This window comes from Aeromonas sp. S11(2024) (assembly GCF_041402345.1).
GTDB classification, from domain to species: domain Bacteria; phylum Pseudomonadota; class Gammaproteobacteria; order Enterobacterales; family Aeromonadaceae; genus Aeromonas; species Aeromonas veronii.
Map to the genome: position 1 here is coordinate 1 of NZ_JBGLRC010000011.1, position 111,100 is coordinate 111,100.

Below are 111,100 nucleotides of genomic sequence, written 5' to 3' on the forward strand. Positions count from 1 at the left end.
ATTCAAATTGTTAAAGAGCGACGCAACAGTGTGTTGCTGCGGGAGTGGAATTCTACTCAACCGCCTTCTCGAGTCAAGCCTTATTTTCAAAGGCTTTTCGAGGTTATCGACTTGGCTTTCTGCGTTGCCGCTTGCCCTGTCGATGGAGGCGCATTATAGGGAACAGATTCTTTCTGGCAACCCCTTATCTGCAATAAAATTGCAAAAAACTGCTCTTTTTTAGTTATTCATATCCAACCACAGCTTTTATACAAACTTATCCACAGAAACCGGTTCAGGATTGCTAGAATGGCCGGAAACAAGGAGGCCAAGATGGACTTGCGACTGAGACCCTATAGGGGAACACGCCCGCAACTGGGCAAACGGGTGTATGTAGGGCGATATCAAGCTGGCTGACAATGCTCACGCCAAGTGAGCCAACTATTCACCGTTCAGCAGGGCTTGGGAACAGCGCTTACTTCTATAGAAGAATAAGAGGTGAATGATGAGTTGAGGCAGTTGAGGCAGTTGAGGCAGTTGAGGCAGTTGAGGCAGTTGAGGCAGTTGAGGCAGTTGAGGCAGTTGAGGCAGTTGAGGCAGTTGAGGCAGTTGAGGCAGTTGAGGCAGTATCAGAATTCATTAAAAGAAAAGCCGGGACAAGCCCGGCTTTTTCTTTATCACTCAGCAGCTGCTTCAGCAGCGGCCGGGCGGTCTACCAGCTCAATATAAGCCATAGGGGCGTTGTCGCCTGCACGGAAACCGCATTTCAGAATGCGAGTATAACCGCCGGCGCGCTCCAGGTAGCGCGGGCCCAGTTCATTGAACAGCTTAGCCACGATCGCGTTATCGCGAGTACGGGCAAATGCCAAGCGACGATTAGCAACGCTATCAGTCTTGGCAAGGGTGATCAGCGGTTCAACTACACGACGCAGCTCTTTTGCCTTAGGCAGAGTCGTCTTGATGATCTCATGACGAACCAGGGAGCTGGCCATGTTGCGGAACATTGCCTGACGATGGCTGCTGTTCCGGTTCAGTTGACGACCACTCAAACGATGGCGCATGACCTTATCCTTCTAACTAAATCTGTGAAACCCGTAATCTGGATTACTCGTCAGCGATGCTGGCGGGCGGCCAGTTCTCAAGGCGCATGCCAAGAGACAGACCACGGGAGGCCAACACGTCCTTGATCTCAGTCAGGGACTTCTTACCGAGGTTAGGAGTCTTAAGCAACTCAACTTCGGTACGCTGTACCAGATCACCAATATAGTGGATAGCTTCTGCCTTCAGACAGTTCGCAGAACGAACTGTCAGCTCCAAATCATCGACAGGACGTAGCAGAATCGGATCAAACTCGGGTTTCTCTTCTTTCTTCTCGGGCACGCTGACATCGCGCAGATCCACGAAGGCTTCCAGTTGCTCGGCCAAGATAGTGGCAGAACGACGGATGGCTTCTTCAGGATCCAGGGTACCATTGGTCTCCATGTCGATGACCAGCTTGTCCAAGTCGGTACGCTGTTCCACACGTGCTGCCTCAACATTGTAGGCAATACGAACGATGGGGCTGAACGCGGAGTCCAGCAGCAGGCGACCAATAGGGCGCTCTTCGTCATCGTTGTGAACACGAGCAGAAGCAGGCACATAACCACGACCACGCTGAACTTTCAGGCGCATGCTGATTTCAGCATTGGCACCAGTCAGATGGCAGATTACGTGCTCCGGGTTTACGATCTCGACTTCATCACCGTGAGTGATATCACCAGCGGTAACGGGGCCTGTTCCAGACTTGGTCAGGGACAGAGTTACCTCGTCCTTGCCTTCCAGCTTCACAGCGATACCTTTCAGGTTGAGCAGGATTTCAAGAATGTCTTCCTGTACACCTTCTTTGCTGCTGTACTCATGCAGTACCCCGTCAATTTCGACTTCAGTAACTGCACAACCGGGCATAGATGACAGCAAAATACGACGCAGGGCGTTGCCCAGCGTGTGACCAAAGCCACGCTCGAGTGGCTCAAGAGTCACTTTCGCATGAGTCGGGCTAACTTGCTCGATGTCAACTAGCCGCGGTTTAAGAAAATCTGTTACAGAACCCAGCATTGTGTCCTCTCTTTAGAAGCTAGCTTTACTTGGAGTAAAGCTCGACGATCAGCTGTTCGTTAATGTCGGCAGACAGGTCGGAACGCTCTGGCAGACGCTTGAAAGCACCTTCCATTTTAGCGGCGTCAACCTCTACCCAAGTCGGCTTCTCACGCTGACCAGCAACTTCCAGGGAAGCTTTGATACGCGCTTGCTTCTTAGCCTTCTCACGAACGCAGATCACGTCCTCAGGGGAAACCTGGAAAGAAGGAATGTTCACAACGCGACCGTTTACCATGATGGCCTTGTGGCTCACCAGCTGACGAGATTCAGCACGGGTAGCGCCGAAGCCCATACGGTAAACAACGTTGTCCAAACGACCTTCCAGCAGCTGCAACAGGTTTTCACCGGTGTTACCCTTTTGACGGGCAGCGTCGCGGTAGTAGTTGCGGAACTGTTTTTCCAATACGCCGTAGATACGACGAACTTTTTGTTTCTCGCGCAGCTGAACACCGTAGTCGGACAGACGCGCTTTACGCGCACCGTGCTGACCAGGGGCGGTGTCAATCTTGCACTTAGAATCAATCGCACGAACACCTGACTTCAGGAAGAGGTCGGTGCCCTCACGACGGCTAAGCTTAAGCTTAGGACCGATATATCTTGCCATCTTCTTTCTCCAACAATCCTAGACCAAGTAGCTACAGCGTTATACGCGGCGCTTCTTGGGAGGACGACAACCGTTGTGCGGGATCGGAGTCACATCAGTAATGTTAGTGATGCGGAAACCAGCCGCGTTCAGGGCGCGGATGGAAGACTCACGACCGGGACCCGGACCTTTGACCATGACTTCCAGGTTCTTGACGCCATATTCTTTGGCCATCTCACCAGCGCGCTCGGCAGCTACCTGAGCAGCGAACGGGGTGGACTTACGAGAACCACGGAAACCGGAACCACCAGAAGTAGCCCAAGACAGAGCATTGCCCTGACGGTCAGTAATGGTCACGATTGTGTTGTTGAAAGATGCATGAACGTGCGCAATACCGTCGCTCACTTGCTTTTTAACGCGCTTGCGAGCACGAGTCGGAGTTTTAGCCATTTTCTACCTTCCCGTTACTTCTTGATAGCCTTGCGCGGACCCTTACGGGTACGAGCGTTGGTCTTGGTACGTTGACCACGAACAGGCAGGCTACGACGGTGACGCAAACCACGGTAGCAACCCAGATCCATCAATCGCTTGATGTTCATGGAAATCTGACGACGCAGGTCACCTTCAACGGTGAATTTACCTACTTGTTCACGCAGACTCTCGATCTGAGCTTCGTCCAGGTCTTTAATTTTCACATTCTCAGCGATACCGGCTGCGGCACAGATGGCCTTGGAGCGGGTACGACCGACGCCATAAATAGCAGTCAAAGCGATGACTGCATGCTTATGGTCAGGAATGTTAATGCCAGCGATACGGGCCACTATTCACTCCTACATATAGTAGATTACGACCACCACAAAGCCCGTGAGCGGATACGTGGCGGTCAACCAATACACAACAAAAGTTGGCTGGCTATATTAGCCAGCACAACTATTTGTTGCAAGTACTAACCGTAAAAAATTAGCCTTGGCGCTGTTTATGCTTTGGCTCGCTGCAAATCACACGCACCACACCGTGACGCTTGATGATTTTGCAGTTACGGCAGATTGCCTTAACGGAAGCACGAACTTTCATTGCTTAACTCCGTAACTACGCCGACCTTTAGCGGCCGTAGCCCTTCAGGTTGGCCTTCCTCAGGACGTCGCCATATTGATGAGACATCATATGGGTTTGTACCTGAGCCATGAAGTCCATGATAACTACCACAATAATCAGCAGCGAAGTGCCACCGAAGTAGAACTGTACGTTCCAGGCAGTCATCAAGAACTGGGGTACCAGACAGATAAAGGTTATATAGAGCGCACCTGCCAATGTCAGGCGAGTCATAACCTTATCGATGTAACGTGCTGTCTGCTCGCCCGGGCGAATCCCCGGGATAAAGGCTCCACTCTTCTTCAGATTATCTGCTGTCTCGCGGGGGTTGAACACCAGCGCGGTATAGAAGAAGCAGAAGAAGATAATGGCTGCTGCATACAGCATTTCGTAAAGCGGTTGACCCGGCTGCAGGACCATAGAGACCTGTTGCAGGATATCAGCTACTTTACCCTCGCCCTGACCAAACCAAGAGGTAATGGTCCCCGGGAAGAGGATGATACTGGATGCGAAAATCGCAGGAATCACACCAGCCATATTCACTTTCAACGGCAGGTGTGTGCTTTGCGCGGCAAATACCTGGCGGCCTTGTTGACGCTTGGCATAGTTAACGACGATACGACGCTGACCACGCTCCACGAACACCACAAAGTAAGTCACTGCGAAAACAATCAAGCCCAGCAACAACAACAGCAGGATGTGCAATTCCCCTTGACGTGCCTGTTCGGCCGTAGCGCCAATGGCATGCGGCAGACCAGCAACGATACCTGTGAAAATAATCAACGAGATACCATTACCAATCCCACGCTCGGTAATCTGCTCACCCAACCACATCAAAAACATGGTACCGGTGACCAGACTCACAACCGCTGTAAAATAGAAGCCCAGACCCGGATTAGTCACGAGTCCATGCATCATATTCGGCAGACCGGTTGCAATACCAATGGCCTGGAAAGTTCCCAAAACCAGCGTGCCCCAACGGGTATATTGGCTAATCTTGCGACGGCCGGATTCACCTTCTTTCTTGAGTTCAGCAAGAGCGGGGTGAACCACTGTCAGCAGCTGGATAATGATCGATGCCGAAATGTACGGCATGATCCCCAACGCAAGAATAGAAGCACGCGAGAGTGCACCACCACTGAACATGTTGAACATCTCAATGATGGTGCCCTTCTGTTGCTGGAACAACTCGGCCAGTACGGCGGCGTCAATACCAGGAATCGGCACATAAGAGCCTGCACGGAAAACGATAATCGCCCCGAGAACGAAGAGCAGACGGCTCTTCAGTTCACTCAGACCACCCTGTGCTTTAACATCCAATCCTGGTTTCTTAGCCATTGTACTGATTATTCCTCGATTTTACCGCCAGCGGCCTCGATGGCTGCGCGTGCACCTTTGGTGACGGACAGACCACGAACGGTCACAGCACGGTCAATGTTGCCTGACAGAACAACTTTAGCGAACACGATGTTCTTAGTAACAACACCGGCTTGCTTCAGAGTGCTCAGGTCGACCACATCACCTTCTACCAGGGCGATTTCGTTCAGACGCACTTCGGCAGAAACCAAAGATTTGCGAGAGAAGAAACCGAACTTCGGCAGACGGATTTTCAAAGGCATCTGGCCACCTTCGAAACCGTTGCGAACTTTGCCGCCACCGGAACGAGAGGTTTGGCCTTTAACACCACGACCACCAGTCTTGCCCAGGCCGGAGCCGATACCACGACCACGACGTTGTTTTTCAGGCTTGGAACCAGCGGCCGGAGACAGAGTGTTCAGACGCATGCTTAGCCCTCCACCTTAACCATGTAATAAACCTGGTTGATCATGCCGCGTACGCAAGGAGTATCTTCCAGCTCAACGGTGTGACCAATGCGACGCAGACCCAGACCACGCAGAGTCGCCTTGTGCTTTGGCAGACGGCCGATAGAGCTGCGAGTTTGAGTTACTTTTACAGTGTTAGCCATGTCGCATTACCCCAGAATTTCTTCAACGCGCAGACCACGCTTGGCAGCGATCTGTTCCGGTGATTGACCGTGAACCAGAGCGTCTACAGTAGCGCGAACAACGTTGATTGGGTTGGTGGAACCGTAGGTCTTGGCCAGCACGTTGTGGATACCGGCAACTTCCAGAACAGCACGCATAGCGCCGCCTGCAATGATACCAGTACCTTGGGAGGCCGGCTTCATGAACACGGTGGAGCCAGAGTGAACACCACGCACCGGGTGGTGCAGAGTGCCGTTGTTCAGCTCAACCTTGTTCAGGTTACGCTTAGCCTGTTCCATTGCTTTTTGAATAGCAGCCGGAACTTCACGGGCTTTACCGTAACCGTAACCTACACGGCCGTTACCATCACCCACCACGGTCAACGCGGTGAAGGACATGATACGACCACCTTTAACAGTTTTCGAAACACGGTTTACTGCAATGAGCTTTTCTTGCAGTTCGCCGGCTTGAGATTCGACTTTAGCCATCTTCGACTCCTAGCTTAGAACTGAAGACCAGCGTCACGTGCGGCAGCTGCCAGGGCAGCGATGCGACCGTGATACTTGAAACCGGAACGATCGAAAGATACGTTCTGAACGCCTTTGGCAATAGCACGCTCAGCGATAGCCTTACCTACAGCGGTAGCAGCATCTGCGTTACCGGTGTATTTCAGAGCTTCACTGATGGCTTTCTCTACTGTGGAAGCAGAGGCCAGAACTTCGGAACCGTTGGCTGCAATAACCTGCGCATAGATATGACGCGGGGTACGGTGAACAACCAGACGGGTAGCTCCCAGTTCCTGCATCTTTTTCCGAGCACGAGTAGCACGACGGAGACGAGCTGCTTTCTTGTCCATAGTGTTACCTTACTTCTTCTTAGCTTCTTTAGTACGCACTTGCTCGTTGGCATAGCGTACACCCTTGCCCTTGTAGGGCTCCGGAGCGCGGTAAGCACGGATATCGGCGGCGACTTGGCCAACCAGCTGCTTGTCGACGCCACGCAGAACGATTTCTGTAGCAGTCGGGCACTCAGCGGTCACACCAGCCGGCAGCGCATGCTCTACCGGGTGAGAGAAGCCCAGAGCCAGCGCAACAGCATTGCCCTTGATGGAGGCTTTATAACCTACACCAACCAGCTGCAGCTTGCGCTCGAAGCCTTGGGTAACACCGATTACCATGTTGTTGACCAATGCACGGGCAGTACCGGCCTGAGCGTCAGCACCAGCGATGCTGCCGCGCGGGGCGAACTTCAGTACATTGTCTTCTTTGGTCACTTCTACACCGGCGTGAATAGAGCGAACCAGAGAACCTTTACCACCTTTGATGGTCAGTTCCTGGCCGTTCAGAGTCACCTCTACGCCAGCAGGAATAGTGACGGGTGCCTTAGCAACACGAGACATTTCCTACCTCCTATTAAGCGACGTAGCAGATGATCTCACCGCCCATGCTTGCTTTGCGAGCAGCACGGTCAGTCATCACACCTTTAGACGTGGACACGATAGCAACACCGAGACCGCCCATAACTTTCGGCAGATCAGTAGTGCGCTTGTAAATACGCAGGCCTGGACGGCTTACGCGTTGGATCAGTTCTACAACTGGCTTGCCCTGGAAATATTTCAGTTCAATTTCCAGTTCCGGCTTCACGTCACCAGCTACGGAGTAGCCAGCGATGTAACCTTCTTCTTTCAGCACTTTGGCGATAGCCACTTTCAGCTTGGAAGAAGGCATGGAAACCGCAACTTTGCTCGCCGCCTGACCGTTACGGATGCGGGTCAGCATATCCGCGATCGGATCTTGCATGCTCATAAGTCTAACTCCCGAGATTCGTTACCAAGAAGCCTTCTTCAGGCCCGGAATTTCGCCCTTCATGGCATGCTCACGCACCTTGATGCGAGACAGGCCAAACTTGCGCAGGAAACCGTGCGGACGACCAGTAATATTGCAACGGTTACGCTGGCGGGACGGACTGGAATCACGGGGCAGCTGTTGCAGTTGCAGTACAGCATCCCAACGCGCTTCTTCAGAAGCGTTCATGTCAACGATGATAGCTTTCAGCTCGGCACGCTTGGTCGCGTACTTGGCTACCAGCTTGGCACGCTTTGCTTCGCGCGCTTTCATGGATGTTTTAGCCATAACCCTAACCTTACTTGCGGAATGGGAAGTTAAAGGCAGCCAGCAGAGCACGGCCTTCTTCATCGGTATTCGCGGAAGTGGTGATGGTGATATCCAGACCACGGACGCGATCGACTTTGTCATAGTCGATTTCCGGGAAGATGATCTGCTCACGCACGCCCATGGAGTAGTTACCACGACCGTCGAACGCTTTAGCGTTCAGGCCACGGAAGTCACGGATACGCGGTACGGAGATGCAGATCAGCCGTTCCAGGAACTCCCACATACGCTCGCCACGCAGGGTTACTTTACAACCTATCGGGTAGCCTTCACGAATCTTGAAGCCCGCAACAGATTTGCGAGCTTTGGTGATCAGCGGCTTCTGACCGGAAATGGCAGCCATATCGGCAGCAGCATTTTCCAGCAACTTCTTGTCAGAGATCGCTTCACCAACACCCATGTTCAGGGTGATTTTCTCGATCCGAGGGACTTGCATGATAGTCTTGTAACCGAACTGCTTGGACAGTTCATTTACTACATCGGATTTGTAGTAATCATGCAGTTTCGCCATCGTTAAACTCCAATTACTTCACAAGTTCGCCGGTGGATTTGAAGAAACGGACTTTTTTGCCGTCTTCAATCCGGAAACCAACGCGGTCAGCTTTGCCAGTGGCAGAGTTGAACAGCGCTACGTTTGATACATCGATGGGGGCTTCTTTGGTGACGATACCGCCAGCCTGACCCAGTGCGGGTACCGGCTTCTGGTGTTTCTTCACCTGGTTGATGCCTTCCACGATTACCTTACCTTTTGCAATCAGGACTTGAGTGACTTTGCCACGCTTGCCCTTGTCTTTGCCGGTAAGAACAATCACTTCGTCTTCGCGACGGATTTTAGCTGCCATCGTTCGACTCCTTACAGTACTTCGGGTGCCAGGGACACAATCTTCATGAACTTCTCATTACGCAGTTCACGGGTCACCGGGCCAAAAATACGAGTACCGATTGGCTGTTGGTTGTTGTTAAGCAACACAGCCGCATTGTTGTCGAAACGGATGACAGAGCCGTCCGGACGACGAACGCCTTTACGGGTGCGTACGACCACCGCGTTATACACATCACCTTTCTTCACTTTACCGCGAGGAATGGCTTCCTTGATGGAAACCTTGATGATGTCGCCGATGCCGGCGTAACGGCGGTGCGAGCCACCCAGAACCTTAATACACATTACACTGCGAGCGCCGGAGTTGTCGGCAACACCCAGCATACTTTGCATCTGGATCATCTTAGTGCTCCGCTTTGTTTACTTCTTATCCCTAATGGGATCTGGCTGCCTTCAAAAGGCGCGAAACTATAACACAGGATTTTCAGAAAAGGTAGCCTAAAAAACAAACGGCCCCTGAAAGGGGCCGCTTGGACTACAAAGTACCGATTAGGCCTTTTCTACAACGGCAACCAGGGTCCAGGACTTGGTCTTGGACAGCGGGCGGCATTCGCGGATTTCCACGAGGTCGCCAGCTTTGCACTCGTTGTTTTCGTCATGCACGTGCAGCTTGGTAGTGCGCTTGATGATCTTACCGTAGATCGGGTGCTTTACCTTGCGCTCGATAGCAACAGTGATGGACTTGTCCATCTTGTCGCTGATTACACGACCTTGCAGAGTACGGATCTTGTCAGTCATTACGCACCTGCCTTCTCAGTCAGTACAGTCTTGATACGTGCGACGTCACGACGCACTTGTTTCAGAGTGTGAGTCTGAGCCAGCTGGCCGGTGGACGCTTGCATGCGCATGTTGAATTGCTCGCGCAGCAGGCCCAGCAGCTCCTGGTTCAGTTCTTCGACGCTCTTTTGACGCAGATCTTGGGCTTTCATCACATCACCGTCTTAATTACGAAAGTGGTCTGAACAGACAGCTTAGCTGCGGCCAGGGCAAACGCTTCACGCGCCAGAGCCTCAGGTACACCGTCCATCTCGTACAGAACCTTGCCAGGCTGGATCGGGCAAACCCAGTATTCCACGTTACCCTTACCTTTACCCATACGAACTTCGAGGGGCTTTTCGGTGATGGGCTTGTCCGGGAACACACGGATCCAGATCTTACCTTGACGCTTAACGTGACGGGTCATGGCACGACGGGCTGCTTCGATTTGACGAGCAGTCAGTTGACCACGGGATGTCGCCTTCAGGCCAAAGGTACCGAAGGATACTTCGTTACCAGAGGTGGCCAGACCGCGGTTACGACCCTTGTGGGTCTTGCGGAATTTAGTACGCTTAGGTTGCAACATTTACCGAATCTCCTTACTTAGCAGCGCGGCGCTTGTTGTCACGCTTGGGCTTTGCAGGAGCTTGCTCTTGAGCAGCGGCAGCGTTAACAGCAGCCAGACCGCCCAGAACTTCGCCCTTGAAGATCCAAACTTTAACGCCGATCACACCGTAAGTGGTGTGGGCTTCAGAAGTTGCGTAGTCGATGTCGGCACGCAGGGTGTGCAACGGCACACGACCTTCACGGTACCATTCGGTACGCGCGATTTCAGCGCCGCCCAGACGACCGGAAACTTCCACTTTGATGCCCTTGGCACCCAGGCGCATTGCGTTCTGTACGGCGCGCTTCATAGCACGACGGAACATTACACGACGCTCCAGCTGGGAAGTGATGCTGTCGGCAACCAGTTTGCCATCCAGCTCCGGCTTGCGGACTTCGGAAATGTTGATCTGAGCAGGCACGCCAGCAATAGTGGCTACAGCTTTGCGCAGCTTCTCAACGTCTTCGCCTTTCTTACCGATTACAACACCCGGACGAGCGGTGTGAATGGTCACACGGATGCTCTTGGCCGGACGCTCAATGGTGATCTTGGACAAGGACGCGTTTTTCAGTTCCTTGGTCAGGAACTGGCGTACTTGAAAATCGCTGTACAGGTTGTCAGCGAAGTCTTTGGTGTTCGCGAACCAGGTAGAATTCCAAGGCTTGGTAATACCCAGGCGAATGCCATTAGGATGTACTTTCTGACCCATTGCTTATCTCCCAGCCTTAGCGTCGGATACCACTACAGTGATGTGAGCGGTACGCTTGAGGATACGATCCGCACGACCTTTGGCACGCGGACGGATGCGCTTCATGGAGGGACCTTCGTCGACCATGATAGTAGCAACACGCAGCGCGTCGATATCGGCGCCTTCGTTGTGCTCAGCGTTTGCAATGGCAGATTCCAGCACTTTCTTAACCAGCACTGCAGCCTTTTTCGGGCTGAAGGTCAGGATATTCAGAGCCTTGTCTACGGACAGACCACGTACTTGATCGGCTACCAGACGAGCTTTCTGGGCAGAAGTACGGGCATAACGGTGTTTAGCGATAGCTTCCATCATTTATCCCTTAGCGCTTCTTAGCCTTCTTATCAGCAGCATGGCCGCGATAAGTACGAGTCGGTGCGAATTCACCCAGTTTGTGACCGATCATTTCTTCGGTAACGAAAACCGGAACGTGCTGACGACCATTATGGACAGCGATGGTCAAACCGATCATGTTCGGGATGATCATTGAACGACGGGACCAGGTTTTAACCGGCTTTTTATCCCCGCTTTCCACCGCTTTCTCTACCTTCTTCAGCAAGTGCAGGTCAATAAATGGACCCTTCTTGAGAGAACGTGGCATGGTGATTCCTCTATGTTAACAATTACTTGTTACGACGACGTACGATGTACTTGTCGGTACGCTTGTTCTTACGGGTCTTGAAGCCTTTAGCCTTCTGGCCCCATGGGGACACAGGCTGCATGCCCTTGTTACGACCCTCACCACCACCGTGCGGGTGGTCAACCGGGTTCATCGCCATACCGCGAACGGTCGGACGAATACCACGCCAGCGGTTTGCACCGGCTTTACCCAGTTGACGCAACATGTGCTCGGAGTTACCGACTTCACCGATGGTAGCGCGGCACTCGGCCAGAACTTTACGTACTTCGCCGGAACGCAGACGCAGAGTTACATAGTTACCTTCACGAGCCAGGATCTGGATGAAAGTACCAGCGGAACGAGCCAGCTGGGCACCTTTACCAGGCTTCATCTCTACAGCGTGAACGGTAGAACCAACCGGGATGTTGCGCATCGGCAGGGCGTTACCTACCTTGATGGCTGCATCAGCACCAGAAGCGATCGCGTCACCAGCTTTCAGGCCTTTCGGAGCCAGGATGTAACGACGCTCACCGTCTGCATACAACACCAGAGCGATGTTAGCGGTACGGTTCGGATCGTATTCCAGGCGCTCTACTTTAGCCGGGATACCGTCTTTGTCGCGCTTGAAGTCGACGATACGGTAGTGCTGCTTGTGACCACCACCGATATGACGGGTAGTGATACGGCCGTTGTTGTTACGACCACCGGACTTGCTTTTGCTGTCCAGCAGAGCGGCGAAGGGCTTGCCCTTGTACAGCTCTTGATTGACGATCTTGACGACGTGGCGGCGGCCCGGAGAAGTAGGCTTGCACTTAACGATTGCCATTTTTGAGAACTCCTCTTACTCGGCTGCGCCCATGAAGTCGATGTCCTGACCAGCTTTCAGGGTCACATAAGCCTTTTTCCAATCGGAACGACGGCCTACGCGTGCACCTGCGCGCTTGGTCTTACCCTTCATGTTCAGGGTACGGACGGTCTCAACTTCGACCTCGAACAGTTTCGCAACTGCAGCTTTGACTTCCGCCTTGGTAGCATCAACAGCAACTTTGAACACGATAGTGTTCTGCTTTTCTGCAACCATGGTGCTCTTTTCAGAGATGTGCGGAGCCTTCAGAACTTTCAGCAGACGCTCTTCACGGATCATGCCAGCATCTCCTCGATTTGCTTAACTGCGTCAGCAGTCATCAGAACCTTGTCGAAAGCGATCAGGCTGACCGGGTCGATACCGGCAACGTCACGCACGTCAACTTTGTACAGGTTGCGAGCAGCCAGGAACAGGTTCTCATCGACTTCAGCAGTCACGATCAGAACATCAGTCAGTTCCATTTCTTTCAGCTTGGCGATCAGTTCTTTGGTCTTCGGAGCTTCGATGCCGAACTTCTCAACAACGATCAGGCGCTCTTGACGTACCAGCTCGGACAGAATGCTACGGATAGCGCCGCGGTACATCTTCTTGTTTACTTTCTGGCTGTGATCTTGCGGCTTAGCAGCAAAAGTCACACCACCGGAACGCCAGATGGGCGAACGGATGGAGCCAGCACGGGCACGACCAGTACCCTTCTGACGCCACGGCTTTTTGCCGCCACCAGACACTTCAGAGCGAGTCAGCTGCGCACGAGTACCCTGACGGGCACCAGCGGCATATGCAACGACGACCTGGTGAACCAGAGCTTCGTTGAATTCGCGCCCGAAGGTAGTCTCGGAAACTTCAAGAGCGCTCTTGGCGTCTTTCATTACCAATTCCATTACTATCTCCTCAGACGTTACGCTTTGACGGCAGGTTTGACGATCACGTTGCCGTTGGTTGCACCCGGTACTGCACCTTTGATGAGCAGCAGGTTGCGTTCAGCGTCAACACGAACCAGTTCCAGGTTCTGAGTCGTTACACGCTCAGCACCCATGTGACCAGCCATCTTTTTGCCCTTGAATACACGACCCGGAGTCTGGTTCTGACCGATAGAACCCGGAACGCGGTGAGACAAGGAGTTACCGTGGGTCATATCCTGGGTGCGGAAGTTGTGGCGCTTAACAGTACCAGCAAAGCCCTTACCTTTGGATGTGCCGGTAACGTCTACCAGCTTAACGTCAGCGAGAAGATCTACTTTCAGCTCGCTACCAACAGTGAAAGTTTCACCGTTGTTCAGGCGGAATTCCCACAGACCGCGACCGGCTTCTACACCAGCTTTGGCGAAGTGGCCAGCTTCCGGCTTGGTCACACGGCTGGCTTTCTTGGCGCCAGTGGTAACCTGAATAGCGTTGTAGCCGTCGGTTTCTACAGATTTGACCTGAGTTACACGGTTAGCTTCAACTTCGATAACAGTCACCGGGATAGAAACGCCATCTTCAGTGAAGATGCGAGTCATACCCACTTTGCGACCTACAAGACCGATTGTCATTGTTATCAACCTCTTTCCGTAATTAACCCAGGCTGATCTGGACGTCTACACCAGCTGCCAGATCCAGACGCATCAGGGCGTCTACGGTCTTGTCAGTCGGCTCAACGATGTCTACCAGACGCTTGTGAGTGCGGATCTCGTACTGATCACGCGCATCTTTGTTGACGTGCGGGGAGATCAGGACGGTGAAGCGCTCTTTGCGAGTCGGCAGCGGAATAGGACCGCGAACCTGCGCGCCAGTGCGCTTAGCAGTTTCAACGATTTCCGCAGTGGATTGATCAATCAGGCGATGATCAAAAGCCTTCAGGCGGATACGGATTCTTTGGTTCTGCATTGACAGAGCTCCAATAGATAAAAGAACATAAATCAACACCGCCCGACCGAGATCTCTCCCGCCAGAGGTGTGATTTTTCACGTTTCCCCCCATATCGGGAGGACTGTATGGCTGGCTCCTGTAAACAGGAAACTCAGCAGCAGACATATCGTCTGGCTTACCTCATGGGTAAGCGGAGGGGATTATACGGATTTTTCAAATTTGCGCAAGGGAGAGCGAACAGATTATGCGCAGTTTTATGTGACAGATGGATCTCGCCTGCGGCAACACACTCTGCTGCCGACACCAAGGTAACGACAATGTTACAAGCAGACTGGTAGACTGTGCGCTTGCCTCTGTCAGTGGAACGAGATCCCATGCTCAAAGATCAAAAGAAAGCCTATCAGTATGGCCTTTGCGCCGTTGCCCTCTGGTCGACGGTCGCCACAGCCTTCAAGATCTCCCTCGCCTATTTCGAACCTGTGCAACTGTTGCTTGTGGCCGCCTTCACCTCGACTCTCACGCTGACAGCCGTCGTCGCCAAACAGGGCAAACTGCCGCTGCTGGGGAACTACATCAAGGCCCGCCCTTTCTACTACCTGACTCTGGGCGTGCTGAACCCCTTTCTCTATTACCTGTTGCTATTCAAGGCCTATGACCTGTTGCCTGCCCAGCAGGCACAGACCCTCAACTACACCTGGGCCATTACCCTCAGTCTGCTGGCCGTCCCCTTCCTCGGCCAGAAGCTGCGTCGGCGTGATGGCGTCGCTATCGTGCTGGGGTATTTTGGCGCGCTGGTGATCGCCACCAGAGGGGATGTATTCGGCCTCCAGTTCGACAGCCCCCTCGGCGTGACGATGGCGCTGGTCTCGACCCTCATCTGGGCCAGCTACTGGATCCTCAACACCCGCAATCAGGGGGATCCCATCGTCAGCCTGTTGCTTGGCTTTATGATCAGCCTGCCTTTTATCGTTGTGGCGACCTGGTTGCTCTCCGATTTTGCCATGACCGCCTGGCAGGGATGGGCTGGTGCCATCTATGTGGGACTGTTCGAAATGGGTTTCGGTTTCGTGCTCTGGCTGATGGCGCTGCGCCATGCCACCAACACGGCCCCCATCAGCAACCTCATTTTCATCTCGCCGTTTGCCTCACTGGTGCTGCTCAACCTGTTGATCGGCGAAGCCATCCATCCGGCCACCCCCATCGGGTTGGCGCTCATCGTTGCCGCCCTGCTGATCCAGCAGCTCAAGTACGGCAAACGCTATCGTGCATCAGTCGAAACCAAGAGCTGACCATGCAGAAGGGCGTATCCACGGATACGCCCTTCTCTCAATCCATCCACTCCTGTGGCTGATGTTTCGGCAGCCGCATCTCGACCAACAAGCCGCCGAGATCCGAGCTTCCCAACCGGATAGTGCCGTGGTGCTGGGCGACTATCTTGGCCACGATAGCCAACCCCAAGCCACTGCCGCCAACGGTCCGCGCCACATTACCCTGAGTAAACGGCTTGAGCACCCGGGAGTAGTCCTGCTCCGGAATGCCGGGGCCATCATCGGAAAGGCGCAGGCGCACCCAGTGCCCGTCGTCCTTCAACTCGGCATGCAACCGGCTCGCCCCATAACGCAGTGAGTTGCTTGAGAGGTTGTTCAACACCCGCCGGATGCTGACCGGATTGCAGGCCACCCGCACCGCCTCTTGCGGCAGCGCCAGATCAACTTCCAATCCCTGCTCCGAGTAGATCAGCAAGGTATCGTGCACCAGCTGGGTCAGGTCGATCGGCTCCAGATCCTGGCCTTCATCCGGGCGGATGTAATCGATGAACTGATCGATGATGGCATTGGACTCATCGATGTCGGCGTTGATGCTCTCCTTGAGGTACTCGTCACCGGAGGACATCATCTCGGTCGCCAGCCGGATGCGGGTCAGCGGGGTACGCAGATCGTGGGAAACCCCCGCCATCATCAAGTTACGCTCTTCGATCAGGCTCTTGATGGAGTGCGACATATGGTTGAAGGTGCGTGTCAGTCGCCGCACTTCCCGTGATCCCAGCTCCCCCAGCGCCTCGGGGAAATGGCCCCTGGCAACAGCAACGGCACCAGCCTCGAGATCCTCGAGCGGGCGCACCAGCTGCCGGGCAAAGCGCCAGGCCGCAAATAGGGTGATCACCAACAGCACGCTCAGATAGATGATGAGGGGTTCGATATCGTCATCTTCAATCTCGGTCAGCGGGATCCGCACCCAGATTTTGCTGGCCTGCGGCGGCTGGATCCAGATGATGTAGTGATCCTGGATCTCGACCCGCACCTTGGCCGGGCCACCCAGCTCGCGACTGATGTTCTCCTCCAGATAGGGGTATGGCTTGGCATCGTTGAAGCCATGTTGCACCGCCTCGCTCTGGGTATAGATATCGGTACCGGTCGTCACATAGACCAGCGCCTCGGCATCTTCGCTCAGCGCCAGTTGTTCCGTGTTGACCGGAAAGATCAGCTTGACCTGATTGGCCAGCAAGTGACTGATCTGCTTGACGGTTGGCGCCAGCAGATAGTTATAGAAGGTGACGTAGGAGACTGCTTGATAGACCACCAGAACGGCAGCCAGAAACCAGAGCATGCGCGAGAACATGCTGCCGACCTTTTTCATGCACCGTCACCATCTGGCACGAACACATACCCCAGACCCCAGACGGTCTGCAGGTAGCGGGGCTGGGCCGGATCCTGTTCCAGCAGGCGGCGCAGGCGAGAGACCTGCACGTCGATGCTGCGCTCGGTGGCGGTGTATTCGCGGCCACGGGCCAGATTCATCAGCTTGTCGCGGGAGAGCGGCTCGCGCGGATGGCTGACCAGTACTTTCAGCACCGCAAATTCACCGCTGGTGAGCGCCATCGGCTCACCATCCCGGCTCAGCTCGCGGGTCGCCAGATTGAGCTGGAAGGCACCGAAGTTGACCACCTTCTCTGCAGCAGAGGGTGCCCCCGGCAGCTCGACGGTATGGCGGCGCAGCACGGCACGGATCCGCGCCAGCAGTTCGCGGGGGTTGAACGGTTTGGGCAGATAGTCATCAGCCCCCATCTCGAGCCCGACGATGCGATCCACTTCATCCCCCTTGGCGGTGAGCATCAGCACCGGGATCTGGTTGCCCGCTTCCCGCAGACGGCGGCAGATGGAGAGTCCATCCTCCCCCGGCAACATCAGGTCGAGCACCATCAGGCTGAAGTTTTCACGAGTCAGCAAGCGATCGGCCTGCTCGCCATTAGCTACGCCGCGCACTACGAATCCCTGCTCGGTGAGATAGCGCTCCAACAGGGAACGTAATTTCAGGTCATCGTCCACGACCAGGACCTTGTATTGCTGCTGACTCATTGCTTTGCCTCTTCATTCTTTAGCTGCCCCCAATACTAGGGGGGGATATAGCGGGAACAAAGCACAAATATGTTACCGGTTATTACCCGTCCCGAGAGCGTGACGGCCATCAAGTCACTGCGCTGGCCAGCGACTCCCTGAACGGCGCCAGCCGAACCATCACGATTTCCCTCGACAGCAAGAGGACAAAAGCTAATATTCCCGAGCAGTTAGCGATGAATACCCCTCTTTGACCAGGTCCGCATCACCATGAAGACAAAGCTGATCACCCGCGAAGGCTACAACAAGCTGAAAGAAGAGCTCGATTTCCTCTGGCGCCAGGAGCGCCCCGAGGTCACCAAGAAGGTGGCATGGGCCGCCAGCCTGGGGGATCGCAGCGAAAATGCTGACTACCAGTACAACAAGAAGCGGCTGCGGGAGATCGATCGGCGGGTGCGCTACCTGCGCAAATGCCTCGAAGAGCTGGGGATCGTCGACTATGCCCCCGCGCAGGAGGGCAAGGTCTTCTTCGGTGCCTGGGTCGAGGTGGAAAACGATGAGGGCGAGACCAAGCGCTTTCGCATCGTCGGCTATGACGAGATCTTCGAGCGCAAGGATTACATCTCCATCGACTCCCCCATGGCCCGCGCTCTGCTCAAGAAAGAGGTCGGTGATGAGGCCATCGTCCGTACGCCAGTTGGTGACGTCTGCTGGTATATCAACGAGATCAGCTACCCCAAATAGCCGGACTGCTTGCCACAAGCACATCCTGAGTCACAGGTGCAATGGCAAGATAAACGCCCTCCCCTGCGACTTTATCAGTCTGACTGGTGCAGACCCCGGCGCAGGGTGGCATCCCGCAACACGACCCCATATAGTGCTCACACTTGGCGCCTGATGGCGCGGACTCGACCACAGAGGTCCTCAACAACATCATGATGCAAACCATAGAGAGACAGATTGCCGGTGAGCTCCATGCTCGCCCGGAGCAGGTGCAGGCCGCAGTGCGCCTGCTGGATGAAGGCTCGACCGTGCCCTTTATCGCCCGTTACCGTAAAGAGGTGACCGGCGGTCTGGACGACAGCCAACTGCGTACCCTGGAGAGCCGCCTCGGCTATCTGCGTGAACTGGAAGATCGCCGTCAGGTGATCATTCGCTCCATCGAAGAGCAGGGCAAGCTGACCCCCGAGCTGATGCGCGAATTGAATGGCGCCGACAGCAAGACCCGACTGGAAGACCTCTACCTCCCCTACAAGCCCAAACGCCGCACCAAGGGGCAGATGGCGATCGAAGCCGGGTTGGAGCCGCTGGCCAACCTGCTGCTCAGCGACCCGATGCAGGATCCCGAGCAAGCGGCTGCCGCCTTCCTCAATCCCGAACAGGGCATTGCCGACAGCAAAGCGGCTCTCGATGGCGCCCGCTATATCCTGATGGAGCGCTTCGCCGAGCAGGCCGACCTGCTGGAGAAGCTGCGCGACTACCTGTGGCAGAACGCCACCCTGCGCGCCCGCGTGGTGGCAGGCAAGGAGCAGGAAGGGGCCAAGTTCAAGGACTATTTCGAACACGACGAACCACTGCACAAGGCCCCCTCACACCGGGTGCTGGCCATGCTGCGCGGCCGCAATGAGGGGATCCTCAATCTGGCGCTGGTCACCGGTGACGATGAGAGTGCCAGCCCCTGCGAAGGGATCATTGCCCACCACCTCAAGCTCAATCTGCAGAACCGCCCGGCCGACAAATGGCTGCAAGGGGTAGTGAGCTGGACCTGGAAGATCAAGTTGTCGCTTCAGATGGAGACAGAGCTGATCGGCCGCATCCGCGAGTCGGCAGAGGAGGAGGCGATCAAGGTGTTCGCCATGAACCTCAAGGATCTGCTGATGGCGGCCCCGGCGGGCATGCGCTGCACCATGGGGCTGGATCCGGGCATCCGCACCGGGGTCAAGGTTGCCGTGGTGGATGCCACCGGCAAACTGGTCGATCACGCAACCATCTATCCGTTCGAACCAAAACGCCAGATTGATCAGAGCCTCAAGACCCTGAGCGAGCTGTGCCAGAAACACAAGGTCGAGCTCATCAGCATCGGCAACGGTACCGCTTCGCGGGAGACCGACCGCCTGGTCAGCGACCTGTTCGAGCGCTACCCCGCCGCCAAGGCGCAGAAGATAGTGGTGAGCGAAGCGGGAGCCTCGGTCTACTCCGCCTCCGAACTCGCCTCCCAGGAGTTCCCGGATCTCGACGTCTCGATCCGTGGCGCCGTCTCCATCGCCCGCCGCCTGCAAGACCCGTTGGCCGAACTGGTCAAAATCGACCCCAAGAGTATCGGGGTGGGCCAGTATCAGCACGACGTCGGCCAGAGCCAGCTGGCCCGCCGGCTGGATGCGGTGGTCGAGGATTGCGTGAACGCGGTCGGGGTCGATGTGAACACCGCCTCGGTCGCCCTGCTCAACCGGGTTTCCGGCCTCTCCCAGACGTTGGCCCAGAACATCGTCGCCTACCGGGATGAGCACGGCGCATTCAAGAGCCGTCAGCAGTTGCTGAAAGTGAGCCGACTCGGCCCCAAAGCCTTCGAACAGTGCGCCGGCTTCCTGCGCATTCGCGGCGGCAGCAATCCCCTCGACAGCTCGGCAGTGCACCCGGAGTCCTATCCGGTCGTGGAGCGGATCCTCGCCAAGCTGGAGCAGACCGTGGAGAGCCTGCTCGGCAACAGCAGCCTGCTGCGCAGCCTGAAACCGGCCGATTACACCGATGAGCAATTCGGCGTGCCCACCATCACCGACATCATCGGCGAGCTGGACAAGCCGGGCCGCGACCCGCGCCCCGAGTTCAAAACCGCTACCTTCAAGGAAGGGGTGGAGCAGATCAGCGACCTGGTGCCAGAGATGGTACTGGAAGGGGTGGTCACCAACGTCACCAACTTCGGCGCCTTCGTCGATATCGGTGTTCATCAGGACGGTCTGGTGCACATCTCCTCCCTGACCGACCGTTTCGTCAAGGATCCCCGTGAGGTGGTCAAGGCGGGCGACATTGTGCGGGTCAAGGTGCTGGAAGTGGACGCCCCGCGCAAGCGGATCAGTCTGACCATGCGTCTCGACGAAAAGGCAGGGCAACCCGCCCGCAAGCCGGCTGAAGCGCGCAACAGCAGTGCTGGCAACACCAAACCAAGAAATGAGCCGCGGCAAAGCCCCCCTATGGGTGGTGCCATGGGCAACGCCTTCGCGGCAGCGCTCTCCAAAGCGAAAAAGTAGCGAAACCTTCCAGAAGTCCTCTGAATGCAAAAAGCCCCACAAGGGGCTTTTTTACACGCGAAGCTCAGGATCACTGCGTCAGGGCAGCAAGTATGCTCTCGGGCTCTCCATGCTGGGCCAGCACCTCCCGCAGTCGGTTGAATGCCTTGCAGGCCTCTTGCGGATACTTGCCGTAAGAGACGACGCCGGTGTGGCTCCAGCCAGCCGCCAGCATCACTTTCTTCTTGAAACTGGTTCCTTCAGTTCCCCCTCCTCCGAGCTGCATCAGAAACTGCTCCATCTGCAGGTGGGGGGGCGGTACACGGGAGAAGGTGGTGAAATCTTCCGCTTTGACTTCATCGAAATGCATGACAGCTCCTGTGAAATTGGAATGGGCCTGATCTTCAGGTTAGTTGCAAAACAGGCAAAGGAGCTGAAAGTTTGGCGAGGGTGATTCAGATATGCAGACTGAGGGACTGGGTAGAGGCCGGGCTGACAGCCTGTTGATAGTGGCCCGCGATGACGCTGTTGCGCTTGTCCATATAGGCACTCAGCACACCGCCCGATTTCGCGCTCTGCTCGGCCATCAGCTCTTTGCGCGCCTTGGCTTCACTCGCGGCAGCGCTGCGCGCGACGGCCAAATCCTGCGCAGAAGGCTCGGCAGGCGCCAGCGCTGCAGAGCGGATCTGCTGCATCTTGGCGATGGTAGCGGCAGGGTCACCGGGTACGACACTGGTATCGATCTGGACTTCGCCACCTGTCGCATAACGCTTGCCATCCGGCCCTTGCGTAAACTGATAGGTGGGCGAGCTGGCGTACTCTCCACCCGCAGACTGGTGCGCCTGCTCGTGAGTACGCACCTCCTTGTCACGCTCGACAAGATCCTGAACCTGCTGCTCTTGCCGCTGTTGCTGCTCCTGCTGTTTGGGGTCTTGCTGCTTGCGCTGCCCATCCTCGCCGGTGGCCTCGACAAAGCGATTGTCTGGCAGTGTCGTCGGGGCTAATTGCCCGGTTTCACGGCTGTTCTGGGAGGTCTGATTGCTGGAGGCCTGACCGGCTTTGGATTTCTCTTTCTGGGAGCCGACTTCAGATTCGGCAACGGAGGCTTGGCCCGCACGGGCCTGCGGGATCAGTTCTGCCCGGCGATTATCCGTCCTCGCCGCTTCCACCTGGGGTTGCAGCTGTGTCGGGATAAGGGGGGGCAGACTGACATTGATGTTCATCTCACACCCGGATGTCGATCAGGGTTCCCATCATATCGCTGGCGGTCTGCACTACCTTGGCTGAAGCGCCAGCCTGCTGCTCGGCCACCTTGAGATTGACAAGCTCATCGGTCACTTGCACCTGATCCCCGCTGGGGGTGTTGAGGCGGGCGATCTGATTGGATGCCTTGTCGGCAATCTGCTCGGCTCGCTGAAATCCCTGTACCCCGCTGTTGAAAGCAGAATCAATACGCATGGTGTTACTCCTCTGGTCACAGTTTAATTATCCGCCAGACCAGAGGATTAATGAAGCTTGCAGGCTGTTTTTTAGCCAACAAAATCTCGAACGATTTCAATGAATTCGTCAGGGTGGGAGATAAAAGGTGCGTGTGAAGCCTTATTGAGGGTCACGCTGCGGCTGGCAGGGTAGAGATCATCCAGCAGGGGAATGGCCGCTTTGGGCACCAATGAATCCAGTCGGCCATAGATCCGCAACCAGGGCAGGTCCAGCTCCCGCAGCGGTTCGCGCAGGTCAATCTCGGCCAACAGCGTCAGTCCGGCCTCGAGTGCGGCAAACTGGGGCGCCGGGCGCTCGGCCAGCCAGTGGCGCAACTGACGGATATCGTCCCGGGCATGTTCACTGCCCATGGCCTGGATCGCCAGAAAACGCTCTATGGTCTGGCGAAAATCCCCCGCCAGCATCTGGTTGAAGCCGGTCAGTACCTTGGGGGCGATCCCCGGCCACTCATCACGGGCCATGAAACAGGGGGAGCTGGCTACGGTGATCAGGGAGTGCAACCGATCGGGATGCGTCAGCGCCAACTGGCTTGCCACCAGACCGCCGAGCGACCAGCCAAGCAGATGACACTTCTGCGGCAAGATGGCGGCCACCTGCTCGGCAAGCCAGGGCAGGCTGTAATCCACTTGGTCTGCCAGCGGGCTGTTGCCAAAACCGGGCAAATCCACCAGATGAACCCTGTAGTGGCGCGCCAATTGCTGGGCAATACCATGCCAGACCGCGCCGTTCATCCCCCAACCGTGCAACAGCACCAGATCGGGCCCCTGGCCAAACTGCTCTACCGATATGCTCATCTAGACTCAAGATCCCTGTTCATGCTCTTGGGGTCAGCATGTTAAAGCGACTGCTCGCTAAAGCAAGCCCGCTGCTCGGCAACCACCGCGACTGGCAAGGGAGTTGCCTGCTCTGCCATCAGCCTTGCGACAACGAGCCCCTGCTCTGCAGCTGGTGTCGGCAGGCGCTGCACCAGTCACAGCCGAGATGCCACCTCTGCGCCGCACCGCTGGCTGACTATATAGAAGAGAACATACCGGTCTGTGGTCGCTGCCAGCGCAGACCTCCCCCCTGGGAGCGGTTGCAGGTAATTGGCGACTACCAAATCCCCTACCCCATGCTGATCCCCCGGCTCAAATATTCCGGCCAGATCCTGCTGGCGCCGCTACTGGCACGCCTCTTGGCCGATCATCTGGATAGCCGCGAGCCGCCGGAGGCGATCATTCCGGTTCCCCTGCACTGGTGGCGGCAGTGGCGGCGTGGGTTCAATCAGGCGGAGGAGATCGCACAAGCCCTTGGCGAGTTCACCGACATTCCCTGCGACAACACCCTGTTGCAGCGCATCAAGGCGACCCCGCAACAAACAACCCTGAGCGCCGGGCAGCGGCGGCGCAATCTGCGCGGGGCATTCCGGATCCGTCCCCACCACTATCGCCATGTCGCCCTGCTCGATGACGTCGTGACCACAGGCGCCACCGCCGGTCAGCTCAGCCGTCTGCTCCATGAGAGCGGCATCACAAAGGTGGAAGTGTGGGCAATCTGTCGTACCCTGCGGCACAGCAAGTAGCCATCGGCATGCTACCCAAGCATTAATAACCGCGTTATCATGAATACCCTAGTCGTACACTCAGGTTTATGAGGATAGTGATGATCAGCATTTCCGACGCCGCCCAGGCCCATTTCCGTAAACTGCTGGAAAAACAGCCTGATGGCACCAATATCCGGGTGTTTGTGGTCAATCCGGGAACCCAGAATGCCGAGTGTGGCGTATCTTATTGCCCGCCCGATGCCGTGGACCCGGAAGATCAACACCTGCCCTTCAGCGGCTTCGACTGCATGGTCGATCCCCTGAGCGCCCCCTTCCTGGTGGATGCCACCATCGACTTCGTGACCGATCAGATGGGCTCCCAGCTCACCCTGAAAGCACCGAACGCCAAGATGCGTAAAGTGGCCGACGACGCGCCGCTGATCGAGCGCATCGAGTACGTGTTGATGTCCGAAGTAAACCCCATGCTGGCCGGTCACGGTGGCAAGGTCACCTTGGTCGAGCTGACTGAAGACAAACTGGCTATCCTGCAGTTTGGCGGTGGTTGCAACGGTTGTTCCATGGTCGATTACACCCTGAAAGAGGGGATCGAGAAGCAGCTGCTGGAGAAGTTCCCGGGTGAGCTCAACGGTGTGAAAGATGCCACCGAGCACCAGCGCGGCGACCACTCCTACTACTGATTTGTGGCCCTTGCGGCTGCAAAGAAAAGGCCCCGCCATCTGGCGGGGCCTTTTGCATGGGCAATCGGCAGATTACTCGTCCTTCTTGTCTCGCGACAGCAGAGCGATAGCCGCCTCTTTCGGGTTCTTACCCTCGTAGAGCACCTTGAAGATCTGCTCGCAGATGGGCATCTCGACGCCGCAGCGGGCCGCCAGCAGATGCACCTCTTTGGTGTTGCGATACCCCTCCACCACCTGACCGATCTCGGTCATGGCGGTGTTCACATCCTTGCCAGCCCCGAGGGCCAGCCCGAAGCGACGGTTACGCGACTGGTTGTCGGTACAGGTGAGCACCAGATCCCCGAGCCCCGCCATCCCCATAAAGGTTTTGGCATCGGCACCCAGCGCCGCACCCAGACGCTGCATCTCCACCAGACCCCGGGTGATGAGCGCGGTTCTGGCATTGGCGCCAAACCCGAGCCCGTCGGAGAGACCGGCACCGATGGCGATGACGTTCTTCACCGCCCCACCCAGCTGCAGACCGACGAAGTCCGGATTGGTATAGACCCGGAACGAGCGGCCACAGTGCAGCAGGTGGGAGAGATCGTCGGCGAACTCGTCGTGGGTCGAAGCGACCGAGATGGCGGTCGGCAGACCGGCAGCCAGCTCCTTGGCGAAGGTGGGGCCGGAGATCACCGCCAGCGGTATCTCGTCACCCAGCACTTCACGGGCCACATCCTGCAGCAGACGGCCACTGTCCGGCTCCAGACCCTTGGTGGCCCAGGCGATACGGGTATCGGGGCGCAGGAAGGGTTTGATCCGGGTCAGTACATCGCCAAATACATGGCTCGGCACGACCAGCAGCAGCACGGGGGCTGCTTGTACCGCACGGTGCAGATCCGCAGTCAGCTGCAGATCGGCGGGAAAAGGGACATCAGGCAAAAATGCCTTGTTGCAGCGGTCTTGTTCCAGCTCGGCGACATGAGCGGGGTCGTGACCCCACAGCAGGGTCGGATGACCGTTGCGCGCCAGAGAAATGGCAAGGGCGGAGCCATAAGACCCCGCCCCCAAGACCGAGATAGCGATCTGGTCAGCCATTATCAGGCTTCCGCAGTCGCCTGCTGGGCCTGTGCTTGCGCCATGTGCTGGGCAAACAGGGCATCGAAGTTGACCGGTGCCAGGTTCAGCTGCGGGAAGGAACCCTTGCTCACCATGTTGGCCACGGCTTCGCGGGCATACGGGAACAGGATGTTCGGGCAGAAGGCAGCCAGGCAGTGAGCCAGTTGCGGCTCCGGCAGGTTACCGATGGTGAAGATACCAGCTTGCTGTACTTCGCACAGGAAGGCGGTTTCGGTTTCCAGCTTGCAAGTTACGGTCAGGGTCAGGACAACCTCGTAGACGTTCTCAGCCAGGATGTTGGTCTTGGTATCCATATCCAGCTTGACGTCCGGCTGCCACTCTTTCTGGAAGATGTGCGGGGTATTCGGCGCTTCGAAAGAGACATCCTTGGTGTAAACACGCTGGATGTGGAATTCCGGTTGTACTTCCTGGTTGTTGATCTCGTCAGCCATTTCGTTTGATTCCTTGTTATATGGATAAGTGGGCTCAGGCCCTGCTTAAATCAGCGTTTCTTGGTTACCGGCAGATTTTCTGCACGCCATTGGGCCATGCCACCGCCGAGCACATAAACCTGCTTGAAGCCAGCTTTGCTCAGCTGACGGCCCGCGCCGCCCGCAGTCATTCCCGACTCGCACACCACTATGATGGGGGCATCTTTATGCTTTTCAACCGGGCCCAGATTATTGCTCTGGATCTGGGTCAGCGGCAGGTGCTGGGCACCGGCCAGATGGCCCTTGGCGTACTCTTCCTGACTGCGAATATCCACCACGGTGGCATTCTCGCGGTTGATCAGCAGGGTCGCGGTGTGGTTGTTGACGGTTTTTACCGGGGACAAACGGGCACGCACAGTGGTGTAAACCAGGGTGCCAGCCAGACCCAACCAGGCTGCGGTCAGCAGCGGGTTACGGGCCGCAAAATCCAAATACTCTTGCATCTTCTACTATCCAGGGACCAAGACAAGGGCCCGAGTATACATGGGGGTATTGATAAGATCAGCCATCTTGGCGGCAAAGCGCGAGCAGGCTCCCATCATCATTGGGCAGCGAGCATGGCAGGAAAGGCGTGGCTTGCGGGGCCACGGGAGCGCCCCTTGGCTATCAGGTGACTATTTCGGCAGATGTAGTAATATTACGCTAGTTTCATTTCCCGCATTTTTTCCAATCCGAGAGGACATAGTCTTATGTCAACAGCTAAGAAACCTTTGGTTCTGGTAATCATGGACGGTTGGGGCTACAGCACCAAGCAAGAGCACAACGCCGTCGCTGCCGCCAAGACTCCCAACCTCGATCGTCTGGCCCGTGACTACACCAGTACCCTGATCTCCGGCTCCGGTCTGGATGTCGGTCTGCCGGATGGCCAGATGGGCAACTCTGAAGTAGGCCACGTCAACATCGGTGCCGGTCGCATCGTCTATCAGGAGCTGACCCGCATCTCCAAAGACATCCAGGACGGCGAATTCTTCCAGAACGTCGAGCTGGCCAAGGCTGTTGACGCTGCCGTGACCAACGGCAAAGCCGTTCACATCATGGGCCTGATGTCCCCGGGTGGCGTACACAGCCACGAAGAGCACATCATGGGCATGATCGAAATGGCTGCCAAGCGTGGCGCCGAGAAGATCTACCTGCACGCCTTCCTGGATGGCCGCGACGTTCCGCCGCGCTCCGCCCAGTCCTCCATCGAGCTGTTCGACGCCCTGTTCGCCAAGCTGGGCAAGGGTCGTTTCGCTTCCATGATCGGTCGTTACTTCGCCATGGACCGTGACAACCGCTGGGATCGCGTGCAGCAAGCTTATGACCTGATGACCCAGGGCAAGGGCGAGTTCACCGCCGAGAGCGCCACCGAAGCGCTGGCTGCCGCTTATGCCCGCGATGAGAACGACGAGTTCGTCAAAGCCACCCGCATCGGCGAAGCTGCTCCGATGGAAGATGGCGATGCGCTGATTTTCATGAACTTCCGTGCCGACCGTGCCCGTGAAATCACCCGCGCCTTCGTTGACACCGACTTCACCGGCTTCGCCCGTGCAGTCGAGCCGAAGCTGAACTTCGTGATGCTGACCGAATACGCGGCCGACATCAAAACTGCCTGTGCCTACCCGCCGACCGCTCTGGTCAACACCCTGGGTGAGTGGCTGGCCAAGCAGGGCAAGACCCAGCTGCGGATCTCCGAAACCGAGAAGTATGCTCACGTCACCTTCTTCTTCAACGGTGGCGAAGAGTCCTGCTTCACCGGCGAAGATCGCGAGATCGTGGCCAGCCCGAAAGTGGCGACCTATGACCTGCAGCCGGAGATGAGCTCCGAAGAGCTGACCGACAAGCTGGTTGCGGCCATCAAGAGCGGCAAGTACGACGTCATCATCTGTAACTACCCGAATGGCGACATGGTTGGTCACACCGGTGTGTTCGATGCCGCCGTCAAAGCGTGTGAAGCCGTTGACCACTGCATCGGTCGCGTGACCGACGCCCTGGCCGAAGTGGGTGGCGAGTGCCTGATCACTGCCGACCACGGTAACGCCGAGAAGATGCTGGACGAAGAGACTGGTCAGGCCCACACCGCCCACACCAATCTGCCGGTTCCTCTCATCTATTTCGGTCGCAAAGCCGAGGTAGTTGAAGGTGGCAAACTGTCCGATCTGGCCCCCACCATGCTGACCCTGATGGGTCTGCCGGTGCCGCCGGAAATGACTGGCAAGCCCCTGATGATTCTGAAATAATCCTTCCCCATGCGGGGATGCGAAGTTATTTCACAGAAAACCAGTCGCGTCGGCCTGTTGGCCGGCGCGCTGTTTTTTTGCCTGTCATTTGGTGCCAGCACACCGGCTTTGGCAGCCAATCAGCAGCTGGGGACCATGCAGTCCCAGATCAAAGAGCAACAGAAGACCATCAAGCTCAGCAAGCAGGAGCTTGCCAAGCTCAATACCCAACTCAAGGCTGACGAGCAGGCCATCTCGGCCGCCGCCGCCAAACTCAACCAGACCAGGCAGCAGTTGAAACAGAACCAGCAGACGCTGGCGACCCTGCAAAAAGACAAGCTGGCGCTGGAAGTTCAAGCCAAACATCAGAAGCAGTTGCTGGCCAAGCAGGCGGAGAGCGCCTTTCAGGCGGGCAACCACGACTACCTCAAACTGCTGCTCAATCAGCAGGATCCGGCCAAACTGAGCCGCTCCCTCGACTACTACGACTACCTCAACAAGGCCCGCATCGAGGCCATCGACGCCCTGCGCGCCACCCGTGACAAGCTGGCGAAAAACCAGCAGGCCACCAAAGAGACCGAGACCAGACTGCAGACCCTGCTTGCCGAACAGCAGGAACATCACCAGACCCTGCTGGCCAGCCAGCAGAGCCGGGCCAAGGTGCGCAACCAGTTGCAGCAGTCGGTACAGGATGACGAGCAGAAGCTCACCAAGCTGGTCAAGGCGGAGAAAGCGCTGAAGGCCCGACTGGAAGAGTTACGTCGCAAGCGTGAAGAGCAGGAGCGCCGTGAACGGGCCGAGCGGGAACGGCTGGCCAAGCTGAAAGCGGAGCAGGAGCGTCAGCGCAAGCTGGCCGAACAGCGCCGCGCCGAGCAACAACGACTCGCCGCCCAGCAGAATAAAACCGTCAAACCGGCAGAACCTGCCGAAGAGGTGGCCAGCAGCAAACCGGAGCGCGGCTCGGGCATCAGCAGTGCCGGTCACTACAGCGGTCTCAAGACCAATGGCAGCCTGCGCTGGCCGGTGCAGGGACCGATCCTCATCTCCTATGGCTCGCCCCGTACCGCCCAGCTCAAGTGGAAAGGCACCCTGATCGGCGCCAGCGAAGGAACTCAGGTCAAGGCGGTCGCACCGGGACAAGTGGTTTACGCTGACTGGCTCGATGGCTTCGGTATGCTGCTGGTAATCGATCACGGTAAGGGCTATATGAGCCTCTACGGTCACAATCAGTCGCTGCTGCGCCAGGTTGGCCAGAATGTGGAACAGGGTGAACCGGTGGCACTGGTCGGTGACAGTGGCGGTCAGGACAGACCGGGCCTCTACTTCGAAATTCGCTATCAGGGCGAGGCGATCAATCCGACCAAATGGCTGGCCAAGGGTTGAGTCAACCCGGCCGACAAACGCATCACACGCTCACTAGCAAAAGCCTGCATTACGCAGGCTTTTGTCGTTTCAGGAGCGCCCTCCCCACTCTCGGCTTAATTTGATGAAAAATTACCTAATTTTTCGCTCGGCTCAGGGGAAGACAACCAGACCGATCTGCTCCAGCAAGGTCTGCTGCTGATCCTCGTTGATCTGCACCCCTTGCAGATCGACCCGGCGCAGATCCAGCCCCGGCAGATCGCACTGGCGCAGATCGCAGCCCTGCAGCTTGAAGCTGGTCCAGTCAATCTGGCCAAACTCGGAGCCGCTGAGATCGGAGCCCGCCAGCGAGGCACCGAACAGGTTGGCCCCCTGCCAGCGGTTGCCGGTCAGCTCGCACTTCTCCAGCAGACAGCCCTCGAAGCTGGCGTAGCTAAAGTTGCTGCCGGTCAGATGGGCCTCGCAGAAGTAGCTTTTGGCGGTAATCTGGTTGGCGAAGCTGGCGTGGCTGAAGTTGATACCGACCGCCTGACAGTCGCGCATCTCCAACCCCAGACACTGGCTGCGGCTGCAATCGGCCATGGTGAGATCGCAGCGTAGAAAGCTGGCCTCGCGCAGATCGCAACCTTGCAACAGGCAGCCCCGTTCACTCTCCCGATCGTAGAAGCTGCAGTCGATGAAGCGGCTATCGCTCAAATCCAGCCAGGAGAAATTGCAGCCGATAAAGCGGCACTCCGAGAACTGCTCCCCCTCCACATCCTGTTGCTCGAACCGGACATCCACGAACTGCTTGCCTCTGATCATCGGAAAACTCCTGCAAAAACGGCTTCATATGCTGACTTTATCCGCCAAAAACGGTAATGTTACATGTAACATCCACGCTGGACACCCCTATGAGCCCCACCCGCAAGCGCCGCCCCACCCTGCAAGATATCGCCGACCAGACCGGCGTGACCAAGATGACTGTCAGCCGCTATCTGCGCGACCCGCAGACCGTGGCGGAGGGGACCCGCGAGCGGATCGCGGCTGTGGTGGAAGAGCTGGGTTATATCCCCAACCGGGCGCCGGACATTCTCTCCAACGCGACCAGCAAGGCGATCGGCATCCTGATCCCCTCCCTCTCCAACCAGGTCTTCTCGGCGGTGATCCACGGCATCGAGTCAGTAACCCGACCGGCCGGTTACCAGACCCTGCTGGCCCACTACGGCTACAGTCCGGAGCGGGAGGAGGAGCAGGTCGCCTCGCTGCTCTCCTATCACGTGGATGGCCTAATCCTCTCCGACAGCCAGCACACAGAGCGCACTCGCAAGATGATCGCTACCGCCGGCATTCCGGTGGTGGAGACCATGGATCTGCCGCAAACCCCCATCGACATGGTGGTCGGCATGGATCATAGAGCCGCGGCCCGGGCCATGGTAACAGAGATGCTGCGCCGGGGCCGACGCAAGGTGGTCTATCTGGGGGCGCGGCTCGACGTGCGCACCCAGTTGCGGATGGAGGGGTACTATCAGGCGATGACCGATTTCGGCCTCACCGGCCAGCATCTGCTAACCGAACAATCCTCCAGCTTCACTCTGGGGGGCGAACTGCTGGATCAGGCGCTGGTGCGCTATCCCGACCTCGACGGCCTGTTCTGCACCAACGATGACCTGGCGGTGGGCGCCCTGCTGCAGTGTCAGGCCAAGTGGATCCCGGTGCCCCAGCAGATCGCCATCGCCGGTTGCAACGCTCTCGATATCGGCCACGCCATGACCCCCAAGCTGGCCAGTATCGCCACCCCGCGGGAAGCGATCGGTCGGGAGGCGGCCACCATGCTGCTGGCTCGTCTCAGCGGCCAATCCCAACCCGACACCCGCAAGGATATCGGCTTCTCCCTCTATGTCGGGGAGAGTCTGGGCTAACCCCCCAGCCATCATGGCGTGTTTACCCGCAATGATGGCGCATACTGCAACCTCTTATCACCATTCTCTGCTCTATGCTGGCCCGGCATTACAGCCACATTTCAGGAGCAGAAAATGAACAACACCAAACGATTGCGAGCCTGCCTGCAGCGCGTTGTCTGCGATCCTCGTTTTACCTTGGCCGAGCTCGACCAGTGGTTCACCCCGGACTACTGCCAGCAGGTGAATGGCGAGCAGCTCGACTACATTGCCTTTTGCCAGCACATTGCGGCGCTGAGAGCTCATCTGGCCGAAGCCACTATCGAGTTCGTCGCCACAATCGCGCAAGGGGACAGGGTGCACTCGACCCATGTGGTGCGAGCTACCCGCCACGATGGCGCCCCGCTGGTCTGCAAGGTGAGCGGTCTCTTCACCTTTCGCGACGGCAAGATCTGCCAGACCGACGAGGTGACCTGCCTGCTGAGCGGCAGCAAGCAGGATGCCGACATAGGTTCACGACGCTGAGCCACGCCGGGCGAAGCGCTGGAGCGCGCGGGAGAAGGCGGCGGGATCTTCGTAACCGAGCAGGTCGGCAATCTGCACCGATGTGACCCCCTGATACTGCAACTGGCGAGCCCGCCCCATCACCACCTGCTCGCGCCACTGGCGGAAGGTACAACCCAGCTGCTGGAGGAAAAGCCGGTTGATAGTGCGCAGCGAAGCGCCGCAATCCATGGCCAGCTCGGCAAGCATGGTGTTGATTGAGGGCGCCTGACAGAAACGCTCCAGCACCCGCAGCAGGCGCGGGTCGAGGTTGGCCGCCAGCGCAGGCTGGGCTGCTTGCGGAGTAGCTCGCACCAACTCGTGGCCAATCACTGTCAGATAGGCCTCCTGCTCGGTCCCCTCCTCCAGATCGCTCAGGCGGGCAAAAAGCCCTGCCAGCAGCGGCGTTACATGCCGCAGACCAAAAGGGGCTGATGTGGACGAATCGGTATAGATAAGCGACAGGCGAGAGTGGCGCAGCACGCGAAACTCGTGCTCCCAGCCCGTAGGAATAAAGCAGAGCTGGCCGGCAACCAGCAGCTCGCTGGCAGCACCGCCGGTGATAACGCCACCACCTTCGTGCATGTAGCAGTACTGGGCCTGCGGATGACAATGCAGCGGAGTGAAGTGCCCTTGCGGGCAGGAGCGATGGAGAAAGGGCATATCGGCCAGCCGGATAAGAAACCGACCACGACCATAAGGGAGCAGACGGCACCCTGTAAATGGCTTTTCCGCTGTCAGAATGGCCAAAAGAAGCAGGCCACCCGAGGGTGGCCTGTTTGGTTTTCTGCACAACTGATGCTTAGCGTTTTACCAGCTCAACCGCTTCGCGGGAGAGGCGGGTTACCTCTTCCCAGTTGCCGCTCTTGACCGCATCAGCCGGCAGCATCCAGGAGCCGCCGACGGTGGCCACGCATTTGAGTGCCAGATAGTCGGCCACGTTTTTCGGGCCGATACCGCCGGTGGGGCAGAACTTCACCTGGGGCAGCGGGGCGGCAATGGCGGAGAGCGCCTTGGTACCGCCGTTCGCTTCGGCCGGGAAGAACTTCAGGTGGTCATAGCCTGCTTCCAGCGCCTGCATCACTTCAGACGGAGTCGCCACGCCCGGGATCAGCGGCGCGGTGCTCTTGGCCGCGTGGGCCAGCAGGGCCGGGGTCATCCCCGGGGAGATGACGAAGCGGGCACCGGCAGCAACGGCTGCGTCAAACTGCTCGCAGTTGAGCACGGTACCGGCACCGACCATGGCATCCGGCATCGCCTTGGCGATGAGAGCGATGGCATCGAGCGCCACCGGGGTGCGCAGGGTGATTTCGAAGACAGAGATGCCGCCGTCGAGCAGCGCCTTGGCCATCGGCAGGGCCTGATCCAGCTCGTTGATAACCATCACGGGTACCAGCGGGGAGGCGGCAAACACCTCGGCCGGGGTCACTTTCCAGTTCTGCATAGCTCTTCCTTAGTCAAAGATGGTAGCGCCACACTCGGCGCTCGATACCGCGCGACGCATCACGCTGAACAGTTCACGGCCCCACCCCTCTTGTTCCAGAGTGAGGTCAATCTCGGCCTGGGTACGGCCACTCAAATCGGTCAGACAGTCGAGGCTGCCGTTTACCGCGTCAACCCGCAGCAGGTCGCCGTCAGCAAGCAGGCCGATGGCCCCGCCGTGCAGCGCTTCCGGAGTGACGTGGATGGCGGCCGGGATCTTGCCGGAGGCGCCGGAGAGACGACCATCGGTGACCAGCGCCACCTTGTAACCCGCCTTCTGCAGGTTGCCGAGCACCGGCATCAGCTTGTGCAGCTCCGGCATGCCGTTGGCGGCCGGGCCATTGTGGCGTACCACGATAACGGCATCCTGATTGAGCTCGCCCGCCTTGTAGGCCGCTTCCACCGCATGCTGGGAGGAGAAGACCCGCGCTGGCGCTTCGATAACCCGATACTCGGGAGCCACGGCGGAGACCTTGACCACGGCGCGACCCAGATTGCCCGCCAGCAGCTTGGTGCCGCCGGTGGCCTGGAATACGCTGCCGGAAGGTGACAATACGCTCGCATCGCCGCTCTCGCCCACCGGCTGCCATACCAGCTGGCCATCGACCAGTGCCGGACGGCTGAGGTAATCCTGCATCTCGCCAAAGACCGGAGTGGCATCCATGTGGATCAGCCCCTCTTGCGCCAGACGGCGCATCAGGCCGGGCACGCCGCCCGCCTGTTCGAAGGCGTTGACGTCAGCCGGGCCGTTCGGGTACATGCGAACCAGCAGCGGCACCACGTCGGATAGATCGCTGATGTCATCCCAGGTCAGCACCAGACCGGCGGCGCGGGCCAGCGCCACCATGTGGATACTGTGGTTGGTGCTGCCGCCGGAGGCGAGCAGGGCCACCAGACCGTTGACCAGCGAGCGCTCATCCAGCACCTCGCTCAGGGGGCGATAGGCCGGAGATCCCGGGATCATGGCGCTGATACGGCGAGCCGCCTCGGCGGTCAGGGCGCGGCGCAGCTCGCTATGCGGGTGCACAAAGGCGGAGCCCGGCAGCATCAGGCCCATGGCCTCGAATACCAGCTGGTTGGTGTTGGCGGTGCCGTAGAAGGTGCAGGTGCCTGCCGCGTGGTAGGCGCCGCACTCCATCTCCAGCAAGGCATCACGGCCCACTTCACCGGCGGCGTACTTCTGACGCACCTTCACCTTCTCGTCGTTACTGATGCCGCTCGCCATGGGGCCGGCAGGCACAAATGCAGTCGGCAGGTGAGCGTGGGAGAGGGCCCCCATGATCTGACCCGGAGCAATCTTGTCGCAGATGCCGAGCAGCAGGGTCGCATCAAAGGTGTTGTGAGAAAGAGAGAGCGCGGTCGCCTGGGCGATCAGGTCACGGGAGAAGAGGGACATATCCATCCCCGGCTGACCCTGGGTCACACCGTCGCACATGGCGGGCACGCCGCCGGCGACCTGGGCACTGTGGCCCAGCTCGGCCAGTACCGCCTTGATCTGATCCGGATAGCCCTGATAGGGCTGATGGGCGCTCAGCATGTCGTTGTAGGCGGTGACGATGCCGACGTTGGCGCGGGTCATATCGAGAATGCGACCCTTCTCGTCACTGCTGCAGGCGGCCACGGCGTGGGCCAGGTTGCCGCAGGCCAGCGCGGCGCGGGTCTTGCCCTGCTCGGCCTGACGCTGGATGCGGGCCAGAAATGCCTGACGACGGGCGACACTGCGCTCGCGGATGCGGGCGGTGACGTCGGAAATTACCTGATGAATCATTGGGCTTGCTCCAATGCTGTGACGGCGCGGTCAACCACCTGTTCGAAGGTGCCGTCTATATCAATGTGGAATACACCGGCTTCGCCATCCGGGCGCTCCAGGGTATCGAACTGACTTTGTACCATGCTTTCACGCATGAAGTGGCCCTTGCGGGCACGCATCCGCTCGAGGATCAGCGGCTGGCTGCCATCGAGGAAGATGAAGCTGACCGACTCGTTGCCTTCGCGGATCTGGTCGCGGTACTTCTTTTTGAGGGCGGAACAGACAATGATGCCGGTCTCGTTCTTCTGCTCGAGACTGTAGGCGGCGTCGCGGATCCGCTCCAGCCAGGGGGCTCGATCCTCATCGTTGAGGGGGTTGCCGCCAGCCATCTTCTGGATGTTGGCCTTGGGGTGCAGGTCATCACCATCGATGAACTTGGCGCCCAGCGCTTCGGCCACTTTCAGACCCACGCTGGATTTGCCGCTACCACACACACCCATCACGATAATGCACTTACCCGCCATAATTTGACCTCTGTCCCACTTTTCAAAAAACCAGCTGTTGATGGGTTCTAATCTAACACGTTACCGGTAACATGTTACCGGTAACGATTGAAAATGTGAAGTCTGCCACAGACTAAGCAAACCCATAGTCACCTGGGCATATGATGTTGAGCCCTTGCCATAAATCTAAATAAATCATAAAGATATGGTTTGCCGACGGATCGGCAAGGTGTCACGACTGAACTTGGAAAAAGGAACGCATAACAATGTCTGACCTCTCCCTGATCATGACAGCCGCCGGCTCGATTGTGCTGCTGCTCTTCCTGGTGATGAAGGCCCGGCTCCACGCCGTGGTAGCCCTGATCCTGGTCTCCATGGTGGCGGGTCTCGCCGCTGGCATGAACCCGGCCGATATCGCCGCCACCATCCAGAAAGGGATGGGTGGCACCCTCGGTTTCGTCGCGGTAGTGGTGGCGCTGGGCGCCATGTTCGGCAAGGTGATGGAAGTGACCGGTGCTCTCGACCGGGTAGCCCACACTCTGCTCGGCAAGTTTGGCGTCAAGCGCGCCAACTGGGCCATGGCCCTGACCGGCTTTGTCTGCGCCCTGCCGCTGTTCTTTGACGTGGCCGTGGTGCTGCTGATCGGCGTCGCCTTCGCCATCGTCCGTCGTGGCGGCGGCAGCGTGGTGAAGATCGGTATCGCCCTGCTGGCCGGTATCGCCACTTGCCAGGCCTTCCTTATCCCGGCGCCGGGCCCGATCCTGGTCGCTTCCCAACTGGGTGCCGACTTCGGCTACATGATCCTGTTCGGCCTGATCGCCGCCGTACCGGCGCTGATCCTGGCTGGCCCGCTGTTCGGTGACTTCATCAGCAAGATCGTCGATGTACCGCTGCCTGCCGATGCCCAGAACAGCGTCCACGATGACAGCAAATCCCTGCCCTCCTTCGGGCTGGCCATGGGCCTCATCGGTCTGCCGCTGCTGCTGATCGGCCTCAAGACCATCGTCGGTCGTTTCGTCGAGGCGGGCTCCACCCTGCACAACTGGCTGGAGTTCATCGGTCACCCCTTCACTGCCATCATGGTCGCCTGTCTGGCCGCCTTCTATCTGCTGGGTATTCGCCGCGGCATGTCCCGTGACGAGGTGATGAGCGTCTGCAACAGCGCCATCCAGCCGGCAGGCGTCATCATTCTGGTTACCGGTGCCGGCGGCGTGTTCAAGCAGGTGCTGGTTGACTCCGGCGTGGGTGCCGCGCTGGGCAACATGCTGGCCGACTCCGGTCTGCCCATCGTCGCACTGGCCTTCATTCTGGCCGCTGCAGTACGGGTGATTCAGGGCTCTGCCACCGTCGCCATGCTGACCGCCTGCGGCCTGGTGCTGCCAATGCTGGAGCCGCTCGGCCTGAATGGCGCCCAGCTGGCCGCCGTCACCATCGCCATTGGCGGCGGTGCCATCGTGCTCTCCCACGTCAACGACTCCGGTTTCTGGCTGGCCAACCGCTACCTCGGCCTGACCGAGAAGCAGACCCTGCAGACCTGGACCGTGATGGAAACCATCATCGGCACCACCGGCGGCGTGATGGCGATGATCATCTACAGCTTCCTCTGACAAGGGCGAAATGCTGACAAAAAGGCCTCACTCGTGAGGCCTTTTTCATCTTTCTGATGATTCTTTCTTTGGCTGAGAGGGCGAGATTGCTAGAATCGCCTATTCATCGCTCCGAGTGGAACGCTTAACCCCGTGATTTCAGGTTTATCTATGCATTCATCGGCCCATTATCGACAACTGCTGGCGCGCCTGCCCCAGATCGCCGTCGCAGCGGATCAGTTTGAAGTGCTCTACAGCGCCCAGGATTTCAAACGCCGCATTCTTGCGCTTATCGCCAGTGCCACCCGGCGCATCTATCTGGTCGCGCTCTATCTGCAGGATGACGAAGCAGGCCGGGAGATCCTCTCCGCCCTCTACGCCGCCAAGCAGCGCAATCCAGCCCTCGACATCAAGCTGTTCGTCGACTTCCACCGTGCCCAGCGCGGCCTGATCGGCAAAGGCAAGCAGGGCGGCAACCACCTGATGTATCAGGCCATGGCTGCCGAACACGAGCACCAGATCGAAATCTACGGCGTGCCGGTCAAAGGGCGCGAGCTGCTCGGCGTGCTCCACCTCAAGGGCTTCATCTTTGATGATGTGGTGCTCTACTCCGGCGCCAGCCTCAACGACATCTACCTGCACCAGCAGGATCGCTACCGCTTCGATCGCTATCACCAGATCACCAGCCCGGAGCTGGCCCGCAGCATGGTCAACTATGTGGATGACCTGTTCGTGAAGAGCGATGCGGTGCAGCGACTGGATCACAGCGACATCCCCAGCGCCAAGCAGCTGAAGGGGCCGATCCGCCGCTTCAAGCAGAGCCTGCGCCAGAGCCAGTACCGCTTCAGCACCATGCCGGTCAACACCCAGGAGGTGGCCGTCACCCCCATGGTGGGTCTGGGCAAGCGCAACAATCAGCTCAACCTGATGATCCGCAATCTGGTGCGCGCCACCGAGCGGGAGATCTTCATCTGCACCCCTTACTTCAACCCCCCCAAGGAGTTGAGCAAGGATATCGAGGATCTGCTGCAGCGCGGTTGCAAAGTCACCATCGTAGTGGGCGACAAGACCGCCAACGACTTCTTCATTCCGCCGGAAGAGAAGTTCTCCACCATCGGTGGCCTGCCCTATCTCTACGAGACCAACCTGCGCAAGTTTGCCGAGCGCAACCAGCGTCACATCGACGACGGCCGCCTCAACCTGATGCTCTGGTGTTGCGAGCGCAACTCCTACCATCTCAAGGGGATCTTCGTGGATGACGAGTGGGCCCTGCTCACCGGCAACAACCTCAACCCCCGCGCCTGGGCGCTGGATCTGGAGAACGGCCTGCTGGTGCACGATCGTCGCCACCTGCTGCGTCCCCAGTTCAACGCGGAGCGGGAGAACATACTGACCAACACCAAGCGGATCAGCCACTTCGATCAGGTGGAGCAGATCCAGGACTACCCGGAACAGGTGCGCAAGCTGCTGGGACGGATCCACCGGGTCAAGGCCCATCTGCTGCTCAAGCGGATTATCTGACCTTGGGCGCCATGCGCCCGCACCTTGCCTGTTGGCAACAACACAGAGGCCTCCCGTTTTCGGCAGGCCTTTGTTATATCCGCCGTTTCCCCCACTTTGACGGCCCAGCCAGCAGCAACTCGGCTTGCATCGGCCCCTCAACAACCCCTATCATCTGGACATATTTACAGTGTTTTCGGGCATCTAATTGATGAAATTGGATAAAATTCCTCTCGATAGCCTCAAGGGTGTCGGCAGCAAGATGCTGGAGAAGCTCGAGCGGCTGGGGCTGGCCACGGTACAGGATCTGCTGTTCCACCTTCCCCTGCGCTACGAGGACCGCACCCAGGTGTGGCCCATCGGCGATCTGCCGCCCGGCCTGCACGGCGCCGTCGAGGGCGAAATCCAGGACTCTCAGCTGGTGATGGGGCGCCGCCGCATGATGGTCTGTCGCATCAGCGACGGTACCGGCACCCTCACCTTGCGCTTTTTCAACTTCACCGCCGCCCAGAAAAACAGTCTGGCGGCGGGCCGCCTGATCCGCTGCTTTGGCGAGGTGCGCCCAGGCAAATACGGGCTGGAGATGGCCCACCCCGAGTACAAGCTGCTCGGCGAGGAGCAGGCCGGTCAGACCGAAGAGGCGCTCACCCCCGTCTACCCGACTACCGAAGGACTGCGCCAGCTCACCCTGCGCAACCTCACCGATCAGGCGCTGGCCCAGCTCGACCTCTACGGCGTGGAGGAGCTGTTGCCCGCCGGACTCTATCCCCATCAGATTGAACTGGCCGCAGCCCTGAAGCTGCTGCATCGCCCGCCTCCCTCGGTGGCGCTGCCGCTGCTGGAAAGCGGCCAGCATCCGGCCCAGCAGCGACTGGTACTGGAGGAGCTGCTGGCGCACAACCTCTCGGTACTCAAGGTGCGTGCTCAGGCACAAACCCAGCTGGCTCGCGCTCTCAAACCGGCGCCCGAGCTGGTCGAACAGCTGCTCGGCGCCCTGCCGTTCAAGCCCACCGGCGCCCAGAGCCGGGTAGTGGCCGAGATAAGTAAGGATCTGCAACAGAGCCACCCCATGATGCGGCTGGTGCAGGGTGACGTGGGTTCCGGCAAGACGCTGGTCGCGGCGCTGGCGGCCCTGCAGGCTATCGGCAACGGCTGTCAGGTGGGGCTGATGGCGCCGACCGAGCTGCTGGCGGAACAACACGCCATCAACTTCGCCAAGTGGCTGGAGCCGCTCGGCATCGGAGTCGGCTGGCTGGCTGGCAAACAGAAAGGCAAGGCGCGGGAAGAGTCGCTGGCCGCCATCGCCGATGGCAGCGTCAAGATGGTGGTGGGCACCCACGCCATCTTTCAGGAGCAGGTGGTGTTCCAGCGCCTCGCCTTGGTCATCATCGATGAACAGCACAGATTCGGGGTGCATCAGCGCCTCGCCCTGCGCGAGAAAGGGGAACGGGAAGGGGTACATCCCCATCAGCTCATCATGACCGCCACCCCCATCCCCCGCACCCTGGCGATGACCGCCTATGCCGACCTCGACACCTCGGTCATCGACGAACTGCCGCCGGGCCGAACCCCCATCACCACGGTCGCGCTGCCCGACAGTCGTCGTGGCGATGTGATCGAACGGGTCAAGCTCGCCTGCACCGAGGGCAAGCAGGCCTACTGGGTCTGCACCCTGATCGAGGAGTCGGAGGTGCTGGAGTGTCAAGCCGCCGAGGATACCGCCGCCGAGCTGCAGAACCTGCTGCCGGGGCTGCATATCGGGCTGGTGCACGGCCGGATGCGGCCGGTCGAGAAACAGCGGGTGATGGAGGAGTTCAAGGCAGGCATACTGCAACTGCTGGTCGCCACCACCGTTATCGAGGTGGGAGTGGATGTGCCCAACGCCAGCCTGATGATCATCGAAAACCCGGAACGGCTCGGGCTGGCGCAGCTGCACCAGCTGCGCGGCCGGGTCGGGCGCGGAGCGGTAGCCTCTCACTGCGTGCTGCTCTATCATGCCCCCTTGTCCAAGACGGCCCAGAGCCGGCTCGGGGTACTGCGGGAGACCAACGACGGCTTCCTCATCGCCCAGCGCGATCTGGAACTGCGCGGCCCGGGGGAACTGCTCGGCACCCGCCAGACCGGTCTGGCCGATCTCAAGATCGCCGATCTGGTGCGGGATCAGCCGCTTATTCCACAGGTGCAGAAGATGGCGCGCTTCCTTATGGATAGGCACCCGAGTCATGTCGAACCCTTGATACGGCGCTGGCTCGGCTTACGGGATCACTATTCCAATGCCTGATCGAAATAGATGCAGAAGATGGGCACATCTCCTTATGGATAGGCATCCGAGTCATGTCGAACCCTTGATACGGCGTTGGCTCGGTCTGCGAGACCACTACTCAAACGCCTGACAACACATCCCAAAACAGGAGGAAAGCAACCATGAATTCCTGGCTACGCGGCCTGCTCTACACCTTCGCCTTCCTGCTGCTGTTTGTCTGGGTTGCCCTCGGCCTGTTCGACGCCGAGCGTGCCAAAGGCCCCATCGCCAGCTGGATCAGCCAGCAGACCGGTGTGCCGGTCACCATAGGGCGGCTGGTGTTCAACCCGCTTCACCCCTACACCCTGCTGGCGGAGCAGGTGCGCTACGGCGATGCGGTCTCCCTCGACAAGATCTATCTGGAGATCGAGAGCATCGACTGGCTGAGCCGCGACGTGCGCATCGCCCATCTCGATCTCATTCGTCCCACCATCAAGCTGCCGCTGCCCAACCAGCTGCCGAACCTGCCGGTGCACTCCCTCACCATCAGTGACAGCACCATAGACCGGCTCAGTCTGGAAAGCCCCGAGCTGACCTTGCGCGGCCTCAATGCCACCCTGAGTGACTGGGAGCTGATCGACCCGAAACGGCAGCCACAGGCCAACCTGAGCCTCAATATCAGCCAGCTGGAGACTCCGCAGTTCACCTTCGCCCGTCTCAACCTGCAAGGACGGCTGGAAGGAGAAGTGCTGCGCACCGACAAACTGGTGACCAACCTGTTTGACGGTCTGCTGGAGACCGGCATGGTGCTGGACTGGCCCGCCCGCACCCTGCAACTGCATGACCTCAAGGCGCGCGGCATGCGGGTGGAGCTGGGGGATCTGACACAGCAAGGCTTCCCGCAGCGCTTCCCGTTGCAAAGCGTGTCGCTGGATCGCGGCCAGCTCGACGGCGTCAGCCTCAACGACATCAATCAGGAGCTCTCCTTCAACAACTTCAGCGGCCAGCTCACCGCCTTCAACTGGCAGGCGGGCAGCCAGCCCACCGGCTATCTGAGCGGCACCCTGGGCGACATGGGGCGCGGCCTGTTCCAGCTGGAGGAGATCAAGGGCAAGCTCGCCTTCTCGCCCCAGCAGATCGACGGCGAACTGCAGGGCAAGGCCTATGAAGGGGAGTTCAATGTCGAGCTCTCCCTCGATAGCCAGCAGCAGAAGCTAACCCTGAAAGACGTGGCGCTAAGCGGCATGGATATCAGCCTGCCGCAGGGTTGGTGGCAGGATTGGCAGAGCTGGCGCCCGCAGCAGGTCGATATCCGCAAGCTGGCGTTCGACAAGCTCAAGGTGCTCTCCTTCGACGATACCCTGCCCCTGTCGCTGACCGGCTGGCAGCTCTATCTGAGCGATCTCGCCCTGCGCGATAACCAACCCGGCCCGCTGCTCGGCCGTGCCCGTATCGAGAGCAAGTGGTTCGAGCTGGTGTGGGATGGCCTCAGCGCCCGCAACGGCGAGCTGGATGGGGAGCTGACCCCCAGCTCATGGCAACTGGGCAAACTCACCAGCTCGCTGCCGGATGAGGGCACTCTCAGCCTGAGTGGCCAGTGGGGCCGCGAACCGGGCCAGAACAGCCGCCTCCAACTGCAGGCGACCAAGCTGGATCTGCAGCAATGGGGCAAGATATTCCACTTCCCTGTCTCGTTCGCTGGCAAGGCGGACGTGAGCGCCGACCTGCAAGCCGAACACGGCAAAACGGCGGGCGAGTGGCGCCAGACCCTGCAGGGCAGCTTTGCCCTCGATGCCGACGAGCCGTTCTGGGACAAAGTAAAGATAGATCCGCTGCTGGATGAGTGGTTCAAGGGCGCGACCCCGCCCACCCTGACGCCGGATCAGCTGTGGCAGGCGATGCAGGAGGGTGACACCCCCTTCTACCGCATCAAGCTGCAGGGCAAGATCGACAAGGGGCAACTACAAGTCGAGCAGGCTGGCGCCTCCACCATCACTCATCTGCTGGCGCTGCAAGGGGGGATCGATCTGGTCAACGAACAGTGGCAGCTCGATCTGGGGGTGCTCAATGGTAACCGCTGCGCCGAGCTGCTCGGCCAGTGGCGCGGGCCGCTGACGGAACCCACACTGGCCTGGAGCTTCCCGCAGAAGCAGGACGCCTGCGGCTGGGAAGTGGGAGTACGCTATCCGCCGCAAGGCAACAGCGCCCCGCTCTGGCGACCGGCTCCCGCACCGAAAGCCCAAAACCAGGCCCAAGTGCAGACCCAAACCGGGCAGACAAGCGACAGCCAGCAAGGGTAAAAACAGACAAGGCCTCATGATGAGGCCTTGTTGTTTGATGGGGAAACGACGCGGTTACTGGCCCGGACGGCGGGGCGGCTGCACCACATAGTGACCGCAGAACTCCGCTGCCAGCTTGCCGCCGCTGAACAGCTGGATCTTGAGGCTGAAGGTGGCAGGCTCGCCCCGTTTGAGCGGCTGCAGCACGGCGGGCATCCCCTCGCGGGCCACTCGCGCCTCGGGCTCCTCATCGACCGGGCCATGATATTTGATGGTGCTCTCGGCAAGCACCGGCTCGCCCACCAGCCCCTCCTCTTTAAGCTGCAGCCAGATCAGCCCCCAGCCCGCCAGCACGCACTGGCTGTAGACACTGCCGGCGAACATGCTGCCATGCACGTTGAAATTGGCCGCCAGATTGGCCTTGAGATGGAAGGTCTGGCCGTCGTAGTGGCTGATGTGCATCCCCATCTTCTCGCTGATGGGTACCCCGCGCGACCAACGGGTGGTGAGATCCTGACACCACTCCGGCCGATACTGGATAGTCTGCAACGGGCTCAGGGATTTGATCATCTGGCGATGGGGAATCCGGCCAAAGGAGACGGGACCGCCCCCCACTTCGAGAAAGCCGCACTTGCGATAGAACTCCACCGCCTCCTGCCGGGCGTTCATCACCAGCCGTTTCACCTTCTCGCTGCGGGCCAACTGCTCGAGATCTTCCACCATTTGGGCACCCAGCCCCTGGCCGCGGTATTCGGGACGCAGCGCCATGAAGCGGATCTGCGCCTCGTCACCACCGATAAAGAGGCGGCCCACCGCAATGGGAGTGCCATCGGGTGCCAGCATCAGCCGGTGAATGGCGACGGTGTCGTACTCGTCCCGTTCGGAACCGACGGGCAGATTGAAGGGTTTACGCAGAAGTTCCCAGCGCAACTGGTAGTAGGCATCCAGCTCGGCGACTGTCTGAGGGGTGACTACCCGGTACATAGTTTCATCCTTGAGTTACACTGGTCGGAAACCATCTTGCCGTGCAAATTCATGGACTTCAATCTGCAAGCGTACCAAGCCGATCACTTGTTGCACCTCAGCGTCAAACCCCAGCGCCGCCTCACGGTACAGGAAAATGACCAGCACCGCTGGCTGGAGATAGACGGCGTGGTGCAATCCGCCATGTCGCTCGCCGACCCCGCGACCCTCTGTCTGCCCCATCAGCGGGTCATCGCCTGCCTGCTGCCGGAGCGGGCTGAGCAGATCCTCGAACTGGGGCTGGGTGGCGGCGATCTCACTCGCCATCTCTGCCAACGCTGGCCAGATGCTCGCCACGAGTGCGTTGACCTCGACGAAGAGGTGCTGACCGTTTATCAGCAGTTTTTCCAGCATCAGGAGAGCGATGAACGCGCCGCGCCGGCACTCCATCAGGCCGATGCCCTCGCCTTTCTGGAGCAGAGCGAGCAGCAGTACGATCTCATCCTGCTCGATCTCTTCAGTCAGGATGGCAACCCGCTGCTGCTGTTTCAGGAGCGGCTCTACCGGGCGCTGGCTCCCCGCCTCTGCGGCACGCTGGTGATCAACCTGCTGCCACGCACCGCGCTTGAGCTAACCCACGCCCTGACGCTGATCGAACAGTGGATTGGCCCGGCAACCCCCTATCCGGTAGCGGGGCTCATCAACGTGATCGTCCACGTCACACCGCGGGACGAAACATCCTCAGACCTGTAGCCAGAAGGTCGTTGGCCCCTCGTTGACCAGCGCCACCTTCATGTCGGCGGCAAAACGGCCGGTTTCGGTCGGGATGCCGCTGGCTGAAGCCTTGGCCACGAAGTAGTCATAGAGCCGCTCGGCCTCGCTCGGGTGAGCACCGCAGGAGAAGCTGGGACGCATCCCGCTCTTGGTATCCGCCGCCAGCGTGAATTGGGAGACAACCAGCAGACTGCCGCCGATCTGGCTGACATTCAGGTTCATCTTGCCCTCCTGATCCGGAAAGATGCGATAACCACTGACCCTATGCAGCAACTTGTCGGCCTTGGCCTCGTCATCCCCCTGCTCTACCCCGAGCAGTACCAGCAATCCCTGACCGATGGCGCCGGTCACCTCCCCCTCGACAGTCACGCTGGCCTCGCTGACCCGCTGAATCAATGCAATCACATCCCTCTCCTTTAAAAACAGAACGACCGCCCCCTTGCAGGGGCGGTCGTCGATGCTACCAATAAACCGGTGGGCAAGGCGATGGCTTAGCCCAGCTCCTCACTCGCCGGTTTCTCATATTCACCGAGGCAGGCCGTGGTTTCAGCCCCCAGTAGTACCACCAGCCAGCTGAGATAGACCCAGACAAACAGGATCGGGATGGTGGCCAGCGCGCCGTAGATGGCCTGATAGGAGGGGAAGTTGGTGATGTAGATGGCAAAGCCGCGCTTGGCCAGCTCAAACAGGGTCGCCGCTACCAGCGCACCGATAAAGGCGTGGATCAGCCGCACCTTGCAGTTGGGTACCACGGTATAGACCAGCAGGAAGGTGAGCACCGAGAAAAGGAACGGCAAACCCCGCAACAGCAGATAACCGATACCGAACAGGCTCTCGGCGCCAAACAGCCGCAGCGAGAAGATGTAAGAAGAGATGGCGATACTGGCCCCGATAAGCACAGGCCCCAGGGTCAGGATCATCCAGTACATGGCAAAGGCCTGCGCCAGCGGGCGGCCCTGGGTCGAGCGCCAGATGTAGTTGAGGTTCTTGTCGATGGCGGAGATCAGCATCAGCGCCACCACCACCAGCGCCCCAATCCCCACTGCCGTGGTGTTGGTAGCATTGGCCACGAAGCCGTCGATGTACTCCTTGAGCATGTCGCCCGCGGTCGGCACGAAGTTGTGATAGACGAACTGCTCCATCGCCTGCTTGAGGCTCTGGAACACCGGGAAGGCGGACATCATGCCAAAGACCACGGCGATCATCGGCACCAGCGAAAGCAGGGTGACATAGGCCAGATAGCCGGCGGTCACCGTCAATCTGTCCTGCTGGAAACGGCCCCAGACAAACTGGGCAAAGTGGCGACCATCATGGCGCAAGAAGGAGAGGGCGTGGGCCAAACGGCCGCTGACAGGCTGCTGCATCTTGATTCTCGTTAGCGTCATAGTGGCAATATTGTGTCAGAGGAGAGCGCTGTTTGACCACCTTTGAACCCGATTTGCCTCCATATGCCCCAACCTGTTACCCGGCTGGCGTCTCTGGCTGTCGCCAGAAGTAGAGATAAAAACGGCCCCGCTATGGGGCCGTTTGCAACGCCGGATTACAGCATGTAGTCCGCAGGCAGCTCGATGCGGGCGACGCCGGAGGCAACCGCCGCCAGCGCCACGGCGCGGGCTACGCGCGGCAGCAGACGGGCATCCATCGGCTTGGGAATGACGTAATCCTTGCCGAAGGCGAGCTCGCTGACCCCGGCGGCGGTCAGCACCTCGGCCGGCACCGGCTCCTTGGCCAGCGCGCGGATCGCCTCGACCGCAGCAATCTTCATGGCATCGTTGATGCGGCTGGCACGGGCGTCGAGGGCACCGCGGAAGATAAAGGGGAAACAGAGCACGTTGTTGATCTGGTTCGGGTAGTCGGAGCGGCCTGTACCCATGATGAGGTCGCTGCGCACCCCGTGGGCCAGCGCCGGCTTGATCTCCGGATCCGGATTGGAGCAGGCGAAGATCACCGGATTGGGCGCCATCAGGGCGACCGCCTCGGCGGGCAGCACATCGGGGCCGGAGACACCGACAAACACATCCGCCCCTTCGATGACATCCATCAGGGTGCGCAGCGGGGTCTCGTTGGCGAAGCGCTGCTTGTACTTGTTGAGATCAGTGCGGCCGGTGTGAATCACCCCCTGACGATCCAGCATGAAGATGTTGTGCGCCCTGGCGCCACACTTGATCAGCAGATCCATGCAGGCGGTCGCGGCAGCCCCCGCCCCCATGCAGACGATGCGGCTGTCACTGATCTGCTTGCCCTGCACTTCCAGCGCGTTGAGCAGACCGGCGGCGGTGACGATGGCGGTACCGTGCTGGTCATCGTGGAACACCGGAATGTCGCAGCGCGCGATCAGCGCCTCTTCAATCTCGAAACACTCCGGCGCCTTGATATCTTCCAGATTGATGCCACCGAAGGTATCGGCGATAGCCGCCACCGTGTCGATAAACTGCTGGCTGGTCTCGTGCTTCACCTCGATGTCGATGGCGTCGATACCGGCGAAGCGCTTGAACAACAGGGCCTTGCCCTCCATCACCGGCTTGGAGGCCAGCGGCCCCAGATTACCCAGCCCCAGAATGGCGGTGCCGTTGGAGATGACGGCCACCAGATTGCCCTTGCCGGTATAGCGGTAGGCATCGGCCGGGTTGGCAGCGATCTCGCGCACCGGCTCGGCAACACCCGGGCTGTAGGCCAGCGCCAGATCGCGGGCGGTTTCGGCAGGCTTGGTCAGGGCGATGGCAATTTTGCCCGGTACGGGCTGGGCGTGGTAATCGAGTGCTTCTTGACGCAGATCGGACATGGGGGACCCCGATGTGGTTGGTGCAAATGAGGTGCCGACAGGGGGCACACAGAAGGGCGGGGATCATAAAAGAAAGCGCTGAGCATGCCCAGCAGATCATGCTGCCGCCAGCCAGATCAGACCAGTTATTTCAGCACCTTACCCCACTCGCACCTACCACTTTAGTTATAGATTCTGCCGCATGGGATGAAAATGGCGCAAAAAGGGCGGCAAGTTGGCCTTGCCGCCCTTTCTGTCAGTGCTGTAGACCTGACTCAGTTGCCCAGATAGACCGGCAACAGATTTGCCATCGACAGGAAGTGGAACAGCGCGGTCGCCAATCCGAACAGGATCAGCAGCCAGGCCATCAGCTTGCCACCAGGGGTGACGAAATGGGGGGTCACTTCGCCCCGCTCGGCCCGCGCCCGGGTGCGCAGCACCAGCAGTGCCGGGATGATGCAGGTCCAGATGGTGGCTGCGGCACCGGCATAGCCGATGGCCAGCAGGAAGCCGAACGGGAAGAGCAGGGAGAGCACCAACGGCGGCAGGAAGGTGACCGCCCAGGTCTTGCAGCGACCGGCGCGGCTGTTGTCGAACTTGAACAGATCAGCCAGATAGTCGAACACCCCGAGCCCCACCCCGATAAAGGAGGAGAGGATCGCCGCCATGGAGAAGCCGTTGATGGCGCTGGCCACCTTCTCCGATTCGATCACCCCTGAAAGCGCGGAGAGCAGCACGCTCACATCGCCCCCCTTGGCAATCACGGGGGCAAAATCCTGACGGGGCAGGTTGCCGAAAATCCCCAGCAGCCAGAGCACGTAGAGCGCCAGCGCGATCAGGGTTCCCCCCAGAATGGCCCATCTGGCCTGCAGCTCGTTCTGGTAGTAGGCACGCAGAGAGGCCACCGAGTGGTGATAGCCGAACGAGGTGAGTGCCACCGGCAACATCGCCATGGCATAGGGGGCATAGCGGCTCTCGCTGCCCGCCAGATCGAGCAGGGTCGGCAGCTTGATACTGCCGAGCAGACCGGCCACACCGAGGGCGAAGCTGAGGATCATGAAGGCGATCAGCACCACCGAAATACGGTCAACGGCGCGGGTCGAGTGCCACACCACCGCAGAAAAGAGCGCCACAAACAGCACGGATGCGAGCTTGCTGTCGATCCCCAGAATCCCCTGCAGGATGGCACCGGAGGAGGTGATATAGGCGTAGAGCAGAATGCCGCCAACAAAGTAGACCGAGAGGTTGTTGAGGAGATTGAGCTTCTCCCCCAGCAGCTCGCGAGTCACGGTATTGAAGGAGACCCGCATATCGTGGTGCTGGAAGGATTCCAGCAGCATCCAGCCGGAGAGGGTCATCATCACCATGGTGACGGTCAGCGCCAGCACCGACCAGAGGGTCCAGGCCCCCGCCCCCGAACTCGGCAGACCGAGCATGCCAGCTCCCACGCAGACGCTGGCAATGATGCAGGCACCCCCCAAAATTGACGGTTTTTTCTTCATAATCCCTTCTTTTTCTGACTGATTATCTATCCGCGGTAAACAAGACCGCGGCATGATGCCAGCCTTTGCCATGAGACGCCTACCACTATCTGCCATAACCGGGCATGGCCGCCGCATAAAAAGTGCCCCGAACGGGGCACTCTATCAGCGGGGATGGTGTGAATAGGGGTTAATCCATCACCGGGATACCTGCCCTCGCCTCAGCCTGACGGGCGATGACCTCGGTCATCCCCTGAAAGATAAAGAGGTGGAACGGCAGCATGGCAAGCCAGTAGGCCAGCCCCCAGGCACCCTGCGGGTGCCAGTGAGCGGTGACCCGGATGCGGGTCAGACCCGACTCCTCCGGCAGGATGTTGAACTCCAGCCGCCCGACGCCCGGGGCCTTCATGTTGAACAACAGATCGAGCCTGCGCCCCTCATCCACCCCGAGGATCTGCCAAGAGTCGAGCATGTCACCCTTCACGAAGCGATCGGGATTGGTGCGACCACGGGTGCGGGCCGGGCCGCCAATCAGGTGATCCATCCATTCGCGCACCACCCACAGCTGGTTCATGTAGAAGTAGCGCTGCTCCCCCCCCAGCTGCTGCAACACCTGCCACACCACCTCGGGCGAGGCGAGACAGATGGCCTCGCCGCTGGCGGTGCGGTCGTAGAAGCCATATTCGGGATGGCGCCAGCGCAGGCCAAGCGGCGTCTCCTGCCCCTGCTGTTCGGCACCCAGCTTCTGCTCCAGCGCCAGACTCTCCGCCAGCGCCTCATCGAAGCTGAGCAGGGTCTGTGGTAGCAGGGCACGCAGCGGACCATCGTCGGCCGGGATATCGTGCTTGAGGCCCCCCACCAGCGCCTTGGCCACCGGTTGCGGCACCGAGGTAACAAACTGCAGCCACCAGGCGGAGAGGCGCGGACTCAGAAACGGGATGGGAATGATGGGGCAGCGCTTGCCGATATGGGCGGCGAACTTCTGCAACTGCTGTTGATAGCTGAGCAGCTCGGGGCCGACCGCGTTGAAGATGAGCCCATCCACCTCGTCTGCCTCTACCAGCCCGCCCAGATAGTGCAACAGGTTGGACAGCGCAATCGGCGGCGTGCGCGAGCGCACCCATTTGGGCGTCACCATCATCGGCAGGTTGAACACCAGATCCCGCATCACCTCGAACGCCGCCGAACCGGGCCCGATGATGATGCCGGCGCGCAGCTCCACCGTCGGTACGCCGGAGTCACGAAACAGCTCGCCACAGTGGCGGCGGGAGTTGAGATGACGGCTGTTGCACTGCTCCGGCTGGATCGCCCCAAGATAGATGATGCGGCGCACCCCGGCGGCGCGGGCAGCGGCGGCAAAATTCTTTACCCCCTGCTGCTCCAGCCGGTGAAAATCGGCCCCCGCCCCCATGGCATGCACCAGATAGAAGACGGTATCTATGCCCGCCAGCGCAGGCAGCAGTGTGATGGGTTTGAGGCTGTCGGCGAGGCGAAACTCCACCCCCTCAGGCAAGCGGCAGGGACGGCGCGCCCCGGCAATCACCCTGTAGCCCAGCGTTTGCAGGTGGGGCACCAGATAGGAACCGATATAGCCTGCCGCCCCCATCACCAGACAATTTCTCATGTAATTCTCCCTATCCTCACCGATGCCGCTTGTCAGCCAGAGTGCGCAGCGCTACCTGAAAATGTTCAACTAGAGCGCCACTATCCAGTCTCTTGCCATCCTGCCACGCCACCACCTTGCAACCTAGTACTAACCACCTCCCTGATTAGTCCGATTTGGTGTTAAGCCCTGCTTATTCACTGGTCGATAACTGACCAGATGTATAGCGCCGAGGGCGAACGTATGCGCATCGATCACTACGACCTCCAGGGGGAGGTGCAATACCGGCAACAACAGGCCCAGAGCCGCAAGGTGCGCAACCTCGGGCCAGTGCCACCCGTCGTCAATCCACCGGAAGGCAACAACGCGGCAGTGGCCGGCAAACGCAGCAGCACCCTGACCCTCACCAGCGCCCTGACGCTGCAAACCGCGAGGCAATCCGCCGCCAGCCAGCAAGCGGCAACACCTCCCGCCCCGCCCGCAGCGGACGTCGGCAAAGAGCAGGATGGCATTCCCGACGATGGACTGGATAACCGCCAGCGGCTGATCAAGCTGATGATCGAGGCGATGCTGGGCCACGAAATCGAGCTGCCCAAGCCGATCAAGCCCACCGAAGAGGGAGACGATGGAGTGACCCAAGGAGACGCCGCGGCTCAAGCCGCCGAGCCGGATCAACTGGTGGAGGTGACAGACACCCTGCTGCAACAGGAGCAGCTCAACGTGGTGGCATCAGCCAGCGTAGCGACTCGGGATGGTCAGACTATTCAACTCGATCTCGGCTTTGTGCTCGACTGGCGCCAGCTGGAGGTGAGCCAGCGGCGCACCACCCTCAATGCCCTCAAGGATCCGCTGGTGCTCAGTCTGGATGGCAAGATTGCCGATCTGACCGAGGCCCGGGTCAACTTCGATATCGATCAGGATGGCAAAGAGGATAGCCTGCCGGGCTTGAGTGAAGGCAGCGGCTTTGTGGCGCTGGATCGCAATGGCAACGGCACCATAGACGATGGGGGCGAGCTGTTTGGTGCTCGCTCCGGCAATGGCTTCGGCGAGTTGGCCACTCTGGATGAGGATGGCAACGAGGTGCTGGATGAGGGGGATAGCCAGTTTTCAGCCCTGCAGTTCTGGCATCCGGAGCACGCACCTATAGCTCTGGTCGAACTGGGGATCGGCGCCATCCTGCTACGCCCCCTCGACACCCCCTTCAACCATCTGGGGGAGAGCGGCAATCAGGGGGTGCTGCGTCAATCCGGCCTCTATCTCACCGAACAGGGTAAAGGAGGCTGGGTGCAGCAGATCGATCTGCGGGTCTGAGCCTTGAAATAAAATCACCCATCGGTCGCTGACGATAACTGCCAGCGACCGGCGCCGGTGCCACCATCAACTCAGCTCGGTGGGGTCGATATCGAGGCTCCAGCGTACCCGCTTGGTCTCAGGCCAGCCTTCCAGCTCCTTCACCGCCCAATCCAGCAGTTGGGCCAGCGGTGCCCGGTTCGGCCCCTGCACCAGCAACTGCATGCGGAACTTGCCCGCCTTGCGCTCCATAAAGCCGCTGATGGGCCCCAGCACCTGAACGTGGGGATAGCGGGCGCTGCGCAGGGTATCGGCGAGGCGGGCGAGGAACAGCTGCACCTCGTCACGGCCATTGGCCTCGGCGCGGAACAGCCCCTGATAGCTGAATGGTGGCAGCCCCAGCAGGCGGCGCTCTTTCAACGCCGTATCGGCGAAGTGGCCGTAGCCATTCTGGGTCAGATCCTGCAGCAGGGCGTGCTCCGGATGGTGGCTCTGCAGCACTACCAACCCGGGTTTGCTGGCTCGACCGGCGCGGCCCGCCACCTGGGTGTAGAGCTGGGCCAGTTTCTCGGCGGCGCGAAAATCGGCGCTGAACAGGGCACCATCCACATCCAGCAGACCCACTAGCGTCACATCCGGGAAGTGGTGGCCCTTGGCCAGCATCTGGGTGCCGATCAGGATCTTGTACTTGCCCGCCTTGATGTCGCCGAGATGGGTCTCCAGCTCCCCCTTGCGGCGGGTGTTGTCCCGATCGATGCGCACCACCGGATATTGCGGGAAAACCGTGGTGAGCAGCTGTTCCAGCTGCTCGGTGCCGACTCCCGATCCGATCAGTTCGTTGCTGCCACACTCGGGGCAGTGGTGTGGCAAGGGGCGCACGCTGTCGCAGTGGTGGCAGTGCAGCCGCCGCCCGGCCTGATGCCAGGTGTACCAGGCGTCACAGCGCTCGCAGGCGGCGCTCCAGCCACACTGGTGACAGATCAGAGCCGGGGCATAGCCACGGCGGTTGAGAAACAGCATCACCTGATTGCCCGCCGCCAGATGTTCTGCCATCAACTGCTCCAGCTGGGGAGAGAGCCCAGCCTGCAGCCGCACGCTCTTGATATCCAGAATCACCTGCCGGGCGGTCTGGGCGTTACCGGCACGGCGAGTCAGGGTGAGATGGTGATACTTGCCGGTGCGGGCGTTGTGCAGCGTCTCCAGCGACGGGGTGGCCGAGCCAAGCAGGATGGGGATACCGGCACGATGAGCCCGCATCACCGCCAGATCCCGCGCGTGGTAGCGAAAACCGTCCTGCTGCTTGAAAGAGCCGTCGTGCTCTTCGTCGATGATAATGATGCCGAGGTTGTGAAACGGGGTGAACACCGCAGAGCGGGTGCCGATCAGGATGGCGGCACCGCCGTCGCGACAGGCGAGCCAGGCATCGAGCCGCTCCCTGTCGTTCATGGCGGAGTTCATCGCCACCACCGGCACGTTGAAGCGGCGGCGAAAGCGGTTGATGGTCTGCGGGGTAAGGCCGATCTCCGGCACCATCACCAGTGCCTGCTTGCCCGCCTTGAGCAGGGGCTCGAGGATGCTTAAATACACCTCGGTTTTGCCGGAGCCGGTGATGCCACCCAGCAGGAAGGCGCCGAACTTGTCGCTCTGGCTGGTAACGGCAGAGACGGCCAATGCCTGCTCGCCGTTGAGGCGCAGCCCCTCCCCCGGTTCAAAACGGGCGGCCCAGTCGCCGTCATGGCTTGGCTCCAGCGAGCGCTTCTCCAGCAGCCCCTTCTTCTCCAGCGCGGTGAGAGCGGCGCTCTGGATCTCCTCCTGCTTGAGGGCGGAGGGGGTCTGCGGCCCCTTGCGCAGCAGGGCGAGCGCTTGCTGCTGCTTGGCCGCCCGCTTGAGCTCGTTAAGGTCGATGGCCATGCCTGCCTCGGTGGCAAACCAGAACTCCAGCTCGCGATAGGCGGCAGGCTCCCCCTTGCGCACCAACACCGGCAAGGCGTGGGGCAGCACTTCCCCCAGCGGATGCTGGTAGTAGCTGGCGCTCCAGTTCATCAGCGCCAGAATATCCGGCCCCAGCACCGGCGTCGCATCGAGTACACGCTTGATGGGCTTGAGCTTGTTGCGGGGCACCTGGCTGTCAGCCGGATGATCCACCACCAGCCCGACCAGGGTCTGGGGACCGAAAGGGATCTCGACCCGGCAACCGGGGGCAGGTAACGGCAGGGGAGAGAGATAGTCGAAGTGACGGCGTAACGGTACCGGGACAGCGACACGAACCAGATCCAGCGTTTGGGAAGAATTCACCAGGGGTTGCCTATTTTTTCTGCGAAGCCACTTGCCTGATATCAGGCATTTCCTATATTATTCGCAGCCTTTGAAACTGTGTTCAACAATCGTGTGGTGTCCGACAAGAGATCGGATGGCGACACGGCCTATTAATTGAGGTTGTCCATGAAAGCTGGTATCCATCCTGACTACGTAGCCATCACCGCCAAGTGCTCTTGCGGTAACGTCATCAACACTTTCTCTACCATCGGTAAAGATCTGAACCTGGACGTGTGCTCCGAGTGCCACCCGTTCTACACCGGCAAGCAGAAAGAAGTTTCTAGCGGCGGCCGCGTAGACAAGTTCAACAAGCGTTTCGGTGCGATGACCACCAAGAAGTAATTTTACTTCTGAAGAATTCTGAAAAAGGCGCCCATCGGGCGCCTTTTTTACGATCCCTGTTTTTCATCCTTCATGTTCCCGCAGCCAGACGCACTCTCCCCTACTGGCCAAATCCTTTGGAACGACGCAAATAGACATACCCCTCACCCGGGCTGCCCCAGCGCGGACTCCCTGCGTTGTCATAGGCGCGATCCAGCAATCTGACGCTATCGGGGCCAATCCAGATATGCTGCACCAGCGTCGTGGCACCGCCAAAATCGGTGGAGCAGTGGCCCACCCGGGTGTGACCGGCATATTCGCCGGAGGGGGTGCGTGTCAGCCAGATCTCGCATCCGTGGCGCAAGGAGAGCTGCTGCGGGGTCAGACTGTCGAGCAGGGCGGGATCATGCCAGGCACCGGCAAAATCGGTGGCACGGGGCATGGTCAGTTCAGCCATTAGGATCCGCCCGTCAGGGGCGGGTGAGAAGCGATAGATGCGCTGGCGGAAGGGACGGACGGAGCGCAGACTCAGGTACTGCTCGGCATAGACCCAGCGATAGCCCTGATAGCCGGGCCAGATCTCCATCAAGCGCAGCTCGGCACTGGTAAAGCGGCTGTCGTAACTGGCCTGCTCCCGGCTCGTAAAGGCCCCGTTGAACCAGCTGAGTAGCGGCTCCATACCGGGCTTGAGTGGGGTAGCCTGGGGCACCGACCCTGCCAACACCAGACAGGAACAGAGCAGCCCGAATACGGCCACCAGCAACTTTGCCATCGAATCCTTCCGAATCATCATAGTGGCGGCGATTATATGAGCGAATTTCCCCAATAACAGCCATTACGATCAAATCATTGCCACTCTGGTGCAAAAACCTCATAAGGATGCCAGTCCGCTCACTAAACCCGATATTTTGCCACCGCCTTGTTGAGCAGCTGGGCCTGCTCGTTGAGGCCCTCGCTGGATCTCGCATTTTCCTCCGCCATGATGCTCGACTCCTGGGCGATGTCGCGGATGTTGTTGACGTTGCGGTTCACCTCGTTGGCCACCAGACTCTGCTGTTCGATGGCTGCCGCAATCTGGGTGCTCATATCCATGATGTGGGTAACATCCTGAGTGATCTGCCCCAGCAACTCCCCTGCGGTACTGGCCTGATCCGAGCTGCGGTTGCCCTGCTCGCGGCAGGTTGCCATCACCTCGACGATGCTGCCGGTCTGTTTCTGCAGCGAGCTGATGATGCCGGCGATCTCCTGAGTCGATTTCTGGGTACGGATGGCCAGATTACGCACCTCATCGGCCACCACCGCAAAACCACGTCCCTGATCCCCTGCCCGAGCTGCTTCGATGGCTGCGTTGAGGGCCAGCAGGTTGGTCTGCTCGGCAATGCCGCGGATCACATCGAGCACGGAGCCGATGGTCTCGCTCTCTTTTTGCAGCTGGCTTACCTCGCGGGATGAACTCTCCAGATTGCCTGCCAGCGAGCGGATCTGCTCGACAGTATTCTCGACCGCAGTCCGCCCCTCCATCGCCTTGTTGTTGGTCGCCTGCGCATTGTTGGCCGCCTGCTCGGTGTTGCGGGCGATCTCTTCGATGGTGGAGCCCATCTCGGTGGACGCGGTCGCCACCATGTCGGTCTCCTGCAGCTGGCGCGCGGCCCCTTCACTGGTGCGTTTGACGTTGGCCGAGAGGTGATCCGCCGCTTCGGTCAGGGTGTGCACGCTCTGCTTCACATCGCCAATCAGGTTGCGAAACCCGCCCAGCATCACGTCGAGATTACCTGCCAGCTGGGCCATTTCATCGGCCCCGCGCAGTTCTATCTTCAAGCGCAGGTCATTATCCTGACGAATGCGGTTGACGGTGTCATTCACCTGAGTAATGGGACGGTCGATGCTGCGCCCCAGCAGCACGCTCATGATGCCGATCAGCACCACAATCACCCCGCCACAGACCAGCATCAAGCTGTTGAGGCGAGCGCTCTGCCGCTCCAGCTCAGCGACAATGTGTTGATCGACGGCGGCAAACCCCTGTTCGGTCTGATGCACCAGATCCCGCATCTGGTTGCGCAGCCCCTCATCCTCTTTCAGCCCCAGTACCTGCATCCCCTGCACCAGCGCCACAAAGTCCTGCCGGTACTGCTTGCTGGCCTGCTCCAACCTGCCGCGATCCTCCTCCGGCAAGGTGGCAAGACTATCCTGAAAACTCTTGTGCAAGGTCTCGAAACGCTCCAGATACTGGATATCGGAGCGCAGCATGAAGTCTTTCTCCGCCCGCCTCAGCTGCAACATGGTGATGAGCAACCCCTGCTGATCCAGCTGCTTGAGCCCATTCTCCACCTCATGCACCGCCGCCCGCAGCTTGCCATAGAGCCCCTCCTCCGGCCCCAGACCAATCTTCTGCTGCTGGGCCACCAGATCGTTGAAGGCTTTACCATAGCCGCTGATCTGCTGATCCAGTCTGGTCAACTCCCCCTCGACGGCCGCCAGATTGTCATCGGTCACCAGCTCCCGATTGTGCTGGTGAAAATCTGACAGTCCCTGATTGAAGCGCTCGACGAAGGCCATATCCTTACGGATCAGAAAATCCTTCTCGGCCCGCCGCAGGTTGAGCATGGCGATCTCCAGCTGGTCGATATTACGCTGGGCTTCGGTCAGATGACGGTGCACCTGGCTGGAGTAGATAAACAGGCCGCTCAGTACCAGCATGGCAACGGCAACCAGCACGGTATTCAGGATCAACTTATGACGGATAAGCACGATGGACCTCTCGCAAACTGGCAGTGAACTGCATTGAGCTTATGCAGAAAAGCGGCGACAGGTGATCTGTGCAAGGAATATTCATTGAAATGCCACACCCACTCCTTATACTGGTTGCACCTGTTTCCAGCCGTGGATTTGACACTATGGAATACAATACTTCTGAACTGTGCGACATCTATCAGGACATGGTGGATGTGCTTGAACCCATGCTCTGCTCCTTCGGCGGCCGCGCCTCTTTCGGCGGCGTCATCACCACCGTCAAATGCTTCGAATCGAATGGCCTGATCCGTGAACTCGTCAAAGAGAACGGACTGGGACGCGTCTTGCTGATCGATGGCGGTGGCTCCATGCGCCGCGCTCTGATCGACAGCGACATCGCCACAACAGCAGCAGAGAACGATTGGGAAGGGATTGTCTGCTACGGCTGCGTCCGCGAAGTCGATATTCTGGAAGATCTGGATATCGGCATTCAGGCACTGGCAGCCATTCCGGTCGGTGCCGACAGCAAGGATGTAGGGGAGACCGATCTGCCGGTCAACTTCGGTGGGGTGACCTTCCTGCCTGACGACCACCTCTACGCCGATACCACAGGGGTGATCCTCTCCCCCGAGGCACTCGATATCGAGTAAGCCACAGACAGCGTGATGACGGGAGCCCTGGCTCCCGTTTTTTATGCCTGCAACTTGCTGAAAAATGACAAAAAAAGAGGGCCAGATAAACTGGCCCTTAACTGGAAGCAATGTGAGCAATGTCGTGCCTTCACAAGAAGTCCATCACGTTGGAACGAATGAAGTCTTTCCCGGAAAACAAGTTAACAATAATCATTCTCATTTAACTAGGCAAGCGCTATTTGCAGAAAGTGCAAAAAAATTGACCACCGCGAAGGGTGGTCAATCTGGTCAGGCTTGCCGGGTGGCCGTTTGCAGGCTGGATAATCCGGCCTCGCCCACCAGCTTGCGGCTGAGGTAGCGCAGCAAGACACCGTAGAGCGGCACGAACAAACCAAGGCTTATCAGCAACTTGAATACGTAATCGACGGTTGCGATCTCGACCCAGTGCTCTGCCATGAAAGGATCTGTGGTGCGCCAGAAGGCCACACTGAAGAAAGCGATGGTATCGACCAGATTACCGAACAGGGTGGAGGCCGCTGGCGCAATCCACCACTGCTTGAGCAGACGCAGGCGGTTGAACACCACCACATCCATGAACTGCCCTACCAGATAGGCCATAAAGCTGGCCAGTGCGATACGCGCCACGAACAGGTTGAACTCGGCCAGATGACCAACGCCCTGGAAGCTTCCTTCGAAGAAGAGCACGGAGAGCGCATAGGAGACCGCCAGCGCAGGCAGCATCACGGTCTGGATAATCTTGCGTGCCAGACCGGCACCGAAGATCCGCACTGTCAGGTCGGTCGCCAGGAAGATAAACGGGAAGCTGAACGCACCCCAGGTGGTGTGGAAGCCAAACACGGTGATCGGCAGCTGCACCAGATAGTTGCTGCTGGCAATGATCAGAATGTGGAACAACGACAGGCGAACGAGCGCCGTTTGGTACTGCGCAGGGGTCAGATTCATCTTGTGACCTTTTTGGTTAATGGGGTTAGGGAACCCATATCGCCACCATTGGCGATAATCGAGGGGCGAGATTATACGCCCCCAAACCGATAGTTCAATCTTTATGCGATTACGCTTGTCCAGGTGGGCCAGCCGCAGAGCAGGCCTTGCGGGTGATAGTCACGCCTTGTGCTGTCTGGCGAGCCAGAGCAGTGCCTCCCGATCCGCCGGGCGCACCGCCTCCAGCCAGCAGCCGCTGTAGTGTTCATACTCCAGCCGAAACTGGCTCCCTTCAAACGCCAGCAACCAGCTATGGCGATCGGCCCCCGCATCCTGCTCGAGCGGCTGCAGCTCCCACTCTCGCAGCAAGGCCTGCGCCAACAGCGGGAACGTGTCCCAGTCGAGTGCCGGACAATCCAGCGTCACCACGCCAGCTTCGCTATCTACCTGTTTGATTTGCCAACTCATGCCCTGTCTCTCAGCTACTGCAGGAGAGCTCACCACCGCAATACCATGCCGGAGTCGGGGTGGCGAGATCCTCATATTCGGGTTGTTCATCAAAGGGGCACAGCAAGGCGGCGAACAGCCGCTCGAACGGCTGCATATCCCCTGCGTCGGCGGCGTCGATCACCTGCTGGGCCAGCGCATTGCGCAGCACATACTTGGGATTGATGGCATCCATCTGCGCCTTGCGCACGGCATCCTCGCTGCCTTCGCGCATTAGCCGCGCCCGATAGCGCTCCAGCCACGCCTGCCAACCCAGTGGTTCAGGCAACAGGGCCAGCAGAGATGCAGGCCACGCCCCCTCTTGCGTCACCTCACCGAGACGGCGCAGGAACAGGTGGTAATCCACCTTGTGGGCCGCCAGCAACCGAAACAGCTCGCGGAACAACGCCGGGTCATCCTCCTCCCACACTGCCAGTCCGAGCTTGGCCCGCATCAACTCGGAGTAGTGCAACATCAGCTGCTGCTCGTACTGGGCCAACGCTGCAGCCAGCGCATCACCGTCTACATGGCCAGCCAGCGCCTGAGCCAGTTTTTGCAGATTCCAGTAACCGACCGCAGGCTGCTGATCCAGCGCGTAGCGGCCCGCCGGATCCGAGTGGTTGCAGACAAAGTCCGGCACGTAGGCATCGATAAAGCCGTAGGGGCCGTAATCCAGCGTCAGGCCGAGCAGCGACATGTTGTCGGTATTCATTACCCCGTGACAGAAGCCCGCCGCCTGCCATTTTGCAATCAGGCGCGCGGTGCGGCGCACCACTTCGGCAAACAGTTCGGCACCACTCTCCTGTTCGGGGAAGTGGTGGCGCAGCAGATAGTCGATGAGTGGCGGGATCTTCTCCCCCTGCCCGCTCCAGGCGAAATACTCGATATGACCGAAGCGCAGATGGCTGGGGGCGGTGCGCAGCACGGTCGCTCCCGTCTCCACCTGCTCACGATAAACGGGCTCCTGACTCCCCACCAATACCAGCGCCCGGGTGGTCGGGATGCCGAGAGCATGGAGTGCCTCGGAGGCGAGATACTCGCGAATGCTGGAGCGCAGCACGGCGCGGCCGTCACCAAAACGGGAGAACGGGGTTTTACCCGCCCCCTTCAGGTGCAGATCCCAGCGCTGACCATCCGGCGCCTGCTGCTCACCCAGCAGCAGCGCCCGACCATCCCCGAGCCGGGGGCTGTAACCCCCGAACTGATGGCCCGCATAGACCTGAGCTACCGGCTGCATGCCTGGCAGCACTTTTCCCTCGCCACAACAGGCGATCCAGTCAGCCTCGCTGACGCCTCCCAGCCCCAACTTATCCAGCAAAGCCCGGTTGAGATGAAGCAACCGGGGCTGCTGCAGCGGCTGGGGGACCACGGGTTCACAGGCCCAAGGCAGCTCGGTCGCAAAAGTGTTGATCAACTTCATGGTTGTGCCATTCGTCCCTGCGTATGCTCGTGTCACTCTTTATACTGCCGTCAGCCATGCTTGCGCTAACTGGCGACCATCATTTTTCAATTCAAGGAGAAGAAGATGCAAAAATGGGTATATGCCCTGCCCTTGCTGGCACTGGCGTGGGGTCATCAGGCCAAAGCTGCCGATATTGAAGCCGGCAAAGCCAAGGCAGCTGTCTGTGCCGCCTGTCACGGCGTGGAAGGCAAGGCGATGATCCCCAACTATCCCCATCTAGCGGGTCAGAATGCCGCCTATCTGGTGAAACAGTTGAAAGCGTTCAAGGATGGCACCCGCAAAGAACCCTTGATGGACCCCTTCATGGCGCCGCTGACCGATGCGGATATCGACAATCTGGCCGCCTTCTACGCCAGCCTGAAATAACCTCGCGTCTGACCCCAGGTTCTTCCGAGCCGCGCTTACCGTGGTCGATTAGGCAGCCTAATCGACCCTAACGACGGCAGTAGTCGATGATCAGATCCATAAAGGCTTCGCCAAAGCGCTCCAGCTTGCGGTGCCCGACGCCGTTGATGGCCAGCATCTCGTCTTCGGTCATCGGCATCAACTGAGCCATCTCTACAAGGGTCGCATCGTTGAACACCACGTAGGGCGGCACCTCTTCATCCTCGGCAATCTGCTTGCGCAGGCCGCGCAGTTCCTTGAACAACCGCTTGTCGTAGTTGGCATTGTCGAGCAGACCATTGCGCTTCTCCTTGCGGCTGGAGATAGGCTGCAGTCGGGGCACCGCCAGCTCCAGCTTCACCTCGCCACGCAGCACCGGACGGGCCGCTTCGGTCAACTGCAGCACCAGATTGCGAGTGATGTTCTGAGTCAGCAGCCCCTTGTGGATCAGCTGGCGGATCACGCTCATCCAGTATTCATGGCTCTGATCCTTGCCGATGCCGTAGGTCGAGAGCTTGTCGTGGCCGTGATCCTTGATGCGCTGGTTGAGGGAACCGCGCAGCACCTCCACCACATAGCCCACCCCGAAATTCTGCCCCACCCGCCAAACGCAGGAGAGCGCCTTCTGGGCATCTTCGGTGCCGTCATAACTTTTGGGCGGATCGAGGCAGATATCGCAGTTGCCGCACGGCTTGTCGTTGTACTCGCCGAAGTAGTTGAGCAGCACCTGACGGCGGCAGGTTTGCGCCTCGGCAAACGCCGCCATCACGTTGAGCTTGTACTGCTCCACCTGCAACTGCTGGGGATTCTCGATGTTGTCGAGCAGGCGGCGCACTCGGCCGATGTCGGCAGGATCGTAGAGCAGCAACGCCTCGGCGGGAGTCCCATCACGCCCGGCGCGGCCGGTCTCCTGATAGTAGGATTCGATGTTCTTCGGAATGTCGTAGTGCACCACGAAGCGTACGTTGGGCTTGTCGATACCCATACCGAACGCCACCGTCGCCACCACTATCTCGATGTCATCCTTGAGGAAAGCATCCTGGGTCTGCTGGCGCTGCTCGAGCGGCAGCCCCGCATGATAGGGAGCGGCCTTGCAGCCGTGGCGGGATAGTCGCTCGGCCACCTCCTCCACCCGGTTGCGACTGGAGCAGTAGACGATGCCGCAGTTGCCCTTCTGGCTCTGCACGTAACGCAGCAACTGCTCAGCGGCCTTGAACTTCTCCACCAGGCTGTAGCGGATATTGGGGCGATCAAAGCTGGCTGTGTGAATAAAGGGATCGTTGAGTTCCAACCGGTGCAGCATGTCGCTGCGGGTCGCCTCGTCGGCGGTGGCGGTGAGCGCTACCACCGGCACCTGTGGGAACCACTGTTTTAGCCGCCCCAGCGCCGCATACTCAGGCCGGAAATCGTGGCCCCACTGGGAGACGCAGTGCGCCTCGTCGATGGCGAACAGCCCGAGCGGCAGTTCGGCCAGCCGATCCATAAACTCGTGCTGCAGCAAGCGCTCAGGGGAGACATAGACCAGCTTGATCTCGCCGCGGCGCATGGCGGCGAAGTTCTGAATCATCTCCTCCCGACTGAGGGCCGAGTTGATGTAGACCGCCGCCACACCGTTGGCGCGCAGGCTGTCGACCTGATCCTTCATCAGGGAGATCAGTGGAGAGACCACCACCCCGAGCCCGGGCCGCAGCAGTGCCGGGATCTGGTAGCAGAGCGACTTGCCGCCGCCAGTAGGCTTGAGCACCAACGCATCGCGCCCCGCGACGATCTGCTCGATGATCTCGAGCTGACCCGGCCGAAACTGCTGATAGCCGAAGACCGCCTGCAGCAGGGCAAGCGGACTCTCTGGCTGAGGATCTGGCAGGGTTTCGGCAATCGCGGTCATGGGCTCTCCTTTGGGGTCGCCATTCTAAAGCAGCCGCCGCCCACAATAAACCTGCCATTGCGACTGTTAAGGAACTGTTGCAGACTGGCTGGAGTTTTTACTCGGCTTTGATGACAAGGATTGGGATCAGAGAATGAAACAGATGCTCAAGAAGATGGCGCTCAGTGGCATTGCCAACCTGTTTGCCGAGAAGATGCCCTTCAACAAGCTGATCGGCATGCAGGTGACCCACTACGACTTCGACAAGGTGGAACTGCGCATCAAGATGGACGAGAAGCTGATCGGCAACCCCTTCCACAACATCCTGCACGGCGGCGTCACCGCCACGCTGCTGGATGTAGCGGGCGGCATGATCGTCGCCGCTTCCTGCATCGACGAGCTGGAGGAGTTCTCCCCCAGTTATCTCAAGGAGCGCTTCGCCCGCCTAGGCACTATCGATCTGCGGGTGGACTACCTGCGCCCGGGGCGCGGCAACGAGTTTATCGCCACCGCCCACATCATCCGGGCTGGCAGCAAAGTGGCCGTCGCCCGGATGGAGCTGCACAACGAAGAGGGCACCCACATCGCCTTCGGCACTGGTACCTATCTGGTGGGTTGAACCAAGTTAGTGCATAAAAACCACGCGGCTAATCCACTTTTAATCATTAGATTCCTTACCCCCTCTGGCCGAACAAGGTCCATACTGATAGTCGGGATTGTGTGCAGAGGGAGGATTGCAGGCGATGAGTGCGAAACTGGCCATCAAACCATCCAGAGCCTTGTTGACACAGCTCGAGTCCATGCTCGACGAGGTGCAGACACCCGAGTGTCGCCACTGGTTGGAACAGGAGCTTGAGGGGTATTCTCTCTCCTCACCCCTGCCTTGGTATCGCATCGTTCCCTGTCGGCAACGCGGTCACTTTCTGGATCTGAAAACGGGAAAATATTTGACCTGTCATATCAACAGTCAAACGCTATGCCAACGCGATCTGGCCCAAATTCAGTTCATTTATGCCCGTGAACCCGCCGCCCACTATTTACTGCAACGCAATTCCGGTATTGAACCCTGGCCAGAGCAGCTGCTGGAAGATTATCAGGAGCAGTTGATCCCCGGCCATTTATGCCTGCAAGCCTGGCATGAGCCCGTGATTTCATTACGTGCACAACTGATGGAGGGAATAGAACATTTCATTAGTGAGTACCCCAAGCACGCGGCCTTGCTGCCTCAACACAGTTTCAAGGCTTTGCGGCATCAGCACTGGCATATCTGAGTAAGCGCCTGGCGCGCAAGGAGGGCACCATAGACAAGACCCATCGCGAGATTGCCACAATCTAGAGTGCCGGAGTCAGGATCAGACTCCACCGATGGGCCGCCGAGCGGTGGCCCTTTTAATGTCTGTGGTCTTGCTTCGACCCTGCATACTGCAAGTCAGATCACTTGGCCAGGTAACAGGTCAGCAGCTAAAGAAAATTAGGAAAACAGGAAGGATAAATGCAAAAAGGCCGCTCTATTGAGCGGCCTTTTCAAATTTGGTCGGTGTGAGAGGATTCGAACCTCCGACCCCTTCGTCCCGAACGAAGTGCGCTACCAAGCTGCGCTACACACCGATGTCTGCGGGACGGGAATTTACCGAAAGCCCCGACCTGACACAAGCCTTTTTTGCATTTAACAGGAAAAAAAACGCCGTTCGCTCAACTATTCAGCACTCTTTTCATCCGTTTACCGGGCTGCAGCCAGCTGGTGACATTCCGGTAACCGGCTGTCAGGCCAGGCTCAGGGATGCCGGTCCCAGCAGACGGCGCTGCCAGTCAGCCACAGTACCATGCTCCAGCCAGTCGGCTGCATGCTGCCGCCAGTTGGGGGAGAGAGCAGGATTCTCCAGCAGCATCAGCAGATCCGCTTCATTGCGCACCTGATTGAACAGGATATCCGCCGTGCGCTTCACCGTCAGTTCGGGATAGGGTCTGTCTGCCAGCTCCATGGCAGACTCCGGCGACACCATCCCCTCCTCCAGCACCCGCAGCAGCCAGCCACAACGGCCATTTAGCTGCATCACCTGGGACATCTGGCCATAGCCAAAGCGCTGGTTGAGCTTGAAGCAGGGGGATCTTGGCTGACTTATCTGGATCAGCGCGTCGCCGAGTCGATAGACATCGCCAATGCAGGCTTGCGCCTCGGTCAGCCCGAGACCGGAGAGGTTCTCGCCAAAGGCGGCAGGTTGCCAGGGTGTACGTGGCGCAGGCAAGTCCAGCGCGGTTTGCCAGGTCTGCCACCAGAGATAGTGATCGGCAGGATAGTAGTGGAGCGCCCGATCCGGGCCACCGTGGTGGCGCTGGTCACACTGTTCATCCTCTTCCAGACCGGCAAAGGTACAGCGAACTGGTGCAGAGATCGGTTGCTTGTGAATGGCGCTGGTGAGGCCGGGCACCAGCTCGGTGCCACGACCGCTAAAAAGGGAGATCCGCATACTCATCCTCCAGGTTGACGAGAGTAGGCGGATCTTATCATGGCGTCAGACGACGGCCTGCATCTGGGTGGTCATGGCGATCTCGGCACGACGGCGCTTCTCCGCCCTGGCCATCAGATACCAGCTGCCGAAGGTAAAGAGCGATACCGACAACAGGATCAGGCTGGCCACCGCGTTGATCTCGGGTTTCACCCCGAGCCGCACTGCCGAGAAGACCTCCATCGGCAAGGTAGTGGAGCCTGGGCCGGAGACGAAGCTAGCCAGCACCAGATCATCCAGCGACAGGGCGAACGACATCATGCCGCCTGCCGCCAGCGAGGGGGCGATCATCGGGATAGTGATCAGGAAGAACACCTTCCACGGCTTGGCGCCGAGATCCATTGCCGCCTCCTCGATGGAGAGATCCAGCTCCCGCAACCGCGCCGACACCACGATCGCCACGTAGGCAGTACAGAAGGTGGTGTGGGCAATCCAGATGGTCAGCATGCCCCGCTCAGCAGGCCAGCCCACCAGCTGGGCCATGGCCACGAACAGCAGCAGCAGCGACAGACCGGTGATCACCTCGGGCATCACCAGCGGCGCCGTCACCATGCCACCGAACAGGGTGCGACCACGGAAGTGGGGAATTCGGGTCAGCACGAAGGCTGCCACCGTCCCCAGCGCCACCGCGGCGATCGCGGTGTAAAAAGCGATCTCCAGCGAGCGGAACACAGATCCGATCAGCTGCTTGTTGTCGAGCAGGCCGAAGTACCACTTGAGCGACCAACCGCCCCACACCGTCACCAGCTTGGAGGCGTTGAAGGAGTAGATCACCATGATGATCATGGGCAGGTAGATAAACAGCAGCCCCAGCCAGAGCATCAGTTTGGCAAAACCGAAACGTCTCATCATGCCTTGCCCTCCAGCTCTTTGGCCTGGTTACGGTTGAAGAGGATGATCGGAATGATTAGCACCGCCAGCATCACCACCGCCAGCGCAGAGGCAACCGGCCAGTCGCGGTTGTTGAAGAACTCCTGCCACAGCACCTTGCCGATCATCAGGGTCTCCGGGCCGCCCAGCATTTCTGGAATAACGAACTCCCCCACCACCGGAATGAACACCAGCATGCAGCCGGCGATGATGCCGTTCTTGGAGAGCGGTACCGTGATCTGCCAGAACCGGGTCAGGTTGCGGGCCCCCAGGTCGGAAGCAGCCTCCAGCAGGCTCTGGTCATGTTTGACCAGATTGGCGTAGAGCGGCAGCACCATGAAGGGCAGGTAGGAGTAAACAATGCCGATATAGACCGCCAGGTTGGTATTGAGGATCTGCAGCGGTTCGTCAATCACCCCGATCCCCAGCAAGACGCTGTTGAGCAGGCCGTTGTTACTGAGGATCCCCATCCACGCATAGACCCGGATCAGAATGGCGGTCCAGGTCGGCATCATGATCAGCAGCAGCAGAACGGTCTGGGTCTCCTTGTTGGCCCGAGCGATGGAGTAGGCCATCGGATAGCCAATCAGCAGGCAGAGCAAAGTGCTGACGAAGGCCATCTTGAGGGAGCCCAGATAGGCCGCGATATAGAGCTCATCCTCCTGCAGCAGCAGGTAGTTGCCCATATTGAGCAGGATGGTGAGCTGATTGTCGGCCCAGCTCACCACGTCGGTGTAGGGCGGGATCGCCACATCTGCTTCCGCAAAACTGATCTTCACCACGATGACGAAGGGCAGCAGGAAGAAGAGGAACAGCCAGAAGAAGGGGATGCCAATCACCAGTCGGCGCCCCCCGACCCGCTTCAGTCGTTGCAAGAACTTCATGATTGCAGCACCACGCCGCTGTCATCTTCCCAGTAGAGGAACACCTGGTCATCCCAGGTTGGCCGCTTGCCGTGGCGTTCGGCATTGGCGATGAAAGCCTGAACGATTTTGCCCGAGGGCAGCTGGATGTGATAAACCGAGTGACCGCCCAGATAAGCGATGTCATAGACCTCACCCTTGGTCCAGTTGAAGTCCGGGTGCTCGATCTCCTCCGGCTTTTGCAGACTCATCAGCAGTTTTTCCGGCCGCAGGGCATAGGTCACCTTCTTGTTCTCGGCGCGGGAGCTGATGCCGTGGCCCACATAGATGGGCTGCTCCAGGTCGGCGCAGGCGATGGTGGCGTGGTCCTGCTCATCCTCCACCAGCAGGCCGTCAAACAGGTTGACGTTGCCGATAAATTCGCACACCAGCCGACTGGCCGGAGTCTCGTAGATATCCATCGGGCTGCCGATCTGCTCGATGCAACCGAGGTGCATGATGGCGATCCGCTCCGCCATGGTCATGGCCTCTTCCTGATCGTGAGTCACCATGACACAGGTCACCCCGACCCGCTCGATGATCTCAACCAGCTCCAGCTGCATCTTGGAACGCAGCTTCTTGTCGAGCGCCCCCATGGGTTCATCCAGCAGCAACAGTTTGGGACGCTTGGCTAGCGAGCGAGCCAACGCCACCCGCTGGCGCTGGCCACCGGAGAGCTGATGCGGTTTGCGGCGGGCATACTGGGTCATCTGCACCAGCTTGAGCATCTCCTCCACCCGGGCATCGATCTCGGCCTTGGGCAGGCCATCCTGCTTGAGGCCAAAGGCGATGTTCTGGGCCACCGTCATATGGGGGAACAGGGCGTAGGACTGGAACATCATGTTGATGGGGCGTTCATAGGGGGGCATGTCGGTGATGTCGACCCCGTCGAGGAACAGCCGCCCCTCGGTCGGGCGCTCGAAACCGGCCAGCATCCGCAGCAGGGTCGATTTGCCGGAACCGGACCCGCCGAGCAGGGCGAAAATCTCCCCCTTGTGAATATTGAGAGATACGTTATCGACCGCCAGCGTTTCGTCGAACTGCTTGCTTACCCGATCAATTTTCACCAGCACTTCTTTGCGCTGCTGACTGCCCTCGAGGGCTTTCTTGTAGGCACTGGAGGCTATCGCCATTACCAAACTCCCCAACGTGATACCGGCCTTGCGGCCGATCCATAAAAGCGATTTGGCGCCCCCGAACGGGCACCAAGGTTAGGTACCGGACTTGATCTTGGTCCAACTCCGGGTGATTAGACGCTGTACCGAGCGGGGATGTGCTTCCTGCACATAGAGTCGCTCCAGCACGGCCTGAGGGGGATAAACCTCCTCATTGTTGCGCACCGCCTCATCCATAAACTCGCCCGCCCTTGAGTTGGGATTCGCGTAGCCCACATAGTCGCTGACCTTGGCGATCACTTCGGGCTGCAGGACGTAGTTGATGAGGGCGTGCGCCTCTTTGACATTGGTGGCATCGGACGGGATCGCCATCATGTCGAACCAGAGATTGCCCCCCTCTTTCGGAATGCTGTAGGCAATTTTCACCCCCTTGCCAGCTTCATCGGCGCGGGCAGCGGCTTGCAGGATATCGCCGGAAAAACCGGCCGCCACGCAGATGTCACCATTGGCGAGATCGCCGATGTATTTGGAGGAGTGGAAGTAGGCCACATAGGGCCGCACCTTGAGCAGCAGCGCCTCGGCCTGCTTGATATCCCCCGTCGCATGACTGTTGGGATCGAGCCCGAGGTAGTTGAGGGCAGCAGGGATCATCTCGTCGGCAGAGTCGAGGAAGGCGACGCCGCAGCGAGAGAGTTTCGCCATGTTTTCCGGTTCGAAGATGGTGGCCCAGGAGTCAATCTTGTCGACTCCCAGCACCGCCTTGATTTTGTCGACGTTGTAGCCGATGCCGTTGGTCCCCCACAGATAGGGCACCGCGTACTGATGACCCGGATCCACCTTGTCGAGCTGCTTGAGCAGCACGGGATCCAGGTTGGCCAGATTGGGCAGCAGGGATTTATCCAGTTTCTGGAAGGCTCCCGCCTTGATCTGTTTGGCCAGGAAATTATTGGAGGGCACCACCAGATCGTAACCGGTCCGCCCCGTCAGCAACTTGCCTTCCAGGGTCTCGTTGGAGTCAAACACGTCATAGACGGTCTTGATCCCGGTCGCCTGCTGGAAATCGCTGAGGGTGGTCTCGCCGATATAGTCAGACCAGTTGTAGAAGTGTAGCACAGGGGCAGCCTGGGCCACATTCGCCAATCCCATGGTCAGCGCTATGGTTAGCAATCTGGTTGTATTCACGGTGTCAGTTCTCCTGTTTCAGTGGTTGACCGTCTGCGCATCCATTCGCGCGGCCCATCCGGATGGATGGCATCACTACCCTCCCGGCCGAACTGCGGACCGGGAGGGGCATTCGTTACTTACTTGCCGGACTTGATCTTGGTCCAGCTGCGGGTCATCAGACGCTGCACCTTGGCCGGCAGATCCGGGAAGGTGTAGATCTTCTGCAGGGTCGCCGCATCAGGGTAGATACCCGGATCGGTGCGGATCGCCTCATCCACCAGCGGGGTCGCCGCCTTGTTGCCGTTCGGGAACTGCACCACGTTGGTGATATTGGCGATTACCTCGGGCTTCATCAGGTAGTTGATGAAGGTGTGGGCAGCCTCGACGTTCTTGGCATCCGCCGGAATGGCGATCATGTCAAAGAAGCTGCCTGCCCCCTCTTTCGGAATGGTGTAGGTGAGCGCGACGCCATTCTTGGCCTCGGCTGCCCGCGCCTTGGACTGCTGCAAGTCACCGGAGTAACCGACCGCGACGCAGAGGTTGCCGTTGGCCAGATCCGAGATGTACTTGGAGGAGTGGAAATAGGCGGTATAGGGACGGATGGAGAGGAACAGCTCCTCAGCCTTCTTCAGCTCGGCCGGTTTCTGGCTATCCGGTTTGAAGCCCAGATATTGCAGGGCAGCCGGCAGCATTTCGGTCGGTGAATCGAGGAAGGAGACGCCACACTCTTTCAACTTGGCCATGTTCTCCGGCTTGAACACCAGATCCCAGGAGTTGACCGGGGCATCGGCCCCCAGCACGGCTTTCACCTTCTCGGCGTTGTAGGCATAGCCGATGGTGCCCCACAGATAGGGGATGGAGTACTGGTTGCCCGGATCGCTCGGCTCGAGCGCCTTGAGCAGGTCGACATCCATGTTTTGCCAGTTGGAGAGCTTGGACTTGTCCAGTTTCTGGAACACGCCCGCCTTGATCTGCTTGGCCAGGAAGGGGTTGGATGGCACCACAATGTCGTAGCCCGAACTACCCGCCAGCAACTTGGCTTCCAGTACCTCGTTACTGTCGAACACGTCATAAACCACCTTGATCCCCGTCTCCTTCTGGAAGTTATCCAGGGTATCCGGCGCTATGTAGTCGCTCCAGTTGTAGACGTGCAGCACCTTCTCTTCAGCCATTGCTCCGGCACTTGCCATGACCAGAGCCACAGAGGCAGCGATCACTCCTGTTTTGAAAGACATCATCCTTGTCTCCTAAGCAAATTGTATGCGCATGCCAACCTGCCCGACCCGCCTCAACCCTTCAGCTTTGCGGCTGTCAGATCCAGACTGCGCCTGGCCAGATCGACCAATTCATCAACCTGTTCCTCGGTGATGACCAAGGGGGGCGATATGATCATGGTATCGCCTACCGCCCTCATCACCAAGCCATTGTTAAAGCAGAACTCCCGGCAAGTCATCCCCGCATTTGCCTGAGCCGGGAAACGCCGGTTGGTCTGCTTGTCCTCAACGATTTCCAGCGCGGCGACCAATCCTTTGCCACGGGTTTCTCCCACCAGCGGATGATCGGCCAGCTCCGCCCAGCGGCGCTGCAAATAGGGGCCGATAGTATCATGCACTCGCTTAACTATGCTCTCTTTCTGCATAAGCTGGATATTGGCCACCGCCACGGCGCAGGAGACCGGATGACCCGAGTAGGTGAAGCCGTGGTTGAACTCGCCCCCCTCCTCCACCAGCCCCTTGGCAACCCGGTCACTGACCATCACAGCGCCGAGCGGCAGATAACCGGAGGTGATCCCCTTGGCCAGACACATCAGGTCCGGCTTGATGCCAAACCCTTCGCTGGCAAACCAGTGGCCGGTACGGCCAAAGCCGCAGATCACCTCGTCGGCGATCAGCAAAATGCCGTAGTGATCGCAGATGCGCTGGATCTCCGGCCAGTAGCTGTCAGGCGGAATGATGACGCCGCCCGCCCCCTGGATCGGCTCGCCGATAAAGGCGGCCACCTTGTCCACCCCCAGCTCCAGAATCTTCTGCTCCAGCTGACGGGCCCGCTCCAGCCCGAAGTCGTGGGCACTCATCCCCAGCCCCTCACCGAAGTGATAGGGCTGGTCGATGTGCACTATGCCGGGGATGGGCAGGCCACCCTGGGCATGCATCCCTTTCATGCCACCCAGACTCGCCCCCGCCACGGTGGAGCCGTGATAGGCGTTATGGCGACTGATGATCACCTGTTTGTCAGGCTGACCCTTGCTGGCCCAGTAGTGGCGCACCATCCGCAGCACGGTATCGTTGCACTCGGAGCCGGAGCCGGTGAAGAAGACGTGGTTGAGATGGGCTGGCGTCACCTCGGCCAGCAGGGTCGCCAGCTCGATCACCGGCGGGTGAGCGGTCTGGAAGAAGAGGTTGTAGTAAGGCAACTGCTGCATCTGGCGGGTAGCGGCATCCACCAGCTCCTGGCGGCCATAGCCCATATTGACGCACCACAGGCCCGCCATGCCGTCGAGAATGCGTTTGCCCTCGGAGTCTTCCAGATAGACACCGCTGGCTTTGGTAATGATGCGCGAACCCTTCTTGTTCAGGGCCTGAAAATCGGTAAAGGGGTGCAGGTGGTGGCTGGCATCCAGTTGTTGCCACTCACGGGTTGTCTGCTGCATTTGTTGCTCCTCGGTTCCTTCGATTTAGCAAGATTCAGTCGTCAAACAGTCAGGTGGGTAGTCAGGCAGGCTTGCATGCTCGCAGCCACAACCACTCACAGGTGGCTGCCGCCACCTGACTCGCGTTTAGGTCTCTTCGATACAGGGACCGGGGAGGCCGACTCCGGCCTCCCCGTTACAGAGGGATCAGACGTTCAGCAGCAGGAACTCCCGCTCCCAGCGACTGATCACCCCGAAGTAGGTCTCGTACTCTTTGCGTTTGACCGCGACGAAGGCGCGGGTGAAGCGCTCACCCAGCATCTCCTTGATGGGCTCGCACTGTTCGAGATGGCTGAGTGCCTCCTCCAGCGAGCGGGGCAGGCTGTAGGGCAGGTCATAGGCGCTCGACTTCATCTCCGGCAGCGGCTCCAGCTTCTCCATCATGCCGAGATAGCCACAGGCCAGAGTGGCGGCCAGCGCCAGATAGGGGTTGGCATCGGCACCGGCGAAACGGTTTTCCACCCGCCGCGCGCTCGGGTCGGAGAAGGGCACCCGCAGGCCGCAGGTGCGGTTCTCTACGCCCCACTGGACGTTGCGCGGCGCGCTCTCGCCAAAGGTGAGGCGGCGATAGGAGTTGACGTTGGGGGCCAGCAGGGCGGTCACCGCCGGGGTGTATTTCTGCAGACCGGCGATAAAGTGCATGAACTGTTCGCTGTTGCCGCCGCTCGCGGTACCGAACAGGTTGTGGCCGTTCACATCTTCCAGACTCTGGTGGATGTGCATGGCCGACCCCGGTTCGTCGCTCATCGGCTTGGCCATAAAGGTGGCATAGATGCCGTGGCGGTGAGCGGCTTCACGCATGGTGCGCTTGAACAGGAACACCTGATCCGCCAGATCGATGGCATCACCATGCAGGAAGTTGATCTCCATCTGGGCGGCGCCCGACTCGTGGATCAGGGTATCCACCTCCAGCTCCTGCGCCTCGCAGTAGTCATACATGTCTTCAAATATGGGGTCGAACTCGTTGACCGCATCGATGCTGAACGACTGGCGGGCGGTCTCCGGGCGGCCGTTGCGACCCACCGGCGGCACCAGCGGATAATCGGGGTCTTCGTTACGGGTGACCAGATAGAATTCCAGCTCGGGCGCCACTACCGGTTTCCAGCCCTGCTTCTCGTAAAATGACAGAACCCGACGCAGCACGGAGCGCGGCGCGATGTCGATCAGCTTGCCGTTGACGTCGAAACAGTCGTGGATCACCTGTGCAGTGGGCTCCAGCGCCCAGGGGACAAAACGGATGGTGTTGGGGTCGGGATAGAGCTGCATGTCCCGCTCCAGCGGGTCGATCATGCTGTCGTCATCCGGATATTCGCCGGTCACTGTCTGGGTGAAAATCACCTCGGGCAGACGCATGCCCCCTTCGCGCAAAAACTTGTTGGCTGGGATGATCTTGCCCCGGGCGTTGCCGGTGAAATCCGGGAACAGGCACTCCACTTCCGTGATGCGATTGCTCTCCATCCAGCCTTTGATACTGTCCATGTTAAACCCCGACTTTACGGTTGCCATTGGCAAGGGTGTCTAATATATGGAACACCCTTGTTATAAAATTGTAATCAACATCACCATAAAAGCCCGCCATCAAGGACAATGTCAAGCAGGCGTGTTTAAAAAACTATAAATAACGGCGCATATAATGACCAAGGCGGCACCAAATACTAAACACTCAAATCCGTACGAAGCCCACCCTTCTCATCGCTGCAAAGGCGATGCCAACAGAGGGTGAAGCAGGCGCCAGATCCCGACCAATCCCCCGCAGGAACGGACCATTTTTTTGCAAGGGCGCACAATCCTTATCCTATTTGCTTTGCTTGGCTGCATTTTTTTGGTACAAGGCCCGCCCTGATTTGCACTCTCTTGCATGAAACAGGTGCAAATCGGGATACAAGGGCTTGGTCTGTAGGCAGACAGCCCCCATAAACAGGGATAATTGGGTTAGTAAACTGACTGGTAGTTAATCGTATGTGTGATTTCATGACTGAAGACCAACTGGCCTTTTACAAGGGGCAGATCGAGCGACAGATCGTCGAGCTCGAAGAGCGCCTGAACTCCCAGGCCAGCCAGGCCATCGCCACCGACACCAACGAGATGGCTGATGAAATTGACCGTGCCAGTATCGAGGAAGCCCGCCGTCTGGAGCTGAACCGCATCGAGCACGACAAGCTGCACCTGCGCAAGCTGCGGGGCGCATTGAAGCGCATCAGCGAAGGGGATTTCGGTTACTGCGAATCTTGCGGTGACGAGATCTCCCTCAAGCGGCTGCATGCCCGTCCGGAATCCCGTTTCTGCGTCGAATGCCAGAGCACCAAGGAATTTAACGATACCCACGTGTTCCGTCGCGTCGCCTGATTCTTCGAAGAACCGTCACCATTCTGGTGCAACAGACGCCAGCAAGGCAGGGCCCGCGCTCAAACCTTGCATAACGCCTCGCAGCAAGATGGTGACAAGTTCTGTTAGACTCCGGACACCTTCCGGAATCTACAGGAGAACAGAGAGTGAAATGGCTCATCAAGCTGTGTTTGTGCCTGCCACTGCTGGCACAAGCACAGGTTCTGACGGTCAAGGTCCCCAGCCGTCCCGTCAACAATCTTGACCAGGAGTACCAGTACAAGCTGCTGGAACTGGCCCTGACCCGCTCCGGGCAACCCTTTCGCATCCAGCCTGTCGAACTCGACCTCAACCAGTTCACCCTCCAGCAGCAGCTGAGCAAGGGCAAGACCATCAACGTCTTCTGGATGGGCACCTCCAGCGCACTCGAATCTTCCCTGATTGCCGTCCCCATTCCGCTGTTTCGCGGGCTGGAAGGATTGCGGCTGTCCTTCATCCACGCGGATGCTCAGGAGAAGTTCAACCAGATCAATAACCTGGCCGACCTCAAACAGCTGAAGGCGGCGCAAGGGGTCGGTTGGGCCGATAACAAAATTCTGGAAAATGCGGGCATCCCGACCTTCTCCGGCCGATACAGCAGCCTGTTTCGCCTTATCAACGACGGCGACAAGATCGACTTCTTCCCGCGCGCCCTGGTGGAGATCTTCGCCGAGCGCAGCGAGCTGGTGGCGCAGTATCCCAACCTCGCTATCGAGCAGCATCTGCTGATCCGCTACCCCTTCGCCCAGTTCTTCTTCGTCAGCCCCGAATACCCCAAGCTGGCCAAGGCGATTCAGACCGGGCTGGAGCGGGCCTATGCCGATGGCAGCTTTATGAAGTTCTTCAATGACAACCCCAAGATCCGCGAAGCGCTCGCCAGCGCCAACCTCGATCAGCGGGTCACCATCGCCCTGCCCAATCCGGATATGACCCCGTTGCTAAAATCCATTCCGGCCCAATATTGGGAGTATCCACCGCAGGGATAAGCATCCCGAGCGCCTGACCACGAAGGTCAGGCAGCGAGAACACAGTGCGCCAGGGAGGTGCTATGAAAGGAATCCAGGAGTGGTTTGCGGAGTATGGCCAGAGCCATCGCCATCCGGTCAACGTCGCCATCCACAAGCTGGCGGTGCCGGGCATCTATCTCTGCTCGCTGGCGCTGCTCTGGTGTCTGCCACACGGGCCCTTGCCAGAGCTCCTCAACTGGGCGGCAGTGGCGGCCATTCCGGTGCTGCTGTTCTATCTGCAGCTGTCGTTTTCGCTGTTCGCGGGGATGGCCGGGCTGACCGCGCTGGGACTGTGGATCTGCCACCAGTGGCAGGGGCCGCTGCTGTGGCCCGCCGTGGCAGCGTTCGTGATTCTCTGGATAGCCCAGTTTGTCGGCCACAAGATCGAGGGCAAACGCCCCTCCTTCCTCGCCGACCTGCAATTTCTGCTGATAGGCCCCGCCTGGGTGCTTGCCAGCCTCTATCGTCGCCTGGGCATTCCCTATTGAGGAATGCCGGGCCAACAGGAGAGACCATGACACATAACCACACGCGACATAATGCCCTGCACCGCGCCCTGCCCCTGCTGCTGGGGGCCCTGTTTGCCGGCCCGGCGCTGGCCGACAAGGCCGACCCGGTCGGTGAAGTGAGCACTGCCTTCAAGCTGTTTGGCCCCAACCACAAGATCCTGGTGGAGGCGTTCGACGACCCGCGCATCGACGGCGTCGCCTGCTATCTGGCGCGCCCCAAGACGGGTGGCGTCAAAGGCGGGCTGGGACTGGCGGAAGATCCCTCCCACGCCTCCCTGTCGTGCCACCAGATTGGCCCCATCACCCTGCCCGAAAAGCTGAAAGCGGGGGAAGAGGTGTTCGATGTCAGCACTTCACTGGTGTTCAAGGAGCAGAAAGTGGTGCGTTTTTACGACAAGAAACGCAATGCACTGGTTTACCTGACCTACAGCACCAAACTGGTGGATGGTTCGTACAAGAGTGCAGTCAGCGCCGTTCCCATTATGCCGTGGGGACAATAACCAGCCGGTTTGTCCGGTGATAGCTGACCCATTTTGTTGTAATTTGACGACACACACGCTGCGGAGCACATACCATGAAAGTCGCCGTATTCAGTACCAAGAGCTATGACAAAGAGCATTTCAACCAGGCCAACAGCCAGTACGGCTTCGACCTGGAGTTTTTCGATGTGCGGCTGGAGGCCAAAACGGCCCGACTGGCTCACGGCTTCCCGGTGGTGTGTCTGTTCGTCAATGACGATGCCGACCGCGAGGTATTGACCGAACTGGCTGCCAACGGCACCCAGGTGATTGCCCTGCGCTGCGCCGGTTACAACAACGTGGATCTGGCCGCAGCCAAAGAGCTGGGGCTGAAAGTGGTGCGGGTGCCCGCCTACTCCCCCGAGGCGACCGCCGAGCATGCTGTCGGCATGATGATGTGCCTCAACCGCCGCATCCATAAGGCTTATCAGCGCACCCGCGACGCCAACTTCTCGCTGGAAGGGCTGGTCGGCTTCAACATGCATGGCAAGACCGTTGGCGTCATCGGTACCGGCAAGATCGGTCTGGCCGCCCTGCGTATCCTCAAGGGGTTCGGGGTTCGCCTGCTGGTCAACGACCCTTACCAGAATCCGGCAGCCATCGAGCTGGGAGCCGAGTACGTGGATCTCGATACCCTGTTCCGCCAATCCGACATCATCAGCCTGCACTGCCCACTGTTCAAAGAGAACTACCACCTGTTGAACAAGGAGGCATTCGCCAAGATGAAGGACGGGGTGATGATCATCAACACCAGCCGGGGCGGCCTGCTCGACTCCAACGCCGCCATCGAGGCGCTCAAGACCTCCCGTATCGGCGCGCTGGGGCTGGATGTCTACGAAGAGGAAGAGGATCTCTTCTTCTCCGACAAGTCCAACGAGGTGATCACCGATGACGTGTTCCGCCGCCTGTCTGCCTGCCACAACGTGCTGTTCACCGGCCATCAGGCGTTCCTGACCCGCGAGGCACTGCACGCCATCGCCGATACCACCCTCGGCAATATCCGCGCCATCGAGAGCCAGGGCCGCTGCGACAACGAAGTGGAATAAGGGCTCGCCCTCTCTTCGTCACGCGCCGGGTTGTGAGACCCGGCGCCTTCGGGTAGGCTAGCCCCCCTTTTTTATTCAGGAGTCTGGCGCCCATGTTTATCGGATTTGATTACGGCACCTCCAACTGTGCCGTGGCCGTGATGGAACAAGGTAGCCCCAGGCTGCTGAATCTTGGCGCATCCCGCTATCTCCCCTCCACCCTGCATGCCCCTCACCGGGATGCTATCGCCGGTCTGCTGGCCGAAGGGCTGGCCCCCGCCCAGCAGGCGGAGTACCTCAAGCTGCGTGGCCCCGTGGTCACCCGTGCCCAGATGGTTCGCCGCCAGATGCGCGAAGAGGGACTGATCGACGAGCTGAGCTTTGGCGGCGCTGCACTGGAGCGCTATCTGGAAGAGCCGGACGACGGCTACTACATCAAATCGCCGAAATCCTTCCTCGGTGCCTATGGCCTCAAGGCCCCCCAGATCGCCCTGTTTGAAGACATCGTCTGCGCCATGATGCTCCACGTTCGCCAGCAGGCGGAGCAGCAACTCGGCGCCCCGATCCGCCAGGCGGTGATCGGCCGACCGGTCAACTTCCAGGGTCTGGCGGGGGAAGAGAGCAACCAGCAAGCTATCGCCATCCTGACCGAGGCAGCCCGTCTGGCCGGTTTCGAGCAGGTGGAGTTCCTCTACGAGCCGGTGGCCGCCGGGTTTGAATTCGAGGCGCGCCTCACCGAAGACGCCGTGGTGCTGGTGGTGGATATCGGCGGCGGTACCACAGACTGCTCCATGCTGCGGATGGGTCCCAGCTACCGCGATCAGCTGGATCGCAGCGGCGATCTGCTCGGCCACAGCGGCCAGCGGATCGGCGGCAACGACTTCGACATCCGCCTGACGGTGGAGGGGATGATGCCGCTACTCGGCATGCACGAGACCCTCAAGACCGGCAAGCCGCTGCCCCACCCGCTGTTCTGGGATGCGGCCGCCATCAACGACGTCAGCGCCCAGAGCCGCTTCTACAGCCTCGACACCGCCCGCCAGCTGCAGGACCTGCAGCTCGACAGCCAACCCGGCAGCAAGCTGGGTCGTCTGGCCAGCCTGCGGGCCCACAAGCTGAGCCACCAGCTGGTGTGGCGTGCCGAGCAGGGCAAGATCGCCCTCTCGGAGCAGGAACTCAATCGCCAGTCGCTGGCCGAGCTGGAAAAAGGGCTGGAAGCCGAACTGACCCGCGAACAGCTGGCTAACGCATCGACCCTGCTGCTGGAGAAAATTGGCGAGCTGATGGACGAAGCGATTGCCGCCGCCGGTGTGCAGCCGGATCGCATCTTCGTCACCGGTGGTAGCGCCCGCTCGCCGCTGATCGCCAGCTTTATCCGCCAGAAGCTCCCGTCCATCCCGCTTGAGGGTGGCGATGACTTCGGCTCGGTGGCCGCCGGTCTCGCCCGTTATGCCGAGCGGCTGTTCGCCAACTGAGCCCTGAGATAGCGTAAATCGATGGCAACATCACCCGTGTGTTGCCATTAAGCGACAGTCGTGCGGGACAAGGGGCGACAGAAGCGGTCGGTCGTCCCCTCTCCCGCCCTGCTCCCGACTGCCCAAAAAGGGTATTCTTGACGCTCCCCCAACCGGAGCCCCCTCATGCCCAGATTGCCCTTTTTGCTGATCCCCCTGTTACTGCTCGCTGGCTGCAGCTCGACCGCCTTTGTTCAGCAAGATCTGCAACACCACCACTGGGTACTGAGCAAACTGGATGGCGAACCGATCAAGGCCCCCCGCGACAATCCCCCCGATTTCGAGATCGGCGAGCACTTCACCGTCAACGGCATCGCCGGTTGCAACCGCTACTTCGGTCAGGGCCATCTGGAAGATGACAAACTGTGGGTCACCAGTCTGGGCAGTACCGAAATGGCCTGCATGCCACCGCTCGACACTATCGAACAGGCTGTACTGACCACCCTTACCGAGGGTGCGACCCTGCGCGGCACCAGTCAGAACCTGATCCTGCAGGGCAAACAGCACCGTTTGGAATACACCTTGCGCGACTGGGTGTTCTAGCGCTCACAAAGCCGCATCACAAACAGGAACATGTTGTCCGGCTGTGGCACAATATGAGGCAGAGTTCGCAACGGAGGCTGCCTCAGCCATGTCGATGGATCGCCTGTTTGACAAGATCAAACAACTCCCCACTATTCCCAAGCTGCTGCACGAGTTGATGCAGAGCTTTAACGACGAGAATGCCCGCATCGACGAGATTGCGGCCAAGATCGCCATGGATCAGGTGATCAGCGTCAAGGTGCTGCGGATGGCCAACTCGGCCGCCCTGCGCCGGGGCAACGAAGTGACCTCCATCGAACAGGCGGTGATCCGGCTCGGCTTCAACCGGCTGCGCTCCGTGGTGGTCGCCTCCGGCATCATCGGCACCTTCAAGGCCCCGCCCAGCTTCGACAAGAACAAGTTCTGGACCGAGACCTTCCAGGTCGCCACCATCGCCAAGACCCTGGCGCAGGAGGCCAAGGTGATGGATCCCGAGACCGCCTTTACCTGCGCCCTGATCCACAACATCGGCGAGCTGCTTATCCAGAGCACCTTGCCGGAAGAGGCCGAGCTCATCAACATGGCGATCCAGAACGGCAGCAGCCGGGTCGAGGCCCAGCGGGAGATGCTGGGCTACGACTATGCCCAGCTCGGTGCCGAGCTGGCGCGGCGCTGGAACCTCTCCGAGGCCTTCGTCGATGCCATCTCCCAACAGCTTGACCCGCTCTCCCACGATCCGGTCAGCAAGGAGGCGGTGCTGATCCGCCTCGCCGTGTTTATCTCCTTCGCCTGGAACGCGGGCGTGCCTGCCCAGGCCATCATCGCCCGCTTCCCCAAACCGCTCGCCGACCAGTTGGGACTGGATCCCAAGTCGCTGGCAGGCCAGCTCGAAACATTGCATGAACAGGGTAATGCCCTCGCCGATCTTCTGACTCAATAAGCATCATGACCCATCCGTTTCTGTTTCATCCCCAGGTGGCGCCCTGGTTCAAAGAGAGCGCCGACGCACTGCAATTGACCCTCTTTAGCGAGCTGGATGCGCCGATCCGCGAGGTGTGGCTGCGCCACGAGCCGGATAACGAGGAGTACCTGATCCCGATGACGGCGGTCTCCACCCGCGATCGACTGCAGGTGTGGCAGGCGACACTGCCGCTCATCAAGGGACAGGATATCCACCTCTACAGCTTCAAGTGCCTCACCGACGAGGAGCAGTGGTGGCTGCACGGGGCGGGCGTCAGCGCGTCCATGCCGCCACGGGAGCAACATTTTCGCTTCAACAGCCTGCACCAGCCACCGGCCTGGGTGCAGGATCAGGTGTTCTACCAGATCTTCCCCGACCGCTTCTGCAACGGCGATCCGTCGCTGAGCGTCAAGCATCACGAGTACGAATATCGCGGCAAGGCGGTGATCAGCAAGGCGTGGGGCGAGCCGGTCAGTCGCCACGAAGAGGGCCACGGCGCCTGCGAGTTTTATGGCGGCGATCTGGCGGGCATCGATGCCAAGCTGCACTATCTGCAATCTCTCGGGGTGACGGCGCTCTACCTCAACCCCATCTTCGATTCGCCGAGTAACCACAAGTACGACACCCAGGACTACTTCAAGGTGGACGCCCACCTCGGCAGCAACGAGCAGTTCGCCGAGCTGACCCGCAACCTGCACCAGCGCGGCATGAAGATCATCCTCGATGCGGTGGTCAACCACACCTCTACCGAGCATCCCTGGTTCTGCCCGCCACTGGGGGCCCAGAGCAACCCGGACTCCCCGTGGCGCAGCTTCTACACCTTTGACAAAGAAGGGGATTACGTCAGCTGGAAGGGCATTCGCAGCCTGCCCAAGCTCGACTTCTCCTGCGAGAAGGTGCAAGACGCCGTCTATCGGGCCGACGACGCCATCCTCCGTTACTGGATGCGCGCCCCCTACCAGATCGATGGCTGGCGCTTTGACGTCATCCACATGCTGGGCGAGCGCGGCACCGCCGAGGGCAACCGCAGCCATGTACGCGCCATTCGCGGGGCAGTGAAGCAGGAGAACCCGGACGCCTATGTGCTCGGCGAACACTTCTTCGAGGCGAGCCAGTGGCTGCAAGGGGATCAGGAGGATGGCGCCATGAACTACTATGGCTTCGCCCACCCGATCCGCGCCTTCTTGGCTGGCAAGGACATCGCCTACCACCCCATCAAGATCAGCGCCGAAGAGCTGGATCGCTGGCTCAAGCTGGCGCGGGCCCACATCCCGTTCAAGAACCAGCTGGCACAGTTCAACCTGCTGGACAGCCACGATACCGCCCGCTTCCTCCATCTGCTGGGAGAGGACAAACAGCGGATGCAGCTGGCCGCCACCCTGCTGCTCACCTATATCGGCGTGCCCTCCATCTACTACGGCGATGAAGTGGGGCTCTCCGGCGGCAACGATCCGGACTGCCGCCGCTGCTTCCCGTGGGATACCACAGACTGGGATCACGTGCTGCACGACCACTATCGTCGGCTGATCCAGATCCGCCGCCAGCGCCCCTCCCTGCGCCGTGGCGATATCCAGACCCTCTACGCCGGGCCCCACAGCTATGTGTTCGCCCGTACCCTGCAAAGCGATCAGGTGGTAGTGGCCTGCAACCGCCATCCGAGCGAGCCGCGCACCATCAGCCTGCCCCTGTGGCAGACCGCCAGCCCCGCCAGCCGTTTCACCGATGCCTTCAACGGCGAGAAGTTTGAAGTGGTGCAGGGCGAGGTGCAGCTCACCATCCCTGCCAACTCGGCCCGGGTGCTGATCTCCAGCTGAGCGGGCAACTGACGCGCTGAAAAACAAAACCGGAGCCCAAGGCTCCGGTTTTTTATTCCATTCAATCCACCATGACGTCTGGCCCCTTGCCTGCCGCCATCAGTAGTTGATGCTGACGTAGGGCACTTCCGGCACCTGCCAGCGCTGCTTGAGGTAGACGGTGAGCACGAAGAAGAAGTTGGCCAGCAGGTTGGCGAAGCGATAGAGAATGGGATCGAAGGCCACCTCGCTCTCTTCCAGCCTGACCAGCAGCCGCACCACCTTCTTGCTGCCACAGCGGCACAGATGGAGGGTGGGGATGGGCTGCGGCCCCTGCGGCAGCACGAAACCGGTGACGCTGCCGCGACTCGCCTCGTTGTAGTGGTCGTAACGGGCCTTGAGCCACTCAAGATCTGCGTCGAAGATCCCCAGCTTGCCGCGCACCGAGCCGTTGAGGTTGTAGATAAGCCGCTGCAACGCCGCGAGATCCGCCAGCATGGGCTCGGTATCGGCATCCGGTGCAAGGTGCGACAGCACAGCCCCGACCTGACAGCAGAGCTCGTCGGTGGCGATTTCAAAATCACATTTGAACGAGGTTTCGAAGATAAAGGGGTAGCAGAGCTCGCGCTTGTCTCTTGGCTTCTTGGGGTTCATGGGGCAACCGGATTGGAGAAAAGGCCAGTTTGCCAGCCCCGAGAAGGGCTGGCAAACGGCAGCTCATTACTTGCGTTACGCGCTGTGGCTCAGGCGTTCTTACTGGCGGGCTCGGTGGAGGGCTGGAACTGGTTGATCATCCGCAGCGCCTCCAGCATCCGCTGGTTGAAGCTGGTGAAGCGATCGACCTGCGCCGGTTCCTCTTCTCCTCTCGCGGCCAGCACGGCCGGGGTCAGCGCCTGTTGCTGGGATGGTGGCAGCAGGGTATCCGCCTGTTTCTGCACCTGATCCAGCTTGGGCAGGTAGTCGGCAAACGGCTTGATCAGATCCTGCAGGGAGCTGGCCCCCTGATAGGTCTGGCTCAGCTTGACGCTCTGCTTGAGCTTGAGGGAGTAGGAGGCCAGCTGGCTGTCATCCAGTTTCAGCTCGCCCGCCTTGTCCAGCAGATCCTCGAAGTTGCCGGAGAAGAAGTTCCCCGCCAGCTCGTCGATCCCCTTGACCAGCTTGCCGATGGACTCCATCTCGTCACTGTTGAGATCCCCCTCCAGCGAGAAGCTGAAGCTCTGGCTCGATTTGAGGCTGAACTGGCTGCCGCTCTCGCTGCTCTGGGACTTGGTCTGCCAGCTATCGTTGAAGCGCAGCACCACCTTGTCGCCATCCTTGGTCTGGATCTCCAGATAACCCTGCTGGCGACTGGCCATCTCGGCCTGTCCCATGTCGGTCGGAGAGACCTTGCCGAAGAACTCCTTCTCGAACTCCTCGAGCCCTTTCTGGATCAGCTTGTAGCTCTGATCGATACCGGTTTTGATATCGTCGTTGTCAGTCGCCCACTTACCGAGCTGCTTCTTCGCCTCGTCAAAGCCCTTGTCGACCCCCTTGCGGGCCTGCTCCATCATCCCGGTCAGGTCGTCGTCGGATTTGCCATCGGCCCGTGCGGCGCCGAGCCGTCCGGTCACAAACTGCAGCACGTTGTCAGCCACCGACTGGAAGTCGAACAGGGTCTCCGGCGTGATCTCCTCGGGCTCTTTCACCTTCGGCGCCTGATAGCCCTGGCCATTGATCTCCAGCGAGAACTGCAATGCCTGCTGGATCAGCACCTGCGCCCACTTGGGCGGCTTGTGCAAGGAGACCTCCTCCTCGCTCTTGACCTGTTTCTGCTCCGCCTGTTGGGGCGATTTGGGAGAAACACCCACTCCCTTGGGTTGGGCGGCGCCCACGCCTTCGATCTGCATAATGTGTCCTCCCACCATGCCTGTAGATCAGCTATCGGCCTGACTGAACACTTCTTGACCACAAAATGCTGGACAATCTGCGGCTGGCTTTTAAAATCGGGCCCCTTTGGGTGGCCTGTTGCCTTCCCCCGATTTCGACCCGGCCCGGCCGGTGTGCATGTGAGGTATTTATGACCCAATCCCAACAGCCTTCCGCGAACGCTCCGGCGCCTAGAACCGCGGCCGACTATCAGGCCCAACTCGACGAAAAGCGCGCTCGCCTCACCGAGCTGTTTGCCGGCTTCACCCTCCCGGCGCTGGAAGTGCACAGCTCGCCGGCGGAGTACTACCGGATGCGCGCCGAATTTCGCATCTGGCACGAAGGGGATGACCTCTTCCACTGCATGTATGCCCCGGCGACCAAAGAGATCATCAAGATAGACCACTTCCCCACCGCCAGCCGCCTCATCAACCAGTTGATGCCGCTGCTGCTGGAGGGGCTGCGCCCACACCCGGTGCTGCGCCGCAAGCTGTTCCAGATTGACTACCTCTCCACCCAGTCCGGCCAGATCATTGTCAGCCTGCTCTATCACCGCAAGCTGGAGGCCGAATGGCAACAGGCCGCCGAAGCACTGCAGGCCGACCTACGCACCAAGGGGTTCGAGCTGCAGCTGATTGGCCGCGCCCACAAGCAGAAGATCTGTCTGGGGGATGACTTCGTCATCGAACAGCTCAACGTGGCGGGTCGCCAGCTCACCTACAAACAGGTGGAGAACAGCTTCACCCAGCCCAACGCCGCCATCAACGAACAGATGCTGGCCTGGACGCTGGATGTGACCAAGGGGAGCGAAGGGGACCTGCTGGAGCTCTATTGCGGCAACGGCAACTTCTCCATCGCGCTGGCGCAGAACTTCCGCAAGGTGCTGGCCACCGAGATCGCCAAGCCGAGCGTCGACTCCGCCCAGTTCAACATCGCCGCCAACGGCGTCGACAACCTGATCATCCTGCGCATGTCGGCCGAGGAGTTCACCATGGCGATGCGTGGCGAGCGGGAGTTCAACCGCCTCAAGGGGGTCGACCTCAAGAGCTACCAGTGCAACACCATCTTCGTCGACCCGCCCCGCGCCGGTCTCGACGATGCTACCGTCAAGCTGGTGCAGGAGTACGACAACATCCTCTACATCTCCTGCAACCCCGAGACACTGCAGGCCAACATGGCCGTGCTGGGCGAAACCCACGAAATCGCCCGTTTCGCCCTGTTTGACCAGTTCCCCTGGACTCATCACATGGAAGCCGGGGTCTATCTGCGCCGCAAGGCCGGTTGATTCAGGCAGACAGGAAAACAACAACAGGGCCGGATGGCCCTGTTTTGTTATTGGCTGAACACCGGCCTCACTCCAGCCGGAAGTGACCCACGATCTCCCGTAGCCGGTCGTAGGTCTGCTGCATCGCCGCAGAGCTGGCGACCGTCGCTTCGCCATTGTGGGTCAGCTGGCGGATCACTTCAGCGATGGCGCTCATGTTGCGATTGATCTCTTCGGCCACCGCGCTCTGCTGCTCCGCCGCCGTGGCGATATGGCTGATGAGATCGTTGATCTCCACCACTTCTCCGGCCATCAGATCCAGCGACTCGTTGACCCTGGTAGTGTTCTCGGCAGCCCCCTGACAGCTCTGCTTGGTGTTGCCCATGGCATCCACCACAGTTCGGGTGCCCCGCTGCAGACTGGCCAGCATGGTCTGGATCTCCGCCGTGCTCTGCTGGGTACGGGCCGCGAGGGAACGCACCTCGTCTGCCACCACCGCAAAACCGCGCCCCTGTTCACCGGCGCGGGCCGCCTCGATGGCGGCGTTGAGGGCCAGCAGGTTGGTCTGTTCGGCAATGCTGCCGATCACCCCCAGCACAGAGCCAATCTGCTGCACATCCTGTTGCATCGCTTCAATGGATCGAGCAGTGGCTTCCACTTCGTCCACCAGCGCCATCACGCTGGCCATCGCCTGATCCACCACCTGACGGGACTGACTCGCCAGTTGCTGGCTCTGGCCGGTGAGCCGGGCGGTGCTGGCCGCACTCTCGGAGACGGAGACTGCGGTGCGGCTCATCTCGTTGATGGCGGTCACCACCTGCTCGGTCTCGCGCACGTGGTCCGCCAGCAGAGACTGGGCGGCACCGGTCTGGCTGGCCAGCCCTTCTATACCACTGTTGAGCTGGCCGCTCGCCTGCCGCACCTCCCCCATCATCTCCTGCAGCCGCTCGATAAAGCGGTTGATCCCGGCCGAGATCTGGCCCAGATCATCCTTGCTGGTCACCGCCAGCCGGCGGGTGAGATCGCCGCTGCCGCGGGAGAGCTCCAGCACCAGATCCCGCAGCGAGAGGATGGGGCGATAGGCCACATTGAGCGCCAGCATCGCCAGCACCATCACCACGATCGCCACACCGAACAGCGCCATGATGATCTGGCCGTTGAGGGCCCTGGTCATGGCCCGGATGTAGTCAAGATCGATGTAGCCGGTCAGGGTCCAGCTGCTGCCGCGAATATCCAGCTGGTTGGGGCGCGCTTCACTCTCCCCCTGCGGTTTGCTGTCATAGAGGCTGTTGCCCTGACTGTCGGCCAGCGAGAAGTAGCGGCCATCGCCACTCATCTTCTCCAGCAGGCTTTTGAACTCGCTCATGTCGAGGTAGTAGAGATAGGCGGAATCGGCACCGCGCGGCACCAGAATGGTGATGACCGGCTTGCCATCCACCTGTTGCAGCGGGCTGACGGTGATCTGGTTGTTGGCGGCAGGGATCAGCTTGCGCAGGGCATCGACTTTGGCGCTGTCGTTGATGACACCGCTCACGTCGAAGGCCATGTCGCCGATCACCTTGACGATGTTGTGAAAGCCGGTCTCTTGCAGGGTCTTCTTGACGTTGGTCACCCCGAAGTTGAGGTTGGCGGCCAACAGGATTTTCTGATTGATGTCGCTGGCCAGCTTCTCTTTGACCAGGGTGATCTGCTCGGTGATGTTGTGGGTGGCCTGAGTGCGAATGTAACCACTGATGAAGTGATTCACGCTGAGCCCGGCGGTGCCGATGGTGACCAGAATGGCCAGTAGCAGCAAGAGGTAAATCTTGACCTTGAATGGCATGGGTTCCCTCCAGAAGAGAGGGCTGGCAACGCCAACCCTCCCTGCCAATCGTTATTTCTTCTTGGCGTACTTCATGGAGTCCAGAGCCACCGCCAGAATGATGATGCCGCCCTTGATGATGAACTGCCAGTAAGGGCTGACACCGATATAGGTCAAGCCATAGTTGATCAGGGTGAAGATAAGTACGCCGGTAATCACACCCGCGACCGTTCCCACCCCGCCGGCAAACGACACCCCGCCCACCACGCACGCCGCGATGGCATCCAGCTCGTACATGAAGCCGAGGTTGTTGGTGGCGCTACCGATCCGGCCCGCTTCCAGCATTCCGCCGAAAGCGTAGAAGACCCCCGCCAGCGCATAGATCATCACCAGATTGACCGCCACATTGACGCCGGAGACCTTGGCAGCCTCGGGGTTGCCGCCGATGGCGAAGATGTTCTTGCCAAAGCGGGTCTTGTTCCACAGCACCCAGACAAAGACGCTGGCGATGGCTGCATAGAAGGTGAGATAGGAGAGCTTGAATCCTCCTATCCGGATAAAGCCCTGCGCGAAGCTGGAGAAGCGGGGATCAAACCCGGCCACCGGCGAGGCCCCTACCGAGTCAAAGTAGAGGGAGTTGATACCGTAAACGATGATCATGGTGCCCAGGGTGGTAATGAACGGGGTGACGTTCAGGTAGGCCACGATCAGACCGTTGACCAGACCAATCAGCGCCCCCACCACACACACCAGCAGGATCACCGCAGGAATGGGCACCTCCCCCAACGTCGGGAACACCTTGTTGACGTTGGTCAGCGCCTGCAACATGGTTGCCGCGATGAGTGCCGCCAGACCAACCTGACGACCGGCCGAGAGATCCGTCCCCTGGGTGATGATGATGCCCGCCACCCCCAGCGCTATGATGACCCGCACCGAGGACTGGGTCAGGATGTTGCTGAAGTTGGTGAGGCTCAGGAAGGAGGGCTCCTGGATCACGATGACCATGAGCAGCACCAGCAGCACCAGATAGATGGCGTTTTCCTTGAGCGCCTGCATCAGATTGAAATTTTTAGCCGACTCCATAAATGTCTTCCTGTCTCTAGAGGTACAGAGATGCCAGGCGCAGTATCTCGCTCTGGTCAGTTTCTTTGGTATTGACGATCCCGGCGACCCGGCCATTGCTCATCACCATGATGCGGTCGGTGATCCCCAGCAATTCCGGCATCTCTGACGAGATGATGATGATCCCCTTGTCCTTCTTCGCCAGCTCCAGGATGAGCTGGTAGATCTCGAACTTGGCCCCGACGTCGATGCCGCGGGTGGGCTCGTCGAGCATCAGGATCTCCGGCTGGGTCAGCAGCCAGCGACCGATGATCACCTTCTGCTGGTTGCCCCCGGAGAGGGAACCGATCTGGGTCTGCTGGGTCGGCGTCTTGACCCGCATGGAGTCGATCACCCACTGGGTATCGCTCTTCATCTTGTTGTCGCTGAGCAGCCCCATGGAGCCCTTGTAACTGTCCATGTTGGCGATCAGGGAGTTGAAGGCGATATCGAGCCGAGAGTAGATACCGGTGGAGCGGCGCTCTTCCGTCACCAGCGCAAAGCCGTTGCGGATCGCTTCGTGGGCGTTGTGGTTGGCTACCTCTTTGCCGTGCAGCTTGATGCTGCCCTGACTGCGATCGCGAATACCGAACAGGGTCTCGACGATGTCGGTGCGCTTGGCCCCCACCAGTCCGGCGATGCCGAGGATCTCCCCCTTGTGCAGGTTGAAGGTGATGTCCTGAATGGAGGGCTGGTTCTTCGCCGTCAGGTGTTCGATCTCGAGGATCACCTCTTTCGGCTGGTTGGTTTTTTCCGGGAAACGCTGGGTCAGTTCACGGCCGACCATCATCCCGATGATCTGATCCATGGTCATGCCCTTGAGCGGCTGGGTTGCCACCCACTGGCCATCCCGCAATATGGTGATCTCGTCACAGAGCTGGAAGATCTCCTCCATCTTGTGAGAGATGTAGACGATGCCGCACCCCTTATCCTTCAACTTGTTGATGATCTTGAAGAGGTGGTTCACCTCTTTCTCGGTCAGGGAGGAGGTGGGTTCGTCCATGATGACGATCTTGGCATCGTAGGAGAACGCCTTGGCGATCTCGATCATCTGCATCTGGGAGACCGACAGGGTCGCGACCTTCACCTTGGGGTCGATGTCGATATCCAGCTCATCGAAGATGCGCTTGGTGTCGTCATACATCTTGCCGTGGTCGATAAACCACCCCTTGGTGGGGTAGCGGCCGAGCCACATGTTGTCCATCACGGTACGCTGCAGCACCAGGTTGAGCTCCTGATGCACCATGGAGACGCCATTTTCCAGCGCCTCTTTGGAGGAGGTGAAGTTGATCTCCTGCCCCTTGAAGAAGATCTTGCCCTGATCCTTCTCGTAAATGCCGAACAGGCACTTGAGCAGTGTGGATTTTCCCGCTCCGTTCTCGCCCATCAACGCATGCACAGAATGAGGACGGACCCGTAAATTGACATTATCGAGTGCCTTGACGCCGGGAAAGCTCTTACTGACGTCAATCATCTCCAACAGCCATTCTGATTGTTGCTGTGTTGTCATATCAGCCATCACATCTGGTTGAAAAAAGGGCAAGGGGATCTCCCTTGCCCTGAAGGAGGGAATTACTCGAATTGGGACAGGTTGTCTTTATCCACACCGACGTAGGCAACACGTACTACCTTGTCGACGATATTCCACTTGGTGCCTTCACCGGCCGGTTTGCCTTCAGCCAGGTTCTTGGTCAGCTCGAAGGTGGCTTTGGCCTGGTTGGCCGCATCGTTCAGCACGGTACCCGCCATGGCACCGCTCTTGACCATGGCCAGCGCTTCCGGCAACGCATCGACGCCGAATACCGGAATGGCAGTCTTGCCCTGGGCTTTCAGTGACTCGACTGCACCCATTGCCATACCGTCGTTGTTGGCGATGACCACTTCGATCTTGTTGGCGTTGGGGCCGGAGATCCAGGCGTCCATCTTGTCTTTCGCCATGGCGGTATCCCACATACCGGTATCCATGTGCAGTTGTTCAGTCTTGACGCCGCCATCGTTCAGGGTCTTGACCACGTAAGAGGTGCGCGCTTCGGCATCCGGGTGACCCGGCTCCCCTTTCAGCAGCACGAACTGGATCACGCCATCCTTGTTCAGATCCCACTCCGGATGGGCTTTCCAGTGTTTGGCAATCAGCTGACCCTGGATGATCCCTGACTCCTTGGAGTCGGTCCCCACGTAGTAGGCCTTGTCGTAGCTAGCCAGATCGGTAGCGCTCGGCTCCTTGTTGTAGAAGACCACCGGGATATCTTCGCCACGGGCTTTCTCAATCACCACCGGTGCCGCAGCCGGGTCAACCAGGTTAATGGCCAGCGCCTTCACCCCTTTGGCCAGCAGCACGTCGATCTGGTCGTTCTGTTTGGACTGGTCATTCTGGGAGTCGTTCATCAGCAGCTCCACCCCCGGAGTGGCTGCCGCCTCCTTCTCGATGGCCTTGCGCACGACCGCCATGAAGTTGTCGTCATATTTGTAGACGGTTACCCCGATACGGGTGTCAGCCTGGGCATTGGCTCCAGCCATCATGCCCATCAGCAGGGCGGCAACTGTGGTCAGTTTTTTCATTATGTGTGCTCCGATGTGTCTATCTGTGTTGTAGGGTGGCGAGCAATTGAGCAAGCGCCAATCAATGTAATCAGTTTGTTGTCATTTCTTCTGTGATCATGACGACAAAATGAAAACGCTTACACTCTGTTACATTGAAACTTTATATTTATTTTTCAAATACATATAAATAAAAATCAGATTTGAGACTCAATCTTTCCCACAGCATTGAGGCTAGTCGTTACTGGTCTGTTGTCAAAATGGCGCACTGGCTAGACAGTCGCTTCAATAGCTGGCTTAGCGGAGAGTGCAGCCCCAACGGTAACGACGCTCGAGCAGTTGATACTCGGGACGCACGCTCTGGCTCCAGGAGTCATCCCCGCCCACCCCCATATGGGCGCCATCGAGACAGACCCACAGCCCCTCTTCGGCCACCAGATCGCTCTGGTGACGAGCAGCGGCCAGCTGTTGCTGACTGAAGCGGCTGGCACTGAAATGGAAGGTGCCGCTCACCGTCGTGCTGCCCAGCTGCAGCTGACGGGTATCGCAGCGCAAGCCGTTGTCACTCGGGAAAATGTAAGGGGTATGCATCGCCTCCAGCGGCAGGCTCCAGCGCCCCAGATCGGCGCCCAGCAGGCGATCCGGATAGTTCTCGTGCGGCCCACGCCCCAGCCATTCGGCTCGCGCTGGCACCTTGGCCAGATGAAGCAGCAGGCCGATCCGCGGCAGCGACGGCAGCACCTGTGCCAGCTCGGTCTCTATCTCGAGGCTCATGGCGCCATCGTCGGTAAAGTGATGATGCCAGTGACTCACCAGCAGCAGCTCATCACGGTGGAAGTAGCCATGACTGACCCGGATATCCCCTCCGGCGACCGCGATCCCCAGACAGCGGTGCTGCCACTGACCGAGGCCACAGCCCTGCCAGCGAGCAATCCAGGAGTTGGGGTCGGCGTGATCCGCTTCGCTGGTGCCGATGTCGTTGTCGAGCGGCGCGCGGTAGAAGTGATCCATGATCGGCGCCAGCAGCTGCTCCTGCCCCGATTTTTGCCAACTGGTGATACGACCGCTCAGCTTGTCGAGCCACCACTGGCTGTTTGCGGCAGTGACCAACCAGCCATCCGGCTGCTCGCTCAGGGTAGCGGCAGCGACCGGCGCTGGCAGGGCAAGGGGGGTCGGCAGGGTGAACTGCTGACGGGCGACCTTGTGATCCGCCTGCGACCAGAGGGTGGCCTGGGGCTGAACGATGGCCAGATCGAGCCAGGCCAGTGAGCCTGCCGCAAAGGCGGGCAGTGTCCCGCTCAGGGTCAACTCGATCACCCCTTGCGGCTCCAGCATGAGGAAAACCTCCCCCTGCAGCTGCACATGGCCGTTCTCGCACAACTGCCAGCAAAGCTGATCGTTGTCGGTGGAGCGGAACAGGTATTCACTCTCGATCCGTACCCGCAGCGGGGTATGTTCAAGCAGGGTAAAGCGGAACGGTTGCTGGGCCCGCTTTGCCTCGAACAGCGTGGGATGGGGAGTGCGATCCGGGAACAGCAGGCCGTTGCAGCAGAACTGGCGATCATTTTGCACATCACCAAAGTCGCCGCCATAGCCCCAGTAGTGGCGACCATCGGCGGTGTATTTGTCGAGCCCCTGATCGACCCAATCCCAGACAAACCCGCCTTGCAGGCGTGGATGATCGCGAAACACCTGCCAATAGTGGGCGTAGCCCCCGAGACTGTTGCCCATGGCGTGGGCATATTCGCAGAGGATCAGCGGCCGGTGCTCGCCGGGCAGGCCGATCCACTTGGCCAGCGCCCACTTGGGCACCGCAGGAAAGGGTTGATCCTGATGGGTTCTGGCATACATGGGACAGATAATGTCGGTCGCCGGGGTATCGGCCCCGCCCCCCTCGTACTGCACCGGACGGCTCGGGTCACTGCGCTTGATCCAGCCATACATGGCATCGTGGGCTGGGCCGTAACCCGACTCGTTGCCGAGCGACCAGATGATGATCGAGGGGTGGTTGAAATCCCGCGCCACCATGCGGGTGGCCCGCTCCAGAAAGGCGTTGCTCCAGGCGGGATCCCGCGCCAGCCGCCCCATGGGGGTCATGCCGTGGGTCTCCAGATTCGCCTCGTCCACCACATAGAGACCGAGCCGGTCGCAGAGGCGATAGAAGTCGGAGTGGTTGGGATAGTGGGAGCAGCGCACCGCATTGAAGTTGTGGCGCTTCATCAGCAGCAGATCCCGCTCCATGGTGGCGCGATCGATGGCATAACCCTTGGCGGGGTGATGCTCGTGACGGTTGGCACCGCGAATAAGCAGCGGCTGACCGTTGACCCGCAGCAGGCCACCACGGATCTCCACCACCCGAAAGCCCACATCGCACGCCTCGCTCTCGATGGCCTGGCCCTGCTCGTCCAGCAGGGTCAGGGTCAGGCGATAGAGATGGGGCGTCTCGGCGCTCCACTTGCGCGGCGCAGCCACGTCGAGCCACAGCTCGGCACGATCGTCATACGCCCCTTTCTCATCAATGGCTTGGGTACCGATCGGCTGGCGCAGGGTCGCGACCCGCTCGCCACCTTCATAGAGATTGGCCTCCACCGACAGACCGGCCGCATTGGCCACCTGCAGGGCAATCTTGAGACGGCCATCCCGATAGCAGGCATCCAGCTCGGGGGTCACCCGCATATCCATCAGATGGCGGATCGGTTTGTGCAGCAGGCTGACGGAGCGGAAAATCCCCGACAGCCACCACATATCCTGATCTTCCAGATAGGAGCCATCAGACCAGCGCAGTACCAGCACCGCCAGCCTGTTGCGACCGCTCTGCAGATAAGGAGTCAGATCGAATTCGGCGGGCAGGCGGCTGTCCTGGGAGTAACCGACCCAGCGACCGTTGCAGAAGAGGTGGAAGGCGCTGCTCACCCCGTCAAAGATGATCCGGCTCTGGCCGCTTGCCAGCCAGTCGGCGGGCAATTCGAACTCGCGGGAGTAGCAACCGGTGGGGTTCTCTGCCGGCACCCGGGGCGGATCGCAGGGAAAGGGGTACTTGATATTGGTGTAGATGGGGCCATCGGTGAGCGGCCGCGCAGCTGGATAGGCGGCATCCAGCTGCCAGTTGCCCGGCACTGTAATGGGGCAAGCATCCACCAGATCCTGCACCAGCCAGCTCTCGGGCACCAATTCGGGAGCGGCAAAGAAGGAGAAGCGCCACTCGCCATCGAGCAAGAGACGGGAGGAAGAGGCCAGATCACCCCTGGCATCCGCTTCGCTGCGCCAGCTGAACATGGGGGTATGGGCTGCCAGCCGGTTTACCGACGTAATAGCCTGAGTCTGCCAATCCTGACGCGCCACTATCTCCCTGAGCATTCACTCTCTCCCTGCTGATTGGAAAACGTATTCAGTCTAGAGAAGTATGACGCAGGGAACGGCGATCTCGCTCACACAGATGTAAACGATTACACTAATTTTGTTAAGTAAAGCGGAGTAAAAATGATTAAAAATAGGTAAAACAATAACTGTGCAAGAAAAGGCCCCAAACAGGGCCGTAAAAGGGGGCTATCCGGCCCGAACCGGTGCCACCGAGTGGCGATTGATCAGGGTGGGGGTATAAATCCTGCTCTGGGTCGCGTCACTCTCCCCCGCCGCCAGCTGAATGGCCAGCTTGGCCGCCTGGGCCGCCATCAGCTCGATGGGATAGCGCATGGTGGAGAGCTTGGGGCGCAAATATCTGGCATAGATGATGTCATCGAAGCCCACCACCGAAACCTCCTCCGGCACTCGCAGGCCGTTGTCGGCCAGCACTGAGATGGCGCCCGCCGCCATGGCATCGTTATAGGCAACCACGGCGGTCACCTTGAGCCCCTTGGCCAACAGGTTGAGCATGGCGCGCTCGCCCCCCTCCTCGTTCGGGGTGCCACTCTCGATAAGCTCGGGATCGGCTGCCAGACCAGCCTCCATCAGCCCATCCTGATACCCCTGCAGACGCAAGGTGGCATCCTCGATGGCGTGATCAGAGCTGATAAAGGCGATATGGCGGTGGCCCAGTTCGATCAAGTGGCGAGTCGCGGTAGCCGCCCCCAGCCGGTTGTTGAGGGCGATGCAGCGCCCCTTGAGGGCAGGAATATCACGGTTGATCAGCACCATACCGGGCACCCGCATGGCGTAATCGTAAAGTTCCTCGTCGCTCAGCGCCTTGCTGTGCACCACCAGCGCCTCGCAGCGCTTGCCGATCAGCAGCTCGATCGCTTCACGCTCCTGACGCGCCTTGTGAAAACCGTTACCCATCAGCAGGTGAAGGTTCTGCTCGACGGCCACGCCGGAGACCCCCTTCACCAGTGCACCGAAGAAGGGATCGGCTACATCACCGACCACCACCCCCATGGTGTCGCAAGTCTGGCTCACCAGTGCCCGCGCGTTGGCGTTGGGGGTGTAGCCCAGTTCGGCCATGGCCTTCTGCACCACTTCGCGAGACGCGGCGCTGGCCTTGGGGGAGTTGTTCATCACCCGTGAAACCGTTGCCACCGACACATTGGCCAAACGGGCGACATCCTTGATGGTGCTCATGCTGTTTTCACTTCTTTCACTGTGCAATAGAGCGCCATTATACCCAGCAAACCCATTGAAAACAGGGGTGAAACGTATATCTGCCGTCAGGATGACCATAAAAACAGTGTAATCGTTTACACTGTTTTGCAAGCAAGCTCACAGTTTGGTCGCCACACCCTCGGCTAGACTGCTTCCAGACACTTTTCAGTGGAGAGCAAGATGAACGTTCTGGTCACCGGCGGTTGCGGATATATCGGCAGCCACACCTGTCTGGCCCTGCAAGCGGCAGGCATGAATCCCGTGGTGGTCGACAACCTCTGCAACAGCAAGCGCAGCGTATTGACTCGAGTCGCGGCTATCAGCGGCCAGCAACCCCTGTTCTATCAAGGGGATATTCGCGATGCCGCCCTGCTGGACCGGATCTTCGCCGAACAGCAGATCGATGCGGTGATCCACTTTGCCGCCCTCAAGGCGGTCGGTGAGTCGACTCGCATTCCACTGGATTACTACGAGAACAACCTCGGCGGCACCCTCACTCTGCTGCAGGCGATGAAACGGGCCGGGGTGAACAATCTGGTGTTCAGCTCCTCGGCCACCGTCTACGGCGATCCCGCCAGCCTGCCGATCCGTGAGGATTTCCCGCGCAGCGCCACCAACCCCTACGGTCGCTCCAAGCTGATCATCGAGGAGATCCTCGAAGATCTGCAACTGGCCGAACCCCACTGGAGCATGACCCTGCTGCGCTACTTCAACCCGGTCGGCGCCCACGACTCGGGCACTATGGGAGAAGATCCCCAAGGCATTCCCAACAATCTGATGCCCTATATCACCCAGGTCGCCATTGGCCGTCGCGACTGCCTGTCTGTCTTTGGAAACGATTACCCCACCCCGGACGGCACCGGTGTGCGCGACTACATCCACGTGATGGATCTCGCCGAAGGGCACGTCAAGGCACTGCAACACTGCGCCGGCAAGGGTGGCATGCACACCTACAACCTGGGCACCGGCCAGGGCCAGAGCGTGTTGCAGCTGGTCGCCGCTTTCTCCGCCGCCTGTGGCAAGCAGTTGCCATTTCGCATCGAACCGCGCCGCCTGGGCGACATCGCCGCCTGCTGGGCTGATCCGGCCAAGGCCGAGCGCGAGCTGGGCTGGCGGGCGACCCGCAACATCGACGCCATGTGCGCCGACAGCTGGCGCTGGCAATCCGCCAATCCGAACGGTTACGAGGAGTAGGCCTGCCTGCTCCCTGTTAATAGACGACCCTATTTTTCAATACCTTATTCAGGAGAGATGATGTTCAACCCCGTCGATCATCCCCATCGCCGCTTCAACCCGCTGACCGGCCAGTATGTGCTGGTATCCCCCCATCGGGCCAAACGCCCCTGGCAGGGACAGGTGGAGAAGGTGAGTCAGACCCCCAAACAGGCCCACGATCCCGACTGCTTCCTCTGCGCGGGCAACACCCGGGTCACTGGCGACATCAACCCCGACTATCAGGGCACCTTCGTCTTTACCAACGACTTCGCCGCTCTGATGCAGGATACTCCGGCCGCCGATAGCGCCAGCGATCCCCTGCTGAAGCTGGAAGCCGCCCGCGGCACCAGCCGGGTCATCTGCTTCTCGCCGGATCACGGCAAGACCCTGCCCGAGCTGCCGCTGCCCGCCATCGAAGGGGTGATCACCACCTGGATGGATCAGGTCGCCGAGCTGTCGGCCCAGTGGCAGTGGGTGCAGGTCTTTGAAAACAAAGGGGCCGTCATGGGCTGCTCCAACCCGCATCCCCACGGCCAGATCTGGGGCAGCGACTTCCTGCCCAACGAGATCGCCCGCGAAGAGCAGCACCAGCGCGACTGGCTGGCAGAGCATGGCCGCCCCATGCTGCTGGAGTATGTAGAGCGGGAGCTGGCGGATCGCTCACGCATCGTGGTGGAGACCGAGCACTGGCTCGCAGTGGTCCCCTTCTGGGCCGCCTGGCCGTTCGAAACCCTGCTGCTGCCCAAGGCGCACGTCCCCTCCATGCTCAACCTGACCAAGACCCAGCAACAGGATCTGGCAGTGGCGCTCAAGGAGCTCACCAGCCGCTACGACAACCTGTTCGAGTGCAGCTTCCCCTACTCCATGGGCTGGCACTTTGCACCGCCCAAATCGGATTGCCCCGAGGCGTGGCAACTGCACGCCCACTTCTATCCGCCACTGCTGCGCTCCGCCACCGTGCGCAAATTCATGGTCGGCTTCGAGATGCTGGCCGAAACCCAGCGCGACCTTACCCCCGAGCAGGCTGCCGAGCGGCTGCGTGCCCTGAGCCCCGTTCACTACACCCAGACCAGCCACACCAATGAGGAGGCCCTATGACCCCCAGCCAACGCGTCAGCACCGTTTTTGCCGAGCAATTTGCCAAAGCGCCCGATCTGCTGGTGCGCGCCCCCGGCCGCGTCAACCTCATAGGTGAACATACCGACTACAACGACGGCTTCGTGCTGCCCTGCGCCATCGACTACGAGACCTGCGTCGCCATCGGCCTGCGCGATGACCGGCAAGTGCAGGTGATCGCCGCCGACTACGACAACCAGCGCGACCAGTTCGACCTCGACCAGCCCATTGAACACCACCCCAGCCAGCGCTGGAGCGACTACATCCGCGGCGTGGTGAAGTATCTGCAAGAGCGCGGTTATGCCCTGCGCGGCCTCGATCTGGTGGTCTCCGGCAACGTGCCGCAGGGGGCGGGGCTCTCCTCCTCCGCCTCGCTGGAAGTAGCCATCGGTCAGGCCTTCAAAGAGGCGCTGGGGCTCGACATCAGCCAGGCCGAGATAGCCCTCAACGGCCAGCAGGCGGAGAACAAGTTCGTCGGCTGCAACTGCGGCATCATGGATCAGATGATATCCGCCAGCGGCAAAACCGATCATGCCCTGCTGCTCGACTGCCGCTCGCTGGAGACTCGCCTCATCCCCATGCCCAGCGATCTGGCGGTGCTGATCGTCAACTCCAACGTGCGTCGCGGTCTGGTGGACAGCGAATACAACACCCGCCGCCAGCAGTGCGAGGCAGCAGCCCGTCACTACGGGGTCAAGGCGCTGCGCGACCTCGACCTGACCGGACTGGAAGCGGGCAAGGCCGGGCTGGATGAGGCCTGCTACCGCCGTGCCCGCCACATCGTCGGTGAAAACGCCCGCACCCTGGCGGCGGCCGATGCACTGGCAAGCCACGATCTGACCCGCCTCGGCGAGCTGATGGCCCAGTCGCACGCCGCCATGCGCGATGACTTCGAGATCACAGTGCCCGCCATCGACGGGCTGGTGGAGATCATCAAGGCTAAAATCGGCACCGATGGCGGCGTGCGGATGACTGGCGGCGGCTTCGGCGGCTGCGTGGTCGCCCTGCTGCGCCCGGAGAAAGTGGCCGAGGTGATTGCCGCCGTCGAGGCGGAGTATCCGGCCATCTCGGGCCTCAAGGCCGACTGCTACGTCTGCCGCGCCAGCGCCGGTGCAGGCAAGCTATGAGCAGCGCCATGACCCCGTTCGAGCTGGAAAATGAAGAGGGGCTGCGCCTGCGCGGCCTCGACTTCGGCGCCACCCTCACCTCCCTCACCCTGCCGGTGGCGGGCAAACGGCGTGAAGTGCTGCTGGGCTGTGCCGACGACGCCTATCCCACCCAGCAGGTGTGGCTGGGTGCGGTGGCAGGACGCTTTGCCAACCGCATCGGCGGTGCCGAGCTGGTGCGTGATGGACAGCACTGGCCGCTGGATGCCAATCAGGCACCCAACTGCCTGCATGGCGGGCAGGCGGGCTTTCATCGCCAGCGGTGGCAAATCAAGGAGCTGGAAGCGGATCGGGTCAAGCTGGCGCTGCTCTCCCGAGCGGGGGAGCAAGGCTTTCCCGGCAATCTGCGGGTAACCTTGGAGTATCGGCTGGAGCAGAGCGATCTGGTGGTGGATTTTATCGCCAGCACGGATGCCGCTACGCCGGTCAGCCTCACCAGCCATGCCTACTTCAATCTCGATGACAACCCCGACGGCGGCGATGTGCGTGACCACCTCATCAGCATCAATGCCGACCACTTCCTGCCGACCGACCCGAGCGGTTTGCCGATCGCCATCACCCCGGTGGAGGGGCCGTTCGATCTGCGCCAAGAGCGCCTTGTCGGGCTGGATTGGCTGAGCCATCCCCAGCAGCAACAGGCCAAGGGATACGACCACGCCTTTGTGCTCAACGGCCCCACATCAGAATGGGCTGCTCGGATAGTCTCTGGCGACAAGCAGCTGGCGATGGAGGTCTATACCAACCAGCCCTCGCTACAGTTCTACACCGGCAACTGGCTGGCCAATACCCCGAACCGCAGCGGCCTGACGCACCGGGATCACGACGGCTTCTGTCTTGAGGCGCAACAGCTGCCGGACAGCCCCAATCGCCCCGAGCTGGGCAACCCCTGGCTGCTGCCGGGCGGGCGTTATCACCACCAAACCCGCTACCGTTTTATCCGCGACTGACTTAAAGGTTTCATGATTTTTACATAGCCTCGGCAGTCACTATCGAGCAAGATAAGCCGCCCCGAGACCCTCCCGGGGCGTTTTTACATCAACGAAGTTAAGGATTGTTTGTTCGATGACTGACACCTATAGCCTGCTGGTCGCCTTTATTCTGGGCGTCGTCGAGGGACTGACCGAGTTCCTCCCCGTCTCCTCCACCGGCCACATGATTATCGTCGGCCATCTGCTGGGCTTTGAAGGGCCCAAGGCTGCCACTTTCGAAGTGGTGATCCAGCTTGGCTCCATCCTCGCCGTCGTAGCCGTCTTCTGGCGCCGCCTGTTTGGCCTGATTGGCATCCACTTCGGCCAGAAGCCGTCCCGGGATCACGCCACCCTGTCGCTGGTGCATGTCATCCTCGGCATGATGCCCGCCATCGTGGTCGGTCTGGCCATCCACAGCTGGATCAAGGCCAACCTGTTTGGCCCACAAACCGTCATGTACGCGCTGGTCGCGGGGGGCATCCTGCTGATCATCGCCGAGAAGTTCCGCCCGGCCGTCACAGCTGAAACCCTGGATGACATCAGTTACAAGCAGGCGTTCGGCATCGGTCTGTTCCAGTGTCTGGCCCTGTGGCCCGGCTTCTCCCGCTCCGGCGCCACCATCAGTGGTGGCATGCTGATGGGGATCAGCCGTCACGCCGCCGCCGAGTTCTCTTTCATCATGGCGGTGCCCATGATGGTGGCGGCCAGCGGGCTTGATCTCTACAAGAGCCGCGATTTTCTCTCGATGGCCGACTTCCCGATGTTTGCCGTGGGCTTTATCACCGCTTTCGTGGTAGCGATGTTTGCGATAAAGACCTTCCTGACATTGATCCGCCGCATCGACTTTATCCCGTTCGCCATCTACCGCTTTATCGTGGCATTCGCCGTCTATCTGGTGTTTGTCGCCTGACCGGCAACCAGCAACCAAATGAGAAAAGGGACCAACTTGGTCCCTTTTTCTATGGCGTCATGGTGCTCAATAGAGGTGCTGGCTGATGCCATTCAGCAGCCGCGACAACCCCTTGGTGAACTGCACCGGCGCATCCTGCACCGTGTAGCAGAGGCAGCCATCCGGCGTATGCGGGCTGTGGGAGTGGCTGGCATCACGCCAGATGAAATCCCCCGCCTTGTAAAGGGTATCGCCATCCTGAATATTGCCCGCCAGCAGCAGGGTCAGCTCATAGCCCTGATGGGTGTGCTCGGGGATGCGACCGCCCGCTTCGATATGGAGCAAGCTGGCGCGCGCCCCCATCTCGTCCAGCGGCAGACTCTGCTGACGAATGGCCCCGATATGACGCCACTTGGGCGAACGGTAGCGGGCCAGCACCCGTGGCAAACGGTAGGCCTGACCGGCTACCTCCAGCTCGCCGGGCTGCGCTCGGGGCTGGTCGTGTGTTGGCTCGGAGAGGGGCTCTGTCAGCGGCTGCGCCAGAATATCCGCCAGCATGGCGTCGAATCCGGCGTCCAGTCCCACTTCATCGCGGGAGGCCAGCTCGGGCTCTGCTGGCGAAGCAAGATATTGCTGCGCCAGCTCCTCTTCGAATGTCTTCAGTCGGGCAGCACAATCGGGGCAGAGTTCACAGTGAGCGGAGAGCCCCACCGCCAGCGGCAGAGGGAGCTCGTCGGCGGCGAAGGCACGCAGCATAGGGTCGGTCGGATGGGCTTTAATCATGGCCTTGCTCCACTTGCTCTTTCAGTTTCTGTAACGCCAACCGGAGGCGGGACTTGATGGTACCGAGCGGCACGCCGAGTCGCTCCGCCAACTCCTGCTGGGAGAACTCCTGCAGATAGATGCCACGCACCACCTGCTGTTGCGGCTCCGGCAGGGTGCCCAGATAGTGGGCCATCTGACGGGTCAGCACCGCATCCTCACCGCCGCTCAGATGCTCCTCTTCGGCCTGAAACTCCAGCACGGGCCACAGCTCCTCGGCACAGAGATCCTCCTTGCTGGCGCGACGACGGCGCAGCATGTCGAAGCACTGGTTGCGCATCACGGTATAGATCCAGGTGGTCGGCGCCCCCTTCTCGGGGTGGTAGAGGCGTGCCTTCTGCCACACCAGCAGCATGGTCTCCTGCACCAGCTCCATGGCGTTGGCCTCGCTGCCGAGGTGGCGCAAGCCGTAGCTGCGAATGCGCGGCGCAAAGTGTTGGAACAGGCGGGCAAAAGCAGCCTTGTCGGCCTGCTCTGCCACCCTGATCAGCAGAGATTTGAGGTCGCCATCCGGGTTATCCATCACGGGCGAAGTCCTGCGTATGGTCGAGTGTGGTTGGCCAGTATATGCCATTGCGCCATCCCTTTGGTGTGCTGTCGAACATGCTGTGGTGATGACTTGTACGGCGCTGCGGCAGTGGCGGATCAGCGGGTCAGAAAAAATCAGTGGCTGGCCACCAGCACCCCCTTGAGCAGGGCGATGGCGGGCTGATTGTCGGCGGCAGCTAGCAGCAACTGCTTCTGCTCGGGGGGGATCGGCAGCACCTCCAGCCAGCGCTGGGCCACCCAGTTGCCATCGTCCCAGCGGGGGGCGGGATAGAGGGCGGCATAGTCGGGATAGTCGGCAAACACCTCCCGCAGCGCATCAACCAGCGGTTGCTGATCGGGATGGAGCCGGCGGGGCGGCCAGGCCGTCAGCGGCGTCACCTCGCCGATACGCAGGCCATCCTGCTCCTGCCACAGATCCTCTATCTGCACCCGCTCCATCCCCTGCACCGTGATCCCCAGCATGCCGTCCGGCAGCCGGTCGAAATCGATGATGGTGACCCGGGTGGCGATGGGCAGCATGTTGCGCAGGGCGTCGGGCTGGCGAGGGTCCACCATGCAGAGGGCAAAGCCGGACTCCCCCGCCTCGGCAATCATCCGCTGGTATCTCGGTTCGAAGATCCGCAGCGGCATGACGCCGCCGGGCAGCAGGTGGGCAGATAGGGGAAACAGCGCCAGTCGCATCGCAAACTCCTCGGTTGGGAACCTCTGTTGATACGCCGGGCCAGTGGGAGGAGATCATTCCCGTCAGCGGAAAGGAAAAACCCTTAACAATCAGGGGAAAATAGCCTAGACAAGCCGCTTCGATATGCAGTAGAAATGGATAAGCACCGTAATTTCCGCCCAATATTCTGGAATATGGCGCCAAACGCAGTGAAATATCCGCCCGACAGCGAGCGGCGGGTCATCCCTATAGTTTTCTCGGGCCGATGCGGGTAAAATTCACGCCCTTATATATCAGTCATTTTTCGACGCGCAACCTTGGTGGTCAGTTATGAAAGAGCATATTCATCATCTACTTGAACAAACGGTAGCCAATCTCAAGTCAGCAGGCGTCCTGCCGGCGGACCTGGAAGCCCGCGTGCAAGTAGACCGATGCAAGGAAAAAGCTCACGGCGACCTGGCTACCAACCTGGCCATGCTGCTGGCCAAACCGGCCCGCAAGAATCCCCGTGAGCTGGCGGCGGCCATCATCGAGCACCTGCCCGCCTCCGACCTGATCGCCAAGGTCGAGATCGCCGGTCCCGGCTTCATCAACTTCTTCTTCGACCAGCGCTGGCTGGCCGGTCAGGTCGAGGCCATGGTGACCTCTGCCAATGCCAACGTACGGTTGCCCGCTCCACAAACCGTGGTGGTGGACTACTCCGCCCCCAACGTGGCCAAAGAGATGGCGGTGCACCACATCCGCTCCACCGTACTCGGTGACGTAGCTGCGCGCGCGCTGGAATTCCTCGGCCACAAAGTGATCCGTGCCAACCACATCGGCGACTGGGGCACCCAGTTCGGCATGCTGATCGCCTATCTGGAGAAGATGTCCAACGAACACGCCAGTGACATGGCGCTCAAGGATCTGGAAGCCTTCTACACCCAGGCCAAGCGTTGCTACGACGAAGACGAAGCCTTCGCCGAGCGCGCCCGTAATTACGTGGTCAAGCTGCAGGGCGGCGATGAGTACTGCCGTACCATGTGGAAGAAGCTGGTCGACATGACCATGGAACAGAACCAGATCAACTACGACCGCCTGAATGTCTCCCTGACCAACAAGGACATCATGGGCGAGTCCATGTACAACGACATGCTGCCGGAGATCGTTGCAGACCTGAAAGCCAAGGGGCTGGCGGTCGAGAGCGAAGGCGCCACCGTTGTCTTCCTGGACGAGTTCAAGAACAAGGATGGCGAGGCCATGGGCGTCATCATCCAGAAGAGCGATGGCGGTTTCCTCTACACCACCACCGACATCGCCTGTGCCAAATACCGTTATGAAACCCTGGGCGCCGACCGTGTCATGTACTTCATCGACTCCCGTCAGCACCAGCACCTGATGCAGGCCTGGACCATCACCCGCAAGGCGGGCTATGTGCCGGAATCCGTCCCCCTCGAGCACCACGCCTTCGGTATGATGCTGGGCAAGGATGGTCGTCCCTACAAGACCCGCTCCGGTGGTACCGTCAAGCTGGTTGACCTGCTGAACGAAGCAGAAGAGCGCGCCGCTGCGCTGCTGGAGAGCCGCAACAGCGACCTCTCTGCTGAAGAGAAGGCCAATGTGGTCAACGCCATCGCCATGGGCGCGGTCAAGTATGCGGATCTCTCCAAGAACCGTACTACCGACTACATCTTCGACTGGGATCTGATGCTGTCGTTTGAAGGCAACACTGCCCCTTACCTGCAGTACGCCTACACCCGTATCCAGTCCATCTTCCGCAAGGCCAACATCGATGCCGAGACGCTGACCGGCAACGTGACCCTGAACGAAGAGGCCGAAGAGGTGCTGGCCCAGAAGCTGATCCAGTTCTCCGACGCGGTCAACGGCGTGGCCGACAAAGGCATGCCACACCTGCTCTGTACCTACCTGTACGAGTTGTCAGGCAACTTCATGACCTTCTATGAAGCCTGCCCGATCAACAAGGATGGCGTGGACGAGGCGACCCGTCAGAGCCGTCTGCTGCTGTGCGCCGCCACCGCCAAGGTGCTGAAACTGGGCCTCGGCGTACTGGGCATCCATACCCTGGAGCGCATGTAATAGATGGCAACCCGGGATTATGTCGGCAGCCGCCCGCGACGTCGGGCGGGTGGCCGCAATACCAAGAAAGCGGCCCCTCGCCGCTTTCCTGTTATTCCAGTGCTGCTGGTCGTGGCACTGCTGGCAGGCTTTGGTGGCTTCCTTTACATGATCAATGGCAAGGGCAACGATGCCCCCACCATCGAGGAGCAGGTAAAAGCCAACAAGCCAAAAGCGCAGAATAACGGGCTGCCTCAGGAGAAGTGGAGCTACATCGAACGGCTTGAGAACAAGCAGGTCGATATCATAGAGCCGCCGACCCAGCCGGGTGTGCTGCCGCCACCACCGGCAGATACCATGACCCTGCAACCGGAAAAACTGCCGCAGCCGGTGCCGACCGACATTCCCCAACCGGGAACGCCCATCGGCCAGCCCAAGCCCTATCAGCCCAATCCGGCGACCACCCCTTCCACCTCCGGAGCACCGGTTGCCAGCGCGCAAGAGCAGGTGATCGACCGCAAGGCAGAACGGGAACGGATGGAGCGGGAGATCCGTGCCGAGCTGGAACGGGAGCGGGCCGAAGCGGCCAAGGCCAAAGCGGCCACTCCGCCAGCCCAGACCGCAGCCGCCGACAGCGGTCGCTACATGATGCAGTGCGCCGCCCTGCGCTCGCAGGATTCCGCAGAGTCGCTCAAGGCGCGTATCGCCTTCACCGCCGGGCTCTCCTCCAGCCTGCAGGTGATCAATGGCGCCAACGGCACCGTCTACAAGGTGATGGTCGGCCCCTTCAACGGCAAGGCGGCCGCCGACGCGGCCAACAGCAAGCTGCAGAGCTCCGGCATCAGCGGCTGTATTCCCAAAAAGGGTTAGCATACTGTCACCAGCAGGAGAACCAGAGCATGACAAATTCGAAACAGCCACCAAATGGCCTTCCGGTTTACCGCTTAATTACTGGGCCTGATGACGCGACATTTTGTTTTCGTGTCAGCGAGGCACTAGCTCAAGGCTACACGCTGTATGGTTCTCCCTCGGCGACGTTCAATGGCAAAACTGTGATCGTGTGCCAAGCGGTTGTCTGGTCTGAAACAAAATAATGCGGATAGTTTGCAGCAGGGCCGGGTGGCAACACTCGGCCCTGTTCTTTTGGTGCCACGCGCACCCACTCTGTTTGCTCCCCCCGTTTATCCCGACCAAAGGCAGGGTTGAAAAGCCCGTTTGCCATCCCCATCTTTCTTGCCATGCACAGTCAGGCCGTCATTCGGCTCAAGCGAGGTAAGTAAAGTGACTACCATAGTTTCAGTTCGCCGCAACGGTCAGGTCGTCATCGGTGGCGATGGCCAGGTCTCTCTTGGCAACACCGTCATGAAGGGCAACGCCCGCAAGGTTCATCGTCTCTATAACGGCAAGGTGCTGGCCGGTTTCGCTGGCGGTACCGCCGACGCCTTCACCCTGCTCGAGCGTTTCGAAGCAAAACTGCAGGCCCATCAGGGTAATCTGGAGCGCGCCGCCGTGGCGCTGGCCAAAGATTGGCGCACCGATCGCGCTCTGCGCCGCCTCGAAGCACTGCTGGCCGTGGCCGACGAACACAAATCCTTCATCATCACCGGCAACGGTGACGTGGTACAGCCGGAGCACGATCTCATCGCCATCGGCAGCGGCGGCAACTTTGCCCAGTCCGCCGCCATCGCGCTGCTGGAAAACACCGAGCTGGATGCCAGGACCATTGTCGAGAAGTCCCTCAAGATTGCGGGCGACATCTGCGTCTTCACCAACGGCAACCACACCATCGAAGTGCTGGACTACGCCGCCAAATAAGGCCGCCAGCCAAACCCAATTTCCCAAGGGGCGGGCACTGCCCGCCCCGGATACAGGAACACCATCATGTCCGAGATGACCCCGAGAGAAATCGTCCACGAGCTGGATCGTCACATCATTGGTCAGGCCGATGCCAAGCGCGCCGTTGCCGTTGCCCTGCGCAACCGCTGGCGCCGGATGCAACTCAACGAAGAGATGCGCCATGAAGTGACCCCGAAAAACATCCTGATGATCGGCCCGACCGGTGTCGGCAAGACCGAGATTGCCCGTCGTCTGGCCAAGCTGGCCAACGCCCCCTTCATCAAGGTGGAAGCGACCAAGTTCACCGAAGTGGGCTATGTCGGCAAGGAAGTGGACAGTATCATCCGCGATCTGACCGATGCCGCCATCAAGCTGGTGCGCGAAACCGAGATGGAGAAGATGAAATACCGCGCCGAGGAAGCCGCCGAAGAGCGCATCCTCGACGCCCTGCTGCCCAACCCGCGCAACACCTGGGGTGAGGAAGAGAAAGCCGACAACTCCAACACCCGCCAGATCTTCCGCAAGAAACTGCGGGAAGGTCAGCTGGATGACAAGGAGATCGAGCTGGAGCTCTCCGCCTCCCCGATGGGTGTCGAAATCATGACCCCGCCGGGCATGGAAGAGATGGCCAACCAGCTGCAGGGGCTGTTCCAGAACCTGGGCCAGAACCAGAAGAAGAAGCGCAAGATCAAGGTCAAAGAGGCCATGAAGGCGCTGATCGAAGAGGAAGCGGCCCGTCTGGTCAATCCGGAGGAGCTGAAGCAGAAAGCGATCGCAGCGGTCGAGAACAACGGCATCGTCTTCCTCGACGAGATCGACAAGATCTGCAAGCGCGGCGAAAGCTCGGGCCCGGACGTTTCCCGTGAAGGGGTACAGCGCGACCTGCTGCCGCTGGTTGAAGGTTGCACCGTCAACACCAAGCACGGCATGGTCAAGACCGACCACATCCTGTTTGTCGCCTCCGGCGCCTTCCAGATCGCCAAGCCGTCCGATCTCATCCCCGAGCTGCAGGGCCGTCTGCCGATCCGGGTCGAGCTGACCGCTCTCACCACAGATGACTTCGAGCGCATCCTGACCGAACCGAACGCCTCGCTGACCGATCAGTACAAGGCGCTGATGGCCACCGAAGGGGTCAATATCGAGTTCACCAAGGATGGCATCCGCCGTCTGGCCGAAGCGGCCTGGCAGGTCAACGAGCGTACCGAGAACATCGGTGCCCGCCGTCTGCACACCGTGATGGAACGCCTGATGGAAGATATCTCCTACGACGCCTCCGAGAAGTCCGGCGAGACCTTCGTCATCAACACCGACTATGTCAACGCCCACCTCGGCAAGCTGATTGAAGACGAGGATCTGAGCCGCTTTATTCTGTAAGCGCAGTTATGTTTGTAAAAAAACGCCTCCAGAAATGGGGGCGTTTTTTTTCGCCACCGCCTCCGTCATCTACACGGATTCTGGCCCTTATCTGCGGCAACCCATTCAATCAAAGGACGTTTTCAAACCATCTCTTTCGAATGCCCGCCGTTGTTCATCCCTGCTGAAATCTGCTCAAAAAAAGATCTATCAACTTCTGTGTGATTGATTTATACGTACGTATAAATCAGATCGAAATCTGCGCAACAGGAACCCGACAGATGAATCCCACCCGGCAGAAACTGCTCGATACCGGCCTCGCCATCGCCACCGAGAAGGGGCTGCGCGGCCTCACGGTACGCGAGCTGGCGGCGGTGGCCGAGGTGAACCTTGGCTCTTTCGTCTACCACTTCGGCAACCGCGACGCCTTTATCGACGAGCTGGTGGAGCTCTGGTACGCCCCCCTCTATGACGAGCTCAAATCGGTGGCAGCCAAAGGTTCCTACCCCTCTGCCATCGCCATGTTCGAGGCCACCATGGAGGCGCTGATCGGGCTGGTGGCGCGCCAGCGCGGCTTTATCAACCACCTGTTTGGCGATGCGCTGGCAGGCGAAGGGGCGGCCCAGCGTTTTCTGCTCAGCCTGCCGCGCCGTCATCCCCTGCTGCTGATCGAGCAGGTACGGATGGCACAGGCGGAAGGGTCGCTGGTCGCGGGTCACCCGCTCCAGCTGATGATCTTCATCATGGGGTCGGTCGGCCTGCCGCTGGTGATCGCCGGCAGCGGTCGTCAGCTCGGCTGGCTGCCTGAACAGGCAGCCCCCTTTCTCAGCCAGATAGACAGCCCCGAGGCCGCCAGACAGCGGCTGGTATGGGCCCTGCGCGGCCTGCGCCCCACCGACATGAAGAAAGGAGAAGCGGTATGAAACAATGCATCACGATGGTAGCTCTGCTGCTGGCCGTTCTCAGTGGTGACCTCTGGTTGCAGAGCCATCCTCAAGGAGAAGTGGTATGAAGCAACGCATTGCAATCGTAGCCCTGCTGCTAACCGTTATCGGTGGCTACCTCTGGTGGCAGGGGCGCCCGGCTGACGGCTCCATCCTCTACGGCAACGTCGATATTCGCGACGTCAATCTGGCCTTTCGGGTCGGCGGCCGCGTCGATCAGGTGCTGGTTGATGAGGGGGATAGGGTAAAAGCCGGTCAACTGCTGGCCCGCCTCGATCCGGCTCCCCTCACCCACAGCCGCGACAGCGCCCGCGCCAATCTGGCCGCGCTCACTGCCGCCAACGCCTTGATCCACAAAGGCTATCGCAGCGAAGAGACCGACCGCGCCCGGGCCGCACTGGCCGCCGCCGAAGCCGCTGCGCTGGAGACCGACCAGCAGTGGCGCCGCCAGAGCGCATTGGCAGCCACCGGCGCCATCTCCCGCGGTCAGCTCGACACCGCCCGCTCCCAGCGGGATCAGACCCAGGCGCAGGTGCGCTCGGCCCGCGAGCAGCTCGCCCAGCTCGAAACCGGCTACCGCCCGGAAGAGATTGCCCAGTCCGATGCCCAGCTGGAAGGGGCCAAAGCGACGCTCGCCAGTGCCGAACTGGCGCTGGCGGATGCCAGCCTGACCGCCCCCAGCGACGGCATCATCATCAGCCGCGCCATCGAGAATGGCAGCATGGTGCAAAGCGGAGCGACCGCCTTCAACCTCTCCCTGACCGCGCCGGTCTGGGTGCGCGCCTATGTGGAGGAGCCCTGGCTCGGCCACTTCCCGAGCGGCGCCAAAGTCACCCTTACCACCGACTCGCGGCCGGATCAGCCCTATCACGGGGTGGTGGGCTTTGTCTCACCGACCGCCGAGTTCACCCCGAAATCGGTGGAGACGCCGGATCTGCGCACCCACCTCGTCTACCGGCTGCGCATCGTGGTGCAGGACCCCGACCCGGCCCTGCGCCAAGGGATGCCGGTCACCGTCAGGCTGGCGCCATGAGCTGCGCCATCTCCCTTGAGGGGCTCACCAAACGCTTTGGTGAGCGGGTCGCCCTCAACGCCATATCGGCAACCATTCCGGCTGGCGGCATCACCGGGCTGGTCGGCCCCGACGGCGCGGGCAAGAGCACTTTGCTGCGCCTGCTGGCCGGTCTGCTGATCCCCGAAGCGGGCACCATCCGGGTGCTGGGGCTGGATCCGGTGAGTGAGGGGGACCTGTTGCGTCAGCGCCTCGGCTATATGCCCCAGCAGTTCGGCCTCTACGAGGATCTCAGCGTGCTGGAGAACCTCACCCTCTACGCTGACTTGCGCGGCGTACTTGAGCCCGAACGCACGCCCACCTTCGCGCGGCTGCTCGCCTTCACCGATCTTGCCCGCTTCACCGC

General features: G+C 59.9%; 117 protein-coding genes, 1 tRNA gene and 1 pseudogene (1 of these 119 cut by a window edge). 44 read left to right on the forward strand and 75 right to left on the reverse strand.

Annotation, left to right across the window (positions count from 1 at the left end; translation table 11 throughout):
• Window positions 1-288: 288 nt before the first annotated feature.
• Window positions 289-375, forward strand: a pseudogene (locus ACB040_RS10965) (gamma carbonic anhydrase family protein); the annotation flags it as partial.
• A gap of 281 nt (window positions 376-656) precedes the next feature.
• On the opposite strand, the gene rplQ reads toward ACB040_RS10965, so the two are convergent.
• The 28 genes from rplQ to rpsJ form a co-directional block, all read right to left on the reverse strand.
• Window positions 657-1,040: a 50S ribosomal protein L17 gene (rplQ, locus tag ACB040_RS10970; protein WP_005307999.1), complete on the reverse strand. Its 384-nt coding sequence runs from the start codon at window positions 1,038-1,040 to the stop codon at window positions 657-659.
• Window positions 1,041-1,083: 43 nt separating this feature from the next.
• The gene (gene rpoA, locus ACB040_RS10975; RefSeq protein WP_005307997.1) at window positions 1,084-2,073 is read right to left on the reverse strand and encodes a DNA-directed RNA polymerase subunit alpha; all 990 of its coding nucleotides are present in this window, start codon (window positions 2,071-2,073) and stop codon (window positions 1,084-1,086) included.
• Between the two features lie 25 nt (window positions 2,074-2,098).
• On the reverse strand, window positions 2,099-2,719 hold the full coding sequence (rpsD, locus tag ACB040_RS10980) for a 30S ribosomal protein S4 (protein WP_005340600.1): 621 nt from the start codon (window positions 2,717-2,719) through the stop codon (window positions 2,099-2,101).
• A gap of 39 nt (window positions 2,720-2,758) precedes the next feature.
• Window positions 2,759-3,148 carry a 30S ribosomal protein S11 gene (gene rpsK, locus ACB040_RS10985; RefSeq protein ID WP_005307993.1) on the reverse strand — a complete coding sequence of 130 codons (390 nt, stop codon included), beginning with the start codon at window positions 3,146-3,148 and terminating at the stop codon, window positions 2,759-2,761.
• Window positions 3,149-3,162: 14 nt separating this feature from the next.
• A complete protein-coding gene (gene rpsM / locus ACB040_RS10990; protein ID WP_005307991.1) occupies window positions 3,163-3,519 on the reverse strand; it encodes a 30S ribosomal protein S13 in 357 nt (118 codons plus the stop codon).
• A 139-nt stretch (window positions 3,520-3,658) separates the two neighbouring features.
• Complete coding sequence (gene rpmJ, locus ACB040_RS10995) at window positions 3,659-3,772, reverse strand: 50S ribosomal protein L36 (RefSeq protein WP_005319705.1); 114 nt, start codon at window positions 3,770-3,772, stop codon at window positions 3,659-3,661.
• Window positions 3,773-3,799: 27 nt separating this feature from the next.
• A complete protein-coding gene (secY, locus tag ACB040_RS11000; RefSeq protein WP_005340602.1) occupies window positions 3,800-5,128 on the reverse strand; it encodes a preprotein translocase subunit SecY in 1,329 nt (442 codons plus the stop codon).
• 8 nt (window positions 5,129-5,136) lie between these two features.
• Window positions 5,137-5,574: a 50S ribosomal protein L15 gene (gene rplO, locus ACB040_RS11005; protein WP_005340604.1), complete on the reverse strand. Its 438-nt coding sequence runs from the start codon at window positions 5,572-5,574 to the stop codon at window positions 5,137-5,139.
• 2 nt (window positions 5,575-5,576) lie between these two features.
• Window positions 5,577-5,756 (reverse strand): 50S ribosomal protein L30, encoded by a 180-nt coding sequence (gene rpmD, locus ACB040_RS11010; RefSeq protein WP_005307985.1) that lies wholly within the window; start codon window positions 5,754-5,756, stop codon window positions 5,577-5,579.
• A gap of 6 nt (window positions 5,757-5,762) precedes the next feature.
• A complete protein-coding gene (gene rpsE, locus ACB040_RS11015; RefSeq protein WP_005340605.1) occupies window positions 5,763-6,263 on the reverse strand; it encodes a 30S ribosomal protein S5 in 501 nt (166 codons plus the stop codon).
• A 14-nt stretch (window positions 6,264-6,277) separates the two neighbouring features.
• Window positions 6,278-6,631 (reverse strand): 50S ribosomal protein L18, encoded by a 354-nt coding sequence (gene rplR, locus ACB040_RS11020; protein WP_005340606.1) that lies wholly within the window; start codon window positions 6,629-6,631, stop codon window positions 6,278-6,280.
• A 9-nt stretch (window positions 6,632-6,640) separates the two neighbouring features.
• Window positions 6,641-7,174: a 50S ribosomal protein L6 gene (rplF, locus tag ACB040_RS11025; protein WP_005340607.1), complete on the reverse strand. Its 534-nt coding sequence runs from the start codon at window positions 7,172-7,174 to the stop codon at window positions 6,641-6,643.
• Between the two features lie 13 nt (window positions 7,175-7,187).
• Complete coding sequence (gene rpsH / locus ACB040_RS11030; RefSeq protein WP_005307980.1) at window positions 7,188-7,580, reverse strand: 30S ribosomal protein S8; 393 nt, start codon at window positions 7,578-7,580, stop codon at window positions 7,188-7,190.
• 21 nt (window positions 7,581-7,601) lie between these two features.
• Window positions 7,602-7,907 carry a 30S ribosomal protein S14 gene (gene rpsN / locus ACB040_RS11035; RefSeq protein WP_005340609.1) on the reverse strand — a complete coding sequence of 102 codons (306 nt, stop codon included), beginning with the start codon at window positions 7,905-7,907 and terminating at the stop codon, window positions 7,602-7,604.
• A 10-nt stretch (window positions 7,908-7,917) separates the two neighbouring features.
• Complete coding sequence (gene rplE, locus ACB040_RS11040; protein ID WP_005331162.1) at window positions 7,918-8,457, reverse strand: 50S ribosomal protein L5; 540 nt, start codon at window positions 8,455-8,457, stop codon at window positions 7,918-7,920.
• Between the two features lie 13 nt (window positions 8,458-8,470).
• Window positions 8,471-8,788 carry a 50S ribosomal protein L24 gene (rplX, locus tag ACB040_RS11045; RefSeq protein ID WP_005307977.1) on the reverse strand — a complete coding sequence of 106 codons (318 nt, stop codon included), beginning with the start codon at window positions 8,786-8,788 and terminating at the stop codon, window positions 8,471-8,473.
• 11 nt (window positions 8,789-8,799) lie between these two features.
• Window positions 8,800-9,168, reverse strand: coding sequence for a 50S ribosomal protein L14 (rplN, locus tag ACB040_RS11050; RefSeq protein ID WP_005307975.1), 369 nt, complete (start codon window positions 9,166-9,168; stop codon window positions 8,800-8,802).
• A 147-nt stretch (window positions 9,169-9,315) separates the two neighbouring features.
• Window positions 9,316-9,564 (reverse strand): 30S ribosomal protein S17, encoded by a 249-nt coding sequence (gene rpsQ / locus ACB040_RS11055; RefSeq protein WP_005307966.1) that lies wholly within the window; start codon window positions 9,562-9,564, stop codon window positions 9,316-9,318.
• Window positions 9,564-9,755, reverse strand: coding sequence for a 50S ribosomal protein L29 (gene rpmC, locus ACB040_RS11060; RefSeq protein WP_005307965.1), 192 nt, complete (start codon window positions 9,753-9,755; stop codon window positions 9,564-9,566). The genes rpsQ and rpmC overlap by 1 nt, the downstream gene beginning before the upstream one ends.
• Complete coding sequence (gene rplP, locus ACB040_RS11065; protein WP_005340612.1) at window positions 9,755-10,168, reverse strand: 50S ribosomal protein L16; 414 nt, start codon at window positions 10,166-10,168, stop codon at window positions 9,755-9,757. The genes rpmC and rplP overlap by 1 nt, the downstream gene beginning before the upstream one ends.
• A 13-nt stretch (window positions 10,169-10,181) precedes the next feature.
• A complete protein-coding gene (gene rpsC / locus ACB040_RS11070) occupies window positions 10,182-10,895 on the reverse strand; it encodes a 30S ribosomal protein S3 (protein ID WP_005307962.1) in 714 nt (237 codons plus the stop codon).
• Window positions 10,896-10,898: 3 nt separating this feature from the next.
• Entirely contained in the window at window positions 10,899-11,243 is a 345-nt protein-coding gene (gene rplV / locus ACB040_RS11075; RefSeq protein ID WP_005319741.1) for a 50S ribosomal protein L22, read from the reverse strand.
• Window positions 11,244-11,253: 10 nt separating this feature from the next.
• Window positions 11,254-11,532 (reverse strand): 30S ribosomal protein S19, encoded by a 279-nt coding sequence (gene rpsS, locus ACB040_RS11080; RefSeq protein WP_005307960.1) that lies wholly within the window; start codon window positions 11,530-11,532, stop codon window positions 11,254-11,256.
• Between the two features lie 22 nt (window positions 11,533-11,554).
• The gene (gene rplB / locus ACB040_RS11085; protein ID WP_005340614.1) at window positions 11,555-12,376 is read right to left on the reverse strand and encodes a 50S ribosomal protein L2; all 822 of its coding nucleotides are present in this window, start codon (window positions 12,374-12,376) and stop codon (window positions 11,555-11,557) included.
• 15 nt (window positions 12,377-12,391) lie between these two features.
• Window positions 12,392-12,694 carry a 50S ribosomal protein L23 gene (gene rplW / locus ACB040_RS11090; protein WP_005307955.1) on the reverse strand — a complete coding sequence of 101 codons (303 nt, stop codon included), beginning with the start codon at window positions 12,692-12,694 and terminating at the stop codon, window positions 12,392-12,394.
• Entirely contained in the window at window positions 12,691-13,296 is a 606-nt protein-coding gene (gene rplD, locus ACB040_RS11095) for a 50S ribosomal protein L4 (RefSeq protein WP_005340616.1), read from the reverse strand. The genes rplW and rplD overlap by 4 nt, the downstream gene beginning before the upstream one ends.
• Before the next feature lie 17 nt (window positions 13,297-13,313).
• The gene (rplC, locus tag ACB040_RS11100; RefSeq protein WP_005340620.1) at window positions 13,314-13,946 is read right to left on the reverse strand and encodes a 50S ribosomal protein L3; all 633 of its coding nucleotides are present in this window, start codon (window positions 13,944-13,946) and stop codon (window positions 13,314-13,316) included.
• A 22-nt stretch (window positions 13,947-13,968) separates the two neighbouring features.
• Window positions 13,969-14,280 (reverse strand): 30S ribosomal protein S10, encoded by a 312-nt coding sequence (rpsJ, locus tag ACB040_RS11105; RefSeq protein WP_005307944.1) that lies wholly within the window; start codon window positions 14,278-14,280, stop codon window positions 13,969-13,971.
• Between the two features lie 356 nt (window positions 14,281-14,636).
• On the opposite strand from rpsJ, the gene ACB040_RS11110 reads away from it, so the two are divergent.
• Window positions 14,637-15,551 (forward strand): DMT family transporter, encoded by a 915-nt coding sequence (locus ACB040_RS11110; RefSeq protein WP_338773369.1) that lies wholly within the window; start codon window positions 14,637-14,639, stop codon window positions 15,549-15,551.
• Window positions 15,552-15,588: 37 nt separating this feature from the next.
• Here ACB040_RS11110 and envZ read toward each other — a convergent pair whose 3' ends face one another.
• Complete coding sequence (gene envZ, locus ACB040_RS11115; RefSeq protein WP_338773368.1) at window positions 15,589-16,899, reverse strand: two-component system sensor histidine kinase EnvZ; 1,311 nt, start codon at window positions 16,897-16,899, stop codon at window positions 15,589-15,591.
• Window positions 16,896-17,618 (reverse strand): two-component system response regulator OmpR, encoded by a 723-nt coding sequence (ompR, locus tag ACB040_RS11120; protein WP_005340625.1) that lies wholly within the window; start codon window positions 17,616-17,618, stop codon window positions 16,896-16,898. The genes envZ and ompR overlap by 4 nt, the downstream gene beginning before the upstream one ends.
• A gap of 249 nt (window positions 17,619-17,867) precedes the next feature.
• On the opposite strand from ompR, the gene greB reads away from it, so the two are divergent.
• A complete protein-coding gene (gene greB / locus ACB040_RS11125; RefSeq protein WP_042081654.1) occupies window positions 17,868-18,341 on the forward strand; it encodes a transcription elongation factor GreB in 474 nt (157 codons plus the stop codon).
• Window positions 18,342-18,532: 191 nt separating this feature from the next.
• Window positions 18,533-20,842, forward strand: coding sequence for a Tex family protein (locus ACB040_RS11130; protein ID WP_338773366.1), 2,310 nt, complete (start codon window positions 18,533-18,535; stop codon window positions 20,840-20,842).
• A 70-nt stretch (window positions 20,843-20,912) separates the two neighbouring features.
• Here ACB040_RS11130 and ACB040_RS11135 read toward each other — a convergent pair whose 3' ends face one another.
• From ACB040_RS11135 to bioH, 4 genes are all read right to left on the reverse strand, one after another.
• Complete coding sequence (locus ACB040_RS11135) at window positions 20,913-21,191, reverse strand: hypothetical protein (protein WP_005355353.1); 279 nt, start codon at window positions 21,189-21,191, stop codon at window positions 20,913-20,915.
• A gap of 85 nt (window positions 21,192-21,276) precedes the next feature.
• Window positions 21,277-22,044: a putative metalloprotease CJM1_0395 family protein gene (locus tag ACB040_RS11140; protein ID WP_279476717.1), complete on the reverse strand. Its 768-nt coding sequence runs from the start codon at window positions 22,042-22,044 to the stop codon at window positions 21,277-21,279.
• Window position 22,045: 1 nt separating this feature from the next.
• The gene (locus ACB040_RS11145) at window positions 22,046-22,279 is read right to left on the reverse strand and encodes a flagellar basal body rod C-terminal domain-containing protein (RefSeq protein ID WP_005340632.1); all 234 of its coding nucleotides are present in this window, start codon (window positions 22,277-22,279) and stop codon (window positions 22,046-22,048) included.
• Window positions 22,280-22,350: 71 nt separating this feature from the next.
• The gene (bioH, locus tag ACB040_RS11150; RefSeq protein WP_101530382.1) at window positions 22,351-23,115 is read right to left on the reverse strand and encodes a pimeloyl-ACP methyl ester esterase BioH; all 765 of its coding nucleotides are present in this window, start codon (window positions 23,113-23,115) and stop codon (window positions 22,351-22,353) included.
• A gap of 38 nt (window positions 23,116-23,153) precedes the next feature.
• Between bioH and ACB040_RS11155 the strand changes: the two genes are divergently transcribed.
• Together ACB040_RS11155 and nfuA are read left to right on the forward strand one after the other, a co-directional pair.
• The gene (locus ACB040_RS11155) at window positions 23,154-23,882 is read left to right on the forward strand and encodes a ComF family protein (protein WP_139742951.1); all 729 of its coding nucleotides are present in this window, start codon (window positions 23,154-23,156) and stop codon (window positions 23,880-23,882) included.
• Window positions 23,883-23,962: 80 nt separating this feature from the next.
• On the forward strand, window positions 23,963-24,541 hold the full coding sequence (gene nfuA / locus ACB040_RS11160; RefSeq protein ID WP_005340636.1) for a Fe-S biogenesis protein NfuA: 579 nt from the start codon (window positions 23,963-23,965) through the stop codon (window positions 24,539-24,541).
• A 72-nt stretch (window positions 24,542-24,613) separates the two neighbouring features.
• Here nfuA and gpsA read toward each other — a convergent pair whose 3' ends face one another.
• Genes gpsA through ACB040_RS11175 form a run of 3 tightly spaced genes read right to left on the reverse strand, consistent with a single transcriptional unit; the run spans window position 24,614 to window position 26,573 of the window.
• Window positions 24,614-25,618, reverse strand: a complete 1,005-nt coding sequence (gene gpsA / locus ACB040_RS11165) for an NAD(P)H-dependent glycerol-3-phosphate dehydrogenase (protein WP_338773359.1) — start codon at window positions 25,616-25,618, stop codon at window positions 24,614-24,616.
• A 2-nt stretch (window positions 25,619-25,620) separates the two neighbouring features.
• Window positions 25,621-26,091 carry a protein-export chaperone SecB gene (gene secB / locus ACB040_RS11170; RefSeq protein ID WP_005340639.1) on the reverse strand — a complete coding sequence of 157 codons (471 nt, stop codon included), beginning with the start codon at window positions 26,089-26,091 and terminating at the stop codon, window positions 25,621-25,623.
• A 50-nt stretch (window positions 26,092-26,141) separates the two neighbouring features.
• Entirely contained in the window at window positions 26,142-26,573 is a 432-nt protein-coding gene (locus ACB040_RS11175) for a rhodanese-like domain-containing protein (protein ID WP_005340640.1), read from the reverse strand.
• A gap of 246 nt (window positions 26,574-26,819) precedes the next feature.
• On the opposite strand from ACB040_RS11175, the gene gpmM reads away from it, so the two are divergent.
• Window positions 26,820-28,349: a 2,3-bisphosphoglycerate-independent phosphoglycerate mutase gene (gene gpmM, locus ACB040_RS11180; RefSeq protein WP_005356867.1), complete on the forward strand. Its 1,530-nt coding sequence runs from the start codon at window positions 26,820-26,822 to the stop codon at window positions 28,347-28,349.
• Between the two features lie 9 nt (window positions 28,350-28,358).
• Window positions 28,359-29,711 (forward strand): murein hydrolase activator EnvC, encoded by a 1,353-nt coding sequence (envC, locus tag ACB040_RS11185; RefSeq protein ID WP_139408821.1) that lies wholly within the window; start codon window positions 28,359-28,361, stop codon window positions 29,709-29,711.
• 132 nt (window positions 29,712-29,843) lie between these two features.
• On the opposite strand, the gene ACB040_RS11190 is transcribed toward envC, so the two are convergent.
• Window positions 29,844-30,494, reverse strand: a complete 651-nt coding sequence (locus tag ACB040_RS11190; RefSeq protein ID WP_371154836.1) for a Qnr family pentapeptide repeat protein — start codon at window positions 30,492-30,494, stop codon at window positions 29,844-29,846.
• Window positions 30,495-30,583: 89 nt separating this feature from the next.
• Between ACB040_RS11190 and ACB040_RS11195 the strand changes: the two genes are divergently transcribed.
• Entirely contained in the window at window positions 30,584-31,591 is a 1,008-nt protein-coding gene (locus tag ACB040_RS11195) for a substrate-binding domain-containing protein (protein ID WP_043821541.1), read from the forward strand.
• Window positions 31,592-31,705: 114 nt separating this feature from the next.
• Window positions 31,706-32,095, forward strand: coding sequence for a nuclear transport factor 2 family protein (locus tag ACB040_RS11200; protein WP_338773353.1), 390 nt, complete (start codon window positions 31,706-31,708; stop codon window positions 32,093-32,095).
• On the opposite strand, the gene ACB040_RS11205 is transcribed toward ACB040_RS11200, so the two are convergent.
• From ACB040_RS11205 to ACB040_RS11220, 4 genes are all read right to left on the reverse strand, one after another.
• A complete protein-coding gene (locus ACB040_RS11205) occupies window positions 32,084-32,776 on the reverse strand; it encodes a helix-turn-helix domain-containing protein (protein ID WP_371154834.1) in 693 nt (230 codons plus the stop codon). The two genes, ACB040_RS11200 and ACB040_RS11205, sit on opposite strands and share 12 nt — an antisense overlap.
• Window positions 32,777-32,915: 139 nt before the next feature.
• Window positions 32,916-33,557: a bifunctional 4-hydroxy-2-oxoglutarate aldolase/2-dehydro-3-deoxy-phosphogluconate aldolase gene (locus ACB040_RS11210; protein WP_005342660.1), complete on the reverse strand. Its 642-nt coding sequence runs from the start codon at window positions 33,555-33,557 to the stop codon at window positions 32,916-32,918.
• Between the two features lie 9 nt (window positions 33,558-33,566).
• Window positions 33,567-35,363: a phosphogluconate dehydratase gene (edd, locus tag ACB040_RS11215; RefSeq protein ID WP_005355410.1), complete on the reverse strand. Its 1,797-nt coding sequence runs from the start codon at window positions 35,361-35,363 to the stop codon at window positions 33,567-33,569.
• Window positions 35,360-35,869, reverse strand: coding sequence for a gluconokinase (locus tag ACB040_RS11220; protein ID WP_005340649.1), 510 nt, complete (start codon window positions 35,867-35,869; stop codon window positions 35,360-35,362). The genes edd and ACB040_RS11220 overlap by 4 nt, the downstream gene beginning before the upstream one ends.
• A gap of 245 nt (window positions 35,870-36,114) precedes the next feature.
• Here ACB040_RS11220 and gntU point away from each other — a divergent pair, with 245 nt between their 5' ends.
• The 4 genes from gntU (at window position 36,115) to ACB040_RS11240 (ending at window position 43,476) form a co-directional block, all read left to right on the forward strand.
• A complete protein-coding gene (gntU, locus tag ACB040_RS11225) occupies window positions 36,115-37,455 on the forward strand; it encodes a gluconate transporter (protein WP_069527617.1) in 1,341 nt (446 codons plus the stop codon).
• 150 nt (window positions 37,456-37,605) lie between these two features.
• Window positions 37,606-38,955, forward strand: coding sequence for a CDP-diacylglycerol--serine O-phosphatidyltransferase (gene pssA / locus ACB040_RS11230; protein ID WP_021230775.1), 1,350 nt, complete (start codon window positions 37,606-37,608; stop codon window positions 38,953-38,955).
• A gap of 190 nt (window positions 38,956-39,145) precedes the next feature.
• Window positions 39,146-41,215 carry an ATP-dependent DNA helicase RecG gene (recG, locus tag ACB040_RS11235; protein ID WP_338773346.1) on the forward strand — a complete coding sequence of 690 codons (2,070 nt, stop codon included), beginning with the start codon at window positions 39,146-39,148 and terminating at the stop codon, window positions 41,213-41,215.
• A 143-nt stretch (window positions 41,216-41,358) separates the two neighbouring features.
• Window positions 41,359-43,476, forward strand: a complete 2,118-nt coding sequence (locus tag ACB040_RS11240) for an AsmA-like C-terminal region-containing protein (protein WP_371154829.1) — start codon at window positions 41,359-41,361, stop codon at window positions 43,474-43,476.
• Between the two features lie 54 nt (window positions 43,477-43,530).
• Here the strand turns inward: ACB040_RS11240 and ACB040_RS11245 are convergent, their stop codons facing one another.
• Window positions 43,531-44,439 carry a bifunctional GNAT family N-acetyltransferase/hotdog fold thioesterase gene (locus ACB040_RS11245; RefSeq protein ID WP_058056376.1) on the reverse strand — a complete coding sequence of 303 codons (909 nt, stop codon included), beginning with the start codon at window positions 44,437-44,439 and terminating at the stop codon, window positions 43,531-43,533.
• A gap of 51 nt (window positions 44,440-44,490) precedes the next feature.
• Here ACB040_RS11245 and ACB040_RS11250 point away from each other — a divergent pair, with 51 nt between their 5' ends.
• The gene (locus ACB040_RS11250) at window positions 44,491-45,171 is read left to right on the forward strand and encodes a spermidine synthase (protein WP_005340660.1); all 681 of its coding nucleotides are present in this window, start codon (window positions 44,491-44,493) and stop codon (window positions 45,169-45,171) included.
• On the opposite strand, the gene dtd is transcribed toward ACB040_RS11250, so the two are convergent.
• The 5 genes from dtd to ACB040_RS11275 all read right to left on the reverse strand — a co-directional run bounded on the left by dtd (window position 45,160) and on the right by ACB040_RS11275 (window position 51,058).
• On the reverse strand, window positions 45,160-45,597 hold the full coding sequence (dtd, locus tag ACB040_RS11255) for a D-aminoacyl-tRNA deacylase (protein ID WP_021230770.1): 438 nt from the start codon (window positions 45,595-45,597) through the stop codon (window positions 45,160-45,162). The two genes, ACB040_RS11250 and dtd, sit on opposite strands and share 12 nt — an antisense overlap.
• Before the next feature lie 86 nt (window positions 45,598-45,683).
• Complete coding sequence (locus ACB040_RS11260; protein ID WP_005340664.1) at window positions 45,684-46,556, reverse strand: virulence factor BrkB family protein; 873 nt, start codon at window positions 46,554-46,556, stop codon at window positions 45,684-45,686.
• Window positions 46,557-46,732: 176 nt separating this feature from the next.
• On the reverse strand, window positions 46,733-47,974 hold the full coding sequence (locus ACB040_RS11265) for a malic enzyme-like NAD(P)-binding protein (protein ID WP_021230769.1): 1,242 nt from the start codon (window positions 47,972-47,974) through the stop codon (window positions 46,733-46,735).
• Between the two features lie 254 nt (window positions 47,975-48,228).
• A complete protein-coding gene (locus tag ACB040_RS11270) occupies window positions 48,229-49,455 on the reverse strand; it encodes an aromatic amino acid transporter (protein ID WP_338773341.1) in 1,227 nt (408 codons plus the stop codon).
• Between the two features lie 169 nt (window positions 49,456-49,624).
• Window positions 49,625-51,058 (reverse strand): DUF2867 domain-containing protein, encoded by a 1,434-nt coding sequence (locus ACB040_RS11275; RefSeq protein WP_338773339.1) that lies wholly within the window; start codon window positions 51,056-51,058, stop codon window positions 49,625-49,627.
• 198 nt (window positions 51,059-51,256) lie between these two features.
• Between ACB040_RS11275 and ACB040_RS11280 the strand changes: the two genes are divergently transcribed.
• Window positions 51,257-52,348, forward strand: coding sequence for a hypothetical protein (locus ACB040_RS11280; protein ID WP_371154825.1), 1,092 nt, complete (start codon window positions 51,257-51,259; stop codon window positions 52,346-52,348).
• Window positions 52,349-52,414: 66 nt separating this feature from the next.
• Here the strand turns inward: ACB040_RS11280 and priA are convergent, their stop codons facing one another.
• Window positions 52,415-54,622 carry a primosomal protein N' gene (gene priA, locus ACB040_RS11285; RefSeq protein ID WP_371154823.1) on the reverse strand — a complete coding sequence of 736 codons (2,208 nt, stop codon included), beginning with the start codon at window positions 54,620-54,622 and terminating at the stop codon, window positions 52,415-52,417.
• Window positions 54,623-54,769: 147 nt separating this feature from the next.
• Here priA and rpmE point away from each other — a divergent pair, with 147 nt between their 5' ends.
• Window positions 54,770-54,985 (forward strand): 50S ribosomal protein L31, encoded by a 216-nt coding sequence (gene rpmE, locus ACB040_RS11290; protein ID WP_005340673.1) that lies wholly within the window; start codon window positions 54,770-54,772, stop codon window positions 54,983-54,985.
• 100 nt (window positions 54,986-55,085) lie between these two features.
• Here rpmE and ACB040_RS11295 read toward each other — a convergent pair whose 3' ends face one another.
• On the reverse strand, window positions 55,086-55,736 hold the full coding sequence (locus ACB040_RS11295) for a chromophore lyase CpcT/CpeT (protein WP_371154821.1): 651 nt from the start codon (window positions 55,734-55,736) through the stop codon (window positions 55,086-55,088).
• 122 nt (window positions 55,737-55,858) lie between these two features.
• Window positions 55,859-57,712, reverse strand: coding sequence for a methyl-accepting chemotaxis protein (locus ACB040_RS11300; protein WP_371154819.1), 1,854 nt, complete (start codon window positions 57,710-57,712; stop codon window positions 55,859-55,861).
• A gap of 146 nt (window positions 57,713-57,858) precedes the next feature.
• On the opposite strand from ACB040_RS11300, the gene rraA reads away from it, so the two are divergent.
• Window positions 57,859-58,344, forward strand: coding sequence for a ribonuclease E activity regulator RraA (rraA, locus tag ACB040_RS11305; RefSeq protein WP_005340678.1), 486 nt, complete (start codon window positions 57,859-57,861; stop codon window positions 58,342-58,344).
• 270 nt (window positions 58,345-58,614) lie between these two features.
• Here rraA and ACB040_RS11310 read toward each other — a convergent pair whose 3' ends face one another.
• The 3 genes from ACB040_RS11310 to ACB040_RS11320 all read right to left on the reverse strand — a co-directional run bounded on the left by ACB040_RS11310 (window position 58,615) and on the right by ACB040_RS11320 (window position 61,174).
• Entirely contained in the window at window positions 58,615-59,289 is a 675-nt protein-coding gene (locus ACB040_RS11310; protein ID WP_005340680.1) for a 7-cyano-7-deazaguanine/7-aminomethyl-7-deazaguanine transporter, read from the reverse strand.
• A gap of 159 nt (window positions 59,290-59,448) precedes the next feature.
• The gene (locus ACB040_RS11315) at window positions 59,449-59,736 is read right to left on the reverse strand and encodes a DUF3630 family protein (protein WP_159157841.1); all 288 of its coding nucleotides are present in this window, start codon (window positions 59,734-59,736) and stop codon (window positions 59,449-59,451) included.
• A 10-nt stretch (window positions 59,737-59,746) separates the two neighbouring features.
• Window positions 59,747-61,174: a YdiU family protein gene (locus ACB040_RS11320; RefSeq protein ID WP_371154816.1), complete on the reverse strand. Its 1,428-nt coding sequence runs from the start codon at window positions 61,172-61,174 to the stop codon at window positions 59,747-59,749.
• 105 nt (window positions 61,175-61,279) lie between these two features.
• On the opposite strand from ACB040_RS11320, the gene ACB040_RS11325 reads away from it, so the two are divergent.
• Window positions 61,280-61,582: a cytochrome c gene (locus ACB040_RS11325; protein WP_005340687.1), complete on the forward strand. Its 303-nt coding sequence runs from the start codon at window positions 61,280-61,282 to the stop codon at window positions 61,580-61,582.
• A gap of 67 nt (window positions 61,583-61,649) precedes the next feature.
• Here the strand turns inward: ACB040_RS11325 and recQ are convergent, their stop codons facing one another.
• A complete protein-coding gene (recQ, locus tag ACB040_RS11330; protein WP_042081697.1) occupies window positions 61,650-63,485 on the reverse strand; it encodes an ATP-dependent DNA helicase RecQ in 1,836 nt (611 codons plus the stop codon).
• A gap of 133 nt (window positions 63,486-63,618) precedes the next feature.
• On the opposite strand from recQ, the gene ACB040_RS11335 reads away from it, so the two are divergent.
• Both ACB040_RS11335 and ACB040_RS11340 read left to right on the forward strand, forming a co-directional pair.
• Window positions 63,619-64,083 (forward strand): thioesterase family protein, encoded by a 465-nt coding sequence (locus ACB040_RS11335; protein ID WP_005355465.1) that lies wholly within the window; start codon window positions 63,619-63,621, stop codon window positions 64,081-64,083.
• Between the two features lie 124 nt (window positions 64,084-64,207).
• Window positions 64,208-64,735 carry a hypothetical protein gene (locus ACB040_RS11340; protein WP_005356927.1) on the forward strand — a complete coding sequence of 176 codons (528 nt, stop codon included), beginning with the start codon at window positions 64,208-64,210 and terminating at the stop codon, window positions 64,733-64,735.
• A 260-nt stretch (window positions 64,736-64,995) separates the two neighbouring features.
• Here the strand turns inward: ACB040_RS11340 and ACB040_RS11345 are convergent.
• The 9 genes from ACB040_RS11345 to ACB040_RS11385 form a co-directional block, all read right to left on the reverse strand.
• Window positions 64,996-65,072 (reverse strand) — tRNA-Pro (locus tag ACB040_RS11345).
• A gap of 155 nt (window positions 65,073-65,227) precedes the next feature.
• Window positions 65,228-65,932 carry an MOSC domain-containing protein gene (locus ACB040_RS11350; RefSeq protein WP_371154813.1) on the reverse strand — a complete coding sequence of 235 codons (705 nt, stop codon included), beginning with the start codon at window positions 65,930-65,932 and terminating at the stop codon, window positions 65,228-65,230.
• A gap of 45 nt (window positions 65,933-65,977) precedes the next feature.
• Complete coding sequence (locus ACB040_RS11355; protein WP_005340701.1) at window positions 65,978-66,823, reverse strand: ABC transporter permease subunit; 846 nt, start codon at window positions 66,821-66,823, stop codon at window positions 65,978-65,980.
• Window positions 66,820-67,725, reverse strand: coding sequence for an ABC transporter permease subunit (locus tag ACB040_RS11360; RefSeq protein WP_005340703.1), 906 nt, complete (start codon window positions 67,723-67,725; stop codon window positions 66,820-66,822). Before ACB040_RS11360 ends, ACB040_RS11355 begins: the two co-directional genes overlap by 4 nt.
• Window positions 67,722-68,876: a polyamine ABC transporter ATP-binding protein gene (gene potA / locus ACB040_RS11365; RefSeq protein ID WP_005340704.1), complete on the reverse strand. Its 1,155-nt coding sequence runs from the start codon at window positions 68,874-68,876 to the stop codon at window positions 67,722-67,724. Before potA ends, ACB040_RS11360 begins: the two co-directional genes overlap by 4 nt.
• 78 nt (window positions 68,877-68,954) lie before the next feature.
• Window positions 68,955-70,040, reverse strand: coding sequence for a polyamine ABC transporter substrate-binding protein (locus tag ACB040_RS11370; RefSeq protein WP_005355476.1), 1,086 nt, complete (start codon window positions 70,038-70,040; stop codon window positions 68,955-68,957).
• 119 nt (window positions 70,041-70,159) lie between these two features.
• The gene (locus ACB040_RS11375; RefSeq protein ID WP_005340709.1) at window positions 70,160-71,257 is read right to left on the reverse strand and encodes an extracellular solute-binding protein; all 1,098 of its coding nucleotides are present in this window, start codon (window positions 71,255-71,257) and stop codon (window positions 70,160-70,162) included.
• 53 nt (window positions 71,258-71,310) lie between these two features.
• The gene (locus ACB040_RS11380; RefSeq protein ID WP_193860916.1) at window positions 71,311-72,672 is read right to left on the reverse strand and encodes an aspartate aminotransferase family protein; all 1,362 of its coding nucleotides are present in this window, start codon (window positions 72,670-72,672) and stop codon (window positions 71,311-71,313) included.
• 186 nt (window positions 72,673-72,858) lie between these two features.
• Window positions 72,859-74,190 (reverse strand): glutamine synthetase family protein, encoded by a 1,332-nt coding sequence (locus ACB040_RS11385; protein WP_111900449.1) that lies wholly within the window; start codon window positions 74,188-74,190, stop codon window positions 72,859-72,861.
• 480 nt (window positions 74,191-74,670) lie between these two features.
• Here ACB040_RS11385 and ACB040_RS11390 point away from each other — a divergent pair, with 480 nt between their 5' ends.
• The 9 genes from ACB040_RS11390 to malZ all read left to right on the forward strand — a co-directional run bounded on the left by ACB040_RS11390 (window position 74,671) and on the right by malZ (window position 82,945).
• Window positions 74,671-75,057, forward strand: a complete 387-nt coding sequence (locus tag ACB040_RS11390) for a TraR/DksA C4-type zinc finger protein (protein ID WP_005356952.1) — start codon at window positions 74,671-74,673, stop codon at window positions 75,055-75,057.
• 146 nt (window positions 75,058-75,203) lie between these two features.
• On the forward strand, window positions 75,204-76,061 hold the full coding sequence (locus ACB040_RS11395; protein ID WP_103250829.1) for a hypothetical protein: 858 nt from the start codon (window positions 75,204-75,206) through the stop codon (window positions 76,059-76,061).
• Between the two features lie 62 nt (window positions 76,062-76,123).
• Window positions 76,124-76,570 (forward strand): DUF962 domain-containing protein, encoded by a 447-nt coding sequence (locus ACB040_RS11400; protein WP_103250830.1) that lies wholly within the window; start codon window positions 76,124-76,126, stop codon window positions 76,568-76,570.
• Between the two features lie 26 nt (window positions 76,571-76,596).
• Entirely contained in the window at window positions 76,597-77,091 is a 495-nt protein-coding gene (locus ACB040_RS11405; protein ID WP_075113741.1) for a CreA family protein, read from the forward strand.
• Window positions 77,092-77,165: 74 nt separating this feature from the next.
• Window positions 77,166-78,155, forward strand: a complete 990-nt coding sequence (locus ACB040_RS11410) for a 2-hydroxyacid dehydrogenase (protein WP_005340720.1) — start codon at window positions 77,166-77,168, stop codon at window positions 78,153-78,155.
• Between the two features lie 92 nt (window positions 78,156-78,247).
• A complete protein-coding gene (yegD, locus tag ACB040_RS11415) occupies window positions 78,248-79,609 on the forward strand; it encodes a molecular chaperone (protein ID WP_118854446.1) in 1,362 nt (453 codons plus the stop codon).
• Window positions 79,610-79,774: 165 nt separating this feature from the next.
• Window positions 79,775-80,191, forward strand: coding sequence for an META domain-containing protein (locus tag ACB040_RS11420; protein WP_371154807.1), 417 nt, complete (start codon window positions 79,775-79,777; stop codon window positions 80,189-80,191).
• Window positions 80,192-80,279: 88 nt separating this feature from the next.
• A complete protein-coding gene (locus tag ACB040_RS11425) occupies window positions 80,280-81,110 on the forward strand; it encodes an HDOD domain-containing protein (protein WP_005355498.1) in 831 nt (276 codons plus the stop codon).
• A gap of 5 nt (window positions 81,111-81,115) precedes the next feature.
• Window positions 81,116-82,945: a maltodextrin glucosidase gene (gene malZ, locus ACB040_RS11430; RefSeq protein WP_005355500.1), complete on the forward strand. Its 1,830-nt coding sequence runs from the start codon at window positions 81,116-81,118 to the stop codon at window positions 82,943-82,945.
• A 99-nt stretch (window positions 82,946-83,044) separates the two neighbouring features.
• On the opposite strand, the gene ACB040_RS11435 is transcribed toward malZ, so the two are convergent.
• On the reverse strand, window positions 83,045-83,578 hold the full coding sequence (locus tag ACB040_RS11435) for a cobalamin adenosyltransferase (RefSeq protein WP_058059398.1): 534 nt from the start codon (window positions 83,576-83,578) through the stop codon (window positions 83,045-83,047).
• Window positions 83,579-83,667: 89 nt separating this feature from the next.
• Window positions 83,668-84,810, reverse strand: a complete 1,143-nt coding sequence (locus ACB040_RS11440) for a DUF5610 domain-containing protein (protein WP_368176430.1) — start codon at window positions 84,808-84,810, stop codon at window positions 83,668-83,670.
• Window positions 84,811-84,980: 170 nt separating this feature from the next.
• Between ACB040_RS11440 and trmA the strand changes: the two genes are divergently transcribed.
• Window positions 84,981-86,114: a tRNA (uridine(54)-C5)-methyltransferase TrmA gene (gene trmA, locus ACB040_RS11445; RefSeq protein ID WP_371154804.1), complete on the forward strand. Its 1,134-nt coding sequence runs from the start codon at window positions 84,981-84,983 to the stop codon at window positions 86,112-86,114.
• Window positions 86,115-86,181: 67 nt separating this feature from the next.
• Here trmA and ACB040_RS11450 read toward each other — a convergent pair whose 3' ends face one another.
• The 6 genes from ACB040_RS11450 to ACB040_RS11475 form a co-directional block, all read right to left on the reverse strand.
• On the reverse strand, window positions 86,182-87,915 hold the full coding sequence (locus ACB040_RS11450; protein WP_371154802.1) for a methyl-accepting chemotaxis protein: 1,734 nt from the start codon (window positions 87,913-87,915) through the stop codon (window positions 86,182-86,184).
• A gap of 51 nt (window positions 87,916-87,966) precedes the next feature.
• The gene (gene mglC / locus ACB040_RS11455; protein WP_005342585.1) at window positions 87,967-88,977 is read right to left on the reverse strand and encodes a galactose/methyl galactoside ABC transporter permease MglC; all 1,011 of its coding nucleotides are present in this window, start codon (window positions 88,975-88,977) and stop codon (window positions 87,967-87,969) included.
• Between the two features lie 16 nt (window positions 88,978-88,993).
• Window positions 88,994-90,514 carry a galactose/methyl galactoside ABC transporter ATP-binding protein MglA gene (gene mglA / locus ACB040_RS11460; RefSeq protein ID WP_042081798.1) on the reverse strand — a complete coding sequence of 507 codons (1,521 nt, stop codon included), beginning with the start codon at window positions 90,512-90,514 and terminating at the stop codon, window positions 88,994-88,996.
• Window positions 90,515-90,567: 53 nt separating this feature from the next.
• Entirely contained in the window at window positions 90,568-91,554 is a 987-nt protein-coding gene (gene mglB, locus ACB040_RS11465) for a galactose/glucose ABC transporter substrate-binding protein MglB (RefSeq protein WP_005340747.1), read from the reverse strand.
• A 276-nt stretch (window positions 91,555-91,830) separates the two neighbouring features.
• Complete coding sequence (locus ACB040_RS11470) at window positions 91,831-94,890, reverse strand: beta-galactosidase (RefSeq protein ID WP_371154798.1); 3,060 nt, start codon at window positions 94,888-94,890, stop codon at window positions 91,831-91,833.
• Window positions 94,891-95,079: 189 nt separating this feature from the next.
• Complete coding sequence (locus tag ACB040_RS11475; RefSeq protein WP_005356970.1) at window positions 95,080-96,087, reverse strand: substrate-binding domain-containing protein; 1,008 nt, start codon at window positions 96,085-96,087, stop codon at window positions 95,080-95,082.
• A 201-nt stretch (window positions 96,088-96,288) separates the two neighbouring features.
• Here ACB040_RS11475 and galE point away from each other — a divergent pair, with 201 nt between their 5' ends.
• The 5 genes from galE to bacA all read left to right on the forward strand — a co-directional run bounded on the left by galE (window position 96,289) and on the right by bacA (window position 101,483).
• The gene (gene galE / locus ACB040_RS11480; protein WP_371154796.1) at window positions 96,289-97,302 is read left to right on the forward strand and encodes a UDP-glucose 4-epimerase GalE; all 1,014 of its coding nucleotides are present in this window, start codon (window positions 96,289-96,291) and stop codon (window positions 97,300-97,302) included.
• Window positions 97,303-97,362: 60 nt separating this feature from the next.
• Window positions 97,363-98,421: a UDP-glucose--hexose-1-phosphate uridylyltransferase gene (locus ACB040_RS11485; RefSeq protein ID WP_371154849.1), complete on the forward strand. Its 1,059-nt coding sequence runs from the start codon at window positions 97,363-97,365 to the stop codon at window positions 98,419-98,421.
• On the forward strand, window positions 98,418-99,566 hold the full coding sequence (gene galK, locus ACB040_RS11490) for a galactokinase (protein ID WP_371154794.1): 1,149 nt from the start codon (window positions 98,418-98,420) through the stop codon (window positions 99,564-99,566). The genes ACB040_RS11485 and galK overlap by 4 nt, the downstream gene beginning before the upstream one ends.
• A complete protein-coding gene (gene galM, locus ACB040_RS11495; protein WP_371154792.1) occupies window positions 99,563-100,552 on the forward strand; it encodes a galactose-1-epimerase in 990 nt (329 codons plus the stop codon). Before galK ends, galM begins: the two co-directional genes overlap by 4 nt.
• A 115-nt stretch (window positions 100,553-100,667) precedes the next feature.
• Window positions 100,668-101,483: an undecaprenyl-diphosphate phosphatase gene (gene bacA / locus ACB040_RS11500; RefSeq protein ID WP_005355537.1), complete on the forward strand. Its 816-nt coding sequence runs from the start codon at window positions 100,668-100,670 to the stop codon at window positions 101,481-101,483.
• Between the two features lie 66 nt (window positions 101,484-101,549).
• On the opposite strand, the gene ACB040_RS11505 is transcribed toward bacA, so the two are convergent.
• From ACB040_RS11505 to ACB040_RS11515, 3 genes are all read right to left on the reverse strand, one after another.
• The gene (locus ACB040_RS11505; RefSeq protein WP_005355539.1) at window positions 101,550-102,245 is read right to left on the reverse strand and encodes a ChrR family anti-sigma-E factor; all 696 of its coding nucleotides are present in this window, start codon (window positions 102,243-102,245) and stop codon (window positions 101,550-101,552) included.
• A complete protein-coding gene (locus ACB040_RS11510) occupies window positions 102,238-102,807 on the reverse strand; it encodes a sigma-70 family RNA polymerase sigma factor (RefSeq protein ID WP_005355542.1) in 570 nt (189 codons plus the stop codon). Before ACB040_RS11510 ends, ACB040_RS11505 begins: the two co-directional genes overlap by 8 nt.
• A gap of 140 nt (window positions 102,808-102,947) precedes the next feature.
• Window positions 102,948-103,514 carry an LON peptidase substrate-binding domain-containing protein gene (locus tag ACB040_RS11515; RefSeq protein WP_005355544.1) on the reverse strand — a complete coding sequence of 189 codons (567 nt, stop codon included), beginning with the start codon at window positions 103,512-103,514 and terminating at the stop codon, window positions 102,948-102,950.
• A gap of 310 nt (window positions 103,515-103,824) precedes the next feature.
• Here ACB040_RS11515 and argS point away from each other — a divergent pair, with 310 nt between their 5' ends.
• From argS to ACB040_RS11555, 8 genes are all read left to right on the forward strand, one after another.
• Window positions 103,825-105,570, forward strand: a complete 1,746-nt coding sequence (argS, locus tag ACB040_RS11520; RefSeq protein WP_005355547.1) for an arginine--tRNA ligase — start codon at window positions 103,825-103,827, stop codon at window positions 105,568-105,570.
• 3 nt (window positions 105,571-105,573) lie between these two features.
• Complete coding sequence (locus ACB040_RS11525) at window positions 105,574-106,419, forward strand: SPOR domain-containing protein (protein WP_005340771.1); 846 nt, start codon at window positions 105,574-105,576, stop codon at window positions 106,417-106,419.
• A gap of 29 nt (window positions 106,420-106,448) precedes the next feature.
• Window positions 106,449-106,643 carry a DUF1737 domain-containing protein gene (locus tag ACB040_RS11530; protein WP_371154788.1) on the forward strand — a complete coding sequence of 65 codons (195 nt, stop codon included), beginning with the start codon at window positions 106,449-106,451 and terminating at the stop codon, window positions 106,641-106,643.
• Window positions 106,644-106,830: 187 nt separating this feature from the next.
• Window positions 106,831-107,364, forward strand: coding sequence for an ATP-dependent protease subunit HslV (hslV, locus tag ACB040_RS11535; protein WP_005342555.1), 534 nt, complete (start codon window positions 106,831-106,833; stop codon window positions 107,362-107,364).
• A 66-nt stretch (window positions 107,365-107,430) separates the two neighbouring features.
• A complete protein-coding gene (hslU, locus tag ACB040_RS11540) occupies window positions 107,431-108,759 on the forward strand; it encodes an HslU--HslV peptidase ATPase subunit (protein WP_124928187.1) in 1,329 nt (442 codons plus the stop codon).
• 260 nt (window positions 108,760-109,019) lie between these two features.
• Window positions 109,020-109,661, forward strand: coding sequence for a TetR/AcrR family transcriptional regulator (locus tag ACB040_RS11545; RefSeq protein WP_371154785.1), 642 nt, complete (start codon window positions 109,020-109,022; stop codon window positions 109,659-109,661).
• An 85-nt stretch (window positions 109,662-109,746) separates the two neighbouring features.
• A complete protein-coding gene (gene hlyD / locus ACB040_RS11550) occupies window positions 109,747-110,715 on the forward strand; it encodes a secretion protein HlyD (RefSeq protein ID WP_227095492.1) in 969 nt (322 codons plus the stop codon).
• A protein-coding gene (locus ACB040_RS11555; RefSeq protein WP_227095493.1) for an ATP-binding cassette domain-containing protein crosses the window boundary here: on the forward strand, window positions 110,712-111,100 show its start. It continues 1,381 nt past the right edge of the window; only the first 389 of its 1,770 coding nucleotides appear in the window; it begins with the start codon at window positions 110,712-110,714; its stop codon lies off the right edge, out of view. The genes hlyD and ACB040_RS11555 overlap by 4 nt, the downstream gene beginning before the upstream one ends.

Excerpts from the sequence above, each read along its gene's own strand:
- ACB040_RS11245 (WP_058056376.1), bottom strand. The coding sequence starts at position 44,439 with ATGTACCGGGTAGTCACCCCTCAGACAGTCGCCGAGCTGGATGCCTAC.
- ACB040_RS11390 (WP_005356952.1), top strand. The coding sequence starts at position 74,671 with ATGTGTGATTTCATGACTGAAGACCAACTGGCCTTTTACAAGGGGCAG.
- galM (WP_371154792.1), top strand. The coding sequence starts at position 99,563 with ATGAGCAGCGCCATGACCCCGTTCGAGCTGGAAAATGAAGAGGGGCTG.
- ACB040_RS11355 (WP_005340701.1), bottom strand. The coding sequence starts at position 66,823 with ATGATGAGACGTTTCGGTTTTGCCAAACTGATGCTCTGGCTGGGGCTG.
- mglB (WP_005340747.1), bottom strand. The coding sequence starts at position 91,554 with ATGAAAAAACTGACCACAGTTGCCGCCCTGCTGATGGGCATGATGGCT.
- ACB040_RS11525 (WP_005340771.1), top strand. The coding sequence starts at position 105,574 with ATGGCAACCCGGGATTATGTCGGCAGCCGCCCGCGACGTCGGGCGGGT.
- rplF (WP_005340607.1), bottom strand. The coding sequence starts at position 7,174 with ATGTCTCGTGTTGCTAAGGCACCCGTCACTATTCCTGCTGGCGTAGAG.
- ACB040_RS11440 (WP_368176430.1), bottom strand. The coding sequence starts at position 84,810 with ATGCAGATCGAAGGCGTGGGCGCCGCCCAACCCAAGGGAGTGGGTGTT.
- ACB040_RS11250 (WP_005340660.1), top strand. The coding sequence starts at position 44,491 with ATGGACTTCAATCTGCAAGCGTACCAAGCCGATCACTTGTTGCACCTC.
- pssA (WP_021230775.1), top strand. The coding sequence starts at position 37,606 with ATGCATTCATCGGCCCATTATCGACAACTGCTGGCGCGCCTGCCCCAG.
- malZ (WP_005355500.1), top strand. The coding sequence starts at position 81,116 with ATGACCCATCCGTTTCTGTTTCATCCCCAGGTGGCGCCCTGGTTCAAA.
- ACB040_RS11280 (WP_371154825.1), top strand. The coding sequence starts at position 51,257 with ATGTATAGCGCCGAGGGCGAACGTATGCGCATCGATCACTACGACCTC.
- ACB040_RS11220 (WP_005340649.1), bottom strand. The coding sequence starts at position 35,869 with ATGGCGGGTAAGTGCATTATCGTGATGGGTGTGTGTGGTAGCGGCAAA.
- galE (WP_371154796.1), top strand. The coding sequence starts at position 96,289 with ATGAACGTTCTGGTCACCGGCGGTTGCGGATATATCGGCAGCCACACC.
- ACB040_RS11135 (WP_005355353.1), bottom strand. The coding sequence starts at position 21,191 with ATGCATTTCGATGAAGTCAAAGCGGAAGATTTCACCACCTTCTCCCGT.
- envC (WP_139408821.1), top strand. The coding sequence starts at position 28,359 with ATGCGGGGATGCGAAGTTATTTCACAGAAAACCAGTCGCGTCGGCCTG.
- ACB040_RS11320 (WP_371154816.1), bottom strand. The coding sequence starts at position 61,174 with ATGAAGTTGATCAACACTTTTGCGACCGAGCTGCCTTGGGCCTGTGAA.
- ACB040_RS11275 (WP_338773339.1), bottom strand. The coding sequence starts at position 51,058 with ATGAGAAATTGTCTGGTGATGGGGGCGGCAGGCTATATCGGTTCCTAT.
- envZ (WP_338773368.1), bottom strand. The coding sequence starts at position 16,899 with ATGAAAAAGGTCGGCAGCATGTTCTCGCGCATGCTCTGGTTTCTGGCT.
- ACB040_RS11505 (WP_005355539.1), bottom strand. The coding sequence starts at position 102,245 with ATGATTAAAGCCCATCCGACCGACCCTATGCTGCGTGCCTTCGCCGCC.
- yegD (WP_118854446.1), top strand. The coding sequence starts at position 78,248 with ATGTTTATCGGATTTGATTACGGCACCTCCAACTGTGCCGTGGCCGTG.
- ACB040_RS11175 (WP_005340640.1), bottom strand. The coding sequence starts at position 26,573 with ATGCAAGAGTATTTGGATTTTGCGGCCCGTAACCCGCTGCTGACCGCA.
- argS (WP_005355547.1), top strand. The coding sequence starts at position 103,825 with ATGAAAGAGCATATTCATCATCTACTTGAACAAACGGTAGCCAATCTC.
- rpoA (WP_005307997.1), bottom strand. The coding sequence starts at position 2,073 with ATGCTGGGTTCTGTAACAGATTTTCTTAAACCGCGGCTAGTTGACATC.
- rraA (WP_005340678.1), top strand. The coding sequence starts at position 57,859 with ATGGAATACAATACTTCTGAACTGTGCGACATCTATCAGGACATGGTG.
- rplC (WP_005340620.1), bottom strand. The coding sequence starts at position 13,946 with ATGACAATCGGTCTTGTAGGTCGCAAAGTGGGTATGACTCGCATCTTC.
- rplW (WP_005307955.1), bottom strand. The coding sequence starts at position 12,694 with ATGATCCGTGAAGAGCGTCTGCTGAAAGTTCTGAAGGCTCCGCACATC.
- ACB040_RS11270 (WP_338773341.1), bottom strand. The coding sequence starts at position 49,455 with ATGAAGAAAAAACCGTCAATTTTGGGGGGTGCCTGCATCATTGCCAGC.
- gpsA (WP_338773359.1), bottom strand. The coding sequence starts at position 25,618 with ATGGCTGACCAGATCGCTATCTCGGTCTTGGGGGCGGGGTCTTATGGC.
- ACB040_RS11530 (WP_371154788.1), top strand. The coding sequence starts at position 106,449 with ATGACAAATTCGAAACAGCCACCAAATGGCCTTCCGGTTTACCGCTTA.
- rplR (WP_005340606.1), bottom strand. The coding sequence starts at position 6,631 with ATGGACAAGAAAGCAGCTCGTCTCCGTCGTGCTACTCGTGCTCGGAAA.
- ACB040_RS11140 (WP_279476717.1), bottom strand. The coding sequence starts at position 22,044 with ATGAACATCAATGTCAGTCTGCCCCCCCTTATCCCGACACAGCTGCAA.
- ACB040_RS11405 (WP_075113741.1), top strand. The coding sequence starts at position 76,597 with ATGACACATAACCACACGCGACATAATGCCCTGCACCGCGCCCTGCCC.
- rpmD (WP_005307985.1), bottom strand. The coding sequence starts at position 5,756 with ATGGCTAACACTGTAAAAGTAACTCAAACTCGCAGCTCTATCGGCCGT.
- ACB040_RS11485 (WP_371154849.1), top strand. The coding sequence starts at position 97,363 with ATGTTCAACCCCGTCGATCATCCCCATCGCCGCTTCAACCCGCTGACC.
- rpsE (WP_005340605.1), bottom strand. The coding sequence starts at position 6,263 with ATGGCTAAAGTCGAATCTCAAGCCGGCGAACTGCAAGAAAAGCTCATT.
- rplE (WP_005331162.1), bottom strand. The coding sequence starts at position 8,457 with ATGGCGAAACTGCATGATTACTACAAATCCGATGTAGTAAATGAACTG.
- recG (WP_338773346.1), top strand. The coding sequence starts at position 39,146 with ATGAAATTGGATAAAATTCCTCTCGATAGCCTCAAGGGTGTCGGCAGC.
- rplV (WP_005319741.1), bottom strand. The coding sequence starts at position 11,243 with ATGGAAGCTATCGCTAAACACCGTTATGCCCGTACTTCTGCCCAGAAA.
- ACB040_RS11420 (WP_371154807.1), top strand. The coding sequence starts at position 79,775 with ATGCCCAGATTGCCCTTTTTGCTGATCCCCCTGTTACTGCTCGCTGGC.
- ACB040_RS11510 (WP_005355542.1), bottom strand. The coding sequence starts at position 102,807 with ATGGATAACCCGGATGGCGACCTCAAATCTCTGCTGATCAGGGTGGCA.
- ACB040_RS11340 (WP_005356927.1), top strand. The coding sequence starts at position 64,208 with ATGAGTGCGAAACTGGCCATCAAACCATCCAGAGCCTTGTTGACACAG.
- ACB040_RS11350 (WP_371154813.1), bottom strand. The coding sequence starts at position 65,932 with ATGCGGATCTCCCTTTTTAGCGGTCGTGGCACCGAGCTGGTGCCCGGC.
- ACB040_RS11335 (WP_005355465.1), top strand. The coding sequence starts at position 63,619 with ATGAAACAGATGCTCAAGAAGATGGCGCTCAGTGGCATTGCCAACCTG.
- galK (WP_371154794.1), top strand. The coding sequence starts at position 98,418 with ATGACCCCCAGCCAACGCGTCAGCACCGTTTTTGCCGAGCAATTTGCC.
- ACB040_RS11425 (WP_005355498.1), top strand. The coding sequence starts at position 80,280 with ATGTCGATGGATCGCCTGTTTGACAAGATCAAACAACTCCCCACTATT.
- ACB040_RS11400 (WP_103250830.1), top strand. The coding sequence starts at position 76,124 with ATGAAAGGAATCCAGGAGTGGTTTGCGGAGTATGGCCAGAGCCATCGC.
- ACB040_RS11200 (WP_338773353.1), top strand. The coding sequence starts at position 31,706 with ATGAACAACACCAAACGATTGCGAGCCTGCCTGCAGCGCGTTGTCTGC.
- rplD (WP_005340616.1), bottom strand. The coding sequence starts at position 13,296 with ATGGAATTGGTAATGAAAGACGCCAAGAGCGCTCTTGAAGTTTCCGAG.
- rpmE (WP_005340673.1), top strand. The coding sequence starts at position 54,770 with ATGAAAGCTGGTATCCATCCTGACTACGTAGCCATCACCGCCAAGTGC.
- rplP (WP_005340612.1), bottom strand. The coding sequence starts at position 10,168 with ATGTTGCAACCTAAGCGTACTAAATTCCGCAAGACCCACAAGGGTCGT.
- ACB040_RS11190 (WP_371154836.1), bottom strand. The coding sequence starts at position 30,494 with ATGATCAGAGGCAAGCAGTTCGTGGATGTCCGGTTCGAGCAACAGGAT.
- rpsJ (WP_005307944.1), bottom strand. The coding sequence starts at position 14,280 with ATGCAGAACCAAAGAATCCGTATCCGCCTGAAGGCTTTTGATCATCGC.
- ACB040_RS11475 (WP_005356970.1), bottom strand. The coding sequence starts at position 96,087 with ATGAGCACCATCAAGGATGTCGCCCGTTTGGCCAATGTGTCGGTGGCA.
- rpsS (WP_005307960.1), bottom strand. The coding sequence starts at position 11,532 with ATGCCACGTTCTCTCAAGAAGGGTCCATTTATTGACCTGCACTTGCTG.
- ACB040_RS11375 (WP_005340709.1), bottom strand. The coding sequence starts at position 71,257 with ATGTCTTTCAAAACAGGAGTGATCGCTGCCTCTGTGGCTCTGGTCATG.
- ACB040_RS11205 (WP_371154834.1), bottom strand. The coding sequence starts at position 32,776 with ATGCCCTTTCTCCATCGCTCCTGCCCGCAAGGGCACTTCACTCCGCTG.
- rpmJ (WP_005319705.1), bottom strand. The coding sequence starts at position 3,772 with ATGAAAGTTCGTGCTTCCGTTAAGGCAATCTGCCGTAACTGCAAAATC.
- ACB040_RS11145 (WP_005340632.1), bottom strand. The coding sequence starts at position 22,279 with ATGCGTATTGATTCTGCTTTCAACAGCGGGGTACAGGGATTTCAGCGA.
- ACB040_RS11435 (WP_058059398.1), bottom strand. The coding sequence starts at position 83,578 with ATGAACCCCAAGAAGCCAAGAGACAAGCGCGAGCTCTGCTACCCCTTT.
- trmA (WP_371154804.1), top strand. The coding sequence starts at position 84,981 with ATGACCCAATCCCAACAGCCTTCCGCGAACGCTCCGGCGCCTAGAACC.
- gntU (WP_069527617.1), top strand. The coding sequence starts at position 36,115 with ATGTCTGACCTCTCCCTGATCATGACAGCCGCCGGCTCGATTGTGCTG.
- hslU (WP_124928187.1), top strand. The coding sequence starts at position 107,431 with ATGTCCGAGATGACCCCGAGAGAAATCGTCCACGAGCTGGATCGTCAC.
- mglA (WP_042081798.1), bottom strand. The coding sequence starts at position 90,514 with ATGGCTGATATGACAACACAGCAACAATCAGAATGGCTGTTGGAGATG.
- nfuA (WP_005340636.1), top strand. The coding sequence starts at position 23,963 with ATGATCAGCATTTCCGACGCCGCCCAGGCCCATTTCCGTAAACTGCTG.
- ACB040_RS11315 (WP_159157841.1), bottom strand. The coding sequence starts at position 59,736 with ATGAGTTGGCAAATCAAACAGGTAGATAGCGAAGCTGGCGTGGTGACG.
- ACB040_RS11545 (WP_371154785.1), top strand. The coding sequence starts at position 109,020 with ATGAATCCCACCCGGCAGAAACTGCTCGATACCGGCCTCGCCATCGCC.
- secY (WP_005340602.1), bottom strand. The coding sequence starts at position 5,128 with ATGGCTAAGAAACCAGGATTGGATGTTAAAGCACAGGGTGGTCTGAGT.
- mglC (WP_005342585.1), bottom strand. The coding sequence starts at position 88,977 with ATGGAGTCGGCTAAAAATTTCAATCTGATGCAGGCGCTCAAGGAAAAC.
- rpsH (WP_005307980.1), bottom strand. The coding sequence starts at position 7,580 with ATGAGCATGCAAGATCCGATCGCGGATATGCTGACCCGCATCCGTAAC.
- ACB040_RS11265 (WP_021230769.1), bottom strand. The coding sequence starts at position 47,974 with ATGTCCGATCTGCGTCAAGAAGCACTCGATTACCACGCCCAGCCCGTA.
- ACB040_RS11295 (WP_371154821.1), bottom strand. The coding sequence starts at position 55,736 with ATGGCAAAGTTGCTGGTGGCCGTATTCGGGCTGCTCTGTTCCTGTCTG.
- rpsC (WP_005307962.1), bottom strand. The coding sequence starts at position 10,895 with ATGGGTCAGAAAGTACATCCTAATGGCATTCGCCTGGGTATTACCAAG.
- gpmM (WP_005356867.1), top strand. The coding sequence starts at position 26,820 with ATGTCAACAGCTAAGAAACCTTTGGTTCTGGTAATCATGGACGGTTGG.
- rplQ (WP_005307999.1), bottom strand. The coding sequence starts at position 1,040 with ATGCGCCATCGTTTGAGTGGTCGTCAACTGAACCGGAACAGCAGCCAT.
- ACB040_RS11195 (WP_043821541.1), top strand. The coding sequence starts at position 30,584 with ATGAGCCCCACCCGCAAGCGCCGCCCCACCCTGCAAGATATCGCCGAC.
- rpsD (WP_005340600.1), bottom strand. The coding sequence starts at position 2,719 with ATGGCAAGATATATCGGTCCTAAGCTTAAGCTTAGCCGTCGTGAGGGC.
- rpsK (WP_005307993.1), bottom strand. The coding sequence starts at position 3,148 with ATGGCTAAAACTCCGACTCGTGCTCGCAAGCGCGTTAAAAAGCAAGTG.
- rplO (WP_005340604.1), bottom strand. The coding sequence starts at position 5,574 with ATGCGTCTGAACACTCTGTCTCCGGCCGCTGGTTCCAAGCCTGAAAAA.
- rplX (WP_005307977.1), bottom strand. The coding sequence starts at position 8,788 with ATGGCAGCTAAAATCCGTCGCGAAGACGAAGTGATTGTTCTTACCGGC.
- ACB040_RS11385 (WP_111900449.1), bottom strand. The coding sequence starts at position 74,190 with ATGGACAGTATCAAAGGCTGGATGGAGAGCAATCGCATCACGGAAGTG.
- ACB040_RS11310 (WP_005340680.1), bottom strand. The coding sequence starts at position 59,289 with ATGAATCTGACCCCTGCGCAGTACCAAACGGCGCTCGTTCGCCTGTCG.
- ACB040_RS11380 (WP_193860916.1), bottom strand. The coding sequence starts at position 72,672 with ATGCAGCAGACAACCCGTGAGTGGCAACAACTGGATGCCAGCCACCAC.
- rpsN (WP_005340609.1), bottom strand. The coding sequence starts at position 7,907 with ATGGCTAAAACATCCATGAAAGCGCGCGAAGCAAAGCGTGCCAAGCTG.
- ACB040_RS11410 (WP_005340720.1), top strand. The coding sequence starts at position 77,166 with ATGAAAGTCGCCGTATTCAGTACCAAGAGCTATGACAAAGAGCATTTC.
- edd (WP_005355410.1), bottom strand. The coding sequence starts at position 35,363 with ATGATTCATCAGGTAATTTCCGACGTCACCGCCCGCATCCGCGAGCGC.
- rplB (WP_005340614.1), bottom strand. The coding sequence starts at position 12,376 with ATGGCAATCGTTAAGTGCAAGCCTACTTCTCCGGGCCGCCGCCACGTC.
- ompR (WP_005340625.1), bottom strand. The coding sequence starts at position 17,618 with ATGAGTCAGCAGCAATACAAGGTCCTGGTCGTGGACGATGACCTGAAA.
- ACB040_RS11470 (WP_371154798.1), bottom strand. The coding sequence starts at position 94,890 with ATGCTCAGGGAGATAGTGGCGCGTCAGGATTGGCAGACTCAGGCTATT.
- bioH (WP_101530382.1), bottom strand. The coding sequence starts at position 23,115 with ATGAGCATATCGGTAGAGCAGTTTGGCCAGGGGCCCGATCTGGTGCTG.
- secB (WP_005340639.1), bottom strand. The coding sequence starts at position 26,091 with ATGGCTGACGAGATCAACAACCAGGAAGTACAACCGGAATTCCACATC.
- ACB040_RS11450 (WP_371154802.1), bottom strand. The coding sequence starts at position 87,915 with ATGCCATTCAAGGTCAAGATTTACCTCTTGCTGCTACTGGCCATTCTG.
- ACB040_RS11515 (WP_005355544.1), bottom strand. The coding sequence starts at position 103,514 with ATGCGACTGGCGCTGTTTCCCCTATCTGCCCACCTGCTGCCCGGCGGC.
- hlyD (WP_227095492.1), top strand. The coding sequence starts at position 109,747 with ATGAAGCAACGCATTGCAATCGTAGCCCTGCTGCTAACCGTTATCGGT.
- bacA (WP_005355537.1), top strand. The coding sequence starts at position 100,668 with ATGACTGACACCTATAGCCTGCTGGTCGCCTTTATTCTGGGCGTCGTC.
- ACB040_RS11130 (WP_338773366.1), top strand. The coding sequence starts at position 18,533 with ATGATGCAAACCATAGAGAGACAGATTGCCGGTGAGCTCCATGCTCGC.
- rpsQ (WP_005307966.1), bottom strand. The coding sequence starts at position 9,564 with ATGACTGACAAGATCCGTACTCTGCAAGGTCGTGTAATCAGCGACAAG.
- ACB040_RS11240 (WP_371154829.1), top strand. The coding sequence starts at position 41,359 with ATGAATTCCTGGCTACGCGGCCTGCTCTACACCTTCGCCTTCCTGCTG.
- ACB040_RS11360 (WP_005340703.1), bottom strand. The coding sequence starts at position 67,725 with ATGAAGTTCTTGCAACGACTGAAGCGGGTCGGGGGGCGCCGACTGGTG.
- rpmC (WP_005307965.1), bottom strand. The coding sequence starts at position 9,755 with ATGAAAGCCCAAGATCTGCGTCAAAAGAGCGTCGAAGAACTGAACCAG.
- ACB040_RS11155 (WP_139742951.1), top strand. The coding sequence starts at position 23,154 with ATGTTAAAGCGACTGCTCGCTAAAGCAAGCCCGCTGCTCGGCAACCAC.
- recQ (WP_042081697.1), bottom strand. The coding sequence starts at position 63,485 with ATGACCGCGATTGCCGAAACCCTGCCAGATCCTCAGCCAGAGAGTCCG.
- rplN (WP_005307975.1), bottom strand. The coding sequence starts at position 9,168 with ATGATCCAGATGCAAAGTATGCTGGGTGTTGCCGACAACTCCGGCGCT.
- greB (WP_042081654.1), top strand. The coding sequence starts at position 17,868 with ATGAAGACAAAGCTGATCACCCGCGAAGGCTACAACAAGCTGAAAGAA.
- ACB040_RS11260 (WP_005340664.1), bottom strand. The coding sequence starts at position 46,556 with ATGCAGCAGCCTGTCAGCGGCCGTTTGGCCCACGCCCTCTCCTTCTTG.
- ACB040_RS11325 (WP_005340687.1), top strand. The coding sequence starts at position 61,280 with ATGCAAAAATGGGTATATGCCCTGCCCTTGCTGGCACTGGCGTGGGGT.
- ACB040_RS11210 (WP_005342660.1), bottom strand. The coding sequence starts at position 33,557 with ATGCAGAACTGGAAAGTGACCCCGGCCGAGGTGTTTGCCGCCTCCCCG.
- ACB040_RS11110 (WP_338773369.1), top strand. The coding sequence starts at position 14,637 with ATGCTCAAAGATCAAAAGAAAGCCTATCAGTATGGCCTTTGCGCCGTT.
- potA (WP_005340704.1), bottom strand. The coding sequence starts at position 68,876 with ATGGCGATAGCCTCCAGTGCCTACAAGAAAGCCCTCGAGGGCAGTCAG.